Consider the following 115,343-nt stretch of genomic DNA (forward strand, 5'->3'; position numbering starts at 1 on the left):
GCCGAACCGCCGCTTGCCCCTGCGTCACATCGTTTCAACCGATCACAGGTTTCACCCCCACGCAATTCCGTGAACCAACAATGTTTCCAAACACAAACGCCCACGTGATGAATCTGAAAGGAAGATGGAAGCAAACGGGGCCGACTCAGAGATTCTGTGCCGCGAGTCCCGCGAAGGCGAAGAGGTTAAGACCGACGTGTGAGAGCGCCCCGAAACCGGCGGATCCGGTCAGCATGCGTGTATAGGTCCAGAGCGCTCCGCCGATGGCAGCCCCACCCAGAAGGCCGAATGCACCGCCGGTGACCACGATGCCGTCGGAGAACAAAAGGGCGATGTGCCACCCGACGAAGAGAAGGAGCTGCAACGCCTGATCCGTGCCACTTGCGTCATGGTGCAAAAGAGTGCCGCGCCAGAACAGCTCTTCCAACGTTCCGTTCAACAGCGCGGCGATGGTCACGATGCCCGGCACCCACAAAGACAACGTGTTTGCACGTAGTTCGAAAGTCGCGGCGATCGCTACACCGAGGATGAGCATGACGTTGATCATAACCAGCCAGCGTGCCGGCCAGACAATCCGCAATCGGTCGATCCGTAAACCACCGCGCCAGATCAAAAGTGGAGTCAGGACCAGGAACCAATAGACAGTCATGCCCACCAAGTAGCCAACAAGTGGTGGCAGCAATCGTGTGGTCGTGAAGAATACCAAACACAAGACCGGGATCGCCGCCAGCATGGCATAGGCGGCGGGGCGGTCCATCAGGTGATCGCTTCGAGCCGTTCCTTGGACAGGTCGCCGGGGACGATGGTGATCGGGATGGGCAGGCTACCGGCCTGTCTAGACAGGTGCGTGACCAGCGGCCCTGGCCCCTTGTTGCCCGTGCCCGCGCCCAGAACGAGGATGCCGATTTCCGGGTCTTCGTTGATTTGGCTCATGATCTCGTTCAGCGGTTCGCCTTCGCGTATGACCAGTTCGGGATTTACGTCCTGCTTGTCGCGCATCCATTTCGCGAAGACTTCATAATGCACTTCGATCCGTTCGCGCGCCTCGGCGCGCATGATTTCACCGACGCCGATCCAGTGGTTGAACTCTTCCGGTGGGATGATCGACAGGATCGATACGCCCCCGCCTGTATGCGCCGCCCGCATTGCCGCAAAGCGCATGGCGTTCAAGCATTCGCGGCTGTCATCCAGCACGACCAGAAATTTGCGCATCAGATTCTCCCTACTTCGCGCCGATAGTGGAGGATCAGTCACGCGGTGGCAACGGCCCTTGGGTGCGGATCAGAAGAAGCGGGACGAGGACCGACAGGAACAAGAGCCGCCCCACATGGGCCGCAGCGACGAAACCGGGATTGGCCCCGATGGCCAGGCCCATGACTGTCATCGTCTCGAGCCCGCCGGGGGCGAAGGCGACGAGCACGTGGAGAAGCGGCATTTGCACGATGTCCTTGGCGAGCCACGCGGCGATGAGCGCCAGAGAGGCTGTCAGGATGGAATTGGCCAACCCTGCAAGGGCAGAGGTTTTGAGTTGCGACAGGGTGATCCCCGAAAATCGTGTGCCGATCAGGGTGCCGATGGTGGCGAGGACCGGGTAGGCGATCCAGGGGCTGAGCCCGCCGGGCGCGTAGCCGGATAGCCGCGCGGTTGCGCCGATGATCATCCCCGCGATCAGGAAGGGTGCGGGTATGTGCGCCATGGTGACCAATGGCGCGATGATTGCAGCGGCCCCGATGCACAGCGCCGTTTGGATGAGCGTCATCGTGGCGGGGCTATTGGCCAGCCCGATCCCGGTGTCGATACCTGCAAGCCTTGCGGCGAAGGGCACCAGTAGCGTCAATGCCAGCAGCCGGATCGATTGTACCACCGCGATCCGGTCGATGGCGAGGTGCTGGTCTTCGCTGACGGCGATGACATAGCTAAGATGCCCCGGCGTTGCCGCGAGCAGGGCGGATTTCCCGTCCGATCGCATCAGCCTTTGCAACGTGATCCGCCCAAGGATCAGCGTCAGGCATAGTGCTATCGCAAGGATGCCGAAGGCGAGCGGCCAGCGGGCGAGTGCGGCGACGGATTCCGACGAAACGGTCGCCCCGATCGTGACACCGGCCAGAAGGAACACGGCGTTGCGGAACGGGATAGGGAACTGCAGTTTCAGACCGGTTAACGCCGCGCAGGTGGTCAGGATGGCAGGCCCCGTCAAAAGCGGCATGGGCAGGCCGACAAGCATGCCCAGCCCCCCGCCGATGGCCGTCAGCATAGCGAGAAGCGCCACCCGTTGTAGGGTCGCGGCAGAGGGGATCAGGCCGTCGATGCCGCCCAATCCCAATACATCTCGCGCACGCGGCGGGTGACCGGGCCGACCTGATATTGCGTGTCCTCGAAGGCCGTGATGGGTGTGACCTTTGACATGTTGCCGGACATGAAGACCTCATCCGCGTCGTGGAAATCGGCGAAGGTCAGGACGGCTTCGCGGACCTCGGTCCCGTCGTTGCGCAGGTTTTCCATATGCCGCGCCCGCGTGATCCCGGCGAGGAACGTGCCGTTGGCGATGGGGGTGAAAACGACGCCATCCTTGACCATGAAGATGTTGGCGGTGGCGGTCTCGGCGACGTTACCCATGGCGTCGGCGACCAGCGCGTTCCCGAAACCCCGTTGCCGGACCTCGGCTAACATGCGGGCATTGTTGGGATAAAGGCAGCCAGCTTTCGCGTTGACCACGGCGTCTTCGATCACCGGGCGGCGAAAGCGGGTCAGGCCAAGCGTCGTTGTCGCCTCGGGCGGGGCGAGGGGGATTTCTTCGAGGCAGATGGCAAAGCCCGTCTCGTCCGGGCCGGGAACGATGGCTGAGGGGTCGCCATGGATGGCCCAGTACATGGGGCGGATATAGATGGCGGCGTCTTTTGGATAGGCGGCGAGACCTTCATGGACCATGGCGATCATGTCGTCGGTTTTCACGGTCGGCGTGATCATCAGCGCCTTGGCCGATGCGTTCACGCGGGCGCAGTGTTTGTCGAGATCGGGGGTCAGCCCGTTTACCGCGCGGGCCCCGTCGAACACTGTCGTGCCGAGCCATGATCCGTGATCGGCGGCCTGCATGATGGGGACGTCGCCGTCGTGCCATGTGCCGTTGAAATAGGTTCGGATATTGGTGCCGGTCGCCATGTTTCGTCCTCCACAGGGCGGACGTTAGGGTGGTGCCGACGGAAGGTAAAGCGTGGTGGCGCCCGGTGCCGGGGAACACCGGGCGCAAGCTGCGGGTGGTGGCCAGAGGACGGGAAATGGCACCTGTCGCAGGAGGGCGGGGCAGAGCGATTCTGGGCCGCCGGGTGGGAGTAAGGTGACCCGTTTTGGAATCGGTTTTGTGACAGGGTACGCAACGTTCGGTGGGGTGCGGGCTGGTGCTAGCGGGGGGTCGGGCGAATCGAGGGTTAACGCCTTTGTTTGGCGGCGTTTGGGCGATATGAATTGCATAGGAAAATCATATGAATCCCATATGAGTCTTTATCGGACAAACCCGCAGTAACGCGCCGCGCGGTGGATTAAGTGAATCCGGCAGTAAGAATGATGAACAGACATTTACAGCGTGATCGCAAAGTGCCGTCGCCAGGCCGAGTGGTGGGTGAAGTCGGTTTCGTGTGACCAGGCGAGCATCAGATAGGTTGGTGTTCCTGGTCGCAAGGTGGGGTTGGCGCTGTCGCTGAAGTCGTGCGGGAGGGATAACCGCAGCATCGTGCCTGTGGCGGTCGCTTCGCCGTGAGTGTCGGCGAGTGCGGTTGCCAACCCAAGATCCTGAACCCTGGGATGGTCGGGCACCGTGGCGATATGTTCCTCGATCCGTAACTGCCCGTTGCTGAGTGCGCCGATGACGAACCGGGTGCCTTGTAGCTGTTGCTGGTTGTTGAACCCCGCCGCGACCCATCCATCGGTCGGTGCGGTCAGGGTTGCGTGCAGCCGATCGCCTTTGTGCCGGTAGACGAATGTGACGCCGTCGCGTTCGACGGTTCCGGCGTTGGCCGCGGGACCGATCGCTGCCAGTGTCAGGCCTGTCAGGAAATGTCTGCGGTGCATGGATGCCTCCGATCATTACACGTGAAGCAGCATGGCAGCGGCGGGGCCGGTGCAATGCAGGGTTTGGATGCGTTTCGCGCCGATCATCGCGGCTTGCCGGGATAGGAGGTCGTGGTTCAGAAACCGCCCCCTGCCGGAGGTCGTGATGCGATGCCTGAGCGCGCGGCCCAGCAGTGAATGCGCAGGCCGGTCGGCGCAGTGGACGATGCAGATATGCCCGCCGGGTCGGCTGACGCGCATGAATTCGGCCAGTGCCTTGGCCGGGTCATCGACAGTTTCGATGCCCCATGCACAGGTCAGCAGGTCGAAGGTATTGTCCGGGAACGGCAGGTTTTTCATGCAGCCCACGACCCGTGTCGCCGTGATGTCGGAGCAATGATCCAGCATCGCTGCTGACGCATCGAGCAAGGTGAGGTTGAATGCCCCACCGGCGCCTTTGCGCAGCCGCCGCGCCACTGTGCCGGTGCCGCAGGCCACGTCGATCACCCGCATGCCGGGTTGCAAAAGGGCCGTGACCGCCCCTTCGAACGCGCATTGCGCCTCGCCCCCGGCATGGCGGAGCCAGCGATCATGCGACCTGCCGTAGCCGTCGGCGGCTTTGTCATAGATCGCCTGATGATCGAATGGCGTCATTTGACCAGTGGCCCCATGCGGGATATCGTCAAGTAGGTTGACTATCATGGGAAATGAAAGTGGTCAAGAAGGTTGACGATCTGCGCCCCGATCATGTGGGCTGGCGCCTTTGGGATGCGGCAGCATCGTGGAAAGACCGTTTTGCCGCCGAGATGGTCGCGGCGGGCCATGACTGGTATGCCGAGGCCCGGTCGAGCGTTGTGCCCTATGTCGGGATCAACGGGACCCGGCAGGCCGATATCGTGGCCCGGATGGGGCTGAGCAAACAGGCGGTGCAGCAGTTGATCGTTGATCTTGAGCGGTCCGGTATCCTGCGCCGTGACCCCGACCCGGATGATGGCCGCGGCAAGATCGTCCGCTTTACCGAGGCCGGTCTGGCCGCCCAACGCGACAGCGCCCGCGTCAAGCGCAAAGTCGAGGCCGAAATTCGTACCAAGCTGGGCGATGCGGATTTCGAACGGCTGATGGAGATCCTGCGGAAGATCGGATCGGAGGGTTGATTTATCGGCGCTGGCCCGATCCGCAGTCTATTTTCGCGGAAGCGTGGGATTGCGGGCCGTTTTAGGTCGGATTCAATCCGATGCGATGATGGTGGGGCAGACTGGAGTCGAACCAGTACAGGGATTTCACCGAGAGATTTACAGTCTCCGACCTTCGCCAATACGAGAGCCGCCCCAGGAATCAGAGGCTGCTTGGATAGAGAGATATGGTGGCGAGGTTGGTCATGCGGGTGCGGATAGCCGGTGGAGAATTTGAATGCAAGAAGAGTTAACGCTGATCAGCATTGTAAGTGCTAGAAACGGATCAGGTTTTTGTTTGCCAGTTTCCGCTGCCACGTAGCCGCTTGGCATTCGTCCTGCGGAAAACCGTATTTGCCCAGGGCGTATGCGTCGGACATGAACTGGATCGCCCCTTCAAAATACAGGTTTCCTGCCTCTTCGATCAGCTTAAGCCCGGCTGCTTGATCTTGCGCGACGCCGACACCCGATATCAGATCAAGACCTAGGCACCATTTCGCATATGCATGGCCGGTGTCCGCAGCCTTGCGATATAGGATGGCCGCCTCCTCATACTCCGCTTTCTCATAATGATGGTGGGCGAGATAGAACATCGCGTCGGGAAGCTCTGCCGCAGCACCTTCCTTCAGCCGTTGGAGGTGTTTCTGATCCATTTCTTCTTGGGTCAGATCACGTCCATCATGGTTGCCGCTAATGAGCCATTGGGCCTCGGCGGAACCGGCTTTGACCAACGGTTCCAGAAGCGTGGTTGCCCATTTCGACATCGCCTCGCTTAGTTCTTCGTTTGAACAATAATATCTTGCGTCCAACAGTTTCTTGGCTTCTTGAAGCGCGAAACCATCATCGCCTGATATGCCTGCGTGTTTTGGCGTTTTGGCGTTCTGTCCGCTCACTCCTGCAACTCCCGCTCTACCGTGGCTATATTTGCCCTGATTTCCGGGATATCCGGCCCTAGGCGTCTGGCTTGCCTGAGCGCTCGCCTTGCCCCCTGCAGATCATCTTGCGCATAGCGCGCGTTGCCGAGGCCGAAGGGCCAGAGCCAGTTTTGGGGCCATTTGGCTGCGCCGGTTTCGTAAACGGTTTCGGCGGCTTCGTATTGCCCGACCCGTTCGAGGGCGGCGCCTGCGCTGAGGATGTCGGTTTCGCCTGCGCTGACCGGCAGATCATCGGGGGGCAGAACGATGAGGCCCCAGAAATCGCCGCGTCGCCATGTCCGTTCGAATAGGGCGAAAGGCATGATCATTTGGTCTTCTTGACCCGAGTTCAGATAGACCTCGTCCCGGTTCAGATCGTAGCCGGTGACGACGCCGTAATGCCAGACGGGCGCGATGCCGAGCCCGAGGTTTTGGAAGACGATGACGGGGTGACCGGCTGCGACTTCGGTGAGAAGATCGTCGAAGTTATTGAGTTCGACGGCGAGTTGTCCCTGCCGGCGCGCGCTGCCGATCATGTCAGCAAGGTACGTCCCGCCAGCCCCGGGGCTGAAGGCGAGGGCGGCGATATCCTCTGGCGTCACATCGCTGCCCGCCCATTGCATGACCATCGCGATGGAAGTTGGGCCGCAGTAGAACGCCGCTTGTTGGATCAGGGGGACGTCGGCGATGATGGCGCGGGTGGGTACGTCGACCGTCAGCCGCTCATCTGGATCGAAGGGCGCTGCGCAGGCGGAGAGCCAGCCCAGCGCCAGAAACAGGAAAAGCCTTAGCGCACGCACCGGGTGAAGTTGAAGATACGTGTCAGGCACAGGATGTCGGTCACCAGAAGGATGATGAAGATGGTGAAGAGTGTGCCGACGATGTCGGCGCCTGCATTGTCTTTCTCCATCTGGACCATGATCGAGGCGACTTCTGCATCTGTCAGGGCGGCGAGACGTGCCTCGGCCTCGGCCGGGTCAACGCCGAGGCGGACGATCTCGGCCCGGATCTCTTCCCGCTGGAGTTCGTCCATCAAGAAGGTGCGATCGCTGTGCTGAACGTATTTGCTGATGGCCGCTTCGGTGCCCAGCATTTCGGCCTGCGTCATCGTTGCGGTTGTCGTAGTGATCGCCAGTTGTGCCGAGATCAGCATGGCGAGCCCGGTTTTGGTCAGGTTCAAGCAGCCCATGGATGTTCCTTTCGTGCGGCGGTTGGCCCGCCGGTTACCCCTATGGCTACAGTTTTGAGGAATTTCCGTGCCCGCGCAACCGCTTGATGGGTCATCGGCGAAAAGCGGGTCAGATAAAGGCGGCTGCGTTGTTCAATAGCAGGATGCGGATAATCTCCAGCCCAACCAGAACAACGATCGGCGACAGGTCGATCCCGCCGAGATCGGGCATGAACCGCCGGACCCGGCTGTAGATCGGGTCGAGGATCCGTTCGAGCGTGTACCAGACCTGCCCCACGAATTCCTGCCGGACGTTGAGGACCTCGAACCGGATCAGCCAGCTCATGATGAAATGGGCGATCACGAAAAAACGGACGACGCCGATGATCAAGAGCAGGATTTGGATGACGGATACCATGTGGCGGGTCCCTTATTGACGTTTGCCAAGACCTATGTGTTTGCGATGGGTGGGACAAGGCCCGACCTGCCGTGAGGTCAAAGTTGACGTAAACGTCAATTCGCCCCATGTGCCACGCAGAGATTTGACGAAGGTTTGTCCGATGTATCCCCTTGTCCGCCTGGCCAAAGAATACCTGATCGCGCGGGGTGCGCCGCCGCTGGACCCGCTTGGCACGCATGTGTCGCATCACCGCTGCTGGCCGCAGGATATCGACCTGTTCATGGAGATGAATAACGGCCGCATTCTGACCATCCTCGATTTGGGGCGGACGACGTTGGCCTATCGTGTGGGTCTGCTGCGCACGCTGCAAAAGCAGCGCTGGGGGCTGACAATGGCGGGCGTGTCCGTTCGCTATCGCAAGCGCATCCGTCCGTTCGTGAAGTTTCGCACCGTCAGCAAGGCGGTGGGTTGGGATCATCGCTTTGCTTACCTTGATCAGTCGATCTGGATCGATGACGAATGTGCCGTGCAGGCGCTGTATCGGTCGGCCGTGACGGACAAGAATGGTCTGGTCACCCCGGATCGCCTTTTTGCGGTGATGGGTCATGAAGGTGTGTCACCCGACCTGCCGCCCTGGGTGCAAAGCTGGATCGACGCCGATGCAACCCGGCCATGGCCGCCTATCGATAATGGTCTCACCTAACGCCGGACTTGCCAGCAGCCTGTTTTGCGGTGTTTGATCGCCAGCAACAACAAAAGGGCAGTGTCATGGCGGTGAGTAAACGGCGGATCTGGGGCTGGATGGCGTTCGACTGGGCCTCGCAGCCGTTTTACACGCTTGGACTGACGTTTATCTTTGGGCCATATTTTGCGGCTGTTGCGGCGGAGTATTATCTGGGTGCGGGGATGGACGAGAAGACCGCAGACGCCGAAGCGCAGTCACTATGGTTTATGGGACAAACGATCGCCGGCCTATTCATTGCCTTCACCGCTCCGTTTTTGGGTGCCTTTGCCGACAGCTCGGGCCGTAAAATTCCATGGATCGCTTTTTTCTCGGTTGTGTATGTTCTGACAACAGCGCTGTTGTGGGGCCTGACTCCGGACGGCAGTTCGTTGTTCTTCATATTGGCGATTTTTTTCATTGGCTTCGTTGCCGCTGAAAGTGCGCTAAATTTCGTCAATGCAATCCTGCCGTCATTGGGAACTCAGAGTGAGGTCGGAAGGATATCTGGCGCTGGCGCAGCCTTTGGGTACTCGGGTGGCGTTACAGCACTGTTCATCATGCTACTTCTGCTCGCGGAGAATGAGGAAGGCGTAACATTGTTGGGCAACGCCCCGTTGTTCGGATTGGACCCAGAGCAGCGTGAAGGAACGCGGTCGGTCGGTCCGTTCATCGCTGTTTGGTACGCCATTTTCATCATGCCGTTCTTCTGGTGGGTCAAAGATGATCCGAATGCTCCAAAGAAATCGACTGCTTTGTCGGCTGTTGCGGGTGAATTGTGGACAACACTTAAGAATGTCTACCGGCGCAAAAGCCTCTTCAACTTTTTGATCGGCTCCATGCTTTACCGCGACGCCCTAAATGTTTTGTACACAGCGGGTGGGGTTTACGCTGCGCTGGTATTGGATTGGGAGATTATTGAGATCGGCGTGTTCGGGATCATTGCCGCTATCTCGGCGGCGATTACGACATGGCTATCTGGCCTTGCTGATCAGCGGTTTGGGCCCAAGCCCGTGATCACTACCATGGTCTGCGTTTTGATCGCTGTATCGGCCATTATTGTTGGCATGTCGCGCGAGCAGATTTTTGGCATTCCACTGGCCGAGGGGTCACAGCTTCCGGACATCGTTTTTTACATCTGCGGCATGTGTATTGGCGGTGCGGGCGGTGCGGTTTATACCTCCTCCCGATCCATGATGGTGCGGCATACACATCCGGATCGCCCGTCCGAAGCCTTTGGACTATTCGCTCTTTCCGGGAAGGCCACTGCATTCATTGCAACAGCCATGGTGACCGCCTTCACCAATCTAACTGGCAACACCCAACTTGGGTATTTACCGGTGATTATTCTTTTTCTGTTAGGTCTTTTCCTGCTACGGTGGGTCAACAAAGATGGAGATCGCGCAGAATGGTCCGCATCGTAGCAGTCGTTTTAATCGCTTTTGGGTTGTCAGCTTGCCAGCCGGAGGCACCACCGCAGGCCGAAATTGTCAGCCAGAACGCGAATGACACGCGGATTGCAAAGAACTTGTTCGGGGCGATTCCTGTCGCCTCTCGCGCGGCGCCACAGGCGATTGGCGGTTATGCACGCGGCTGTCAGGCCGGTGCGGTGCAGTTGCCTGAGACAGGGCCGACATGGCAGGCCATGCGGTTGTCACGGAACCGGAACTGGGCGCAGCCCGAAACCGTGGATTTTGTGCAGGACCTCAGCCGCTTTGCCGCGACGCAGCCCGGTTGGTCTGGTCTGTATGTGGGCGATATGAGCCAACCGCGGGGTGGGCCGATGCTGACCGGACATCGCAGCCATCAATCGGGGCTGGATGCGGATATCTGGATGCTGCCGCCGCAGCGGTTGAACCTGACGCCCACGGAGCGCGAAAACATCTCGTCCATTTCCATGCGACGGGCGAGCGGGGCCTACACCAATTCATCATGGACGCCACAGCATGAGGCGATTTTGAAAGCGGCGGCGTCGGACCCGCGTGTCGCGCGGATATTCGTGTTTCCGGGTGCGAAGGTTGCCATGTGCCAATCGGCGACCGGGGATCGGTCGTGGCTGCGCAAGGTCCGGCCATGGTGGGGCCATCACTATCATTTCCATGTGCGGCTGAACTGCCCTGCCGGCGATGCAAGCTGCGCCGCGCAAAACCCGCCGCCCGCTGGCGATGGCTGTGCCGAGGCGCAGGGATGGGTGGATCGTATCCTCAACCCGCCACCACCGGACCCGAATGCACCCCCGCCGCGACCACGGTCTGAACTGACGATGGCCAGCCTGCCGGGCCAATGCCTGGGCGTGTTGAACGCAGAATAGCTTGGGCAAGCTCATTTCTCTGATGGCTCTGTGCTGGGCTATGTCGGCCTGTGCCGATACACAGCTGATCGGAGCGTATCGCTGGGTCGCGGACGATCCGCGATTTGGCGGGCTTTCGGGGGTGGAGATCAGTGCGGATGGATCGGACTTGATTGCCTTGAGCGATCGCGGCACGCTGATCACCGGACGTCTGATGCGTGACGAAGGGGTCGTAACAGGTGTGACGGATATGCGTATCGCCGATCTGCTTGATCGGGGGGGTGCTGACTTTCCCAAGAATGATGGTGACAGTGAGGGCATTGCCGTCGGGCCGGACGGGCGCGTCTTTGTTTCGTTCGAGTCGGTGCACGGCTTGCGCGAGGTCGATGAAGAGGGCGTTGCCACGACGCCATTGCTGACAAGCCGATCCTTTGCCGGTTTTCAGAAAAATTCATCTTTCGAGGCGCTGGCGGTGGATGCAGATGGTGCCCTGTATACCATTCCGGAACGGTCGGGGCGTGCGGATCGCCCATTTCCCGTTTATCGGTATCAGCGGGGTGAATGGGATCAGGTTTTTGAAATCCCGCGGCGCGGTGTGTTTCTGATCGTGGGTGCGGATATCGGCCCGGATGGCAGGCTGTATGTGTTGGAACGTGACTTTACCGGGGTTGGTTTTCGAAGCCGCGTGCGTCGGTTTGCGTTGGATGGAACGGATGAGCAAGAGCTGATCCGTTCGGGCCTGGGTGCGCATGACAATCTGGAAGGCATCGCCGTTTGGGAGGATGATGTCGGGCTGCGTGTGACGCTGGTGTCGGACGACAATTTCAACTGGTTCCAACGGACTGAGATTGTCGAATACCGGATTGACTGACGTTTGCGTGGGCGTTAATGCACCGCGTCCCCTATGACATGGGGATCAAGTGCCGCAACCTTGTCAAAACGGATACCAGACATGACCCGCATCCTTCCCGGCGTGATCGCCATGGCCATTATCGTGGTTGCCTCGAACGTTCTTGTGCAGTTCCTGATCCTTGACGGATTGCTGACATGGGGGGCGTTCACCTATCCGCTGGCCTTCCTTGTGACCGATATCATGAACCGGGTGTATGGCCCCGCCGCCGCGCGGAAGGTGGTTTTTGCAGGTCTGGTGGTTGGGATCATTTGTTCGCTGATCGGCAGCCAGATCATGCTGCAAGGCGATGGCTTTACTTATCCGGCGGTTGCGTTGCGCATCGCGATTGGATCGGCCACAGCGTTTGCGGTGGCGCAGCTTTTGGACATTGTGGTGTTCGATCGCCTGCGTGACGGGTCGTGGTGGCGTGCGCCGCTGGCGAGCACGCTGATCGGATCGACGGTTGATACGGTGATCTTTTTCTCGATCGCCTTTGCCGCCCTGTTCAACGGTCTGAGCGCCAGCGCCGCAGAAGAGGTGGTCTGGGCACAGGAGGCGGTGCCGTTTCTGAATGCCGGGCCGCTGGTCCCGCTTTGGGTGTCGCTCGCGGTGGCGGATTGGGGTGTGAAACTGTCCATTGCGCTGATGGCGCTGATCCCGTTTCGCATCATTGTTGGGCAAATTCTGCAACGTCGCGCCGAAACCGCGTAGGTGGTGTATTTTTACTTGAAATATACCAGATATGTGCGAACGTCTGATCAGGCGAAACATTTTGAAAGGAGGTGATCCAGTGCATCATGAGGTATTGGAGAAACGTGTCGGGACAACTTGTGGGGGTCAAAGCTAGGGCAGCCCTTGGCTGAGAAGACCACAAGGTGGGCAACCTAACCGACCCGCCTCCGAAATTCAGGAAAGGGCCATCCCATCGCCGGGGTGGCCCTTTTTCAATGGCGAATGCTTGCATTCGCCAAGTGTGGGTTGGCGGTTGGTTCAGCCAAATGTGGTGTGCACACGGCGTGCACACGCTGTACACACACCGTACATACGCGCATGCGGCCAGTGTCGGAGCCTCCGGCGGGAGTATTTTTGGCAAGATGATAAAGGTGAATGACCAGATCACCATCAAGGATTGGGAACTGACCGAGCAGTTTGCCCGATCCTCGGGGCCGGGTGGGCAGAATGTGAACAAGGTGTCGACGGCTGTGGAGTTGCGGTTCGAGGCGGCGCGATCGCCGAACCTGCCTGGGCCGGTGAAGACGCGGTTGAAGCGGTTGGCGGGGCGGCGGTGGACCCAGGATGGGGCGCTGGTTTTGTTCGTTCAGGAGACCCGCAGTCAGGCCCGCAATCGTGAGATTGCGCGGGAGCGATTGCGGGAATTGATCCTGAAAGCCTGCGAAAAGCCGAAGCGCCGCGTGCCGACCAAGCCGACCTATGGGTCGGTCAAGCGTCGGCTGAAGGCCAAGAAGGTACGCGGTGAGGTGAAGTCCTTGCGGGGGAAAGTTGAGGAGTAGCGTTAGCTGGCCACCGCGTTCATGAACCGATCCCGGATGACGACCGGGTCTTTGGTGATCACCGGCAGCTTGATGTTGCCGCTTTCGCATTTGCAGACGATGATGGTCATCTTCTTGCTGTCAATCGCGTCTTGCAGGACTTTGCCGGTGTCTTCCGCCTGACATTCGACCACGTTTTCGCAGCCACAGGCTTTGGCGACTGCTGCGAGTGAGGTTTTCTTACCCGCATAGGTCGGCTGATCCCCGGTGGACCCGTAAGAGCCGTTGTCGATGATCAGCAGGATGAAGTTGTCGGCCACGTTGTTCGCGATTGTGGGTAGCGTACCAAGGTTCGTCAGTACGGACCCGTCACCGTCAATGGAGATGACAGTCTTGTCTTGCGCCAGTGCAACGCCGAGCCCGATGGACGAGGCGAGCCCCATCGTGCCGAGCATGTAAAAATTCGTGGGCTGGTCGTCAATCATGTGCATTTCCTGGCTCGGCAGCCCGATATTGCAGATGACCAACTGATCGCGGAGGATCGGGGCGATTTCTTTCAGGACTTCGGACCGGATCATATCAGTAGCCTCCCCAGAAGGTGGCATCGGTCAGGATCGCCACGGGTTTGTTGCACATGAAGGTGTATTTGAGGATGTCGTCGAATTCATCGACATCTTCCTGTTTGTGGAAGTGGTAGGTCGGGATGTTGAGCTGGTTTAGAAGCGCCTTGGTGTGGACGGCCATTTCGACCTGGCAGGCGACGGGTTCTTTCAACTCACCCCGGTAGCTGATCAGCATGGGCAGCGGCATCCGGTAGAATTGCGTGAGCGTGACCAGCGTGTTGATCGTCACCCCGATCGCCGTGTTCTGCATGATGATCGCGGGGCGTTTGCCGCCCATGAAAGCCCCGGCGCAGAGGCCCATTCCCTCATCCTCTTTGTTGGAGGGGATGTGGTAGATTTCGGGCCTTGCTTCGACCTCTTCGATGACGCCGCCCAGTTGTTTGCAGGGCACCGTGGTGATGAATGACACGTCATTGGCGACGAAATCATCAACGATTTTCTTGCTGATATCCAAACTCCTGATCCTTTCTAGGGTTCGAGTATGATCTTGGGGGCGGCGACGCGACCGGCGCGGATGTCGGCGAAGGCTTGGTTTCCGTCCTTGAGCGCGCGTGTTTCGGTCCAGTCGAGGGGGCCGAGTCTGCCGTCGAAAATCGCCTGCGCCGTGTCGCGGAAATCTTGGGCGGTGTATGTGTAGGTGCCGATGAACGTGATCTCTTGCAGGGTCATGCGCCGAATATCGAGCCCGCTAGTGTTTTCGCCAAGGCCGATATGCATGATCACGCCGCCCGGATTGGCGATGGCGGATGCGTCGGCGCGGGTGGCGGCATAGCCGACACCGTCAATGACCAGGTCGGCGCTGGTGATGGTGCCGGGGGCGACAGGGTTGAGGCCGTCGATCGTCGCGAGCCTTTGACGGCGCGTTTCGTTGGGTTCGACGATGCTGACATTGGTTGCACCAAACGCCCGCAATGAGAGGGCGGCGCCGACCCCGATGGCGCCGCCCCCGATGACGAGGCAGGTTGCCTCGGTGAATGGTTTCTGGAGCGCTTGTTTCGCGAGGCGCACCGCGTGCCAGCCGCAGGCGAGTGGTTCGGCGAGGGCGGCTTTTTGCAGTAGAACGTTGTCGGGGACTGTGACGAGGTTTCCGTCGCGCATGGTCACGAGTTCGGCAAAGGCACCCTCGCGCGGGGGCATGGAGATGATCATGCGGTCGGGGCAGAGGTTGTCTCGGCCTGACAGGCAGGCGGGACATTTGCCGCAGGTCACAAGTGGATTGATCGTGACCCGTTCGCCGTCGCGGGGGCCGCCGATGATGATCCCGGCTGCTTCATGCCCGAGGATCAGCGGGCTGGGCCGCCGTTCGTCATGGCCGAGATAGGCGTGCATGTCGGACCCGCAAATCCCGGAAGCGGCGATCCGGATCAGTTGCTGGCCGGGTTCAGCCTGCGCGTCAGGAACGTCGCGGTAGGTGAGTGTTTCGACAGCATCGTAGACGAGCGCTTTCATGGATTAGCCGTCGGCCGTGAGGTCAAAATCCTCGTTGGGAAAGTACTTATGTAGGCGCACATCGGCGGAGCGCGCGTGCCCTTCCATCCCTTCGAGGCGGGAGATGCGGGCGGTTGCTTCGGCCACCCGTTTGGCGCCCTCGCGAGAGGCGCGCTGCCATGTGACGATTTTCATGTATTTGTGGACCGAAAGCCCGCCGGTGTAGGACGCGGCGCGCGAGGTTGGCAGGACGTGGTTCGTGCCGGACGCCTTGTCGCCGTAAGCGACCGTTGTTTCTTCGCCGAGAAAGAGCGAGCCATAGCAGCTGAGCCGGTTCAGCCACCAATCGAGGTCGTCCGCCTGAACGGTGAGGTGTTCGGGCGCGTATTCGTCAGAGGTTGCTGCCATTTCTTCGCGGTCGGCGCACAGGATTACCTCGGCATAGTCGCGCCAGGCGGCTTTCGCGTTTTCGCTGTTCACCTCGGGTAGGTCGTCGATCAGGCCGGGAACGCGCTGTATCACGTCCTCGGCGAGCGCCCGGTCATCGGTGACCAGCCAGACGGGGGAATTGTAGCCGTGTTCGGCCTGGCTGACCAAATCGGTGGCGACGATATGCGGGTCGGCGGTTTTGTCGGCAAGGATCAGGCTGTCGGTCGGGCCTGCGATCATGTCGATGCCAACGCGACCGAAAAGGATGCGCTTGGCCTCGGCCACGAACTGGTTGCCGGGGCCGACGAGGATGTTGGCCTTGGGCAGGCCGAAAAGGCCGAATGTCATGGCCGCGACGCCTTGGACCCCGCCCAGCGCCATGATCTTGTCGGCGCCGCAGATATGGGCGGCGTAGACGATGGCGGGGGCGATGCCGGTGTCGGGCCGCGGCGGCGAGGTGGCGACGATGTGATTGCAACCGGCGACCTTGGCGGTTGTCACCGTCATGATCGCGCTGGCGATGTGGCTGTAACGCCCGCCGGGGACATAGCAACCCGCGGCATCGACCGGGATCGCCTTTTGTCCGGCGGTGAGGCCGGAGACAACCTCATATTCGACATCTTGCAACGTGGCTTTCTGCGCCTCGGCAAAGCGGCGGACGTTGTCATGGGCGAACTTGATGTCGTCTTTGAGGCGGTCGGGGACCAGATCGGCGGCAGCTGCGATTTCGTCTGCTGTCAGGATGATGTTGCCGTCGTATTTGTCGAACTTGGCGGCATAGCGCAGGGCAGCTTCGTCGCCGCCCGCCTCGATATCGGCGAGGATGGTCTGGACCGTTTCGGTCACGTCTGACGCGCCCGACCGGGCCGTGAGCGTTGCTTTCTTGAGGTATTCGCGAGCCATGATTCGGATCCTTGCAGTAGGTTTGCTGTGAATGTAAGCCTTTACATTTGCGGATTGCAAGCCTTGTATTTACGTTAGGTCAACGAAATGCCATGAAACGTAGAGCCATGATGAAACCAACCCCGACACTGCATGATGTGGCCAGGATGGCCGAGGTTTCGACCGCGACGGTGTCGCGTTGTTTCAACTTTCCCGATCAGGTGTCTGAGGCGACCCGCGACAGGGTGATGGCGGTCGTCAAAGAGCTGGGATATGCGCCGAATTTCGGGGCGCGCGCCATGGCGGCGCGGCGGACGAACACGATCGGGGCGATCATTCCGACGATGGAAAACGCGGTTTTCGCACGGGGTTTGCAGGCGTTTCAGGAAGAATTGCATGCCAGCGGCTACACGATGCTGGTGGCGAGTTCGTCCTATCAGGCGGATCTGGAAGAGGCGCAGATCAGAGCCTTGGTCGCCCGGGGGGCTGATGCATTGCTGTTGATCGGGCATGACCGCGACCCGGAAATTTACCGGTTTCTGGATGCGCAAGGCGTGCCGGTTCTGGTGGCCTGGGCCTATGATCCGGCGCTTTCTCGGCTTTCGGTCGGGTTTGACAATGCTGCGGCGATGCAGGCCTTGACCGCCGAGGTGATCGCGCTGGGGCATCGCCGGTTGGCGCTGATTTCGGCGGAGATCGAGCATAATGACAGGGCGCGTGCACGGCTGGACGGAGTGCACGCCGCAATGCGCTTGGCCGGGCTGGCGGAGGCGGATTTGACCGTGGTTACAAGACCGTATGGGATTGAAAACGGGTCCCAGGCGTTCGCGGAGGTGATGCAGGCCAGCCCAACTGCGGTGCTGTGTACGAATGATGTTCTGGCGTTGGGCGCATTGCGCAGGGCACGTGAAATGGGGATCGCGGTACCAGATGACGTGTCGATCTGCGGGTTCGATGATATCGAACTGGCCGAAGTCGCCTTTCCCCCGCTGACGACGGTGCATGTGCCGCATACGGACATGGGCAGAACGGCCGCCAAGACCCTGGTCCGCATGGTGCGGGGGTTGGAGGTTGCCGGGTCGCGGGAATTGAAAACCCGGATTGTGCACCGGGGGACCCTGGGACCGATCAACCCTGCCTTGACGCAGCGATGACCTGTGGCCGGTCGAGTTTGCCGCTGGCGGTGCGCGGCATCGGCCCGTCCCAGCGGATGATCTTTCGAGGCACCATATAGGCAGGCATCGTCTTGCGGCAGTGGGCGATGAGCGCGGCCTCATCATAATTCGGTTGTGGGGTGAGTGTGACGTGCACGACCTGCCCCAGATCGTCGTCGTCGACGCCGAACGCCACGATATCGGTGGCCATGCCGCTGGCGGAGATCAGATCCTCGACCTCGGTCGGGCTGAGCCGGAAGCCGCTGGTTTTGATCATGTCATCGACCCGGCTGACGAACCACAGGTCGCCATCTTCGTCCACGCGCACCAGATCGCCGCTGTAGACGACGGGTTCGTCACCGATCAGGTCGGCGAGTTCAGGGCAGGTTTTGATTTTCTCGGCCGTCAGGTCGGGGCGACCCCAATAGCCGAGGCTGACGAGCGGGCCGGCATGGACGAGTTCGCCTTGTTCGCCCGGTCCTGCGCGACCCTGCCCGTGTTTGATCACATGGATATCAGCGTTCGGGACACCCTGCCCGATCGCGCCCATTTTCGCGGCGAATTTGTGGGCGGGCAGGTAGGTGGAGCGAAATGCCTCGGTCAGGCCGTACATAAGGAAGATGTCGATGTCGGGAAAGACATCGGGCATTTGTGACAGGATGTCGGGGGGAATTTTACCGCCGGTGTTGGTGATCAGGCGGAGGGTTGGCAGAGCCGTGGGCGTTTTGGCCAAAAGGCGGACGACCTGGTTCCAGAGCGGCGGAACACCTGCAAAACCTGTGACCTGATGCGTGTTGATCGCCTTGATGATTTCGGTCGGCATGATCACGGGTTGGTGGACGATGCTGCCGCCGACAAGCAGCATTGTGGTGAGTTGGTTGAGCCCCGCGTCGAAGCTGTAAGGGAGGACGGAGAGCAGGCGGTCGTCTTTGGTCAGCCCGAGATATTCGACCACCGTTTCCGCGCCGATGCGGATGTTTCGGTGGCTGAGCATCACGCCTTTGGGCATGCCGGTGGAGCCGGAGGTGTAGATGATCATGGCGAGGTCGGTGTCAGTTGGTGTGGCCTCTTTGCCTGTGCCGGTTGGTTTAAGGGTGGCCCAGTCGGTTTGGGTGTCTTCCAATGGGCCTTTGGGGTTCTGGATCAGCGTGCCGATCATGGTGCTGGGCAGGTCTTTGGGCTGGCCGCTGATGATCAGCGCCTTGGCGCCGGAATCCTCGGCCACATAGCGCAGTTGTGCGGACGTCCATTGCGTGTTGACGTTGATGACCACGGCGCCGATCTTGGCTGTGGCCCACATCGCCACGGCCTCTTCAATGCTTTTGCGGAGGTGGACGATGACGCGGTCGCCTTGGGTGATGCCGATGCCGGTGAGGTAGTCGGCGACAAGATCGACCTCGGCGCTGAAGTCGGCGTAAGTGACCTTGCGTTTGGCGTCGATCAACGCGGTTCTGTCGGGATCGCGGGCGAGGTTGTCGGCCAGAAGGCGGTAGAGGCTGTGTCCCATATCTGTCATCCCCTACTGTACCGCAACCATATCCATCGTGCGCTGGATATCGGTCCAATCGGCGGTGAAGTTGTCCTGCGTGCCGTCGCCCACAACCATGGCAAAGCGTCTGTCCTGCCGGTCGGTTTCCTGTTTCAGCGTGGCGACGACCCTATCGGGCGGTTGGATGACGAAAAGCGTGGATTTTGCGGGCATCACGGCGAGGCCGTGTTCGAGATGGCTGCCCTCAACCCCTGCAACAACCTGCGCGTTGGCGCAGATGATGACGATTTCGTCGACGGTCATGTCCATGGGGTTGATGATTTTGAAGCCATAGTCGCGTGCGAAATTTTCGGCGAGTTCGGTTTCATTCGCCAGCAGCCGCATGTCGCCGGTCGTGCCGCGCAGGATGAAGACGCCCGGGATGGGTGCGGGGTCGCGCCGGTTCATCAGCCGTTTGCGCATTTCCCACCCGCGGGCGGTTTTGCCGGAATTGTTGGGGAAATCGTCGAAGAGGATCAGTTCGTCGAAATGCATGTTTTGAACGCGGCGGGGGGTGATGCGCAGCAATTCTTCGTATCGGGGCGTGTGCCCTGCGATTTCCGGGGCGGTTGTGACGGGGGGATGATCGACCGTTTCCGTCAGAAGGTACGCGATGACATCAACGCCTAGCCAGCTGCCGAACCAGCGGTTGCCAATCCAGCTTTCGTACATGGTGGCGTTCATGCTTTCGCTGGGGCGGCGATAGGTCAGCGCCTTGTTCTGACGGGGGCGCAGGTGGCGTTGCGCGCCTGCGGCGTAGAGGATGCCATCGACCAGATCGACATCTTTGATCCGGTAGCCCATCGTGGGCTTTGCCTGATGGGTGAAGTCGCCGCGGAAGGCACTAAGCACGTCGGATTTCGTGCCGAACTCGGTGCCTGCGATTTTATCAAGTTGGTTGGGGAGGAAGATCGCGGGCGGTACGTAGACCTCGTTCCCCGGCGCGACCTCCCACCTGTCGGCGGCGTGGGCGGTGATGTCCGCGTAAGGCTGGCGTGCGATGTCGCGCAGTTTGCCGATGAGAGGCCGGAAAGACAGCATATGGAAATCGGTTTTTGCTTTCAAATATTGGTTGATCCTATGTCACCCAGCTGATCCTGTCTAGTTGCCGGAGTGGCGATTTCCGCTTTGGATGCAGGGGCTTAGCCCTGCGCCATCTTTCGGAAAGTTTCGTTTTCGGCGACGAGTTCGTCATAGGTGCCGTGCGACACGATCTTTCCGTGTTCCATCAGGAAAATCTGGTCGCATTCCTTTACCGTCGTCAGCCGGTGCGCGATCATGATGACCGTTTTGTCAGATCGGATGTTGTGCACGGCCTCCATCACCACCCGTTCGGTGATGTTGTCGAGGGCCGATGTGGCCTCATCCATGATCAGGAGGCTGGGATTAGTATAAAGCGCGCGGGCGATGCCAATTCGTTGCCGTTGACCGCCCGAAAGCCGTACCCCGCGTTCACCGACCATCGTGTCGTAGCCATCGGGGAGTTCGGTCATGACGAAATCATGCAGCGCGGCGATGCGGGCGGCCTGTTCGACGGCCTCCATGTCGATCTGGTCGGGCGGGATGCCGAAGGCCACGTTGCGGGCGATGTTGTCGTCGATCAGGTAGATGTCTTGCGGGACGTAGCCGATGGTTTGCTGCCATGCGCGGCGGGTGTCGTTGGTGATTGCGGTGCCATCGACCTCCATCGTGCCGTCCTGGATGGGGAGGAGGCCGAGGATAAGGTCGATCAGTGTCGTCTTGCCTGCGCCCGTCCCGCCGACGATACCGATGGTCGTACGCGCCTTGATGGTCAGGTTCAGGTCGGTCAGTGCCGGGCGCTGTGCCTTTTCGTAGCCAAAGCCGATATTGCTGAGTTGCAGGCTATCGTTCAGCGGGAGGGGCTGGGTCGCGCCTGTTTCGGTCGGTAGACGATCTGTAGCAGCTTGGGCTGCGTCGCTTTCGGCGACCATATGGTTGAGCAATTCCTCACCCCCGCGGACGGAGACGAGGCTGTGATAGATCTGCTGGATCGCGGGCAGAATGCGGATGACGGCAAAGGCGAAGATACCCAGCGTGGGGATGATGGCGATCAGGTCGCCATCGCTGCGCAAGAGTAGAACAAGGATCAGCGTGAGCATGATGCCGAATGTCAGCGCCTCGAGCGCGAAGCGGGGCAGTTCGCCCAGGATCTGGTTCCGCGCGGCATAGCGCGCGTGGTCATGAGCGGGGCCATCGAATTGGCCGGTGTAGTTGTCCTCGAGCCCTTGCAGTTTGACCTGTTTGAAGCCGCCTGTCGCCTCGCCCACGATCCGGTATTTTCTGTCACTGGCCAGAAGTCGCTGCCGCCCGGAATGATAGATGATCGGGCGCAGTACGAGATAGAGAAGTGCGTAGGACCCGCCAAGCAGCCCGGCCGATAGGAACGACACGAACGGATCGACGACGATCAGGAAACTGATGATCGCGATGGCCGAGATTGCGCCGGAGATGATCATCAAGAGGGGCACGATGACCGTGAAGACAAGGTAATCCATCTCACTCAGCACATTGCGGGCGATTTCGGCGCTGTTTTTGGTCAGAAACCAGCTATAGGGCCGGTGCAGGTAGATACCGAAGAGCCGGCACGCCAAGGCATAGCCCCGCATGTTGGCAAACCGGATCAGGACATAGGCGCTGATCCCCTTGATCCCGAGGCTGGCAAGGACGACGCCGAACACCGCGAAGGACATGAAGATCATGAAGCTGTAGTTCGAGGCAAAGCCGAAATAGTCGTATATAGCCGAGAAAATCGCGCTGTCACCGATCTGCTCGGGGCTGGCCAGCAGGTTAAGGAAAACAAGTACGGACGAGATTCCGATAACCTCGGCGAAGGCCACGAAGACCATCATCACCATGAGTAGGTAAAAGCCCCGGCGCTCTTTCGCGTTAAAGAGCGACAGCACCTTGCGGTATGTCTCAATCATATGACCAACGATGTTCCGGCCTACGGCCCAAATAAACTAATGAACGCGCGCATGTGCGCTGCGCGGTCATAGGATATTCCGGGTCGAAAGTATAGCGGGCCCGACAGAAACAATCCGTCGTGGTGTGTCGCGGCACCTTTGCGGTGCCGCGACCGATCCTGGATCAGGACCAGACGTCGATCGTCACCGTCGCATCGGTGAAGTTTCCATCTTCGTCGGCGGCCCAGTAACGGAACGAATCCTCACCGGTGAAGCCGATATCGGGTTGGTACATCAGCCGTCCGTCTTCTTGCATGTAAACATCACCGTGTTCAGGGTCGATGAACCCGTCCACGCGCAACTGGTCACCGTCGGCGTCGAAATCATTGGCGATCACATCGAGGTAGATCGGCTGATCCTCGCGCGTCGATGCGGCGTCATCCCGTGTGGTCGGCGCGGTGCCGCCCAAAGAGATGGTGCCGTTGAATTTCGGACCGTCAAAGTAGTTGTTGAACATCCAGTTGTTGTTGATCTGCTCTTGCGTCATGTCGAGCGTGATGATGTGCGAAAACTTGTTCAGTTCGCCCGTGGCACGGTCGACGATGAAATCCTCGACGATCAGCACGTTGCGCCCATCTTCTGTCCGATAATAACCTTCGGTCGTCAGAAGCTGTGCGATCTCGTCGTAGAATTGCAAGACAAGCGGGTCACCGTCGTATTCGCGGTTTCTTGTGCCGATCGAGTCGGTCTTGATCCCGCCTAGGCTGAAATCTTCGTCCTCGGACAGGGTTGTGTCCCCCCGATGAACGAAATCCAGCCGCCCTTCCTGAAGGTCACTGCCCGACAGGATGTGGTGGCGATTGCCGTTAAAGCCCTCAAAATCGCGCCCGACATTGATGGTCTCCATATCGATGAAGATATGATCGACATCGGCGTCAGCGACGGGGCGGAAGAATTCCTGATCCAGCCCGGCACCGACATCGAAACCTTCCATGCGGATGCCGTTGAAGACCATGTCGAAGGCCATCGCGCCGAATTCGACACCGTGGCTTGTCATGCCCGACAGGTCATTACGTGCCGCGATCAGATCGAAATCGCGCAAGGTGTAGTGCGCGGTATAGCTGATGTTGACACCTTCGGTGGTTTCCCAGTTGAGGAACCCATCGAAGACAGACCGCAATTCGTGCTGCTGCTGCGCGGCGTTGTCCTTGATCACGATGATCCCGCTATGGGTGCCGAACGCCTCGTTATCGCGGAAACCCTGGATCGGGGTCAGGTTGACCGCCATCCGGTCATCGCCGTAGGCAACGCCGGGATGGTCAAGACCGCCGGCCAGTGGATCAGCCTCTGGGTCGCGGTGCATCCAGACAAAGCCGTTGTTGGTGTTCGCCGCAACGTTTTCCGCCGCCTCCACCAGCCGCCCTTTGAAGAAAAAGCCGTCACCGGTGCGTCCGTTATCCTGCCGTTCGACATCGGCACCTTCTTTTACAGACCAGTCCCCGAAACCGATCCCTTCGGCTTTGATCGCCATGTTCCGCAGCCAGATGCCGGTTTCGTCGCCAGCCTCGGCCACGAAGGCCGCGCCGAAGACGTCGAAGGCGACGTTGTCGGTAAAGTTGGCGTTGGACGAGTGATGCACAAAGCCCCAGCCCGGCCCGCCGCTGACGGCGTTGCCGACGGCCATCGCCGGATTATCCTGATCCTCGGTTCCGGTTTCGTGGAAGTGGAACGAATAGCGACCCTTGATATTGCTGTCAGCGCTGAGCGATCCCAGATCGCTGGCGGCAAAAGCAGCTTCAGATTTGTCCGTTCGGCCCAGATCGTCAAACGCCGCATAGCGTACATCGACATCGTCGTTATGCATGAACATGACGTGACCACGATGATGGACGGCGGAAGCATCCCCGTCTTCGCTAGAGAACGTGATGTTCCGGCTCATGTTGGACACATAGGCAGCAAGGTCATCGCGCGGTGTGTCGTGATCATGTTCCAGCGGACGGTCAAAGCTGATTTCGTTGCCGCTGATCGCGGTAATCGTGACCTCTTCGTCCTGACTTTCGAGGAAGCCGGCGCCTGACGTCGTCCAGCCCTGTTTGTGCGTGCCGGTAATGACGATCGTATCACCGACTTGCCAGCCATCGGGGATTTCGTCCAGGCTGAGCGATATATCACCGGCCATGGGTGCATCATCGACCTTGTGGAACGAATCCTTTTCGGCGCCGTGGATTTCGACCTCACCATGCGAGACCACGCCGCGCGATAGCAGTGCCGGATCCCAGCCGGTGTCGATATCGCCGTTGTTGGCGATGACGATGTCGACATTCACGTTGGCGTCGATCGGATCGTCGGCGGTGCCGATCTCCAGACGCCCGTGCGACGATACGACCATTGTATCAACGACCATCCGAGAGTCGCTGTCGGTGGCGAAGTTCAGTTCGCCGTCGACGCGAACGGTGAACAGCGATGCATCGCTTTCGCCGTCGTAGGTGACCGATACGCCGTTCGGGATCAGGACCTGTGCGCCTTCATCGGGCACGTTGCCCTGATACCAGGTGTCGGGATCGAACCAGTCGCCATTCGCGATGGCGATATGTGTCGCCTCGGCCCGTGGGACAAGGTCGAGTAGCTGCCCGTGTTCCAGCGCCATCCCGGCATCGTGCCCAGGGCCATGCTGCATTTCAGGTTCGGCACGTACGGCCGCAACGAATGCCTCGATCTCGGCAGGTGTGGTCGGGAGGTCAACATCCGACCCGCCGCCGTGGTCACCATGATCACCGCCGTGATCGCCGCCATGATCGCCGCCGGTATCGTCACCCATGTCGCCACCGTGGTCGTCGCCATGATCTCCACCGGTGTCGCCGCCCATGTCACCGCCAGTTTCACCACCGTCATCGCCGCCGGTATCGCCACCCATGTCGCCGCCGTGGTCGTCGCCATGACCACCGTCGGTGTCGCCGCCCATGTCACCGCCAGTTTCACCACCGTCATCGCCGCCGGTATCGTCACCCATGTCGCCGCCGTGGTCGTCGCCATGATCTCCACCGGTGTCGCCGCCCATGTCACCGCCAGTGTCACCACCGTCATCGCCGCCGGTATCGTCACCCATGTCGCCGCCGTGGTCGTCGCCATGACCACCGTCGGTGTCGCCGCCCATGTCACCGCCAGTTTCACCACCGTCATCGGCGTCGGTATCGCCACCCATTTCGCCACCGTGGTCGTCGCCATGACCACCGTCGGTGTCGCCGCCCATGTCACCGCCAGTTTCACCACCCATATCGTCGCCGGTATCACCACCCATGTCACCGCCGTGGTCGCCGCCATGATCACCACCCATGTCTCCACCGGTGTCACCATCCATGTCCACTTCACCGTGGCTTAGGTTGGTTCCGTCGATGACCTCTTTGGCGCCATTGCTGTCGGGGCCGCGCCATTCGAGGACCAGGTTTTGATCACCGCGCTTTTCAATATAGCGGAGCTCGATATCGTGAATGCCCGCAGCCAGTGCGATCGTGAACGATGTGGATGTTACGTTGTAAAGACGATCATGGGAGATCAGCGGTTCGCCGTTGATATAAAGCGTCGCTGCATCGTCGGCTGTCAGATAGAAGGTGTAACGCCCGGCATTGTCGACATGCAGATTGCCCGACATCTTGGCGGCAAAGGTGTGCCACCAGCCGTCATTCCACAGCTGCCCGTTTTCGCCGCCGAAATTGACGGAATCGACCACTTCGGTCCGGGTTGGCGTGCCGTCATAGTCGATCCGGCTCAGGTCCTTGGCGCGCTTGTTCACGCCGAAGAATTCGACCATCAGCCCCGCGTTTTCGAGAGGTTCCGCAGCTACGGGAGGCGTGTCGTCGGCCGATCCATCGCCATCGGCGTCCGGCATTGTGTTGCGATACGAGACATTGGACGTGTCGAGCAGCCGCAAATTCCACGGGTCTTCAGGTAAGGTCCAGAAAAGCTGTAGTGTCTGCGCGCCGAAGGCTTCGAAATAACGTACTTCGATGTCGTGGGTGCCCGCGGTCAGATTGATCGTCACCTCCTGCACCTCGGAGGCGTGCAAGCCATCATTGTCGATGACCCGCTCACCATCGATGTAGAGCGCTGATCCATCGTCGGAATTCAGGACGAAAGTATATGCGCCCTCGGCCTCGACGTTAAGGTCGCCGGTATAACGCGCAGCGAACAGATCGGTAGGCCCGCCTTCCCAGAAATTGGTGTAAACCGTGTCGCTGTTGAGTGAATCGACGTTCGCCACCATGTCAGGTGATGCATCGAAATCGATGGCATCCAGGTTCGTGACCCGATTGGGGAGCTCGAAATATTCAGCGTAAAATCCGGTTCCGAAAATCGGCACGTTGAACCGGGGGTCATAAACTCTGCTCATTTAAGTCTTCCTTGTGAGTGGGGTAACTCGGAAAAAACGGTCACTGGCGTCTGGTGTCTTGCTTACGTTGCCCGCGATTTTTGTTGATCGCAGCGGCTGGTGAATGGCCCGGTTGCGTCAGAAATGTGTCGACACATCGGGATCGATGGATACTGGAGGCCTAGCGTATTGTTTCTGAACAAAGCGCTAATGTTGGTCAGACCCACATACCCACCCCATTTCAACAGCGTGCGTACCCCACTGCACACCAAGGGCTTAAGCCAGATAAGTACCTGACTTTTATTGATATTGTGTTCGAAATTGTCCAATTTTCGGAGGTCTTCGGTTATTCCAGCAAGTTACTGCATGTGCAGTGCAAAATTGATAGAAACGCGATAGTTAGCAATCAACTGACCTATTGGTAACGCATTAATTCCGGGCGGTATTTCGCCGATGATGCGTGTTGGGGTAAGCAACAATCATCCTTGCCGCTGGGGAAGTTCGCCTTTTTGTTTCTAATTCAAAGACAATAATCGCGCTAGGGTAGAGAGCATTGTGGCGTGAATGTGTTCGTCGGGGGAGCAATCATCTGCCAGATGGCGACGATTGCCCAAGTTGCGATCATTTTGGGCAACATCCGGAAACACGATTCGTGTCGGGATTCGGACATTTTGCGATTGCTCTGTGACATAGTCGGGGACTTAGACGGCATGTGAACCGACAGGACGCTGCCACCCTTTTCGATTTGCGGGCGCGGGCGGTCGCCTTATAATATCCACTGTATTTCAGCAGGAGCACGATTATGCCGTTGACCTATAAAATCATTGCAGTTCTTGCGGTCATCGGCCTTGTCCTGATCGCCGTTTTCATGCGCACCGGGCAGAGCCGCCCCATTGATGCCGCGCGTTTCGATGCGTTTTACGCCGCGCCCGCACCGACGACAGCCGGGCCCCTGCGTGTATTTCACTTGGGGCATAGCCTTGTCGGTCGCGATATGCCCGCGATGCTGGCGCAGTTGGCACCGGACGGGCATGGATACGAAAGCCAACTGGGTTGGGGGACGCCGATGCGCGCCCATTGGGAGCCGTCGGAGCCGATCAACGGTTTCGATGAGGAAAACGACCATCCCCGCTATCGCGACGCGAAAGAAGCGTTGGCGTCGGGTGAGTATGATGCGTTCGTGTTGACCGAGATGGTCGAGATCAGGGATGCGATCAAATATCACGATTCACCGAAGTATCTGTCAGAGTGGGCCATGGCCGCGGAGATGCCGGTTTATCTGTATGAGAGTTGGCATCGATTGGACGATGCAGAGGGGTGGCTGACCCGGTTGGACAAAGACCTGACCCGATATTGGGAGGATGGCGTGATGCGCCCCGCCCTTGCGCGGATGGAAACACCCCGCCCGATCTATGTGATCCCCGCCGGACAGGTCATGGCCAAATTCGTCCGTGCCGTCGAGGCGCATGGCGATGTTGCAGGGATCAGCGGGCGGGATGATCTGTTTTCCGACGATATCCACTTTAACGATGTTGGGGCCTATCTGGTCGCACTGACGCATTATGCGGTGCTGTACCAGCAAAGCCCCGTCGGGTTGCCCCATGTTTTGAAACGCGCCGACGGAACGCCGGCGGACGCGCCGTCAGCCGAGGCGGCGGCGCTGATGCAAGAGATCGTATGGGAGGTTGTGCAGGCCTATCCGCGGACGGGCCTGCCGCAGGGATGAAGGATCAGATCCCCATCTTTCGCAGCCTCGGCGCGATCCGTCGATACAGGAACGGTGGCAGCACGTTTTCCATGGCGGCGTGCCGTGCCTCGATCCGGTCGCGCTGGTCTGCCGTGCCGGGGCGTGGTTTGAACAGCGTGCTGTGTGATTTGCGCGAGACATCCCAAGAGGCGGTATAATAGTAGAGCGCGATCGACATTCGCGGTTCGCCGCCAGGGTGGTTCACCGTTTCGGGGTTACCATGCCATGAGTCGGAGGTCGTGTTGAAACAGACCATGCGGTTGAACATGGGCACGAAACTTTTGACCTTGCCCTTCATGTCCTTGTCCCAGATCTCGAAAGAACCGCCGTATTCCTCTTTCCAGTCCTTGTTGAGGTAGATGAGGACGTTCAAACGCCGTTCGAGGTTCATCTTGCCGTGGTGGTTGAAGTCAGCGTGGATATCGAGATGCCCGCCATTGGCGACGACATGAATACCAGCCCCGATGAAATAGGGATCGGGGATCAGGCCATCGATGCCGGTCAGCTCTTCGAGAAAGGCGATGAACGGACGAGAGTTCAGTGCATAGAACAGGCTGCGGGTGTAGGGCGGCAGACGTTCGGGGATATAGCTGGTCTTCAGCTTTTCCTGCGCGCGGTCAAAGCTGGTTTCCGCCTCGGGTAGTTCTTTCAGCTCTTGTTTGACCTTGTCGAGGATTTCAGGCGGGAGGAAATTGTCGAAAGATCCGTGCGGATAAGGATCTCCGGATTGGTAGGCCGCGGCTGCGGGTTTCGCCGCCTCGCGCGCAGCGGCCGAGGAAATCAGCAGGCTTTCAGGATCAAGAGAATAAACGGGGTTTGTCATAGTAACGTCCACATCAAAGGTTTTTGGCGTATGTCCGGGCCAACCGGACATTTGCTTTTCAAAGCTATATTTTACACCCGAGGGGCTGTTGTTGGCAATTCGTTTAGACGGCTTTTTGTCGCTACGTTCAACCGGTCTTGATACGTATCGATGTGCATGGTGGCGTGATCCGATCCTTGGCCGCGCCAGACGGAGTGAGGCCATGAAGCACGCATATCACAAAAATGGCCGGCGACACGCATATCGATGTGGATCGGGTCAAAACGTGACGCTATCGTGCCGGGGTGGTTCCTGACCGGGGCCCGTAGGACGTAGTGAAGATGACGGGTTTCGATGCCGGGTGAAATTTGGGAATGTGCGCAGGGATCCTGGCAGATCGGTATCGGCGACCCAGGGTTGATGGGGTGGTCGATCGTCGGTCTTTACTTCCTCAGCGGATTGGTCGCCCTGCTGGTCGCGGGCTGCGCGCGCTTTCCCTACGACACCGCGCGACGTGAACGGGTGTTTTGGGTTGTTCTGGGCCTTATCCTGCTTGCCCTTGGCGTGAACAAGCAGCTCGATCTGCAATCGTTGCTGACCGCGGTCGCCCGTTGCATGGCGCAGTTGCAAGGCTGGTACGACGCGCGGCGCATCGTGCAGATAGGTTTTATCGTCATTCTGGTTGCGGTGATGCTGTTGATGACGCTGATGTTCTGGTCGATGCTGAAAGGGACATTGTCGCGGACATGGTTGGGACTTTTCGGCCTGATGATCGTATTGACCTTCGTCGCTGTCCGCGCGGTGGGTTTTCACCACATGGATCAGCTGATCAATATGGAGATTAGTGACCTGCGGGTGAATTGGCTGCTTGAAATGACAGGGCCTGTTATGGTTTTGTGCGCCGGGGCATTGAATTTGCGGAATAGAGAATACGGGCCCTGAATGTCACTTGAAATGGTCGAAGATGCTCCCGGCGACGGGCCCGTTGTGGCGGACTGGACGCGCGAGCGGCCAAATGGGTTCTGGGATCCGTCGCGGAAACTGCTGAAAAGCATCCGGGCCTATCAGCGCTGGTCGGATGTCGGGGGCCCATTGGCGTTCCCGGCGACGAAATGGGTCGTGCTGCGCTATCGTTTCTGGTCGGTGATCACCCAAGCCGAGATCGGCTTGCGGACCCGGATCGGGGGCGGTCTGATGATCCCTCATCCCAACGGGATCGTCGTCCATCCGGACGTCACGATAGGCGAAAATACGATCATCTTTCAGCAGGTCACATTGGGGGAAAAGTTCGAAGGTTCTGGCGTGCCGAAGATCGGTGCCCATGTCGATATCGGGGCTGGCGCGCGGATATTGGGCCCGGTGACGATCGGCGATCATGCGGTGATCGGGGCGAATGCCGTGGTCACGAAAGATGTGCCCGCGCATGCATTGGCGCGAGGTATTCCCGCAACCCTGAAACTGAACCATCGGGCGTCGCGTGTGGATCAGTCTGCGGCGTAACCTTCGGCGCCGTCCATGTACCGGCATTTGTTGAGGATCACGCCGATCAGGTTGGTCCGGTCTTCGAGGCCCTGTTTGCAGCGGGCGATTTCATCGATTGATGTCGTTTCCGCCGCGCCGACAAGCAAGGCGCAATCGAGCTGGTCGGAAAAGGCCAGCGTGTCATCGGTCACCAGCATGGGTGGCATGTCAAAGATCATGACGTCGGGCTGATATCGTTTCTCGATCGCGTCGATAACATGGGCCGCATGAACACTTTGCAGCAGTTCGGCCGCATTCTGCCTGACCTTCTTGGGGACCGCGAAGGCAAGGTTGTCACCCATGCGCTGAATACTGTCCCCGACCTTGGTTTGCACGGCCAGAACATCGGCAAAATCTGTGGTAGGTCGGATGCCGAGGATGCGCGCGATCGCCGGCTGCCTAAGATCAAGCTCAACGACCATGACCCGGATATCCCGCTGGCGCGCCAGGCTGAAAGCGAGGTTGAGGCCGACAGTCGTCTTGCCGCATTGCCCGCCCGGGGAGGTGATCGCGACACGCCGCCAATTCTTACTGCGCATTTCGTGCAGCAGATTGGTACGCATCACGTCGTAAGGTGCTGCGGCCTTGTTCGCCTCGATCGTCATGACGCGGTTGCGCAGCAGGCGTCCCGGTTTGGTTTTGAACTCGGGCAATTTTTGCCAGAGCTGTTCCTGCGCGAATTTGAGCTGATCGGGCCCCGGTGGTTCGTCAGGGCCGATATTATTGTCGCGTCTGCGCTTGTTTTCGGCGCGTTGTTTGCGGGCCTCTTCGATGGCTGAGCGGATATGGTCCATTGCCTAGATCCCCGCCATTTCGCGCGCACGTTCGATGATCTGGTCGACCGGCATGATATTGAGATGGACGTAATAGATGGCCGCGGGCACGCCGAGCCCGACCGTCAGCAGCACCAAAAGGATGGTGAACCAGCGCATGGTCTTTTGGCCACTGGTCCGCGTGTAAGGCAAGGTCGCGAAGGGTTTGATCCCAAGGCCTTTGGTTATGTCTACCGGTCGCCGGATCGCCCGGTTCAGTAACTCGAGCAGGAAGATCAGTCCAAAGCCCGCCCCCATGCCGCCAGCGACGCCACCGGCGACGATCAGCTTGCGATTGGGTCGGAACGGGCCGCTGGGCACAGTGGCCTGTTCGATGACGACAATTCGCTGACCTTTCGACAAAGCCTCGATCCGGTCGCCGGTCCGTGCCTCGCTCAGTGACTCGCTTGCCCGGTTGAATTGCGCTTGCAGGTTTTCGTAGTCGCGTTCGAGCGTGCCGAGGGCCAAGGCGTTCTGTGGTGTTGTGTTGATCGTTTGGCGCAGATCCTGCATCTCGATCTCGACCAGGTCTTTTTGTTCGGCCAGGAAACTGATCTGGCCGTCGATATCCGAGATCTGCAGATCATAAGCGGTCAGCAATTCTGCGCGCCGTCCGGCAGTTCCTTCCAACTGCCCAGCGACGATATCTTCCAACGCGGCGACGCGGGCCCGCAGATTGCGAACGCGGGGGTTGCTGGGTGAGTAGATCACGAGGGCCGAGGCGAGCTCTTCCTGCAGTTCCCGCAGCTGGCGTTGTTCAGGGGGCAGGCTGGCCTCGTTCAGGTCGAGACGGCCGGTCTGTTCGAAAAGTTCGACAAGACGCCCGCGGCGATCCCGCAATGCAGCCAGTTCGCGGTTGATCTGCAGGGTGCGTTCCTGCAGGGCGGCGAGGCGAGTACGGCGGTAATCGAGGCTTTCGGGCAGTGCGTCGCTATGTTCGAGCTTGAATTCAAGGATTCGTGCATCCTGTTCAGCCAGTTCGGCATCGAGCCTGTCGACCTCTTGTTCGAAGAAGTCGAGCGTTTGTCCCGACACCGTGGTCCGTAATTCGACGTTTTGCTGCAGGATTTGGGTCAGCAAATCGTTGGTGACAGCCGCGGACGTTTCAGCGCTTTGCGCATCGAACGAAACAAAGACAAGACCCGTCGTCTGCCCATCGAGTGGCAGGCTGATGATGATCCGTTCGCGCATATCTTCGACGATGTCATCCGCGCTCATCTCGGATACTTCGGGGTGGACCGCGAGACGGCGCGCGATGTCGAGAAGGTTGGCCCTGGTCAGAAGCCGCTGTTCGATGATGCGCAGAAGTTCCGATGCCCCGGCCCGCACGGTCGATGAAGCAAGGTCATCCGGGATTTGCGGAGATTCCACCAACAGACGCGCCTGCGCGCGGTAGACGGGCGGCATCGTGAAAGCCAGAACCGCCCCTGTCGTCGCGCAGATAATGAAAACAAGCAGGAAGTAATGGAAACGTCTCAGAAATAGAGAAAAATAGAATTTGATATCTGCAATCATATTTGAGGGCCATCCTCCGGGTTCTCGGTGCCGGGGGCGAAAAATGCACCATCGGACAAAACCGCACTAACATGTTCCGGGCCGACGATTTCACGTCGGGCGGTAAAGGCATAGAGCATGGACAAGTCGCAAAGTTGATTGACCAAACGCGGAATGCCCTTCGTCGCCTCGTAGACCAGCTCGGCCGCCTTCTTACTGAACATGTGTTGCCGACCGCCGGCCCTTTCAAGCCGGTGGATAATGTACGAGTAGACGGTCTTTTCGTCCATATGCGATAGGTGAAAACTGGCGGCGACCCTTTGTGCGAATTGCCTCATGTCGACGCGGCGGATGATATCGCGCAACTCGGGTTGGCCGATCAGGATGAGCTGTAGCAGTTCGTCCTTGTTGGCGTTGATGTTGGTGAACATCCGCAGCTCTTCCAATGACTCGCGGCTCATGTTCTGGGCTTCGTCGAAGATCAGCATGACCCGACGCCCGGCGGCGTATTCGGCGATCAGGTATTCCTGGAATTGGGTGAACAGATCGACATAATTCGCTTCGGGGTCTGCGGGTTGCGCAAGCGCCATCAGGACCCAGCGCAGCAGTTCCCCCCGATCGCCATGCGCGTTCGAGACGAGACCGATGGTCAGGTCTTCGTCCAGATTGTTGAGCAGGTGCTGCATCAATGTGGTTTTGCCAGCCCCGACCTCACCGGTGATGAGGGTGATCGGCGCATGCGTCATGACACCGTATTCCAGCATGGTGTAGGCGCGTTTGTGGTCGTCCGTCCAATACAGGAAATCCGGGTCGGGCAAGAGCGAAAATGGCCGCTCTGTCAGGCCGAAAAAATTGGTATATGGTGCCTTGGCATCATTCATTACAGGCGTTGCTCAATCGCGTACTCTACAAAACGTTTCTGGTCACCAACGTGCTGTTATCGGAACTGTACCGGCTTAGCAAAGTAAATGGTGCCCGAGGCTACCCGTTTGGGGAGTCTCATCGGATCAAATGCACCTGCCGCCATCGTGATCCGAGTCGTGAGAGTCGCGCAAATTGTGGCAGAAATAGGGCCAGTGTTGACGATCGGTCACCAGTTGCGCGCGGCCGCGACAAATGTATCCCGCCGGGCACACGCCACGGATGAATCGCCGCAATTTTGTCGAAATTTCCTTGCGATCTGCGTTGTTGATCAGTTAATTTAGCGTTAATCAAGCGCCGAGCCGATGAACAGGTTCCCGGGAAAGTTTGCAGTACCCGAGATAAGTCGCTGATGCATAAGTCGAAAAATGAGTGATGGCAATTTTGCCGTAAGTTGTAGTTTTTATGAGAGTCAATTAAATGTTGGATCAATCACCCACACGTGGGAACGAAGCGAGCAAATTAGTGTTTGCACAAAGTGCCGCGATATTCACGGCGCGCCCCTCCCCGATATATAAGGACCTGATGAAGCGCGTGGTCGACACGCTGCTGATCGTCATGTCTTTTCCCTTTTTGTTGCCGATGCTGCTGGTCGTGGCGTGTATCGTCGCGCGCGATGGCAACGGCCCGCTTTACAGTCAAAAGCGGCTTGGTCGTGGTGGCCGCGTCTTCCGCATCTGGAAGTTTCGGACCATGGTGCCCGACGCCGAGGCCGAACTGAAGCGGATGATCGCCCGCGACCCCGAGATCGCCGAGGAGTGGCACACGCATCAGAAGCTGAAGCATGACCCCCGGATCACCAAGATTGGCCATATCCTGCGGAAGACGTCCATCGATGAATTGCCGCAGCTTTGGAATGTGCTGAAAGGCGATATGAGCTTGGTCGGCCCGCGTCCGATGTTGACGGATCAGCAGGAACTGTATCCGGGTACAGCGTATTTCGAGATGCGTCCGGGCCTGACTGGTCTTTGGCAGATTTCGGATCGCCATAACACAACCTTTGCCGCGCGTGCGTCTTTCGATGCGACGTATTACCAGCAGATGTCTTTCGCGACCGATTGCCGGATCATGGCTTCGACCGTCGGCGTTGTCATGCGTGGAACTGGTTGCTGAAGAATTCGAAAAGTCATCGCTGGTTTGATTTCGGGCTGGCGATGACGACATCGCTGGGTTTAGTGAAAGATCGATAACACCGTAAAGCGTCAGGCCTCGAACGATTTTTGGTGGATCGCGTTCATACGACTGAGCTGCCCCTGCTTGGGTGCTTGCGCGGCAAGGCGAGTGTGACCCAGGACAAGTATCACTATCATGGCAACTCCGCCCACGACGCTGTGGGACAAGAGGGCCAACCAGAAACCATAACCCAGAAACAGGGCCACAACGTTGGCAACCGTGCCCGCAATCGCGCCGCCCACGATTGACTGCACAAGGACCGCACCCGAATTGGCTGACCCGACTTCATCACAATCGACGTTTTCTACGTCCCGCTGCACGCTTACGCTCCTCCCGATTTCGATCGGGTGTTTGCAATTTAGGCATCGCACGTATCGTGCAGAGCCGGTGGTGAGTAACCTTATTGACTTAGTAAAGCATGAAAAAAACGTTAATTTCCACACCGGTGTCAACAATAATTGCATATCGGGCGATTAGTTGCCAATTTCGCTAAGAATGCCGTAGGGGCAATTTGGGCGGAAAAACAACGCCCGTTAAAACGAAATTCGCATCTATGAAAAGACTGCCACCCAAGCGATATCCGGCTGGAAATTGACCCACTCTACGGTTGAATTCCGCCATGAATTGTATGCCGGGTGATGCGGAGAAAACTGCTAAGTCATTGAAATTAATAATTTGTTTTGTGATTGGATATTGCGCCTTATAAACGGCCTCTTTCGCGCAAAAGATAACGCGGGCGGCGACGGCCGGAACAACTGACAAAGCGGCGGAAATACTGGATCTTTCCGCATCCGTGCAGATCAGGTCAATCAGATCATCTTTCAATGGTCGATATGGCTCAACATCGATTCCAAGCAAAGCGTCACCTAATGTGACCGCTGCGATGCAAGCCGATTCGCAATGTGATATGCTGCCGCGCACGCCTTTTGGCCAGATCGGCGCGCGGTCCGGACCCATCGGAACAGGCAGCGCGTCCAAACCCAAATCGCCCATGGCGCGGCGCGCGCAGGCGCGGCCGGTTGCGAATTCACGTCGTCTTTTCGGGACCATCGTGATCGCTGCTTCTTCTTCCGCCGGCAGCAGCGGTAGAGATGCCTCTCGGGGGTCCGAAACCGCAACGGCGACCCAATCCGGCAGTATCGTCTGTGCCGCGCTTTGCAGGCGATCAAGAGCAGGGGCATTCAACGCCGTAATGCCGCCCGCCGTGCCCGCATTTCGCGGCGGCGCGCCATCGCGTCAGAGCGGCTTGGTCCTTTGTCGGCTTCCTGCGTCGTCGCCTTTTCAGGAGCCGCGGTGACCCCAAGATGCTTGATCAGGCCACCCAAGGTCGGAAAGCGGAAGATGTCGGTGATCGTGAGCGTTTGCAGCCCCAGATCGTCACGCATTTGCCGATGGGCTTGCACCGCCAGTAACGAGTGACCACCGAGGGCGAAGAAATTGTCGTCGGGTTTGATTTCAGGGACACCAAGGATCGACGACCAGATATCGGCAATGCCTTTGCCGATATCGGCCGAGGCCGGGGCAGCTGGCGACGGTCTGGTTTGGACGGGTTTTGTTACAGGCTTTTTGGCTGGCGCGGGGAGCGCCTTGCGATCGACCTTTTTGTTCGGGGTCAGCGGGAAGCGATCCAGCGTGATGAAATGAGCCGGGATCATGTAGGCCGGTAAGTCGACCGCTAGTCTTTGGCGGAGCGCGTCGTCATTGGTCGCGCCCGATGTCGTCATGTATGCGACCAGCCGGACATCGCCTGGTGTGTCTTCTCGCGCTATGACCACCGCTTGCGTAACTTCGGGTGCGGTTTCCAATCGTGTTTCGATTTCGCCCAATTCAATCCGATAACCGCGAACCTTCACCTGATGATCTGTGCGGCCCAGGAAATCGACCCGTCCATCTTCGCGCCAGCGTACCAGATCGCCGGTCCGGTACATACGCGGGTTGGGTTTGTCGGTTGTGGCGAAAGGATCGGGCAGAAAGCGTTCCGCCGTCAGTTCGGGGCGTTCCCAATAACCACGGGTGACGCCGTCGCCGGCGATGTAGAGTTCGCCGGGTACGCCGACGGGGCACGGTTGGCGGTTTTCGTCCAGGACATAGATCTGCGTATTCGCGATTGGCTTGCCGATATTTACGATGCCATCGTCGGCCGAGGCGGTCTGGGTGGTGGACCAGATCGTGGTTTCGGTCGGGCCGTACATGTTTTCCACTGTCGCCTTGGTGAAGCTGTTCAGTTCCGCGACCAGTGATCCGGACAGTGCCTCGCCACCGATCATCAGGTGTTTGACCTGTGACAGCGCCCGGCTCGCATCTTCGTTGATGCAAATCATCCGCGCCATGCTGGGTGTGCATTGCAGGTGTGTGACGTTGTGCCGTCGGATTTGCGCAGCGATGGAGAAATCACCGGGATCCACTGCGGCCATCGGTCCGTTCACCTTGGCAAGGACGTCGGCCAATGGCCGCAAGCCGTCAAGGACGGTTTTGGTGTCGATCCCGTATTCGATCAGGCAGGCGATTTCATCGACGCCGATCTTTTTCAGCGCTTCAACACGTTCGACAGCGTCATCAACAGTGCCGAACAAACCGGAATCGTCGAAATAGCGCAGGAAGGCGAAATCGAGGATCGCTTCGAGTTCGTCGGGTTCGAGCGAGCCAAGGTCGATATCCATCGGGTTCGATGCGCCTTCGGGTTTTTTGAAGGCCGGGAAGGCCCACGCATATTGCTTGATCAGACCAGCAGCGGCGCGCAGGTAGTCTTTCATCGGCTCGCGTGCAATCTCACGCGCCTTTTCCCGGTCGTCAGCCAGGAATGTGTGCAGCATCAGGGTGACTTTGTGGTCTTTCGGGTCGTGACCCGCCTTGCGCAGGGCGTCGTGGTAGACTTTGATCTTTTCGGCGACCTCATCAATGCTTTGGCCGAGGAGATGGGTCAGGACGTTCGCGCCAACCTCGCCCGCTTGTGCCCAAGTCGCCGGGTTCCCGGCGGTCGTGACCCACATCGGGATTTTTTTGGAGAGCGGTCGTGGCTGCGTGACGACGCCGTGCATCTTGCCGTCCTTGCGTTCAAATTCGACAGTTTCACCGGCCCAGAGCCTGCGCACCTTGTCGATTGAGTCGGCAAGCGCGGGTTTGTTTTCAGGCGGCGTATTTTCGGGCCGCAGGATGAAATCATCGGGCTGCCAGCCGGATGCCATGGCAAGGCCGACCCGCCCGCCAGTCAGGTTGTCGATGACGGCCCATTCTTCGGCGATACGTGCCGGGTGGTGGAGTGGAGCGACGATGCTGCCCGCCCGAACGGCGAGATTCTTGGTAATGGAGGCGACGGCGGCGCCCGTGACTGCAGGGTTCGGGTAAGAGCCACCGAAAGCGTGAAAATGCCGCTCGGGCGTCCAGACCGCACAGAAGCCGTTGGTGTCGGCGAATTTCGCGCCTTCGATCAGGAGTTCATAGCGATCCTCGCTGACCTCATCATTGTTGCCCCAATAGTAGAGGCTGAAATCCATGCTTTGGTCGGTCGTGATCGGCCCGCCGGTGCCGGAGGAGACAAGCGCCCGGCTTTCATCACCGCTGATCACCAGCTTGTAGCCACGGGCGAGGGTGTAGAACAGTTCGAGGACCGAAATGTCGAAGGAAAGGCTCGTCACCGCCATCCAGACGCCATTCCCGTCATGGGGAATGCGATCATCCATACCAGTGAAGAAGTTGGCGACGTTGCCGTGTTCGACCATCACGCCTTTTGGTTTGCCGGTGGAGCCGGAGGTGTAGATGACATAGGCAAGGGCGTCTGGTGTGACCGTGACGGTCGGGTTGTCCGCGGATGCCGTTTTGAACCGGTGGTCCTTGTCGATATGGAGGACCGTTGCGCTATGATCGGGGAGTTGCGCCGCGAGGTCTTCGTGGGCGAGGATTACGGGCGCTTTGCTGTCTTCGATGTAGTAGGCGATCCGGTCGGCGGGAAAGGCCGGGTCCATTGGGACATAGGCACCACCGGCCTTCAGAATACCCAGAGCGCCGATCAGCATTTCGGCGGAACGGTGGGTATAGAGCCCGACAAGTGCGCCGGATGTCATCCCGTTTTCGATCAAAACGTTCGCGGCCCGGTTGGCGGCGGCGTTGAGTTCGGCATAGGTCAGTTCTTCGTTCTCGAAAATGACGGCTGTGGCGTCGGGCGTCTTGGCGACTTGCGCTTCGAACATCCGGTGTAAAGTGGTTTGAGGGTATTCCTGCGTGGTCTGGTTCCAGTCATGCAGGACAAGCGCGCGTTCGGCATCCGGCAGGATGGGCAAGTCAGCCATCGGCAAATCGTCGGTGATATTCGCGAGCACATGATGCAGGCGGGCGACCATGCGCTCTGCAGTGGTCTGGCTGACGCGGGCAGTGTCGTAGGTCAGTGTCGTGCGATCGCCAAGGGCCAGTGTGATCGCTGTGCCAGGTACAAGTTGGCCGGTCATCGAGATGCCGACCTGTGGTTGGGGGCAAGCGGACAGGTCGGGGTCGCGGGCGATCAGGTCACGGGCGAAGGTTGGATGCTTTTGCGCAATATCCAGTTCTTTGGTCAGTCCCGCGCTAATCTCGCCACATGTTGCTCCGCTTGCGCAGAGTGGCACCCAATCGCTGAAGACAGGTGATCCGTTTTTTTCGACCTGAAGGGCCAGCATCACCGTCTCATCGTCGCTGAGTTTGGTCATGAGGCTGTAGAAAGCGGTCATGACTTTATCTTTGGGGGCGTCAGTTTCGATGGCGATGGTTCGGCCTTCGCCTTTGCCTTCGTCAATGCCTGCAAGTGCGATGGGCGAGGCAGATTTGAGAAGGCGACGCCAGTGCAATTCGCCGGGGGCGATCCGAGCCATTTGTTCGGTCAGGCCCGCCGGGCAGTTCAGGATCGCACCCTTTTCGGGCATTCTGCCGCTGCTGGCCGAGTTCCCGTCGCTGTCTTTGAGCGCGCTGAGGCGGATCGCACCCGTGCTTGTCGCGACGACGATGGCGTCTTCGTCAATGTCGATAACCTCGCCCGGTTGACCCTGCCCACCTGCCGTTTCTGCTGCGCCAATGGTGATCGTGTCGCTACCGTTGAGCACCTTGGGTGTCGTCAGCGGGTTCCAGTAGTGCCCATGGTCCAGTGCGCGGATTGTCCGCAGCAGGTCATCGTTGCTTTGGTTGAAATCCAGAACGCCCGCATTGACAGGGCGGTCGGCGCGGAGGAACAGTTTGCGGTTGGTGAAGTCCTGGGCCGTGATGGCTGGGCTGCCGGTTTCCAGTTGCGCGATCACCGCGTCGAACCCATCGATGGCGGCAGCAAAGCATTTGGCGTTCAGCGTCAGCGCGGTTTCGTCTGGCGCGATGTCGAACATGCGCTTTTCGATGATGCCGCCTTCGTCCACACCGCCTTCGATCATGTGCCAAGTGATGCCGTGCTGGGTTTCGCCGTTCAGAATTGCCCAGACAGGGACGTTCAGTCCGGCATATTCGGGCAGCGGGCCGTCGTGGAAATTGACCGCGCCTTTGCTGGCTAGCGCGATGACATCATCCGGGACCAGTGACAGGTTGGCGATGCTGAGCACCCAATCGCAGGGTGACAAAAGGTTGGCAAGACTTTCGCCAGGGTGGGTTGTTGCGACACCTTTTTCGGAGGCCCAGGCCCGGATGTCATCGTCACGGGTCACCACCGCTGCGATCGTGTGCCCCTTATCAAGCAGCATGTTCCCGCAATGCGTCAGCAGGCTTTCGTTACCAATGAGGATACTGGAAAAAGAGGTCATGGAACGCTCCGGAATTAAACGGCCCCAAACGGGATAATCATTAAAGTATCAAGACTGACCCGGCTGAACCACCGGTGTGTTTTTGTTGGCGGATTGCGCCGCTGACATTTTGGCCCGTTTGATGGCCGCGCGCAGGCCGTGGGTGATGAGATCGCGCAGGAAATGCGCCTCGTCCCCGATCTCTTTGCGCTGGATCAGGCAACGGAGGCGCCAGATCAACCCGCCGGTCACATGGGCGAGCGTCGCTGCAACTGCATACGCTCGACCGTGGTTTTTGACAAAGTAATGCAGGCGCGAGTCGAACCAGTATTGCGGTTTGCGCTTCCATGTCTTCATGCCGGTCGAGGCGGATCCGATATGCGTGACTTTGCTGTCAGGGACGTAGACCGTCGGCCAGCCCGCCAGCTTCGCGCGGCGGCAGAGGTCGGTTTCCTCGAAGTAGAGAAAGAAGGTTTCATCGAACAAACCGATCTCAGCCAGTGTTTCGTACCGCATCATTATGCTGGCCCCGGCGAGCCAGTCGACCTCTTTCGGGGCGTCGGGCAGCGGTTGCGGGATGACGTGGTTTTTGAAGAGCTTGGTGATGGGGCCGGTTCGGGCGGCACCCTCAAGCTCGCTCTGGATGGACGGGTAGCGGAAGATCGTGCAGTGCCAATCGCCGTCGGGGCCGTGGATGTTGCTGCCTGCGAAACCGACCTTTGGGTGCGTTTCGAGGTAATCAAGCAGGATCCTGATCGCGCCCGGGTCGGGAAAGGCGTCGGAGTTCAGGATATAGATGTAATCGGGCGGTGGTCCGTCCCGCAGACCCGCCTGAATGCCGAAATTGTTGCCCGCGCCGAAACCACCATTGTGGCCCGATTGCACGACCCTCACCCGGTCCCAGCCTTTGTCTGCCACGGCCTTTTCAAGCGTTTCGAACGACCCGTCCTGTGAATCGTTGTCGACGACGATGATCTGCCCGCTGATGCCCGCCATCTCGCGCAGGGCCGCATCGACGGATTGCAGCGTCATGTCGGGCGTCTTGTAGTTGAGGATGATCGTCCAGAGTGTTGGGTTGGTCATTGTCATTCCGCCGCGATCTTTTCGGTCGGGGCGATGGATGCGTGGGTTTTTTCGGCTGCGACGATCTGCTCTTTCATCTTGGTGGCCAGCACGCGGACGTTCGGTTCAAGTACCATGGAATCGTGGTCGCCCGGAACCTCGATCACTTGCAGGCCGGACAGCCAGCGCCCCCAATCGTTGTCGGTAAAGACATATTCCTTGGCTTTGGAAATCCACCGACCGCCGGAAACCTTGTAGTGTTTGTCAAGCGGTGGCCGGAAGAGGGCCACGTTGCCATCCCAGGTTTTCAGGTCGAATTTGGGTAGGGCTGCATAGAATGCCGCCTCGATCGCGGCGTCATGGAATTGGTTATCCTCAGCAGCTGCGATCTGTGCACGTTCTTTCCTGCCCAATTCCCAGGCGATGCGATTGCGCGCCCATTCGACCAGATATTTGGGCCCTTTCTGCTGCAACTCCTGCAGCTTGATGAGCGTTTTGTCGACCTTGGATGGGACAGGCCGCATTGGCAATGGCGTGTCGAGCATGACCAGCAGGCTGACCGCATCGCCCTTAGCCTCGAGTTGTCGGGCCATGTCGAACGCGGTCAAACCCCCGCCCGAAAAGCCGCCCAGCATATACGGCCCGTGCGGTTGCACCTGTTTGAGTTCGGCGATCATGTCGGTCGCGGCCTCGGCCAATGTTTCATGGGGCGGCTGATCACCCAGCAGTCCGCGTGCCTGCAGCCCGTAGAAAGGCCTGTCCTGTCCGATCAGATGCGCAAGGTGACGCAGATTCAGAACATTGCCGAACATGCCAGCGACCAGGAAGAAGGGGGTTTTCGGTCCGCCTTCGCCTTTGTGCATGGCGACAAGGTGGGTGAAACGGCGTTGCGGGGGCATGGTTTTGCTGCCACCGTCGTCGGCCGTGTCGCCGCCCGTGCGTTCAGCGATCAGCGCGGCGCATTGTGCGATGGTCGGGGCCTCGAAGAGGACCGAGATGGGGAATTCGGTGCGGTACGCCTTTTTGATCATGGCGAACAGACGCACGGCAATTAGGGAGTGCCCGCCGAGGTCGAAGAAACTGTCGGCGACGCCGACCTGATCAACGCCCAGCAGGTCCTCCCAAAATCCGACCAACGTGCGCTCGATATCCGTTGAGGGTGCCACATATTCGCTGTCGAGTTCGGGTCGCTGGAATTTTTGGCCATCCCCAGCTTCGCCGGTTTCGACAATGTTTGCCTGGTTGATCAGCGTCGGCAGATCCAGCGATGAGATCACGACGTGGTTCATGCCGCTTGCAACAGCGCGACGGAAGGCCTCGGCCCCTTCCGATGGCAAAATGCCCTGGCTGATGTTGTGCTGTAGACGTTCCTCGGCGGGTGAGAGCGGTTTGTCGGCAGCAGCGTCACCGTCGATAAACTCAACCTCGCTCGCGCTGGGCACTTTGGTTGCCGCGAAACCGCCTTCGAGCCGGTGAATTGTGAAGCCTTTGATCTCAAGGCAGATATTGCCATCGGAATCGGCCAGCGAAATGTCGAAGCTGGCGAAGGGGTTTTTGGTGCTGTTTTCACCTGCATTGCGGACGTGGCTGTGGATTTCCGCGGGCAACGGGGCGAAGACCTGCACGCTGCCATAAGACACCGGCACCCAAAGGTTGTTGGCAGCGTAGCCGTCGATCAGCTTCATCGCCCAGCCGGTTGCAATATCCAAAAGCGCTGGGTGCAGGATGTAGCCTTCGCCAAGGTCATCGCGGAAAGCATCGGGTAGGCTGAGTCGCGCCAACCCTTCACCATCGCCATAGGCCATGCTGCGCAGAACGCGCCAGCGGGGGCCGAAATTCAGGTGCTCTTCTTGTGCGGAACGATGGCCGTGGGGGTCGTCATCGGTTTTGTCGGGGCAGCGGGCGGCGATCACGTCTGTATCAAGCGCAGCAGACCGTTTCGCCTTGCCTAATGCGACGTTGGCCTGTGCGTTCAGTGCGAAGCCATCGCGCCCACCGACCCGGACGTCGCTTTGGATGGTCACGCTGTAACCCGCATCCGTGCGTGTCAGCCGTAACTGCATTTTCCGCGATCCGGCATCGGCCACGTCCAAGGGCCGGAAGAAATAAAGATCGCTGATCTCGTAAGGTTTGCTTTCGCCCTGCGTATGCAAGGCCTGAGCGATCAATTCAAGATAGCCGGTGCCGGGCAGAAGCGCCTGTCCGTCCCGTGTCCGGTGTTGATCCATCACCCAGCGGTCGATGTCGTAGGTGGCCGTGAACAGGCGATTGCCGTCCTTGTCGAAGGTCGTTTCGTCCAGCAACGGCGCATCGACCGGCATGGCGGGTGCGTTGGCCTGCTGCCCCAGCCGTTCGGCCATGGCGTCGGCGGCCATCCCGACCTCGGACCAGATGCCCCAGTTGATTGCGACGACCTTGGTCTTGCCGCCCTGACGACTGCTCGCGAAGGCGTTCAGGAACGTGTTGGCCGCGACATAGTCGACCTGCCCGACTGGCGCGGTGACCGTACTGGACGACGCGAACAGTACCATCAGGTCGAGCGATCCGTCGGGAAACAGCGTATTCAGCACTTGGGTGCCGTGGATTTTCGGGGCGAAGACGGCCTCGACCCCGAATTGGTCCTTGGCCAAGAGCGGCGCATCTGCGATCACGCCTGCGCCGTGGATCACGACGTCGAGGCTGCCGAACCGGTCTTTCACCTGCGTTACGACATCGCGCATGTCTTCGAGATTGCAAACGTCAGCCGCGGCGACCATGACGTCGGCCCCCAGCGCCTCGAGCCTTTCGACGGCGGCGATGCGGCGCGAGATGCTGTCATGCGGGCCGTTCTGGCGGATATAGGCGGCGCGGTCGTCATACTCGGGCAGCGGGTTGCGGGACAAGAGGACGATCTTGGCCTTACGTTGGGTGACGAGATCTTCGGCGAGCGTCAGGCCGATGCCACCAAAGCCGCCCGTGATGAGGCAGACGGCGCCGTCGCGGACATCGGTTGCATCCGTTTCCGGGAAACCAGCCTGCTGATAGGACAGGGCGAAACGTTTGTCCTGTCGGTAGGCGGCGACCAGATTGTCGGGTTTGGCGAGGACGTCTTGCAAAAGACGCTCGGCCATGGCCTCGAAATCGCCTTCACGTACTTTTCGCCGTGCCGTGCCTTTGGCCACGTCCACGTCGATGACCGCACACGTGACGCCGGGCAATTCACGGGGCATTACGCGCGCTGGGCCCATGATGGTGGACTTTTCGGGATAGGGTAGCGGTTCGCCTGCAACGCTGGTCGCGCCGCTGGTCACGGCAGTGATGTGGATCGGTTTCGGCAGGCTTTCATCCGACAAGGCCTGCGCGAGGAACATCAGGCTATAGAAGCCCTGTTCCTGATTGCGGTGGAAAAAGCTGCCGCCCGGGCGGAAGGTTTCGGCTGTCGTCACCAACCACAGATGCACGATGCGGTTGGGCGCACGCCCGTTGGCCATCAGATCGGCGATCAGCTGGTCATAGCCTTCGCGCCCGCGTTCGGGGGCGAGGATGTAATTGCCGTCGTCCTTGCGCCCGAAGCTGTCACCGGCGCGGACTTCGGTCACTTGGTGACCCTCGGTTTGGAGGTGTTTCGAAAGTTGTGATCCCAGCCCGGCCTCATCCATGAAGATCAGCCAGCTTTGGGGTTTGACAGCTTCACCGTCGACGCTGAACACACCATCAACCGATACGTCGATATCAGGTAGCCTGTGATGCCAGACGGGGCGATAGGCCCATTGATCCACGTCCTCGACCCGCATCGGTAGCGACGCAGGTGCCGCCGTTTCGGCCTTACCCGGTTCGATGAGATACGGACTACGCTGGAAACGGTAGGTCGGCAGCGGCAGGCGATGTCGCTTGGCCTCGCCCCAGATTTGCGACCAGTCGAGTTCATAGCCCAGTGCCCAGAACCGCCCGAAGACACTGATAAAATAGGCGTCGTCGGAGATATCCTGTTTGGGATGGCGCAGCGTGCTGATGACCTGCTGGGCCGGCACAGCGCCGTGGGCTTGGGTCAGCGAGCTAAGCGCTTTGCCAGGTCCGACCTCGATATAGATGCGGTTCGGTTTTTCGCTGAGCGTCGTGATGCAATCGGCGAAGTTGACCGTATTACGCAGGTGACCGACCCAATAGTCCGGGTCCACCGCTTCGGCATCTGTCAGCGTCTGGCCGCTGCGGTTCGAAATGATCGGCAAGTTCGGCGCGTTCAGCGTGATCGATGCCAGATAATCGCGGAATTGCCCCAGGATCGGCTCTAGCATCCGCGAATGGGCGGCGATGTCGATCTGGATGCGCTGGCCTTCGATCTCATCCGCCTCCAACCGCTTTGCCAGATCATCCAAGGCCGCTTGAGGGCCGGACACAACAGTAAGGCCGGGGGCGTTCAGGCTGGCGATGTCCAGATCGTCGGACATGTAGGGGCTTAGATCAACCGGCGACAACGGTACGCTGAGCATGCCGCCTGCGGGAATCGTGTCGAAGAGTTTGCCGCGCAGATGGACAAGGCCGATGCAGTCGTCGAAGCTGAGTACACCGGCCAAGCAGGCCGCGGTATTTTCGCCCATGGAATGCCCGACCAGCGCGGCGGGTTTGATCCCCCACGACATCCACAACTGGGCCAGCGCATATTCGGTGATCATGATCAGTGGTAGCTGGACCGAGGGTTTTTGCAACGCCTTGGCAGCATCGTCTTCCGCACCCTCAGCAGGTAGCCACAGGTCGCGGATATCGTAATCCAGTTTGGGCTGCAGGATATCAAGGCCCTGATCCATCCAGTCCTGAAACGCCGGCTCGGTCTCATAAAGGTCGCGGGCCATGTTGACGTATTGCGCACCGCCACCGGGGAACATGAAAACGACATCGGGGGCTGCGAGGGCGGTGTGAGAGAAAACCCGGCGTTGATCGGCCTCTTCAAGAATATCGGCCGCTTCGGTTGCCGTTTCCGCGACGATCACGCGGCGGCGTTCGAAGGCGCGCCGCCCCTCTTTCAAGGTGAAAGCGACGTCGGCCAGTGGCAGGTCGGGGTTGTCGCGCAGATGCTTGATCAGCGCGTCAGTGTTGGCATCAAGCGCACCTTTGGACCGGCCAGAGATCGTGAGGATTTGGAAGGGCCAGTCGGATTCTTCGGATTCGGCGCGCTCAGGCGCTTCTTCGACGACGGCGTGGGCATTGGTGCCGCCGACGCCAAGGGAATTCACGCCTGCACGGCGCGGCCCTTTGTGCGGGACCCAATCGGATAGCGTTCCATTCACGCTGAAGGGGCTATTTTCGAAATCGATGGACGGGTTCGGTGCCTCATAGCCGAGGCTGGGCGGCATTTGTTTGTGGTGCAGGGCCAATGAGGTCTTGATCAGGCTCGCCACCCCTGCAGCGGTATCTAGGTGGCCGATATTGGTTTTGACCGAACCGATCTTGCAGAATTGCGTCTCATCGGTCGTTTCGCGAAAGGCGGATGTGAGTGCGGCGACCTCTATCGGATCACCCAGATAGGTTCCCGTCCCATGGCATTCGACATAGTCGATCGTGTCGGCGTCGATGTCGGCCATAGCATGCGCCTCGGCGATTGCATCGGCCTGTCCTTCGACGCTGGGGGCGAGGTAACCTGCTTTGGCCGAGCCATCGTTGTTGACTGCCGACCCCTTGATGACCGCCCAGATATGGTCGCCATCGGCGATCGCTTCCTCTAACCGGCGCAGGACGACCGCACCTGCGCCTGATCCGAACACGGTGCCCTCGGCCCGATGATCGAAAGCATGGCATTCGCCATCGGGCGACAGAATTTCCCCATCTTCGAAGATATATCCCCGTCCATGGGGCAGTTCGACGGTCACACCGCCGGCCAGCGCCATGTCGCATTCGCCATTCAGCAGCGATTGGCAGGCGTAATGCGCGGCGACCAGCGAGGTGGAGCAGGCCGTCTGCAGGTTGATCGACGGTCCCTTCAGGTCAAAGATATGGCTGACGCGGGTCGAGAGGAAATCTTTGTCGTTGCCGGTGTGCCGCAAAAGGAACATGCCGGTGCTGTGCACAAGGTCGGGGTTCGAACAGACGTTGAAATAGAAATAGCTGCCCATGCCGCAACCCGCGAATACGCCGATCGGGCCGGTGAAATTCTCGGGTGGGTGGCCCGCATCTTCGAATGCTTCCCATGCGACCTCGAGGAATTGGCGGTGCTGGGGATCCATGATCGCGGCTTCCTTGGGGCTGAGCCCAAAAAAGTCGGCATCGAACATCTCGAACCCGTCAAGCATCGCGGCGGCGGGGACATAGTTGCGATGACGCATGCGATCAGCGCTTTCCCCCGCATCAAGCAGCGCCTGTTCATCGAGTTTTCGAATGGAGGATTTGCCGTCGCGCAGATTTTGCCAGTAGGTCGCTACAGCCTCTGCCCCCGGCAGATGCGCGGCCATGCCAACGATGGCAATGTCGTTTTCGCGTCCTTCAATACTCATAACTTTACTTCCCGCCGGGGTGGTGATTCCGGCATAAATCAATGTTTTGGCAAATTTTGGACACGCAAGATAAAAACTGCGCAGCCGGTGCCGGTAATAAAATCAATATGTGTAACAATATGGTCTTACCAATTTTCGTAGCATCATTGAACACTTAAACGCCGCTGGCGATGTGAAACAGTATGGTTTTTCTCAGTTTCACCATTTTGCGCTGTTTTTCTGTGCTACAACGCACTGCCTATGAATTTCGCCCTGTCCTTTTCATGCGCCGTGCGGCGATCAGCAGACTGGGCAGAATCGCAAAACACTGGGCATAGCGCCAAGCAAGACGGCGCGGGTTGCTGAGCATCCGCCACAGCCATTCCATCGCGATCTTACGCGCCCAGATGGGTGCACGGGTCTGGTGCCCGGCGATGAAATCCAGTCCGGCACCGATCGAGACGAAACCGCAATGCGGGGCGAGTTGCGCGGCACGGGCGGCCAACCGTTCTTGTTTGGGCGCGCCGAGGGCTAGAAAACAAAGGCCCGCACCGGATTGGTCGATCTGCCGGAGCGCGTCTGCGGCCGCTTCGCCGTCAGGGTCAAAACGATAGGGCGGCGCGATCTTCGCAGCGACCTGTAACTGCGGGTGCCGTTCTTGCAGCTTCTCGGTGGTGATCGCCAACGTTTCCTCGGTCGCGCCCAGCATGGCGATCGGCACGTTCAGATCAGCGGCCAAGGCGACGAGCGGCGCGATCAGCTCGGACCCGGGGATCAGGTCGACCTCACGCCCTCCAAGGCGGGACAGCCAGACGATCGGATTGCCATCGGCCACCACGTGGCTGTGTTGCCGATATGCCGCAGCGAACGCGGGGTCCTGCCGCATCTTGACGATGTGATCGAGGTTCAGCGTCGCAACGGTGAACCCGCGTTTCTGCTGCAGGTGGTCGGTGACGTCCTGAAAAAAGGCCGCGCGGCTGCCGAAATTGACCAGTTCCAGTGGCGTCTGAGATTGGTTCATGCTGAAAAACAATAACTCATTGGAAATTCGGTGTCTCATGCCACGGCAACCGGGCCCTGTGCAATGCTTGCGATCCGGGTCATAACACGCGCGACGATTATTTGAGCCGCGCATATGACCCAGACCGTTTCGACCGACCCGGATATGATGACCGTCATCATACCCGCCAACAACGAAGAGGCGCTTTTGCCGCATTGCCTGGAGGCGGTGTTGGCACAGGACGATAAGGGCGCGGTCGAGGTTATCGTGGCGGCTAATGCCTGCACCGATGGGACGGTCGCCGTCGCTGAAAGTTTTGACGAAAGGTTCGCCGCGCGCGCATGGGCGCTGGTCGTCCTTGATTTGCCGGATGGGGGTAAGCTGCGCGCTCTGAACGCTGCGGACGCCCATGTGACGGGTGACATGCGGGTCTATCTGGATGCCGATGTGATCTGCGACCCGGCGCTATTCGGACAGTTGCGCGAGGCGATGAGTGTCCCAGATGCGAGATATGTGACGGGCACACTTGCCGTCGCACGGGCGCAAAGTTGGGTCACGCGGGCCTATGCGCGCATCTGGACCGAATTGCCCTTCGTCAAATCGGGCGCGGTTGGCGCGGGCTTGTTCGCCGCCAACGGCCCCGGACGGGCACGGTGGGGGGCGTTTCCAGACATCATTTCGGATGACACCTATGTCCGGTTGCAATTCAAGTCTGATGAAAGGGTCGAGGTTCCGGCCCGCTATCACTGGCCCATGGTCGAGGGGTTGCAAAACCTGATCAAGGTGCGGCGGCGTCAGGATATCGGGGTCGCGCAGGTCGCCAACCGTTATCCGAATTTGATGGCGAACGAGGGAAAGGCGCGCCTGCGCAAATTGGATTTGATTGGTTTGGCCGTCCGCAGGCCGCTTGGCTTTGCAGTCTATCTGACTGTGCATATCATGGCCCGCCGTGGGCGTCAGACCCACGAATGGACCCGCGGGCGATAGTTGTTTTTCTTTGACAGGCCAGCGAGAGTCGTGGATTTAACCGGCGATGTATTGCCATGAGTTTATTTGATTATGACCAATGACATGCCGCCGAAACACGGCAAAATCGCTTATCTGACAGGCGAATATCCCAAGGTTTCACATACCTTCATTCAACGCGAAATCGCCGCCTTGCGGGCCAGCGGGGCCGAGGTTCTGACCTGCACTGTGCGCCGGGCTCCAGCCAAGGATGTGGTCGATGATCAGTTGGAAGAACAGGCGGCGACGTTCTGCATCCTGGAAACAGCAAAATCACCTGCGCGCTTGATTGGGGCGCATATCGCCGCCTTGCGGCGCGCACCGGGGCGCTGGTTTTCGGCGCTGCGGCTGGCGATGCGGACGCGGTCGCCCGGCCTTCGCGCGTTTCTCTATCAGTTATTCTACTTTGCCGAGGCCGGTGTCTTGGCCCAACACTTGCGGAAGGAAGGCGTTGTCCACCTGCATAACCATTTCGGCAATTCCAGCTGCTCGGTCGCGATGCTGACCAGTGAAATCGCCGATATCCCGTTCAGCTTTACCGAGCACGGACCGGCGATTTTCTTTGAACCCGAAAAGTGGCGTATCGACGAAAAGGTGGCGCGGGCGAAATACGTGATCGCGATCAGCCACTTCTGCCGGTCGCAGTTGATGCTGTTTTCGGATCAGGCGCATTGGGGGAAGTTCAAGATCGTGCATTGCGGGGTTCTGCCGGACCGGTACGGCCGTGATCAGGACCGGGCGTTCGGCAAGCATATTCTGTTCGTCGGGCGGCTCGATCCGGTGAAGGGCGGGCCGTTCCTGTTGGAGGCGCTTGCGAAAGTTCGCGCCAAACATCCCGAGGCCACGCTGACGGTCGTCGGCGATGGCCCGGCGCGTAACACCTTGGAAAGGCAGGCGGATGACCTGGGCGTCGCGCCTGCCGTGACCTTCGCCGGGTATAAGACACAAACCGAGGTCGCCGATATCCTGGGCACCGCCGATATGCTTGTCCTTCCCAGCTTTGCCGAAGGTGTGCCCGTTGTTTTGATGGAAGCGATGGCGAGCCGTATTCCCGTGATCGGGTCGCGCGTCGCCGGGATTTCGGAATTGGTCGAGGAAGGTGTATCGGGCTACCTGACGCCGCCGGGCGACGTCGCGACATTGACGGCCCGGTTGGATACGCTGTTGTCCGATCCGGCATTGTGTCAGCGCATGGGCGCGGCCGGGCGGGCAAAGGTCGTAGCTGACTTCGATATTCAGAAAGAGGGTGACTGGTTGTTGCGCGTGCTAAGGGATGAGGCTGACACAGACGCGCTCCGGCCCTAACGTCACTTATATTCGATCAACGTCTTTTCCTTCGCCGTGATTCGCCGCCACCAATATTCCAGAACGCCCAGTGCTTCGGGGAATTTGCCAACGGTCAGGAAGAACGCATCCTGCCATGCAAACCAGTGGCCCAACCCGCGCCGTTTGGCGAGGCGAAGGACTTGGGCGGGATAAGCGAGTAAGAGCGCTAGCGCCCACGGTGTGATGATGGCGCCGAGCAATGCAACAGGGGGCAAAACGAGCCCCCAAAACAACGCGCGCCGAGTCGGCACGACCCCGTGCCGTTCGGGCGTTTTGCCGTGCATTGCGGCCCCTTCGGCTCCGGCATGCCCGGCGCGGCGCGCCCGTTTCCAAAATTGCCCGAACCGGGTCATGGCGGCATCGTGCAGCGTCATTTCCGCGTCGATCCGCCAAACCTCCCACCCTTTTTGGCGCAAGCGCAGGCACAATTCCGGCTCTTCCCCTGCGATCAACGACGGGTCGAAACCATCAACGGCGGCAAAGGCATCGGCCCGCATCATCGCGTCACCACCGCAGGCGAGCGCCCGCCCGATGGGTGTATCCCATTCCTCATCGCAAAGCCGATTGTAGATCGTTGCATCAGGGAAACGTTCGCGCCTGCGGCCGCAGACGACTGCGGCCTTCGGGCTGGACTGCAGAAAGTCGCGCGCGGTCTTGACCCATTCAGGCTGAATCTCGCAATCGCCATCAACGAATTGGAGATAGGCGATGCTATCCGTCTGATCCAAAGCCGCCCACCCGGCATTGCGGGCCCGCGCAGCGGTAAAGGGCCTCGTAAGGTCAAGTTCAACGACCTCGGCACCCGCCGCTTTTGCCGCCGCGACGCTGCCATCGGTTGATCCGGAATCGACGTAGACAACGTGCCTAACCGATTTTGGAATCGAGGCCAGGCACCTGACCAGACGCTCTCCTTCGTTGCGGCCGATGATGATGACGGCCACGTCATCCATAACGCTGCGCACCGGAAAGCAGAGTATCTATCGTGAAATCAGACATTCAGAAATATATCGCCTCACCATGCGATCCGCTGTTATAAGATGCCCGAATATTTGTCATGGTCTTTTCAAAGGGCGCAGAGCGCGCGGTAACGATTAACCCACAATGCCTAATCTGGTCGCACATGTCGTGTTTTATTCGTGGCCGCTGGTCGTGTATCTGCTGTTCCAGCGATTGCCGATGGTGTCCGCCATCGCGTGGTCGACGATTATAGGGTTTCTGTTCCTGCCTGCGGTTCTGCAACTCGACCTGCCTGCGATTCCGTCGATCTCGAAATATGAGCTGACGTCGATCAGTGTGGCGTTCATGTGCTGGCTGAAAGTGCGGACAGACGCGCATGCTAATCGGTGGAAAACGCCTGCTACCGAAGCAAACGGCGCGGCGCCTGCCCGGAAGTCGCGGGCCAGACTGCTGGGTGGTGGACTGCTAATCGCCATCATAGCGACCCCTATCCTGACGGTGATGACGAATGGTGATCCGCTCTTTTATGGGCCGACAATGTTGCCCGCTTTGCGCGCCTATGATCTGTTTTCCATTCTCGGATCGATCATTTTCATGATCCTGCCGTTCTGGGTCGGGCGAAAATACCTGAACACGACCGACAGCCATGTCTTGATCATGCAGATCTTCTGTCTGGCTTTGATGGGGTATTCCCTGCTGGCCTTGTGGGAGGTCCGGATGAGCCCCCAGCTGAACCGCATGGTCTATGGTTTCACGGCAAGTTCGTTCCTGCAGCATATCCGCGCCGGGGGGTTTCGGCCGATGGTTTTCATGAACCACGGCCTGTCGCTGGGCATCCTTCTGGCGATGTGCGTTTTGTCGGCGGCGGCTTTGTGGCGACATGCCCGTCAAACGGGTGCGAACGCTGCGCCTTGGCTGTTCTGTACGGGTTGGCTTTTGTTCACGCTGGTCATGGCGAAAAGCGTCGGCGCGCTTTTGATCTCGCTCGCTTTGTTGCCGGTCATCCTTTTCATGAATGTGCGCAGCCAACTTCTGGTCGGGGCGGTGCTGGCGGGGATTGTGATCCTATATCCGATGCTGCGCGGCGCAGGATACATCCCGACCGAAGAAATCCACGCTGCCGCGGTGGACTATAGCGCAGAGCGGGCGCAATCCCTGAAATTCCGGCTGGATCACGAAGATGACCTGTTGGAAAAGGCCAACGAAAGACCGATTTTCGGCTGGGGAACATGGGGCCGTAACCGCGTGTTCGATCCCTACACGGGCGAAGACCTGAGTGTAACGGATGGGTCCTGGATCATCTTTATCGGGATGTATGGCTGGGTCGGCTATATCGCGGTTTTCGGGACGTTGACGGTAGCCACCTTCTTGTTCGCGCTGAAACGAAGACGGATCGAGATATCATTCGCGACAGCCGGACTGGTGATCGTCCTTGTCGCCAATCTGGTCGATCTCATCCCCAATTCGTCGCTTAGGCCGGTCACGTGGTTGATCGCGGGTTCGTTGATGGGCCGGTTCATCGCTGCACGCGAGGGTCAAGGGCAGCAGGTCGCGGTGGCGTCGGAAACGCCTGTCGAAACGCCCCCACCTCCGAAACCGAAGGTGCGCAAGCCCCGGTCAGCCGACGGATTTTCTGGGCCATCTCCGCTAGGCGATCTGCAGCCTGCCGCCACTGTTGAAACGAATGGGCTGAAGGTCCGCCGCCGCCGATGACCTAGGACCGGAAGCCGGCGCGGACGTCTTCCGCGAAGGTCACAAGCTGTTGCGCGATCGCGCGGGGTGAGAATCGGGTTTCGATATCCGTACGGCCCGCCTGCCCGAGCGATGCGGCAAGCGCCGGATCAGCCAAAATACGCCGCACCGCCGCCGCGAGGGCACCCGAATCCTCGACAGGGATCAAAAGGCCCGTTTCGCTATCGCGGATGATTTCCTTGGGCCCACCGCCCGCAGCGCTGATCGTGGCTGATCCCGATGCCAAGGCCTCGAGCACGACATATGGAAAGGTCTCATAGCGGGATGCGATCACCGTCACGCCGTGTTGATGCCGCAGGGTGTCGATCTGCTCTTTGCTTTGCAAGCCCAGATAGCTGATCCGGTCCTGTACCTTTTCAGGTAGTGCGCCAAGCACCTGGGTGATCGACAGTGTGCTGCCATCGGGCTGTTCCATGCCAGGATCGGGACCCACGAATGTCAGATGAACGTCATCCCCCCCTTCGACCAATGTCGTGAAACCTTCCAGTAGGACATCCGCACCTTTTCGTCGGTCATTGCGGCCGACGAACAGAATGCTGCGCCGCTGCTTATCGGTCAGTGCTGCCTGATCGACGGCATCTTTCAGTTGGATCGAATTGTGCAATACAATTCGCTTATCGACGACGCTCGGCACCTGGGCCACGGTTTTGTCCAGTACATCCCGAGATGGGACGGTCATGCCCGCACAGGTCCGAAACGCCGTCGCTTCGCGCTTGAGCCTACGCACATCGTGGCGGGTGGTCTTATAGTCCTCTAGTGCAGTTTGCAGGAACCATGGCCCATGCAACGTGACGATCACCGGGACCGGCAGCATCTTTTGAACGATCGCGGCCCAGCCTTGGGTCTCTTCCATTATCAGTACGTCGATTTGGCGCTGTTCGATCGCAATACGGCCGGCTGCGGCGATACTTTCAGCGTATCGGATATGGGTCGGGTCGGCGAGGTCCAGACGCTCTGTCACCCGTTCGAGGATCGTTGCATTGCGTGCCAGGGGCAGGTCGATGCAGCGGGGGTCGGGCTCCTGAGCGGGTGACAATGGGATGATGGTGACCTCGTGCCCCAAGGCCTCGAGCCCATCGACAAGATTGACCACGGAGGTCGTAATTCCGTTGGCATGACCGATACCGGGCCATGATGGCGTAACCAGTGCGATTTTCAACTTTTGACCGATCTTTGTTTGCAATGCGAGATACAGGAAATTTCGGGAACTGATTAGATCATTCCATCGCTGCACGCCAGCATGTAAGCCTGCAGGTTCAGCAACCACAGGATGAAAATGCGACTGACGCTTTACCAAATCCTCGGCAATCTTTATGATTGAAAATGTTGCGATGAAGATACGCTCTGACATCGGACGACCAAGATGATCCAACTTTTGCTTTATGAACGCTGCCTAAGGCACTAAATTTTAACCAGTAAATAAAAAGCCCACGAAAAGAACGGGCAATGGGGACCATTATGATGACTTTCGCTCGAGCCGTCTTGATCGCATGTATCGTCCTGCCTTTGCTGTCACTTTCCGCTGACGCACAAGGGAATTATCGCATTCGTGGTGGTGACGTCCTGCAGATGGAAGTGTTGGAAGATCCCAGCCTTAACCGTGATCTTCTGGTTTTGCCGGATGGCAACGTGACCGTACCCTTCGTTGGCGCGATCCGGGCCCGGGGGCGCACGCTTTCCCAGGTTCAGGCCAACATCCGCAGCCGTCTTGGCCCCAGTTTCGCCGAACCACCGAACGTTTTCGTGGGGCTGAGTTCATTGGCCGAGATCGAAGAACGCGAACCGGTGACCATCGACGTTTATGTCGTTGGTGAGGTCGAAACCCCCGGCAAGCGCGAGATCGAGCCCGGCACGACCGTCTTGCAGTTTCTTGCGGAGATGGGCGGTTTCACCGATTTCGCGGCGACGAAACGTATCCAACTGCGCACGTCGCGCACCGGGCGAGAGCAGGTCTACTCGCTGAACTACAACGACGTCGAACTTGGTGGGGGGGTTGGTACATCGACGGTTCTTGCCGACGGTGACGTGATCGTCGTTCCGCAAAGGCGGTTGTTCGAGTAACGGAAGGCGCGGTTTTGGCCAAGCGATCATCTTTGCGATTCGGGGTTGGTGCGGCGGCGATCCTGAGCGCGCCCATGGTGAATGCGCAAGAAACCGTTTTTGGCGTCGAACAAGGGTTCGAATTCGGGCGCAACACCGCGTTGACGGTCCCCGAATCGGGTGATCGGACATCGGCTTTGACCCGGCTCAGCTATGGTCTGACCAGCGCGACACGTACGCAGGAACTGTCCTTTGGCGCCGCTGGCGCGTTCCGGTTCGAAGAAATAGATGGCGAACAGGACAGCGGTTTCGAGGACCCTGAGGTCACCCTTGCCTACAGCCAGGAGGCGACAAATGGATCTTTCGATCTGACCGGCCGTTTCGCCCGCAGCGAAATCGATACACTGCCGGGCATTGCCGATCTTGTCGGCGATGATGGTACGATCGACGTGCCAGAAGACCTGACGGACCTGTTCGGCACCGGCCAGCGGACCAGTTATGCAGCGACCGGCAGCCTGGTCATCGGACGGGATCGGGCGATTCAGTTCACCTTCGATCTTGGCGCGACCGGTGTGCTTTATGAGGATGTGACCGACCCCGATCTGGTCGATACGCGAACGGTAAACGCGGGTCTGACCACCGCATTGCAATTCTCCAAGGTCACGACAGGCACTGTGGGTCTGCGCTTTGCCCGGACCGAGGAGGAAGATGCGCTCGAGACTGAACGCGATGTGCGCGGCATCGATCTTGGTATGATTTATGAGGCGACGCCGCGGGCCACACTGGATGCAAGGATCGGGGCAGAGCAGACGATCACCACGACAACCACTGAAGAAACCGAGACCGATGGTCTGACAGGTGGTCTGGGTTTGGAATACGAGATGCCGAATGGCACATTGACCGCAACGCTGGATGCCGCGCGAGACGTCGCCGGTGATCAGATCCTGACCGCGCGGGTCGGGCGTGAGTTAGAGTTACCGGCAGGTGCGCTGTCCACGACGATCGGGGTTACCCGGCCCGAGAACGAAGATATCGCCTGGATCGGGACCATCGATTGGACCCGAGAATTCCCGACTGGCCTTTTGCAATTCCGTCTGGATCGCAGCGTGACGGTCGACACTGACGCCGACACGCGCCGCCGGACCCTGGCGGGGCTGCTTTATGCCTACGAGATTAACCGGGTTTCGGACCTGAGCATTGGCATTACCCACGTCGTATCAGAAGAAAGCGCCGCAACCGCCCGCGTTGAGAGGACCGATCTTGTTGGGGTCTATAACTATGCTCTGACCGAGAATTGGGATCTGAGCGCCGGGCTGGGCCTGACCCAACGGGACGAGGATGGCGTTGGTCAGGCGGACTCGGCGCAGATCAGCCTGTCGATCGGGCGTGAATTTCGCGCGCCACGCTAAGCGGCCCCTCATCAAATTCTGCACAATGATGATGTGGCATTCGCAGGCGCATTTCTGTACAATGCGCGTCATAATTTAAGCATATATATTTGAGAGATGACCCCATGATTGAAGAAACCGCTTTGCCGGACGTGAAAGTCGTGACACCCCGCTGGTTTGAGGACCACCGCGGTGCATTTTGCGAAACCTACAACCGAAAAACCTTTGCGAAACACGGCATCTATGATGTTTTTCAACAGGATAACCACTCGATCAGCGCCGCTGCAAATACCGTTCGCGGGCTGCATTTTCAGGCCCCGCCGCATGCCCAGGGCAAGCTGATCCGCGTCGTCGCGGGCGTGATCCTCGACGTTGCTGTCGATATCCGCGAGGGATCGCGCACTTATGGTAAATGGGTGTCGGTCCTCCTGTCCGCCGAGAATCGTAAGCAGCTATATGTCCCTGCCGGTTTTGCACATGGTTTCGTGACGAAAACCCCGGATACCGAAGTGCTGTACAAATGTACCGACATCTACGCACCGGAATGCGAGGGTACGATCCGTTTCGATGACCCCGAAATCGGGATCGATTGGGGGATTGATCCCGGCGACGCAATCCTGTCGGATAAGGATGCCAAGGCGACGGGCTTTGCCGCGTTTTCGTCGCCGTTTGTGTATGCGTGAATGAAAGACTTGCTATGAAAATTCTTGTCACGGGGGGCGCGGGGTTTATCGGGTCTGCCGTTGTGAAGGTCGCGCTGGCCCAAGGGCACACCGTGGTCAATGTCGATAAGCTGACCTATGCCGCTTGCCTCGCCAGCCTGAAAGGCGTGGCAGATCACCCCGGCTATGCTTTTGAGCAAGTCGATATCTGCGACCGTCCCGCGCTGAACCGCGTCTTTGACCAGCATCAGCCGGATGCCGTGATGCACCTTGCCGCCGAAAGCCATGTGGATCGGTCCATCGACGGACCCGAGACATTCGTCCAAACCAACGTTCTGGGCACATTCCACATGCTCGAAGCGGCCTGGGGCTTGTGGGAGGCGAAAGGCCGCCCCGACGATTTCCGCTTTCACCATATTTCGACCGATGAGGTATTCGGCAGCCTCGGCGAGACCGGCAAATTCGACGAAGAGACGCGATATGATCCCCGCTCGCCCTATTCCGCCAGCAAGGCGGGGAGCGACCATCTGGTGCGCGCCTGGCACGAGACCTATGGCCTGCCCATTGTTTTGACGAATTGTTCGAACAATTACGGGCCGCGCCAATTCCCTGAAAAGCTGATCCCGGTCACCATCCTGAATGCCTTGGCAGGTAAGCCACTGCCCATCTACGGGGCTGGTCTGAACGTCCGCGATTGGCTGCATGTAGAGGATCATGCCGAGGCCTTGCTGTTGGTGTTGACGAAGGCTGCGTCCGGCGCGACCTATGCGATCGGGGGCGAGGCCGAGGCGCGCAATATCGATATCGTCCGCTCCATTTGCGCGATCATGGATCAACGGCGGCCTAAATCTTCGCCTTATGCTAACCTGATCACCCATGTAACCGACCGACCAGGCCATGATCAGCGATATGCGATCGATCCTTCCCGCATTCGACAAGAGCTGGGCTGGACGCCGTTCCACACCCTGCAGCAGGGTCTTGAAGAGACCGTCGATTGGTATCTGAACAACCAGGATTGGTGGATGCCGTTGCAGGCACGCGAGGGCGTGGGCGAACGGCTGGGTCGGGCGGCGTCTTAGGATGAAAGTTCTGGTCTTTGGCAAGACCGGTCAGGTCGCCCGGGCGTTGGCCAAGGACGCTGGGCGGCACAACGCCGTTTTGGAAATGTATGATCGCGAAAGCGCCGATCTGGCGTCGCCCGACGCATGTGCCGCGTTGGTTGCCGATACGCCGGCAGATGCTGTGATCAACGCAGCTGCATGGACCGCCGTCGATGACGCGGAAACGAACGAGGCCGCGGCTTATGTGATCAATGCCGATGCGCCTGATGCAATGGCGCGCGCCGCTGCTGCGCGTGACATACCGTTCATCCATATCTCCACCGATTATGTTTTTAGTGGTGACCCTGGCCAGCCTTGGAAACCGAATGATACAACGGCACCCTTAGGTGCATATGGGCGCACGAAACTGGCCGGTGAGAGAGCGGTGGCGGCAGCAGGCGGCAGGTCGGTGATCCTGCGCACGGCCTGGGTGTTCGACGGCGAGGGCAAGAATTTCGTGACGACCATGCTGCGCGTGGGGAAAGAGCGGGACACGTTGCGTATCGTCGCCGATCAAGTGGGCGGACCGACCCCGGCCAGTGCCATCGCCGATGCTTGCCTGGCGATCGCAAGGGCGTTGATCGATGACCCGGTAAAGGCTGGTACCTATCACTTTTCCGGTGCACCCGATGTCAGCTGGGCCGATTTCGCACGCGCAATTTTTGACCGCAGTGGGGCTTCGGTGGCGGTCGAAGACATCACGTCAGCCGAATATCCGACGCCAGCCAAACGCCCCGCGAATTCCCGACTGGATTGCAGCAGTCTGAAATCGGCATTCGGGATCGACCGGCCAGATTGGGGCGCGGCACTCGACACAATATTGAAGGAGAAGCGCGGATGACACAGCGCAAAGGTCTTATCCTTGCCGGCGGGACGGGATCACGGCTGTTCCCGATCACCAAGGGCATCTCGAAACAGCTGATGCCGATCTACGACAAACCGATGATCTACTATCCGTTATCGGTCCTGATGCTGTCGGACATCCGCGAAATCGGAGTTATCACCACCCCCGAAGATGCCGCGCAATTCCGCGGCCTCTTGGGCGACGGATCGCAATGGGGCGTGAAATTGACCTATCTTGAACAGCCCAAGCCCGAAGGTCTGGCGCAGGCATATCTGGTGGGCGAGGACTTTCTGGACGGGCATCCATCCGCGATGGTTCTGGGCGACAATATTTTCTTTGGCCATGGCCTGCCGGAACTGCTCAAAGCAGCGAATGTGCGGGATGCGGGTGGAACTGTTTTTGGCTACCACGTCGCCGATCCCGAGAGATACGGTGTCGTCGGCATGGATGCCCAGGGGCGCGTGACGGAGATCATCGAAAAGCCGGAAAATCCCCCGTCGTCTTATGCCATCACCGGCCTCTATTTTCTGGATGAAACGGCACCTAACCGAGCGCGGAGTATAAAACCGTCACCCCGAGGCGAGTTGGAGATCACGTCGCTTTTGGAAACTTACCTCACCGACGGGAAACTGACTGTGGAGCGGATGGGGCGCGGTTTCGCCTGGCTTGATACCGGTACGCATGGCAGCCTGCTGGATGCGGGTAATTTCGTGCGGACGTTGCAGTCACGGCAGGGCATGCAAACCGGCTGCCCGGAAGAGATCGCCTATCTGCAAGGCTGGATTTCGGCCGACAACCTGCGCGCGCAGGCGGCGCATTATGCCAAGAACGACTACGGCAGCTATCTGGAAGGGTTGTTGGAGGACTAATCGTCCCAATCAACGTCGAATTTGCGGACAACTTGGTCGACCTGATTGGCCGTCAAGCTACGTACCGGCAGAGGATGGATCATCATCGCAAGCCGTGCGGTGTTTTCCAGCTCTTCGATGGCGTTGCACGCGGCCTCGACATCTTTGCCCGCGACGACCGGCCCGTGATTGGCGAGCATCACGGCACTGCGTTTGCCAGCCAGACCCTTGATCGCCTGACCCATGGCGGGATCACCGGGCAGAAAGAACGGGAGGAGTTTGACCTTTCCCAACAGCATCACGCTGTAGGGTGTGAGCTGCGGCAGAAAGTTTTCGGCATCCGCATCCGGCATCATAGACCACGCGACGGCGTGGCAGGAATGCAGATGCACGACGGCACCCGCAGTCGACCGGGTATCATAGAACGCCTTATGCAGCGGCATTTCCTTCGTGGGTTTGTCGCCACTGATCAGGTTGCCCCGATCGTCGAAGCGGCTGAGCCGCCCCGGATCAAGCCTGCCGAAGCTCGTCCCTGTCGGCGATACCAGAAGGCCGCCATCATCGGTGCGAGCAGAGATATTTCCAGTGCTGCCATGGGTCAGCCCCCGATCGAACAGGGATTTCGCCAGCAGGCAGATTTGTTCGCGTAAATCTGTTTCTCTGGTCATCGTCCGCCCAGCACCTCGTCTGCCTTTTCAAAAAAATCGACGTCACCGAAATTGCCGGATTTCAACGCGACAACCAAGTTGTCCGACGCGCGCAATGCGGGAATACCCGGATCGATTTCGGGCCCGATCTGTAGTTCCGATAGGCCAAGCCCCTCGACGATCGCACCGGACGTTTCGCCCCCTGCGGCGATGATCCGTGTCGCTCCCGCGTCGCGGGCACTATGTGCGACATGGCCAAAGAAGGTTTCAAGAGCCGTTGCAGACTGTTCCTTTCCAAACAGGTTCTGGACCCGCGCGACCGCAGCAGGATCAGCTGACGTATAGGCCAACGGGACGCCGTGCTGCGCCACCAACCAGTCAGCGATTTCTTCGGGCTTCAAACGCCCATCTAGAACCTCTTCTGCCGGGATTTCGCGTGATGGATGGTCTTTCGCATGATACGCGACCTGCTTGCGCGTCATGGCCGAACACGAGCCCGACAAGGCGATCGTTTTACCGGGCTGACCTGTCCACGGCACGTCATCTGGAACGCATCCAAAGTTCGCCGGCAGGCCAAGTGCCACCCCGGAACCGCCGGAAATCAGTTTCAGATCACGGCCCGCCATCCCGATCGCGATCAGGTCATCGTCACGGATTGCGTCGCAGACGATGTGTTTATGACCCGCGATCCTTTCCCGCTCCAGCGTTTCCTCAACGGCTGCAGCATCATCCGCAATGCCGATATGCCCAATCGCTGACTTGGTTTGCAAACCCAGCCACCGCCGGATGTCAGGATCGGTCATCGGGGTGAGCGGATGGTTCTCCATCCCACTTTCGCTCAGCAGTTTATCGTTGACGAACAGATGCCCTTGGTAGACCGACCGCCCCGTGCCCGGAAACGCCGGACAGACGATCGTCATCTCCGCATCCAACGCATCGGCGAGCGCATCCAGGATCGGGCCGATATTGCCGTCAGGTGTGCTGTCGAAGGTCGAGCAATATTTGAAAAAGAACTGCTGGCAGCCCTGCGCCTGCAGCCATGCGAGGGCGTCCAGCGACATCGTCACAGCGTCCTGCGGCGCGATCGAACGCGATTTCAGGGCGACGACCCCGGCCTGTACGGATGGGTCAGCCGGTCCACTTGGCACGCCGGTATATTGCGTCACCCGCATCCCGCCCTTGGCCAACGTATTGGCCAGATCGCTTGAGCCGGTGAAATCATCGCCAATACAGCCAAGTAACATGTCATCTTGTTTCCCACTTGAACGTCACCCATCGTCGCAACAATGTATACATTATGCAAGTACCATTCTCACGGCGATGTCTCGGGCCAGTATGGACAAAATTCGGAGGACTGTATGAAACTTTGCCGCATTCAAACCGATGAAGGGATCAAACCGGCGATGGTCGATAACAATGGGAATTTACATGACCTTTCGAGCCGGATCGACGACATCGAGACCGCGTTGCTGAGACAGGGTGGGCTAACCGATGCGCCGGATGACCTGCCCGCGATCAAAGGTCGTTACGCGCCGGCTCTCGCCGATATCGGTCGGATTTTCTGTATTGGCCTGAATTACTCGGATCATGCGAAGGAAGCGGGATTGCCGACACCTGAACATCCGATCGTTTTCATGAAGGTCTGCGCCCCGACGGGCGCAAATGATCCGATTATCGTGCCGAAGGGGTCGGAAAAAACGGACTGGGAGGTCGAACTGGGCGTGGTCATCGGCCAGACCGCCCAGCATGTGAGCGTCGACGATGCACTATCATATGTCGCCGGGTATTGCGTGATGAACGATGTCTCTGAACGGGCATTTCAGATGGATATGGGCGGGCAATGGGTGAAAGGAAAGTCATGCGACAGCTTCGCGCCGGTCGGGCCGTGGCTCGTCACACCTGATGAGGTGCCCGATCCACAGGACCTGACCATGTATCTCGATGTGAACGGCCAGCGGCGACAGACAGGTCATACCGGCACGATGATCTTTTCCGTGGCCGAGATCATCGCGCATCTCAGCCGTTTCATCACCTTGCATCCCGGCGATGTCATCAGCACCGGCACACCGCCCGGTGTTGGTTTGGGCATGACACCTCCGACCTTTCTGAAGGCAGGTGATGTGGTCGAAGCCGGTATTGAGGGGCTAGGCGTGCAACGACAGGACGTGATCCCGTTCACAGACGCTTAGCGGGCCAACCACCCGCCATCGACGTTGATAATCGCACCGTGGATATAGTTTGCCGCAGGTGACGCCAAAAACACCGCCGTCTGCGCGATATCTTCGGGCGCGCCCCACCGCCCGGCTGGAATACGGTCAAGAATCGCCTTGTTCCGATCCGTATCCGCACGCAGGGCTTCGGTATTGTTCGTCTCGATGTAACCGGGCGCGATGGCGTTCACGTTGATCCCCTGCGCGGCCCATTCATTCGCCAGCAACTTGGTCAGGCCGGCCACGCCGTGTTTGGACGCGGTGTAAGACGGTACGCGGATACCGCCCTGAAAAGACAAGAGAGATGCGATATTGACGATCTTCGCGGCTCGATCATCCTTCAACGCAGCTTTCGCGAAAGCCTGGCATCCAAAGAACACAGCCTTCAGGTTCACGTTCAGCACGTCATCCCAATCGGCTTCGGTAAAGTCGACGCTGTCATTGCGGCGGATGATGCCGGCATTATTCACTAGGATATCGACACGCCTGTCGGCGAAAACGGCACCCATCGCCATTGGATCGGCAAGATCGAGATGCAGCGTCTCGGCCTGTCCGATCTGCGCGACCGTCTCGTCACATGACGACCGCCCTGCGCAGATCACATATGCGCCTGCCTGACCCAAAGCGACGGCGATCGCTTGCCCGATCCCTGTATTCGCCCCGGTCACCAACGCCGTTCGACCGGTGAGCGAGAAAGGGTTCACCGCAAATCCTCCATCGCGACCATTTCGACATCTTTATAGTCGACGTTGTCGCCCGCCATCGCCCAGCAGAACGTGTAGCTGCCCGTGCCCGCGCCGCAATGAATCGACCACGGCGGCGACAACACGCCCTCTTCGTTTTTCATCACGATATGGCGCGTTTCTTCCGGGCGACCCATGAAGTGAAACACGCGGTTCGGTTCGTCGAGATCAAAGTACAGATACGCTTCCATCCGGCGGTCATGCAGGTGGGCGGGCATCGTGTTCCAGACCGATCCGCCATGGAACATCGTGTAGCCCATGACCAACTGACAGCTTTCCATCACGTCTGGATGGATGAACTGATAGATCGTGCGGTCATTGGCGGTCTCTGCCGCACCCATCTTCACCGAACCAGCTTCCTCGATCGTGATCAGCCGCGTCGGATGTTGTGCATGCGCCGGTGCCGATACGATGTAGTAACGGCCCGGCGCCTGGAACGCGACGGGGCCTGAACCCATCTGGAGATAAAGCATGTCGCCGCGACCGACGTTATGGTCGGTACCGTCAGCCGTTACCGTTGCTGGGTCCCCGATGTTGAGAACCCCCATCTCGCGTCGATCGAGGATCGACGCCGTACCGCATTCCTTGACCTCATCAAGGATCAGGCCATCGACTGCGGGAACTGCGCCCCCAACGATCATCCGGTCATAGTGGGAATAGGTCAGCCGGATTTCACCCGCGGCAAACATATCGGCCACTTGAAAATTGGCGCGGAGTGTTTCGGTGTCCATAGCCTTGGCCGAGGTAGGATCGATGGCATGACGGATTGTCACAGTCAGCATGTTGGAGCCTTTCAAAGAAAATCGTCGCGACGAGGGGTAAAGCAATCGACCAGTTCACCTGCTTCGAGACAAACGCAGCCGTGCCGCGCATTGGCCGGGATCACGAAGCTGTCGCCGGGTCCTACCTCCATCTCGTCCCCATCGAGGTGAAACCGGAAGCGCCCCGACTTGACGTAGGTCGATTGAACATGGGGGTGGTTGTGCAGTTTGCCTTCCGCGTTCTGCTGAAATGTGAAGGATACAACCATCAGATCCGGATGATCCGCGAGGACCTGTCGTGTGACGCCGTCATCCGCCTGCACGATCGGATATTGGTCCATGGCTGATTCCTTTGAATGGCCAGACAAAATCACTGTCATTCTAGTATGCCAGTTTAAAAATTGGTGTCAATCTGGTGTGAGTCCGCGGATCATCGGCAAATTTTAAAATCAAAAGTTGAAATCGATATGAATTAATGCATTAAATAACGCATTAATTCATATTTGCAGGTGACAGATGATTGCAAACCCGACAGATTGAGCAGGTGGATTGTCGATAACCGCAAAGAACGGGAGGCAAACCACGTGTCATACCGTCAAACTGCAAAATGCTGCGTGACGTTGTAGGGAAGGGGATTGGTCTGCCCGACCCAAGTTGATCAAAGACCCAAAGGGAGGAAAACATGAAAAGTACATTATTTGCGACTATGGCCGCAGCGGTCATCGCGGCAGGCGGCGCGACGGCGCAGGACACGATTGAAATGACATCGTCATTCCCGTCAAACCTGCCGATTCTGGGAACCGCTTCGATCGATTTCGTCGAGCGCATCAATGCGATCTCGGGTGAAGTGCAGTTCGAACACTACGATCCTGGCAAACTGGTGCCGACACTCGAAGCGCTCGACGCCGTCTCGAACGGCTCGGTCGATGCGGCATTCGCTACGTCGGGATATTGGCAGGGTAAAATTCAGTCGGCATCGCTTTTCGCCGCTGTTCCATTCGGTCCGGAGGCTGGCGAATTCCTTGGCTGGATCATTTACGACGACGGTCATGAGCTGTGGCAGCGGATGTATGACGAGAACGGCTATGACGTGCATGTGCTGCCCTGCGGTATCATCGCCCCTGAAACATCCGGCTGGTTCAAGAACGAAATCAACAGCGTCGAGGACCTTGAAGGTCTGAACATGCGCTTCTTCGGTCTAGGGGCCGAGGTCATGCAGCGTCTTGGTGTGTCAACATCGCTGCTTGCCGCCGGTGACATCTTCCCCGCATTGGAACGCGGTGCGATCGACGCCACCGAATTTTCGATGCCGTTGATCGATGCGCGCCTGGGCTTTCACAAGATCGCCAAATATAACTACTTCCCCGGCTGGCATCAGCCATCGACCTTGTTCGAACTGATCGTGAACAAGGACGTCTGGGAAGATCTGGAAGAGCGGACGCAGGCCCAGATCGAGGCGGCATGTTTGGCCAACGTGACCACGAACCTCGCCGAGGGTGAGGCCAAAAACTTTGCCGCGATGGTCGACAACGAAACCAACAACGGCGTGACCAACAAGCAATGGCCACCAGAGATGCTGGAATTGTTCGAGACCACATGGAACGAAGTCGCTGCCGAAATGGCCGCCGAAGATCCGTTCTTTGCCGAGGTCTGGACCGATATGCAGGAATATCGCCAAGGCTACAAAAACTGGTCGAGCAATATCTACCTGCCGCGCCGGTAATCCTGTGACGTAAGTTGTGACAGCGCCCGTCCCCGTGGGCGCTGTCATTCTTGTTTGAACGCATCCGCGTTCTTTGTCCGGGGAAGGAAAAGATGTCAGCAAGTCCACCCACCGATATCGAAGAAATCCTCGCCATCACCGACCCCGGCGAGGTCAATCGCGACTCCCACACCAAGTTGGATCGATTCGTCGTTCACTTTTCGAATGTGATTGCATGGGCCCTGCCCATCCTGATGATCGCCATCGTATCGCAAGTCTTTCTGCGGGGTGCCGGGCACAACCAGGCGTGGCTGGATGACCTGCAATGGTGGATATACGGCGCGGCGATGCTGGTGGGCATGGCCTATGCGATCACGACGAACAGCCATGTGCGCGTGGACATTATTCACCAGAATTTCGCCCCTTCAAAACAGGCGAGGATCGAGACGTTTGCGCTGGGCTGGATGCTGATGCCCTTTCTCGTGATCATGACGGACATGATGATCCCATATGCGATTTCATCCGTCGTGGCCGGCGAAGGATCGAGTAGCCCTAACGGCCTGCATCGTGTCTATTATCTGAAAATTGCCATCCCGATCATCTTTTTCGTCGCACTCATTGCCGCCTGGGCAGCCTTTCGGCGCAACCTTGATATCGCGTCGTCGGATCTGTGGTGGCGGCGATTGGTCTGGGCTTTCCCGACGATTGTGCTGATCGTTTGGCGTTTGGCGCACTATGCGGCCTATTGGTTCGTTCGCCTTACGAATGAAGAGATAAACCTCCGCCGGATCACGCGCGAGCCGGTCTTCGAATACCTCTTGCCGGCTGCTGTTGCTGTCGTCGCAATCGCGGTCATTGTCACGTGGCTGAGCCGCGCCAAAACCCAACCGGCAGGTGATCATTAATGCAAATTCTTTCCCTGCTTTCGTTCCTGAGCCTGAACGAATGGATGGTTCTCGCCATCTTCCTGTCTTTCATCTACCTGCTGTTTCGCGGAGTTCCGGTTGCCTATGCGCTTGTCGGTGTGTCCCTTGGTTTCACCCTACTGGCCGCATTTGTCCTTGACCCGTTCGAAGACGCGATCAACCAATATATCGCCTATGACGATACGCGGCTTGATTACAAACGTATCTCGGCCAATGCCGGGCGTTTCTTTGGTGGCCTGATCAACAACCCCGTTCTTGTCGCCCTGCCAATGTTCATCTTCATGGGGCTGATGCTGGATCAATCCGGCGTCGCGCAGCGCATGATGCGGTCGATGCAAGTGCTGTTCGGAGCCTTGCGTGGTGGCCTCGCCCTGTCGGTCATGCTGATCGGGATCATCCTTGCGGCATCGACGGGCGTGATCGGCGCATCGGTTGTGCTGTTAGGGGTGATGGGCCTGCCAACGATGATGGCGCAGAATTATTCGAAACCGGTCGCCACCGGGACGATCGCCGCGTCAGGTACGCTTGGCATCCTCATCCCGCCATCCATCATGCTGGTGATCATGTCCGACCAATTGGCCATATCGCTGGGCGATCTGTTCATGGGCGCGCTTTTTCCAGGGCTGTTGTTGGGTTTCCTCTACATCGCGTTCATCGTGGTATTCGGCCTGATCCGACCCTCTGCCATGCCATTGCCAGCAGACCGAGAGCCGGTGACAATAAAGATCGTGCTGGACGTCATGCTGTCGGTCCTTCCACCCTTCGGTCTGATCATGCTGGTGCTTGGGTCGATCTTTTTCGGCTTCGCCACCCCGACAGAGGCATCCGGCCTTGGCGCCTTGGGCGCGACATTGCTGGCCCTCGCCTCGGGCCGGTTGAATTTGACGGTCTTCAAGGACGTCATGCGGCAGACGCTGAACACATCCGGGTTCATTTTCGCGATTTTCGTCGCCGCGAATTTCTTCGCTTTGGTGATGCGGCGGTATGGTGGGGACGACATCATCAAAGATATGGTTTTGGGGTCGTTCCAAGACCCAAACCACGTTGTCTTGTTCATTCTCTTCATCGTCTTCCTGCTGGGTTTTCTGCTGGACTGGATCGAGATCACACTGATCATCATGCCGCTGATGTTGCCGATCATTCAGGGATTGGAACTTGCCATCGATGGCTATGGCGTGCTGGGCGACCCATCGGTCGTATGGTTCGCGATCTTGGTGGCCGTGACCCTACAGACGTCATTCCTGACCCCGCCGGTGGGGTTCGCGCTGTTCTACCTCAAGGGGGTCTGCCCGCCGGGGGTGACGATCGGGCATATCTATCGGGGTATCATCCCGTTCGTGCTACTACAGTTGCTTGGCCTCTTCATCGTTTTCGAGTTTCCCCAACTTGTAACATGGTTGCCTGCGGTGGCTTACGCCAACTAGCAACCGAAAGTTAATGTCTGTCCACCATCTTCCTGCAGAGGAATGGTGGATTCGCAGATGTATCGCGGACAGACGACATGAATTGGCGGGGTGGCAGGATCAACCCGGAAAAGCTGTGGGCGCATTATACGCTCGGGCTGTGCTTGATCATCGGTCTGCTGATCGCCGTATTCAGCGTCAATCAGATGCTGGTGACCGAAGGGGCCAAGGCGACCAAAGCCATTGAAACGGGCGAACGTTTCGCCGTACTCAGCCAGCGCATCCTTTTGCGAGCGGCGGAAAATGACGCGGATCAGGTTCTGACACTCGCGCGCAAACTCAGGGCGGATCATATCTTCGTTTTGCAGGGTGGCGTCTGGTCACCCGCGCTTGATGCGCATTATGGGGACGGTGCCGTTCCATTGGAAAAACAGGTTCGCGACTTCGTTCATTTGGCCGAACGCTTTGCCTCGGCGCGTCCCGCCATCCGTAACGCTATCCTCGGGGACTTGCGGGCGATGCACGAGGGCCATGGGTTATTTGATGCATTGGTTCAAACCGCGACGCTTCTCAAGCAGGCCTCGGCAGAGCGTATCGACGGTTTGCGTCATGCATCACGGTCGCTTTTGATTATCACCGTCATCACCATCATCGGCGAGGCGCTGTTCATCTTTTGGCCCGCACAAACCAATGTGCGCACCGCCATCGCCGAATTGCGGCGCCAGGCCGACCTGCAGCGTAGCACGCAGGCGCAGTTGCAGCGGATGAACGACAAGCTGCATCATATCGCCAGCCACGACCCGCTGACCGGCCTACCCAACCGCGCAAGGATGGTCGAGTTCATCAGGGCGCAGCTGGAAAAGGATCCACCGGTAAACATCGGTGTCGTACTTGTGGGTCTTGATGACTTCAAAGCCATCAATGAGGCGATCGGTCATGCACAAGCCGACGACCTTTTGGTTCTTGTGGCAGACGCACTGCAGAATTGCATCGACGATGACGACATTGTCGCGCGAATAGGTGGCGATGAATTTTTCATGACCTCGACCGAACAGGCAGAAGTCTTGGTCAAGCGGGTAAAGGCGTGCTTTGCCGAACCTTTTCTGCTCGATGGCCGTAAGGTCAATATCGGCGCGAGCATCGGATATCTTGATGCTTATCGCGGAAATGATGTGTCCGATGATGTTCTGGGCAACGTCGCAGTCGCACTGCAGACGGCCAAGGCCCAGGGCCGCCGTCTGACGGTGTCATTCTCGCAAGAGCTGCGGGAATCCTACGCCACCATGCAAGAGCTGCAACAAGAACTGCCGCAAGCGATCAAGTCCGGCCAGATCGAGCCATGGTTTCAACCGCAGATCAACCTTTCAGATGGATCGTTGCGCGGTGCCGAAGTGCTTGCCCGGTGGCGACATCCGAAACGTGGCCTGCTGACCCCCGACAGATTTCTGCCCGCAGCAGAACGGGCCGGCCTGACGGTCGAGATGGATCATGCGATCTGGGGCGCCGCACTTTGTTTTGCAGAGGATTGGCAGGGCGCCGGCTTTAAGGATGCGACGATTTCGCTAAACGCCGCACCCGAGACGATGTCTGACCCAAACCTGATCGAACGTTTCCTGTGCCGTATGCACAAAAGCGCGGTGTCGGTCGATCAGGTCATCATCGAAGTCCTCGAGACAACCCTGATAGAGGGCGCCGACGATATGGCCGCGATCAACATCGATAGCCTGGCGGAATGCGGCGTTGCGCTCGAACTGGATGATTTCGGTACGGGGTATGCGTCTCTCTCTCGCCTCATCCAGCTACCGCTGAGCGGGATCAAACTGGATAGATCGCTTATCGCCCCGCTGCCCGAAACCAATGCGGATAGCGTCGTCCGGGCCATCCTTGCGCTTGCCGGGGAACTGGGTTTGCAGGTCGTGGCCGAAGGGGTCGAAGAGCACGGGCAAGCCCTGCACCTCGATCGCTCGGGTTGCCTGATCGGGCAGGGCTATGGTTTTGCCCGCCCCATGCCCGCCACCGAATTCGCAACTTGGTTGAACACTTTTACCACCCATCCGATGATGCGCCAGTCAGAGCCAACCAACGCGATGCGGGCTTGAGCAAACCACGCACACCGCCTATGCCCGACAAAACACTTCTTTTAGGGTGCGCATATGGCCAACCACCTGTATCAAGACGATCTGCCCGATGATCTGACGCTGGGACCCATCGTCGCGATCGATTGCGAAACAATGGGGCTCAACCCGCATCGTGACAGGCTTTGTCTGATCCAGATGTCCGACGGGGACGGCGATTGTCATCTGGTGCAGGTCAGCCGGGATATGCAGCCCGCGCCGAATCTTTGCCGTATGCTGACCGATCCGAACGTGCTGAAATTGTTTCATTTCGGGCGGTTCGATATCGCCGCCCTGCATCATGCATTCGGACTGACAACGGCGCCGGTTTATTGCACCAAGATCGCTTCAAAGCTCGTGCGGACATATACCGACCGCCATGGTCTGAAGATCCTTCTTCAAGACATGCTGGGCGTCGATATTTCGAAACACCAGCAGCAAAGCGATTGGGGCAGCGAAACACTGACCGAAGCACAGCTGGATTATGCCGCGTCCGACGTACTTTACCTGCATCGACTGAAGGCAGCATTCGATGAACTACTGGCGCGCGAGGGGCGCAGCGATCTGGCGCAGGCTTGTTTTGACTTTCTGCCGACCCGGGCCAGGCTTGATCTGGCAGGTTGGCCCGACATCGACATTTTCGCGCATTGATGACCGAAGCGGAAAAATTCCTCTCCGCTGCACAGCGTGTGATCGCCGCCGAGGGTGCGGCGCTGACCGCGCTGGGCGAGGGTTTGGGCGACAGCTTTGGCGCGGCGGCGGCGCTGTTACTGCACGCAAAAGGGCGGGTCATCGTCTCAGGTATGGGCAAATCGGGCCACGTCGCGCGCAAGATCGCGGCCACATTTGCCAGCACCGGCACGCCCGCTCATTTCGTGCACCCGGGCGAGGCCAGTCATGGTGATCTGGGCATGATCACCGGTGCGGACGTGGTAATCGCCATCTCGAATTCAGGCGAAGTTCCGGAATTGGCCAATCTTGTCGCCTATACCCGCCGCTTTGCAATTCCACTGATCGGGATTACCAGCAAGCCGGATAGCAGTCTTGCCAGCCAGTCCGATATCCTGCTGCAACTCCCCGCGATAGGAGAAGCCTGCGGCACCGGGATCGTACCGACCAATTCGACGACGATGACCATAGCGCTCGGCGATGCCCTGGCCATCGCCCTGATGGAGCACCGGGAATTCACGCCGGAAAATTTCCGCGACTTTCATCCCGGTGGAAAACTGGGTGCGCGACTGGCCAAGGTCGGCGACCTGATGCATCGCGATGCAGCCGTACCGATCGTGTCGCAGGACCTGCCCATGGGCGAGGTCCTTCTGACGATCAGCCAAAAGGGGTTCGGCGTTGCGGCCGTGGTCGATAAAGACGGCAGCCTTGTCGGCGTGATCACGGATGGCGATCTACGTCGCCATATGGACGGATTGCTGAACATGACGGCGGGTGATGTCATGACGGCGAATCCGAAAACGATCCGGCCAGACGCGCTGGCTGAAGAAGCCGTCGCCATGATGACCGGCCGGATCACCTGCCTGTTCGTCACCGACCCACAGGCTGACAAAAAGGTTCTGGGCGTCCTGCACATCCATGATTGCCTGCGCGCCGGGGTGATCTGAAAATGGACCGTCCCGGGAATTTTCATTCCAAACTCGTAGGCTGGTCCAAAATCCTGTTACCGATGGCGGCGCTCGGGCTTTTGTCCACGCTGTTTCTGTTCTCGCGCCAATCCGCCGCCCCGCCCGAAATCCCCTTTGCAGAAATCGAGGCGATCGCGCGGGATCAGCGCATATCGGCCCCGCGTTTTTCGGGGGTCGCCGATGACGGCTCGGTCATCGCGATCGCCGCGCGGCAAGCCAAACCGGACATCACCCGACCCGATATCCTGACGATCAAAGAGATCACTGCAAGGATCGATCGCGCCGATGGCAGCAATCTCGACATCACCGCGACCAGTGGCGAGGTCGACGGCACCGAAGAAATTGCGCGTTTCATCGGCCTTGCCCGGCTGACCACATCATCCGGATACGAAATGGAAACCAACGGCCTGATCGCCGAGTTGAGAACCGGTGTAGTGACCTCCAACGGATTGCTTGAAATCCATGCGCCTTTTGGCGAATTAACCGCCGGGCAGGTCACATTTCAGGTAGCCGGCGACGATACCGGTCAGCAGATGCTTTTCAGTCAAGGTGTTCGCTTGATATACCGACCTCAGAATTGACCGCCCAAGAACAGGACCACACACCGTGTTGACATGCTTCGCCCGCCAGATCGTGATCTTGTTCTGTACCTCGACAATGCTACTCGCCCAGACGGCGGTCGATCTGGGTGGGATCACAGTCGATCAAAGTGCCGCGGTCGAGGTCTCGGCGGATAATTTGGCGGTCGACCAGGATACAGGCACAGCCGTGTTCACCGGTAACGTCGTCATCGGGCAGGGTGATCTGCGGGTCTCTGCCGCCAGTGTGGAGGTCGTCTATGCCGAGGAAAGCGGCGATATCGATCGGTTGGTCGCCAAGGGTGGCGTGACCTTCGTGACCGAGACGGAGGCGGCCGAAGCCCAGAATGCCGACTACAACCTCGCGGACGGTACTTTGACACTCATGGGTGATGTGCTGTTGACACAAGGGCCCAGCGCCATTTCAGCGGAAAAAATGGTGATCAACATCGCCGACGGTACGGCCGTGATGGAAGGACGGGTGCGGACAGTGCTGCAGCAGGGCCAGAATTGATGGCGGAGGCACCCAACCTTACCGTCCGGGATGGCGCGGCAGGCTTGCAGATTATCAACCTGCGCAAAAGCTATCGCAAACGCCCGGTGATCAGGGATGTCAGCATCGATCTGGGACGGGGTGAGGTCGTGGCCCTGCTCGGGCCGAATGGATCGGGAAAAACCACCTGTTTTTATGCCATCGCCGGTCTTGTCACGCCCGAAGGCGGGAAGGTCATCATCGACGGTTCCGACATCACGACGCTGCCGATGTATCGCCGCGCGCGGATGGGAATCGGCTACCTCCCGCAAGAGATGTCGATTTTCCGGGGGATGTCGGTCGAAGACAACATCATGTCGATCCTCGAAATCTCGGTCAGCGACCGGCACAAGCGGCGCGAACGGCTCGAGGAGCTTTTGTCGGAATTCTCGATCGAGCATCTGCGCCGCGCTTCGGCACTGGCCCTGTCGGGGGGTGAACGGCGGCGCGTCGAAATCGCGCGATGTCTGGCTGCCGGCCCAAAATATGTTCTGCTCGATGAACCTTTCGCCGGTGTCGACCCGATCGCCGTCGGCGAAATCAGGCACCTTGTGGCCGATCTCAAGAACCGCGGAATTGGCGTTCTGATCACCGATCACAACGTGCAGGAGACGCTGCAGATCGTCGATCGTGCCTACATTCTGCATGATGGCAAGGTCTTGATGAGCGGAACGACCGAAGAGGTGGTAAAAAATGAAAATGTCCGCCGCGTCTATCTGGGCGACAATTTCCGCGTGAATTAGGTTATGGTCGTTTAACCATTGGATCATTGACACCACATGTGATCTGTCGCCAAATGTGGATGATGACTGTCCCGCTTCACTTTTTCCTCATAGTGGCCGCAGAAATGCCCGGACACGAGGATAGGCACACCACCAACGGGCGTTATCGTTTTCCAATAGTATGACGATTGGCCTGCGCATGCGCTGGTCCGATCAGTCGTCAGATCAAGCAAGGGAGAAACGATGCGGTATCAAATCACCGGTAAACAGATCGACATTGGCGAAGCGTTGCAGACCCACGTAAAGACCGAGCTTGAGGACATTCTAAGGAAGTATGCCGGTCGCCCGACCGATGCGAACATCATCTTTTCCAAGTCTGCACATGAATATAACTGCGAGGCGATCGTGCATCTGTCGACCGGTCTGACCGCGCAAGCGTCGGGTAAGGCCACCGAAATCTATGCGGCTTTCGATAGCTGCGGCGAAAAGATGGACAAGCAGTTACGCCGGTATAAACGCCGCCTGAAAGACCACCATAAGGAGCGTTCACAACCAGTTGAACTTTCGGATGCCGGGTCATATATCCTCGAACCGAAGGACGAGTCGGACGACGCATCCGATAGTACGGTCAATGGGATGATCGTGGCGGAAATGGAAACCAAGATTCCATCGCTTTCCGTCGGAGAAGCGGTGATGCAGATGGAAATATCGAGCAACCCGGTTCTGGTTTTCCGGAATGAAAAACACAGTGGAATCAATGTCGTATATAGACGGGATGACGGTAACATCGGCTGGATCGACCCCCGACAGGCCGATTGATACCACAGGAAATAGTGAAAGATCATTAGATGCAACTGGCTGAAATCCTCGATGCTGGCGCGGTCAAATCGATTGCGTCTTGCACCAGCAAGAAACGTCTGTTTCATGACCTCGGGGAGCTTGCCGAAACATGCTATGGGTTGTCGGCCACAGCCGTGATCGACGCCCTGATCGAACGTGAGGGTCTGGGCCCTACGGGCGTCGGCCAGGGCGTCGCGCTGCCACATGCGCGATTGGCAAACGTCAATGACGTCAAAGGTATCTTTCTGCGTCTGGAAAGACCGCTCAATTTCGATGCGGTCGATCGGCAGCCGGTGGATCTGGTCTTTGCGCTTCTCGCGCCGCAATCGGCCGGTGTCGAACATCTCAAGGCGCTGGCGCTGGTGTCACGCACGCTGCGTGATCAGTCGATCTGCGCGAAACTGCGTGCCAACAGCGATGCCGGTACGCTGCACACGATCCTGACCGAGTTGCAATCAACGCAGGCCGCTTAGCGCCACGCCGAAAAGCCGAAGGCAAAATAATCCTTCACGTATGCAGCGTGGATCGCTTGTTCGACCCGATCATCATAGATTTCGCCCAACAGCGCGGTCTCGACATCCTCAGCCGGGACAAAAGGCGGTGGATCATCGCGACCTAGCTGTGCGCAGACAAAATCAAGATCGTCCTGCAATCGTTCTTCTCGGGCGATCAGATCGGGTAAACCGAATTGCGCAATGCCTTGCAATACCGCGAGTTGGCTCGCCCATGATGGATCGATCCGTACAGCCGTTTGGGCGGATAAATTGTGCCGGAGAAACGCCGCGAAACTCAGAAACGCCGTTTTGTGGGCATCAAGATCGTACCCTTTCAGGTTTCGCCTTTTGATCGGTTCCTTCGGGATCGGCAGTCGATGAACCTTGCGCAGGGTCTCGCGAATCTTCGGAAAAAGCTGCGGCCCATCGAAAAGGATATGCCGGCAAAACGCATGATGCGCCTTCACGACCGGATGCCGCAAAACGGCGAAACTGCGATAGCCTCGATGCGTCTCTTTCCATTTGCGCAGCGTCTTCTGGGAAAATTCTTTTTGCAGATCTTCCCGGCCTTTCCCGTCCAGCGCGGCCAGCCAGCCACCGATCTGCCCATCCAAACCTGCGCGCGACGGCAGATATAGTAGACCGGTCGAGGGCGCCGCGACATATGACGGGATCATCGGTCCACGACGCGGCTCGAAATTCGGGGTTCGGTCAAGATCGAATCTGTCGAACCCGGACAAGGCGGCCATCATATCAGCGGGATTGCTGACCTTGTCCCGCGCCGGTGCCGGGTTCTGCTTTTTCAGTTTGCGATTGAGATTATTCAAACGCTCTGCCGACCCAAGAAATGCCGCGAGACCATTGATGACCTCAATATCTGCAAGATCATCGTAAGTCAGATAAAACGCGGTCTGGCCGGTTTGCTGCAATGCATGCGACAGATGCAGCTGAAAGTCTTGCATGCGTTGAAAGTAACCTTCGAACTCGGCCGTATCGAAAGCCACGGCCTCGGTCTTGGCGTGGGTCGCGTTGGTCAGTTTCCATTGGCCGGTCGCCTGTGCGATCTTCCAGCTAATATAGCTATCGACCGGATTGCGGGTAAGGATGACCTTGGCGCAGCGCCGGTCCGGCAGACAATTCTCAAGCGCTCGGGGGTCGTGATCGTGAAAGAAGCGGAATCCCGATAGGGGATTCGCCGCTTTGATCGCATCGATCAAGGCAGCGGGATTTTCCGTTCGTGCCGCCAAAGTGACACCCAGTATGTCCTCATTCTTAGGATACCCGACAAAGCTGGGATTGAACGCCTCACCATGCACCTGCAGGTCAGGGAACTGGTTCAGATTGGCCTCGAGCAGGTTGGAGCCTGTTCGCATCTCTGCAAAAACGACGAAATAGTCGAACATTGGCATTTTCAGCGCACCAGATAGGGTTTCGGTGGTCTTTGCTTGGCCACCAAGGCTTCCGGATTGATCGGAAAGTCACCGGTCAAAAACGGATGCATCCCCTGATTGCGCAAGTCTTGCAGGAAGCTCCCGAAACCGGTCAGGTCGACGATCTGCGGTACTTGCGTCAAACCCGCGTGGGGTTGTTCGCTCATCTCATCGACGATGGTTTGCAACGTCTCCATCGGACTGCGCATGAAATCAGCCAGAGTCAGAATGCGAATACGCGCCTTGGCGAAAGGAGAGCGCAATATTTTCATATGTTTATGTTCGATCTGCTGCAGCCGGGCCGCCTCTCGGCGCACGTCCGAGAATTCCGCACGTTTGTGAAATAGTGAGATCATCCAAGCACCTGAAACGACCGAAATCCGGGCGTTCGTGTCTTTGGCCACCACCCAATTCAGGCTTTGCGTGTCATGAGGGCCAAACTGAAATGCCTGGTGCGTCCCGCGCGTGTTCCAGATCAGGTTGCTTAGGAACATCCGTGGATTGTAGTCACGGAGAATGGCGTCGTGGCTCAAACCACCGATATAGATGTCACCGCCATCCGCGAAATGCGCCCGGTCGGGGCCATAAAGATGGCCATGCACCTCGGCACCGGTCGTGTCGCCCAACCAGTTTTCGAAATCGTCGAAAATCTCCGCAAAGCCTTGGAGCATGGAATATGGCTGCGCGGTAAAGCTGCTGACGCGGTCGATGGTTGGAAATCGGCTTTGCATATACAGCCCCGTCCTGCCACGGGTTCGCCGTTCGACCGCGCTCGCAAAAACCCGGTCGATTGAGCTGGGATTGGGATCGGGCAGATCCTCACCCGCGGCGTGGGTTTGCGGAAAAACCCGGTAAAGCGCATCTGCCCGATGCCAGATTTTCCGCGCAACGAAACAGCCCGAACGTCGCAGCATTTCTTCATGATCATTATAGAAAATGTGTGGCTTGCCCTGATAGTCGAATTTCGAAAGGGTCAGCGAACGACTTTCGATCTTGGTGGAATGCAATCGCGCCAGCGATTGGAAATAGCTTTCATCAGGGATCCAGACCTTGCGAAAATAGCGGTCATAGATCGGTCGCCGCGGATCATCCTGAATGGCGCTCAGCGTCTTACGGGTCAGGCACCACCATTGTGACCCCATATGTGGGATCAAGCCATGCGGGACGTTTCGACGGAAACCCACGAGTTGCTGCAGCTTGACGTAGGCGTCGAACGCCCGCCTCTGCCTGCGCCACGAAAAGGGAAAGCGCAGAGTAAACCGTTCCTTGTCCAACCCGCCGACGGTCCACGGCACATCCGATGTGGTCGAGCTTTCGATGAAGTCCGTCTCGGGCCGCGCCTCCAGATATTGGCAAAGTTCGGATACCGGGCGAAGTGGCAGACACGACCCGGACGCAAGATAGACATGGCGGACGGCGGGGTATGCTTGCAAAAGCTGCCGCGCCGCATCCTGTGTTGCGGCGATCAACGCCCAGCTGCCCCAATCACACTTATGGCGTTTTGAAAATTGCACGTTTTCAAGCGGATATAGATCATCGACCAGCGCCTGAAAGTCCCGTTCTTTGACCTTCCGATCGACATGGATGACGACGGGGCAACCGCCATCGACCCAATGTCGCACTGCTTCGGCGGTGCGGTGCAACGCCGTGTGGGCAAGGATGATGACTCCGACGCTCACGCCCAATTCCCGCGCGAGATCAGGCCGAATCCTTCCAACTGTCGCCAGTTCAGATATTGCGCACTCCATTTCGTCCAAAGATCACGCTCGTTTGCAGCACCATCGGCGTAACGCTCGTATTCATGGCCAGCGCGGTAATGTTCACCACGCGCCGCCTCTTCCGCCACGCGTTCACCGAACGTGTTCATCAGCTTGGCATGCAAAAGCGCGCCTGACGTTTTTTCCCCCCCTTGCTGATCGTACACCAGATTAAGGCCACGTGGCAGGATCATATGGGTCGAACTGACATAGGTGTATCGTCTATTCCATTTAACGAACGGCACCTTGTTCAGGGCTGGCGCCTTCTCGGGCTGGTCGGCAAAGAACATGCGTGCCCGGGGCCCGCCCTGGATCCACAAATTGCGCATGCGTTTGTTGAGGCTAATGGTGTAGTTGCCGGTGTCGAACCAGTTGGCGATTGTCAGCGGGTCCATTCCCCGTTCATAGACAGCCGCGTTAACCGGTCCTTCGGGATACATATCCAGTATGAGCGCACCGAACGATCGGATGTCCGATGCGTCCAGCCAATCCCCCAATGCTGCCAAGGGCCGCGTGTCGCAGAACGGGTAGACAAAGAATTCGTCGACATCGACGGTCAGCGTCCAATGCCCATGCGCATAGCGCATCTGCAACCAGGTCAGCCAATCCATGCCATATCGCGCCCGCCCGTATCCCGCGTCGGTCCGCCAGATCGATACATCGTCCTGCGCCGCGGCATAGGCCCTGCCATCGTCAGAGCTACCGTTATCGACCATGAAAAAGTGGTTCACACCCAGCTTGCGATAATAGTCGAAAAAGTATGGCAGACGAACGTCTTCGTTCCGAAATGTGCAGAACAGCAAGATATCATCAGGCCGGATTGCTTTGGTCCGGTTCCGCACGACGGACAATTCCCGCCGCTTGCGAAACGCCCGCCATCTCCACCGCTTTCGCTCGAGCCGCAAAAGATATGAACCAAAGATACTCAAGCGGGCCGTCCCGATCCCATCACTGATTCTCGGCAGCCTATCAGACCCAGCTTTCCGATGACATAAGACCCAAATCCACAAGTTGCCGCCAGCCAGCGTAACGATGCGATGGTGAATGCCAAAGCGTGGGGCCGCGCGCCAGCTTTTCATGATAGGTCCGATATAGCGCGGTGTTTTCAAAGTGTTGCTTGCGCTGCAACTCTTCTTTCGATTTCGCGACAATGGTGGGCAGGAATTTCGTATGCAGCAGCGCCCCTGTCATCATCGGCGTGTCCGTCATGCCAAAGACATCATGCAGGCGCCGCGGCAACAACTGATGCGTCGAACTGACATATACGTAACGACGGTGCCACTTGACCAAAGGCGTCTTGTTCAGTGTCGGCGCGCGCGCCGGTTCTTCGGCGAAAAATACACGATCCCGTACACCCCCCTGTATCCACAGATTATCGTAAACTGGGTGCCATTGGCGGCGATAGTTATCAGCATCGAAATGGGTCAGCGTCTCCAGCGGGTCATCGCCCGCTGCATAAACCGCATCACCGATAGGCCCACGCGGATAAAGCTCGACCATCATCGCCCCGAACGATGCCCGATCCCTTTGATCAAGCCACCCCGTCAAAGCGCGCAAGTCTTGACTGTCATGCTCTGGATAGACCAGCAACTCATCCGCATCGACGGTCAGACACCAATGGCCATGCCCAAACCTGGCCTGCAGCCAACCCAACCAGTCCATCCCGAACCGGGCAAGCCGGTACGAATCGTCCGCGTGCCACAACGAAGCGTCGGGCTGATCCACCAGAAGATCGGATGTCACGTCATCGCTACCATTATCGACGAACAGAAAGTGATCGACGCCAAGCGCGCGATAATGATCCAAAAAATGCGGCAGCCGCGCCGCCTCGTTCCGAACACAGCAAAATGCCAGAATCGCACCCGGCGCGATGTCATCGGTCCGATCTGATACGACCTGCAACTGTCGCCGCCTGCGCATATTGCGAAACAAAAGTCGACGACGCTTCCAGCGCAACTGATACGACAGTCTGAGCTCCGATATCAGGCTGCGCCGCCGTCTGGCTTGGCTAGCGTACAAGTCTATTGCGCGGCTTTGTCGACGGCCATCATATCCGACAGATAGGCATACAGATCATCGCGCAGATCATCGCGAGCCATGGCGAACGCCACTGTCGCCTGCAGGAAACCCGCTTTCGATCCGCAATCGAAGCGCTGTCCCTCGAACCGAAAACCGAACACGTTGCGGTCCTGGCTGATCTCGGCGGCGATGGCGTCGGTCAACTGTACCTCACCGCCCGCACCCTTGGTGATATGTGCAAAGTTGGCCATCACATGCGGCGTCAGGATATAACGTCCGATGACCGCCAGATTAGACGGGGCTTTGCCCTGCGCCGGTTTCTCGACCATGCCATTGATGCTGAACACCGACTTATCGTCGGCCTTCACATCCAAAATACCATAAGACGATGTCTTTTCCGGCGCGACCTCCATCGCGGCGACCATGGCCCCACCTGTGTCCTCATAAGCCTCGACCATCTGCTGCAAGCAGGGTTTGTCAGCAGCGATCACGTCGTCGGGCAGGATCACGGCAAAAGGTTCGTTGCCGATCAGCTTGCTTGCACAGGATACCGCGTGTCCAAGGCCCAACGGTTTGTGTTGCCGGATGTAAGCGATCGCACCGCTATCCATATTCGTCGTGCGCAGGATATCCAGCAATTCCGTCTTGCCAGAGGCGGCAAGCGCCGACTCCAGATCCGGCGCCAAATCGAAATAATCCTCAAGCGCGGTCTTGCCGCGCGACGTGACAAAGATGAAATCCTCAATTCCCGCCGCCCGTGCCTCATCAATCGCGTATTGGATCAGTGGACGGTCGACCAGCGTCATGATTTCCTTGGGAACGGATTTGGTCGCAGGTAGAAACCGGGTTCCAAGACCCGCGACAGGAAAAATGGCTTTTGTAACTTTTCTCTTCATATTCAATCTCTCTTCGTCCGATACGGGCGGCGCGCGCCGTCGGATAGGTTCAAAATGTGTCTGACAATCTATGCCAACAGTAGCTTGAACACAGAGTCATTTCTTCGACGGCGGGATAAAGCCTCGGCAAAAAAGGCGCAAGGCGATCAGGCGATCCCCGCAGACAGCAACATCGCCTCGATCTTTTCTACATCTTCGGGATTGTTCAACTCCCAGAACTGACGCCCCTTGGCCGACACTTTAACGCACAAAACTTGCCGCCCCCGTTCGACGAACCGAAGCTGTTCCAAACCTTCCAACTGCTCCAACGGTCCCGGGGGCCATTCGCAATAGGCCCTCAGCACATCAGGACGGTAGGCATAGACACCGACATGATGGAAAACCGGTGTCTCGGCATCGTCCGCATAGTCTTGCGCCGTGAACGGAATGACCTCTTTTGAAAAATACAGCGCCGTCCGATCCGTCCCGAACACCGCGGTCGTCCCGCCGACGCGCCCTGCCTTGCGGTCCTGCAACAGCCCCCGCAGCGTCCTACCATCAGCCCGCAGAACAGGCGTCGCGATATCCGCCTTTGGTGCATCGCGCAGACCCACCACAAGGTCCTCGATGAACCAGGCCGGGGTCAGCGGCGCATCGCCCTGCAGGTTTACCACAATCTCATAATCACCATCCAAAACCTGAATGGCTTCAGCGCACCGCTCCGTTCCATTCCGACAGGTAGAGGACGTCATCACAACTTCGGCCCCGAACGCCTCTGCCGCCGACTGAATGCGCGCATCATCTGTGGCGACGACCACCCGATCGACACCACCCACGGCCATCGCCGCCTCCCACGATCGGCGGATCAGGCTTTTCCGTTCACCCGTTGCACCGGTCAATTCGACCAGCGGCTTGCCCGGATATCGGGACGAGGCATAGCGCGCCGGTATGACGATCAGCACCGACATCAGGCTTGGCGCAGCACAACGTCGGGTGAAGTGGCAATGAAAAACGGATTCTCGAAACCGGCCTTGCCGTAGCGCAGCGGCGTGTGGTCGTCGAACCGCACCACTGCACCTCCGGCCCCGGCCAAAACTGCATGGCCAGCCGCGGTATCCCATTCCATCGTGCGCCCGAGACGGGGATAAAAGTCAGCCTCCCCCGACGCGACAAGGCAGAATTTCAAAGAGGACCCAGCACTTTTCATGTCGGCTACATCATACAACGCGATATAGTCGTCCGTCTGCTGATCACGGTGCGATTTCGAAGCGACGACCCGCAAGGACGCATTGTCCGGCACAGCAACCGACAATGGCGACAAACCGTCAGCCTCTTCCACGGCCTGACCGTCCGCGTCGGTGTAAAAAATGCGTCCGCGTGCGGGGGCATAGACGATACCACGGATCGGCACGCCGTCGCGAACATAGGCGATATTCACCGTAAAATCGCCACGGCGATTGATGAATTCCTTGGTGCCATCCAGCGGATCGACGATCAGAAATGTCGACACATCCTGATCATGCGTATCGGCCTGTTCCTCGGTGACCAACGGGATACCGGGAAAGGCCGCCCTTAACCCGGCGCTGATGATCCCATCCGCAGCCTCGTCCGCGGCGGTCACAGGGCTGTCGTCGCTCTTGGCGCGGACATCGAAATCATCCCGGCCATAAATCTCCATGATCCGGTCACCGGCCTCCAGCGCAAGCCGCCGCATCACCTGCACCAGCTCATCAAAATCAGGGTCCGGCACCCGGCCACCTCATATTTATTGAAAATAAGTCCTTTTGTCCTTATGATCGGACGTCGACAGAACGACAAGACACCGCAGAATTTTCCCGATCTTTTGAAAGCGAGGACGATGTTTCAGGTCACGACACGCTCGACACGGATACGGGGCGCATTCGGGCTGGTCGAGATTATCTATCATTCGATCGTGCGTGCGGTTCGACAATCGCATCGCAACGCTATTGTCGGCCTGCTTTTGAACATGGTGCAGGCCATGACCTTGGTGATCGCCTTCCTGATCATGTTCCGCCTTTTGGGGATCAAGGGCACACCTCTGCGGGGCGATTTCCTTCTGTTTCTTATGTCCGGCGTTTTCCTGTTCATGACCCATATCAAAGCGGTAAGCGCCGTGATGGGGGCCGAAGGGGCGGCATCGCCGATGATGCAGCACGCACCGATGAACACATTCATCTCGATCAGTGCGGCGGCGCTTTCCAGCCTCTACATCCAGATATTGTCGCTGTTTATCGTGCTGACCGTTTATCATATCGCGTACCAGCCGATCTCAATCGATTTCCCGATTCCAGCGCTTGGGATGTTCATCCTTGCATGGTTCGCCGGGGTGGCTATTGGATTGGTCTTTCTTGCGCTTAGGCCGTGGGCACCCGATTTCGTGAGCCTCGCATCGACGATCTACCGCAGGGTCAACATGATCGCTTCGGGCAAGATGTTCGTTGCGAACGCATTGCCTGCATCGAAACTGGCTTTGTTCGATTGGAACCCGCTGTTCCACATCATCGACCAATGTCGTGGTTATGTGTTCCTGCACTACAACCCGCACTTCACGTCTTGGGGCTATGCGCTGAACGTTTCGATTGTCCTGATCGTCATCGGCATGATGGGCGAGTTTTATACAAGACGCCATGTTTCACCCAGCTGGACCGCGGGTCGATAGGCCGATCTGCGGAACGACTCGGCTTTTCCTTATTTTCCTGCCAAACCGGCGGTTGCAGGCCCGATATCGCATCCCTATATACGCCAAGATCGTAAGACGGCGCCCCCGGCGTCGCTTTCGTTGATGCAACAGGCGCGAGTGCCGAAACGGGTTCGCGCCACTCAAACCGCCTGAGAAGAGGGATTTGAAAACATGAGCAAAGTAATCGGTATCGACCTGGGAACCACCAACTCGTGCGTGGCCATCATGGACGGGTCCAAGCCCCGCGTGATCGAAAATGCCGAAGGTGCCCGCACGACCCCATCGATTGTAGCGTTCACTGATGATGAACGCCTCGTCGGCCAGCCAGCGAAACGCCAGGCCGTCACGAACCCCGAAAACACCATTTTCGCCGTCAAACGCCTGATCGGTCGTCGGTTCGACGACAAGGACCTGGCGAAGGACAAAAAGAACATGCCGTTCTCCGTCATCGATGGCGGCAATGGCGACGCTTGGGTCGAAAGCAAGGGTGAGAAATACTCCCCATCGCAGATTTCCGCTTTCATCCTCGGCAAAATGAAAGAAACCGCCGAAAGCTATTTGGGTGAGGACGTCACCCAAGCCGTCATCACAGTTCCAGCCTACTTCAACGACGCCCAGCGTCAGGCGACAAAAGATGCAGGCAAAATCGCCGGCCTCGAAGTGCTGCGGATCATCAACGAACCGACCGCTGCTGCGCTGGCCTACGGTCTGGACAAAAAAGACAGCAAGACGATCGCTGTCTATGACCTTGGCGGTGGTACGTTCGATGTCACCATTCTGGAAATCGACGACGGGTTGTTCGAAGTGAAATCCACCAACGGGGATACCTTCCTGGGTGGTGAAGACTTTGACATGCGCATCGTCAATTACTTGGCTGATGAGTTCAAGAAAGAGCATTCGGTCGACCTGACGCAGGACAAGATGGCCCTGCAGCGTCTGAAAGAAGCTGCCGAAAAGGCCAAGATCGAGCTTTCCTCGTCTTCCAGCACCGAAATCAACCAGCCGTTCATCTCGATGGGTGCAAACGGCCAGCCGCTGCACATGGTTATGAAACTGACCCGTGCCAAGCTGGAAAGTCTTGTTGGCGACCTGATCAAAAACTCGATCAAGCCATGTAAAGAGGCGATTAAGGACGCAGGCCTGTCGGTCAGCGACATTGATGAGGTCGTGCTGGTCGGTGGTATGACCCGCATGCCGAAGGTGAAGGAAGAAGTCGCCAAATTCTTCGGGAAAGAGGCGCATCAGGGCGTGAACCCCGACGAAGTGGTTGCCATGGGCGCCGCCATTCAGGCCGGCGTTCTGCAGGGTGACGTCAAAGACGTTGTCCTGCTCGACGTGACCCCGCTGTCGCTGGGTATCGAAACGCTTGGCGGTGTGTTCACCCGCTTGATCGACCGCAACACGACGATCCCGACGAAAAAGTCGCAGGTCTTCTCAACCGCCGAAGACAACCAGAACGCCGTGACACTGCGCGTGTTCCAGGGTGAGCGTGAGATGGCAGCCGACAACAAGATGTTGGGCCAATTCAACCTGGAGGACATCCCGCCAGCCCCACGCGGCATGCCGCAGATCGAGGTGACCTTCGACATTGATGCCAACGGCATCGTGGAAGTCGGTGCCAAGGACAAAGGCACTGGCAAAGAGCAAAAGATCACGATTCAGGCCTCTGGCGGTCTGTCGGATGACGATATCGAAGCGATGGTCAAGGACGCCGAAGCAAATGCCGAGGCCGACAAGGAACGCCGCGAACTCGTCGATGCCAAAAACCAGGCGGAAAGCCTTATCCACTCGACCGAAAAGTCGATGGAAGAGCATTCCGACAAGGTGGATCCAACCACAATCGAAGCCATTGAACTGGCCATCGCCGCGCTGAAGGATGATCTGGAAGCCGACGATGCCAAGGCCGACAAGATCAAATCCGGTATCCAGAACGTGACCGAAGCGGCCATGAAATTGGGCGAGGCGATCTACAAGGCGCAGCAAGAGGAAGAAGGCGAAGCCGAGCCCGAAGCATCTGCCGCTGACGATGACATCCTCGACGCCGATTTCGAAGATCTGGGCGACGAAAAGCGCGACAACTAAGGCCTCGCGCCGCGGAAAGCTGACCGGCCCGGCGCAAGGGCCGGTCTTTTCCGTTCCCAAAGGGGAAAAGTATCATGGCAAAACGTGACTATTATGATGTGCTTGGTGTCGCCAAAGGTGCTGACGCAGCCGCGATCAAAAAGGCCTATCGCCAAAAAGCGAAAGAGCTTCATCCGGATCGCAATTCTGACAACCCGAACGCCGAGGCACAGTTCAAAGAGGCCAACGAAGCCTACGAGGTTCTGAAAGACGCCGACAAAAAGGCGGCTTATGACCGCTATGGCCATGCGGCCTTTGAAAATGGCATGGGCGGCGGCGGACCACGCGGCGGCACGGGTGATTTCGGCAGCGCGTTCTCGGATGTTTTCGACGACCTTTTTGGCGATTTCATGGGTGGCCGCGGCGGCGCACGCCGGGGCGGCGCGCAGCGCGGCAACGACCTGCGCTATAACCTGCGGATCAACCTCGAAGATGCTTTCGTAGGCATGCAAAAGACGATCAATGTGCCGACGGCAGTAGGCTGCACCGCCTGTAACGGCACCGGGGCCGAGGGCGCATCCGAACCGCAGACCTGCCCCACCTGCAGCGGCATGGGCAAGGTCCGCGCGCAGCAGGGCTTTTTTACCGTCGAACGGACCTGTCCGACCTGCTCCGGCTTGGGTCAGATCATCAAGGACCCTTGCCGTGTCTGTAGCGGCGCGGGCCGGGTCGAAAAGGAAAAATCGCTATCGGTCAACATCCCTGCCGGGGTGGAAACCGGCACCCGGATTCGCCTTGCGGGTGAGGGCGAGGCCGGGATGCGGGGGGGGCCGACCGGTGACCTTTACATCTTTATCGAGGTCAACCAGCACAACCTGTTCGAACGCGAAAACACCAACCTCTTCTGTCGCGTGCCAGTCTCGATGGCGACAGCCGCCTTGGGGGGCGAGATCGAAGTACCGACCATCGATGGCGGACGGAGCCGGGTAAAGGTGCCCGAAGGATCGCAATCAGGTAGGCAAATGCGCCTGCGTGGGAAGGGTATGCCCGCCCTGCGCGGCGGAACGACCGGTGACATGTTCATCGAACTGGCCGTCGAAACGCCCGTCAAACTGACGGCCCGCCAACGGGAATTGCTACGCGAATTCGACGAACTCGGCGAAGAAAACAACCCGCAGGAGTCCAGCTTTTTCAAGTCAGTGAAAAGCTTTTGGGACAGCATGAAGGGCTAATCTTAACCCGCTGGTAACCCCGGGTTCGGCATGATGGGAACATGTCGCAGTTTGCCGAACCCCGCACACTCTTTTCTGACATTGATGACGTGGAACAGGTGGCACCTCTACCTACTGGCCGCGTACCGTCCTACATGCGCGACCATCGCAAACGACTCCGCGAACGCTTCCTGACGGGTGGCGCGGATGCAGTGCCCGATTACGAGCTGCTAGAACTGGTTCTGTTCCGGGCCATCCCCCGTCAAGACATCAAACCGCTTGCCCGCGTGCTGATCGATACCTTTGGCGACTTCAACGGCGTCGTCTCGGCGTCGCGACAGAAACTGGCGGCGGTGAACGGTGTCGGGGATGCCGTGGTCACCGAACTGAAAATCGTCGAGGCCGCCGCCCACCGGCTCGCAAGGGGCAAGGTCATGCGACGGCATGTCGTGTCAAGCTGGGACGCATTGATCGATTACTGTCACACCGTCATGTCACATCGCGACACGGAACAATTTCGCATCCTCTACCTCGACACCAAAAACGTCCTTATCGCGGATGAAGAACAAGCCAAGGGAACGCTTGATCATGTCCCCGTCTACCCGCGGGAAGTCGTGAAACGTGCGTTGGAACTGAACGCCGCGGCGCTGATCCTTGTCCACAATCATCCCTCAGGCGACCCCACCCCGTCGCAGGCGGACATCGACGTGACGCGACAAATCGACATGGCAGCCACAACGCTGAACATCACCCTGCATGATCACCTTATTGTCGGAAAGAATGGCGAAATCAGCTTTCGGGCGCAGGGGCTACTGGATTGATCTTCAGCCGGATGCGAGGATCAGGTTGTCGAACAACCCTTCGCGCATCACGGATTGACCGACCTGATCGCAGGGCAGCAATTCGATCTTTAGTCGCTCGGCCAAAGTTGCCTGTCCGGCATTGGTTTGCAGTCCGACCAAATCCAACTCCCTGCCGCAATTATCCGCAGTTATTGCAACACCGACCCGTAACGAAACATCGTCGGTGCGGTTGTTCGATCCGAACGGAAACGTGTAGATTTCCGTCAGATAAGGCAGATCGGCCTGTGTCGTACCCAACCGCATCATAAAACCTCGCTCCCCCTGATGGGCGCGGGTCGTGTTCTGGGTCGAAGCCGACCAAATATGCCCGGGATCGCCGAATGTCGCCCCATCCTCCAGCGCATGAAGCTGCACGTTGTGCCGCCCCCGCCAATGCAAGGCAACCCGGTCGAATCTGGTCACATCAGGGACCTTCAGCGACGTGTGCGCCTCTTCGATATTGCGATATGTCGCGACAAAGATCGCATCGACCGCCAGCGCCGGGGTTCGAACTGTCGCGGCCCCAGTGTCATCGGTGCGCAGCGAAAATGCCATATCCGCATGCCAGATCACGAAATCTGCCTCTGGGTGGCATGGCGAAGATAGCCGCAGCGTCACGATCGCAGCCAATTCCCGCGTCGCATCCAGCGTGGAACGACACTTATCCACGGGCGAACGTTGAACGAATTGCGCGCGCGGCGCACCTTGTTCGACAAGCGTTTCGTCAATCAGGATGACCGCATCATCTAGCGGGCCACCACCACGCGGCACCTGCTTTGTATCGGGGAACCCAAAAACCGCACCATCCGTCCGTGCGCGCGACATCGTCACACTGTTGACTGTGGCCGCCGTTGGTTGGTCGGCTTTGCGCACCGCCCGTGGTTCCGGCAGGTCCGTCCCCTGAACAAGAAAAAACGCGCCCAACAATATGCAGAACGCAGCGATCCCTGTGACGCCTTTCTCGATCAAGAGCATTATGGTCTCTTTGAACAAAACAATACCTGCGTTGGGTCGCGCAGAACGATGTCCGCAGCGGGACGCGACTTGGGTGTTAACGTGAAAGAATTATGACGCCTTTCAGGCGAGTCGACCATGACAATGTTTGAATTTCTTTCCTGACCCGCAGGGGCACAGGTCATTTCGACCCGGATTACCCCATGTCGTGGGGTCGTTTTCGTCGAATCCTTCTGTGGCGTCGCCTTGTTTCTCCAACGCCGGCCCCACCGCCGCCGCAGCCGAAACAGCCTTTGCCGCGCGCTCCTGCTGCTCGCGCATTTGTGCCATCAGCGCGTTCTGTTCTTCCGGCGACATCGGGCGGATTTGGCCCAGCTTTTGGGACACATCGACCCGCAAACTATCCAGCAGGCGTTCGAACAGTTGAAAACCTTCGGTCTTGTATTCGTTCAGCGGATCGCGCTGCGCATAGCCGCGGAACCCGACGACCGACCGCAGATGTTCCAGCGTCAGCAGATGCTCGCGCCATTTCGCATCGATCGTCTGCAGCAAAAGCTGCTTTTCGATACTGCGCATGGCCTCGGGGCCAAAAGCCTCGGTTTTTTCCGCAATGAACGTGTCGGATGCTTCTTCCAGTCTTTCACGCATGACGTCATCATCAACGCCTTCTTCCTCGGCCCACGACATCACCGGTGCGTCGACACCGATATCGCGGATCACGGCGGCATACAGACCTTCGATATCCCACTGATCCGAATAGCTTTTCGGTGGCATATACTCGGCAACCAGATCGTCGATCACCTGATGGCGCATGTCCTGTACGATTTCTGACAGGTCCTCGGCTTCCATGATCTCGCGCCGCTGGGAAAAGATCACCTTGCGCTGATCGTTCATGACGTCATCGAACTTCAACAGCTGCTTGCGGATGTCAAAGTTACGGCCTTCGACCTTGGCCTGCGCACGTTCCAGCGATTTGTTCACCCAAGGGTGCTCGATCGCTTCGCCCTCTTTCATGCCAAGACCGGATAGAACCTTATCCAATCGTTCCGACCCGAAGATACGCATCAGGTCGTCTTCCAATGACAAAAAGAACGATGACCGCCCGGGGTCACCCTGACGGCCCGAACGACCACGCAGCTGGTTGTCGATGCGGCGGCTTTCGTGGCGCTCTGTCGCCAGCACGTAAAGACCACCAGCGGCTTTCACCTTTTCCTTTTCATCGGCGACCTCGGCCCCGATCTTGGCGCGCAGCGCCTCAGGGTCGGCCTCTGGATCCTCGGCCATCGCTTGCAGCACACGCATTTCCACGTTGCCGCCCAACTGAATATCGGTCCCGCGTCCAGCCATGTTTGTGGCGATCGTGACTGCGCCCAGTTTACCAGCGTCGGCGATGATCTGCGCCTCCTGCTCGTGCAGGCGCGCGTTCAGCACGTTGAACTTGATGCCTTCCGCCTCAAGCAACTTGGCCAAATGCTCGGACTTCTCGATTGATGTCGTCCCCACCAACATCGGCTGGCCGGTCTCGTGCGCCGCCTTGATCTGACCAACCACACCTTCGAACTTTTCACGCGCTGTCCGATAGACCTGATCATTCTCATCCAAGCGGGCGATGGGACGGTTCGTGGGGATTTCGACAACACCCAGCCCGTAAATCTCGCGGAATTCCTCGGCCTCGGTCAGGGCCGTGCCGGTCATGCCCGACAGCTTGTCGTACAGGCGGAAATAATTCTGGAACGTCACCGAGGCCAGGGTCACGTTTTCGGGCTTGATCGACACGCCCTCTTTCGCCTCGATCGCCTGATGCAAACCGTCCGACAGGCGGCGACCCACCATCATCCGGCCAGTGAATTCATCGATCAGAACGACCTCATCGTCGCGAACGATATAATCCTTATCTTTCTGAAACAGCTTATGCGCCCGCAAGGCCTGGTTCACATGATGCACCAGCGTCACGCTTTCCGGATCGTAAAGCGTCTGCTCTTCGGGCAATAGGCCGCTGGACCGCAGCCGCTCTTCCAGCCAATCGTTGCCCTCATCGGTAAAGGTCGCCTGACGGGTCTTTTCATCAAGCGTATAGTATTGATCATCGACATCCGGCACGACCTCATTGATCGTGCGGTACATGTCGCTGCGGTCCTGCGCCGGGCCCGAGATGATCAGCGGCGTCCGCGCTTCGTCGATCAGGATCGAATCCACCTCGTCCACAATCGCGAAATTGTGGTGCTTCTGATACATCTGGCTCAGCTCAGACTTCATGTTGTCGCGCAGGTAATCAAAGCCGAGTTCATTATTCGTGGCGTAGGTCACATCGCATTCATACGCCGCACGCTTTTCATCCTCGGGCTGTTGCGGCACGATCACGCCGGTCGTCAGACCCAGGGCAGCATAAACATTGCCCATCCACTCCGCATCGCGACGGGCAAGGTAATCGTTCACCGTCACGATATGCACACCCTTGCCAGTGAGCGCATTCAGATAGGCCGGGAACGTGGCGACCAACGTTTTCCCCTCACCCGTCTTCATTTCCGAGATATTGCCTTTATGCAGGAAAATCCCGCCAATCAACTGCGTATCGAACGCGCGCAATCCCAACGCGCGTTTCGCCGCCTCACGGCAATTCGCAAACGCCTCTGGCAGCAACGCATCCAGGCTTTCGCCCTCCATCGCCCGCTTGGCCAACGTCTCGGTCTTGTCCTTGATCTGATCGTCGGTCAGCGCCTCGAATTCCGGCTCCAGCGCGTTGATCTTGTCCACCAGCGGGCGGACCGTCTTGATCTTCCGATCGTTGGGTGTTCCAAAAACCTTTTTGGCGATCGTTCCGAAACCCAGCATATTCTCTCCGGCGGCGTCACGGCGCCTGTCTGACATCTATTTGAGAGGAGGTCGCTTGTAGGCCCGTCATGGTCCACATACAAAGGGCCGAACCGGCGCCATTTGGCCCCCTCAAGGCCTGTGGGGGATGTAAGGGGCCGAATATGCAGTGTCAACGCCACGCGATGCGCGGGCAATCAAGGGATCGTTTAATGCTGAAACAAATCACGTTCTGTGGCGCGGCAGCGCTATCTTTCATGGCCGCGACCACGTTGCAAGCCCAGGATGACGTGACCGCCGACACGGTCGTCGCGACCGTCGGAGATACCGAAATCACGTTGGGCGAGGTCATCATCGCGCGCGGGCAACTTCCCCAGCAATACGCGCAGTTTCCGAACGAGGCGCTGTTCGACGGCATCGTCGACCAGCTGATCCAGCAACAGTTGCTGGCCGACGCGCTTGAAAAGACACCGGCTGGCATCGAACTCACGCTGCAAAACGAACGCCGTGCGCTGATGGCAGGTGAGGTAATCAGCGATATCGCCGAGGCCGCCGCGACAGACGAAGCCTTGCAGGCGGCGTATGACGCACGCTTCGCCGACGCCGAAGAGATCCCAGAATTCAACGCTTCGCACCTGCTTGTCGAGACCGAGGAAGAGGCCGCCGCAGCCAAGGCTCGCATCGATGACGGCCAGGCCTTCGCCGATGTGGCGCGCGACGTCTCGACCGGGCCGACAGGCCCCAATGGCGGCGATCTTGGCTGGTTCGGTGCCGGGGCAATGGTGCCCGAATTCGAAGAAACGATCAAAGCGCTCGAAGTAGGCGAGGTGTCGGAACCTTTCGAGACTCAATTCGGCTGGCACGTCGCAACGCTCAACGAAACCCGCATGCAGCCGCAGCCGACGCTGGAACAACTACGCCCGCAGCTTGTGAGCGAACTGCAAGAGGCCGCAGTGACAGCGCGGTTGGAAGAACTCGCCGCCGCAGAAACGGTCGTCGAACCGGAAGAGGGGGCGTTCGACCCAAATCTGATCGACCGGGTGGACTTGCTGGAATAGGCGCATGGCCGTCTCACCCCTCGCACCATCGGCATTTCCCGACCTCCCCTTTATCGACGGCGTGACCTTCGCGACCGTCTCCGCCGGCGTGCGATATGCCGGTCGGACAGATGTCATGCTGGCCCATCTCGCCCCCGGCAGCACCATCGCGGGTGTTTTCACGCGCTCCGCCACGCGGTCGGCCAACGTGCGCGATTGTCAGGCCAAAATCGGCGGCTGCAGCAACGGCGCGGCGGCAATCATCGTAAATTCGGGCAACTCCAACGCCTTCACCGGGCGGCACGGCGATGGCAGCGTCAAGGCGATCTGCGAAGCGGTGGCAAAGACGCTCAAGATCGAAGAAGGCCGTGTTTTCACGGCCTCTACCGGGGTCATCGGCGAACGGCTACCTCACGATCGCATCATCGCAAAGGTGGACGAACTCGGTGCCAACCTCTCGCCAGACGGGATCAGCGACGCAGCCCGCGCGATCATGACGACCGACACCTTCGCCAAAGGTGCGCAAGCAACTATCGACATCGGCGGTCGTCAGGTCAAAATCGCCGGAATAGCCAAAGGCTCCGGCATGATCGCGCCCGATATGGCGACGATGCTGGTCTACATCTTCACCGACGCGCAGATTGGGCGTGATGATCTGCAAGCGCTGGTTTCGCAGATCAATGACCGGACATTCAACTGCATCACGGTGGACAGCGACACATCGACGTCCGACACGCTGCTAGTCGCCGCGACAGGTGCATCAGGCGTGGACGTCACCGGCAACGCCGCATTCGCCGACGCGCTACACGGCGTGATGCTGGACCTCGCCCACCAAGTCGTCCGCGACGGCGAAGGCGCAACCAAATTCGTTACGGTCAATGTGACCGGCGCAAATAATGATGCAGACGCCCGCAAGGTCGCGCTTGCCATCGCCAATTCCCCCCTCGTCAAAACCGCGATCGCGGGCGAAGACCCGAACTGGGGCCGCATCGTCATGGCGGTCGGTAAATCCGGCGCACAGGCCGACCGCGACCGGCTTGGCATCCGCTTTGGCGATATCCAGGTCGCTGAAAACGGCTGGGTCGCGCCCAGCTACACCGAAGAGGCCGGGGCGACCTACATGAAACAGTCAGAACTGACGATCAGCGTCGATCTTGGCCTCGCGGACGGCACCAGCACCGTCTGGACCTGCGATCTGACCCACGGCTACATCACCATCAACGCAGATTACCGTTCATGAAAACCGTCCTCGTTTCGGCTGTCGCCCTGATCGATCCCGACGGGCGCGTCCTGCTCGCACAACGACCGACGGGCAAATCCATGGCCGGCCTCTGGGAATTCCCGGGCGGCAAGGTCGAACCCGGCGAAACCCCCGAGGCCGCACTGATCCGCGAATTGCAAGAGGAACTGGGCATCGACACCTGGGCCTCGTGCCTCGCCCCGCTGACTTTCGCATCGCACAGCTATGATGATTTCCATCTGCTCATGCCGCTCTTCGCCTGCCGCAAATGGGAAGGCACACCGCAATCGCGTGAAGAGCAGAGGCTCAAATGGGTCCGTCCCAACGCGCTGCGCGACTACCCGATGCCCGCCGCCGACATCCCGCTGATCCCGATCCTGCGGGATTGGCTATAGTCACTTACGACGCATCCGTGGCCGCCCGACCGCCCAGCCGATCAGAACACCGATGGCCAACGTCGATAGAAATGCCGCCGATTGATGCATGACCAATGTCGCATTCAGAAACCGGTATTCCAGCAGTGCTGTATTTTGCACGCAGAACACCGCCACCATGATCGCCAGTAACGCGGCGATCGCCTGTCGCAAGCTACGCATGACGGACCCCCTTCCATGATACGCCGCGACCATCGATCATGCCTAACTGCGTACAGGCACGCAGGACCATCCAATAGGCGGCGGTCACCATGTCGTCTGCGACAGCGTCATGGGGAAGGATGATCGTCTGATCGACCGGCAAACTGGGCTCTAGTTCATCAAAGGCTTCGCCGTCCAGACGATCCATGAAAATCAGCGTCAATCGACCCCGCATCCACGCAAGTGTCGGTACCGCAAGTAACCTGTCAAAGACAGCTTCGGCCACGCGATCACATCCAGTGACAACCAGCGATGGCCCGGCCCGAAAACCACCAAGACGATAGCCCAACGGCGCATCTCGTTCGGCGGCCGTCATCACATCGACCAGATGGGTCATATCCGGCTGAAAACCCAAATCAGACACTATATTCATCCTGAAACCTTCCCGCGCATCCGCGCTTGTCAAGGAAGGCGGCCCGCCCAACACGGTGCCGCCTGTCTGCAAGGGTTCATTTAGATGATTAGATTAAATGTGGATAATTCATAATAATTATGCTTGGATAGAGTTATACTTATACATACCAGAAAGCCGTTATCCGCATTGGGTCCGATGAAAGTCCGACGGTTTTCCGATGGAATTCCGATAACGTTTTTGACGTTTCAAAAGATGGAATGGTGCCTCAAGAGGGCACCGCTGTTCTGTTCCTTTATCGAATATAGATGAACATTTTTCTTGTTTATCTGCGGCTATTTGCCCATCATCCTGAACATAGTGGAACACACCTAGTCCACCTTTTGCATATGCAAAGGTGGGCTAAAGGGTGGTCTAAAAAAGGTGGGCTGATGATCTATAACGCACTTAATCCGATGAAAGCTAAGAGCCTTGACGCGGGCAAATACGCTGATGGTCAAGGTTTGTGGCTCTTTAAGCGCACCAAGCAGGCTGGCAAGTGGATACTGCGGATCAGTGTCGCTGGTCATCGCCGGGAGATGGGATTGGGTGGTTGGCCGAGCGTTGGCCTAGCTGAGGCGCGCGAACGCGCCGAGGCGGCCCGGCGGAAGGTTCGCGACGGGCAGGACCCCATTACCGAGCGAACTAAAGCAAAAGCAAAAGCAAAAAAGCTGTCGGTGCGTGCGGCGGTCAATGGCTGCTTTGCCGCTCGCCAAGCTGATCTGAAAGGCGACGGCAAAGCCGGTCGCTGGATGTCACCCCTCTCAACTCATGTACTGCCAAAACTGGGCAAACTGCCGATCGAAGACTTAGATCAGCATGCCATCAAGCGCACGCTTGCCCCAATCTGGCACCAAAAACCTGATAGCGCCCGCAAGGCTCTCAATCGGATCAATCTCACCATCAAACACGCCGCAGCGTTGGGTTTGGAGGTAGATATCCAGGCCGCCGAGAAAGCGCGCGCGTTATTGGGCAAACAGCGCCACGTCGCTAAACACATCCCTTCTTTGCCATACCGGGACGCCCCAGCCTTCTACCAATCCCTGGTGCAGCGTGACCATCAGATGTCGTGCCTGGCCCTTCGTTTCCTCATGCTGACATTGTGCCGGACATCAGAACTGCGCTTTGCGATGACTGATCACGTGATTGATGGTGTCTGGGAAATTCCAGCCGAGCACACCAAGACCAGCACACTGCATCGCGTGCCGCTTACCGAGGAAGCGGTCAGAGTGATCAAACTTTCGCGAGCATTACAGCCCTCCGAACGACTGTTTCCAGCGCCGAGAGGCGGCGCATTATCTGACGCCACCATGGCCCGCTTTATGGAACGGCAAAAGATGGCAGCGCGCCCGCATGGCTTCCGCGCCACCTTTCGTACCTGGGCTGAGGAAACCCAAGATGTCTCATCAAAGGTGGCCGAGGCTTGCTTGGGACACGTAGTGGATGGTGAGGTGGAACGTGCTTATCAGCGGTCTGATCGGTTTGAGAAGCGGCGTGAATTGCTATTGGAGTGGGAGCAGTACCTGCTAGCCCTCGACCCCGGGGCTATCAGCATAGCTTGACAAGTTGACCGTTGTTCCGAGAGTGAAGCGGAACGACTGCTCCGCTTCGTTGGTCTTCTAGCACGAGAGCAGGCGGTTTTCTAACGCGATCACCTTACCCTTAGAAGCGGCGATCGCACCCTCTTTGTCACCCCCAGTCGCGCTGCCGATCGGCAGACCAAGCAAAAACACGCCAACTGCATCACCGGTGGCCGCGCTGTTTTGTTCAGCCGACAAGGCCGCCAAATTGGATCGCTCAGTTGCCAGCATTGTCTGAGCTTGGTTGCAAGATAGTCCGCTAAAGGCGTTTCCCATCGAAACCGGCGCAATCGCATCTGGTCTCTTGGCGCACGCAGAGACAATCAAGGTGGTCAACATTACAAGTGTTACTTTTTTCATTTTCTACCTAGGCAAGAATCACCCCCATTTGGGAGGTTAGACGCTCTGCTTTGGTGTTTGAACCGATGGCGCACGAATTTGTATTCCGTGACAATGGGGTAACAGGTTAGAGCCGGTTTTGGTGTTTCGCTCAGATTCAACTATGTAATATTCGTGATCAATGTGGGTCGACACTGCTCATAAGCGTTGCTCGACCCGCAGTGGTATTGACATTGATGAAATTGGCCTGCTCTGCTCAACCTGAATGGAGCTAACGTCGGCAGTCAGTATTGCGATGCTACGGTCGAGCCGAGGATTTGCCGAGACGGTTTCGGGATAACTTTTCGCCGAGGACGCTGCCAAATCCATTGGGCACCTAGCAAAGGTCGGTGTGGCGACATTATCAGGATTTGACTGGATGACATATGTGTACCTGGGAAACCGTTACAACCGCAAAAGACACTTGCAGCAGAATTTCCGAGTTTGTTGCATACCACCTCAGACTGGGGGCCAAGCGAGTAACAGTCTTTTTGGATGATCCGTCTCAGGAGATAAGTGATGACTTGTCGGTCCGGCCCGGCGTCAACTTAGTCCGATGTGATGATGATTTCTGGTTGGAAACCGTCGGTGCCCGACCAACCGCTATTGCGCTACGGCAAAGCAAAAACGCAACGCACGCTTACCATCACGCTGTGTCGGATTGGATTTGTCACATTGATATTGATGAGTTCATCGCACCCGTAGATCGAACCACTACCGTCTCATCGGCTTTGGGTCAGGTGCCTCTTTCGATGCAAACGGCCCGTTTGTCTCCGGTTGAGTATTTGTCTCGACCAGACGGGTCGGACACAGGCTTGTACAAATTGCCTTTCGATGCTGTTCAGCAAAAAAGTGACGTGGTGCAACGTGCATATCCTCGATTTGGTACTTCGCTGCCATCTGGTTTTCTCAGTCACTTAGCTGGCAAAGTTTTCGTTCGCACAGGAGATGAGTACCTTAAATTGGCTATTCATGTGGCGAAGTACGGTGACGTGAAGTTACCGGCCTATGATGTAAAGGGGCTGTTTTTGGCCCACCGTCATGCCGTTAGCTTGGATGACTTCATGAAGAAGTTCCCGACGAGAATGAGCACGAAATCCTATAGTTCATCAAACCCCAAGCGCCGAACCGTGGAGCGTGCACTACAAGACCGGGGGCACCTTCGCGACGCTCGATTGATCACTCACCTATACACTGAGATGTGCACGGCGCGACCCGAATTGGTCAAGATACTGAGTTCGACCGAGACGCTGGTGGAAATCGAGTTGAATCTATCAGCTTAAGTTGACCAATTCGGACCAAACCCAGCACTGAGAATTCCTTATCCTAGGACCTTTGAACCATGGGCCAAAAGCGGACCCGGCTTAACCAGTTGTTCAGTGTGATCTGCCAATGTGTAGGTGGCGCATCGAGCCGCCCACTAAACTTATCAAAGAACTACTAGCAAATGACAGATCACCAAGCGGCTACGGCCCTTGGTGTTTCAATCAACGAAAGCGGCCGCTGTCGAGTAACGCCGCAGGCAAACTGACAGAACGTCGTAAGGAAACCAAAAAAATGCCTATTTATCCAGATGGCAACCACTCAATCAGACGCTGCCATTCCGCATCGATGTTACTGGCGAGTGGCATGCTACTATGCTCCTGCATGGCCTCGGGAGGGGGAGGGTCCACCGCAGATGTTTCTGCCTTGGTGCAAATGCGAGCCGACGCAAATCGCCTATTGGATCGCTATGATCCCATTGAATACACAGATCTTTCGACTGTCCCAACCACCGGCTCCGCAACGTATTCCGGCTTTATCTCCGGTCAGCTCGCCGACACCGGCGATACCGTCACGGACAGCTTGATCGGTGAGCTGTTGGTCGAAGTTGATTTTGGAGCAGTGGAGATGGTCTCCGGGTCGGCCGACAACTTTTTAGACGACCAAAGCAATCCGCTCACCGGTTCAATTACGCTGTCTGGCGGAACCCTTGATCGTGAAGGTGATCCGACGGTTGATGCAACGTTTCAGTTCACCGGGCAAGGAGAGTTAGTCGATACACACGGTCAGACGCTGGTGCTTAATACTGATTTCGAAGGAGATTTTCTTGCGGACGGGCAGACTGGTATAGGCGGGGACGTACTTGGTCGAGTGACAGTAGACGGCGACGAGCAGTCGTTCGGTGGATTTTTCGTGAGCGCTCAATAGGTCAGTGCCACCGTCGATCTTTCCACTCTGCCAGGCAGATAGGACGTAAATTTTCACAAAACTTAGGTGAACTTTGCACTGTCGGAATAGCATGTTTCTCACCAGTCTCGAGATTGTCAATCTCGAAGAGCAGTAGCACCTCTTGAAGTGCGGATTCGTACCGTAGTAACCCGCGCTGCGCGGCGTCGTTTCGCATGTCGCGCAGCAACTCGAGCAACCAAGCGTCCCTCGAAGCATTGCCAATCTGTATCGTCATTGTGAAGTCTCAATGGTCGTATGTTCAGAGTTACATCCAACCGCTGGCGCATCCCGCTCTCAGCAGATCTGCGACCAGAGGTTTGTCCGCTAGATGATACTCAGTTCATCCATAGTGGTAAGCGAGATGCGGTTGAACAATTCGTCCTGATCCGTGAGCCCACTAACCGTCAGTTGATTGCCCGCGCCAAAGTCGAGAACTATCGATCCATTAGTTGTGATGGCATGGTCATCCAGCCAGTCTGCAAAATCCACTACAGACTCTACCAGCGCCTGATCGATCAAAATGCGATCGACATTGGGGTTGAAGTCATGGATGTGGTCGCTTCCTTCGTTGAACACGAATGTGTCGAAACCGCTACCACCCCACATGTGATCATCACCGGAATCGCCACTGATCAGGTCATTCCCAGCGTTGCCCCTAATGACATCGTTGCCCGCTCCGCCAAAGAGAAAGTCCCCATTTTTCGCACCAATTTCATCGAAATCCGCGTCCGACTGACCGTTGCCAAAGAAACCACTTCGACCCGCGCCTCCGTCTACAACGTCGTCTCCGTCGCCAGCCAGAACGATATCTGACCCGGTGCCACCGACCAACTGTTCAGCAGTCTCGTCACCAAAGACAAATGCATCGGTTGTCTCGCGTGTCACGCTCGCACCGACCAAAGATTCAATCATTTGCATGGTTTGATATGAGATGCTCTCTGACTTGTTCAAAGTGAGCATGGCGACCTCGAAGTCCTGGTCGAACGTGACCTCAACGCGACCATCAACCACCTCAAGTTCGCTTTCGGTCAACCGTGTTGCACCGTTGGCGGCTCCATCAACCAGGTCAAGGTTTATCGCCGTCACATGCGCAAGATCGCTCAATAGACCAAGATCAACCGATATCGAGTACTCACCGGCCAATTCTTCTACCGACAAAAACACCGTGTATTCAGTTTCATTCTCATATGTGAAACTGCGATACCCGGAGGCATCGTCACCGCTCGCTCCCAGATATGTACTGTTCATCGTATGCTCAGATAGCAGTTTCAGAATAGCTGCTTGGGGCGAGTCAAATTTTGATAGCCGGTCGCTGACCGTCGTGTTTGCAATCGTGTCTTTGTATCGAAAGGCGCCGACTACTCCCCAAATCGATGCCATGGTCGCACCAGATCGCAACATGAGATCATACACCTCAAGGGTGTTGGCTGCTCCCGGCATGGCGAAGGGTAGGCCGTTGCCATTGGCAGTATTGGTGGTGAAAGCCGAGATGTAGTAATCGATGTCTTCAGAGGCCACGCCCAGTTCTTCCAGACTATCCATCCAAAGTTCAACTATTTCGCCACGGCGTTTCAGTGGGGCTTCCGGCGCATCCAAACGATCTGGGTTAAAGCCAAGCAAATGATGACGCAGTGCATCAATATGCGCAGCAGATGGCCCGAGAATACTGATCATCATTTCGTCGATCGCGGTTTGGCGCTGCTCGTCGGTTAGGTAGTCTCCTGGTGTGAAATCTAGCTCATCAAGTCCTTCAATGAGTTCGTGAGAGCCATCAACAAAGCGGTCGAAGTAACCGTCTCGGCGTAGGTTCACATATTCGTATTCACCGCGACCCATCTGCACACCGATCTCGTAAGAAATCTCGCTGGCAGCTAGCTCTTCTTCGATTGTATCAATCATGACTTTGGTAATAACGGCCGTCTCAATCGGCTGGCCAAAGGTCTCATTGCCGATGTCAAAGACGATCGTCTCAGGATATTCACCTTGGTTGTATTCACCGTTCTTAAGCCGCTCTAAGAACACTTCTAAATCCGCCTCTGCGGCTGCAATAGCCCGCTCGCGCACCGCCGTGTCCGATAGATCCGCCCCTCGGAAGTAGCGCTCGATCGGGATGATTAAGCTGACGTCAACGTCATGTTCAACCGCCTCAGCAAGCACCTGGCTAAAGGTTGCCACGTCGTCACGGTTCAAGAAATTCTGCTCATCATAGAGTAGTGCAGATGGCGCGATCAGCTCTGGATGGGTCAGGTCAAACGCAAATTGAGAACGGTCACCGTCGAGCGTATCAAGGGAAAGCTTATCTCCGTGGCCCAATCGAATGCGGCCGTCGATAACCCAACCTTCTTCTGACACCGTACCGCCAGGAAAGCGGATATTGGTCAGTCCGAATTCTTCGCGATGCTCGGTATAATAGTTCCAGCCGAATTGGTTATTCGCAATCGCACCAAACATATCTTCATTCATGACCGCGATTGGGTGGTTTATCGTTGTCGTTACGATCGGTCCGGTTTCCGCGTCTGCCATGTCTTATTCTCCTAACGATATGGCCCCAACCTTGAGTTTGAGGGACTAAGTCTGGGCCGAAATCATTGCGTGCAGCGAATGCTATCGACCCATGTGCTAGGAGTTTGATGACGGAAAGATGTTAACGAGTGGCTTGTTTATAGGGGGCTACAAACGGTTTTGTTCGAACAATAAGCGGCAACTTTGCTTGTAATTTTAGTGGCTTGTTGTTGAGATATCAGCTTCAACCATCGCCCGGATGTTTGCCGCGCGATGGTGATGAATTGTCAGAGCTTGTGTAACCTAAGCGGCGAGGAGGCTGTCACGACAGATGTCGGAGTTAGCGAGAAACAACTCCATCTCGATTGGGTCAATCTGTGAAGCCCGCAATAGCTGCAGGTACTGTTCCCTGGAGTAATGCCACAAGCCGACCCCAATTTGGTTGCCCTCATACAGACCGCAACCAAGAATTTCTGGTGATGCTCCGCTGCGTCGGTAAACCCTAAGCATCTTTTCATCGAATACGGCGGCCAACTGCTGCAGACAGAACGCACGCATCAAGGCGGCCCCAGCAGCCAATAGCTGGATCGATACCCGAACTGAGGCCCCAGGTGCAATACAGAAGCGAGTGCACTCCCAGACTAACGGACTGGCGATCGGAGGACCCGAATACAGATGCTTGAAATGTTCGTTCAGCATAGTGCGCCCGGTGGTTGGCAAGAACCGCATTGAGCCAAGATGTGCCCCCCGATCATCGGTGACAACAACGTATAGTGGATTCAATGTGTCGTAGATGTCTCTCTCTAAACCATGCTCATTGACGTCAACCGCCCAACCGAGGCGATCGGCGAACTGGGCGGCACGATCTTGGAACATTTGTTTGGCTAACTGTGGTTCGAGCAGCAGATTGTAACCATAGATAAATCGTATCATTGTGAACTCCTTGTGATGGAAGTTCAGCATGCTCGGCATTGGTTAAAGGCTTCTGGCATCGCTGCGCGGTCCGTTTACCATTTATCAATCTATCTATGTGTCATCGCGCTAACCCGGCGGCAAATGCCCATGCTTCATGATGGCCGGATGTCAGTGAGTTGAATTGAACCAAGTCCGCCTGGAAGCAACAAAGGTCAGCAACGGCCATTCGGGCTTTGCGACAAGGCCCGAGCCGTTTCTGGGCCATATACTCCATCTACCGTCAAGCCGTAGGCGCGCTGAAACCGCAGAAGTGCTTGCCGGGTCCGGACCCCGTAAACACCGTCGGCAAAATTACCAGGCAAGCCCGAACAATGTCGTTGTAATTGGATTTGCAGGTTCAAGACCGGCGTCCCCCGTCTTAATGTTGGTTTCCCAATGCACTCTTGAGACCGACTGCCAAGATCGCAACGGAGCCTTGCTCGACCATCCCGAGTGATCACCATTTCGCTCGGCGAGCGATGACAATGATACGGCTGACTTCCGCCATGGCATCCTGCAGCATTTAGACCACCGCTATGAGCCTTGAGATCAGACGACAAAGCCACCAGTGTGAGTATGGAGCTACAAACAAGAAGAACGGCCTGTCCGGTCAAGAAAGAGCGCAACTCAATATCCTTACACAACCAAAAGCAGTACTCTGGTATCAGTAAGTAATGTTAATGTCACCAATAGGCGTAGTGGCCCATCGTTCTATTTATGCTCTCGGAGGCTTCGGAGCAGCGGGCCCGAATACCGGGAGTGATTGGCTCGTGGCCATGAGGTCGGCGGGTTATGTATGAACACCGGCAGTGAAGTAGTATCTTGATTGGTGCGCTCGTTAACATCGGCTTTGCCGCCGCCTGAAAGGCTAAGGGGTTCGAAAAATCTCTCGACCTCTTGAGCCTTCGTCCAGTTAGTCAGGTGAGCATACGTGGCGGCGACCGTCTGTGTGTTGGCGTGCCCTAGTTGATCAGCAACCGTTAGCATCGATGCCCCGTTTTGCAGCAGTTGGCTAGCATAGGTGTGTCGCAGCCCATGAAATGTGAGCCTTTCAGAGAGCGCGGCGTTGCTACGGGCTCGCTGAAAGTAAGTCTTATATTCACCACCCCACAAACGCCCATTTGTCTTTCTAAACAACCTGTCTTGTGGACTTTTGTCTTTTGCCAGTTCGCAAAAGAACCGCAAACCCTCGTCTGGCAACAAAACGTGGCGAGTTCGCCGACCCTTTGGATGCGCGATAAAGACCGATCGCATATGCACGTCAAGATCGCCGGCTGTCAACGAGATCAACTCGTTAGCCCTACAGCCGGTATACAATGCCCCCGAAACCAAATCACGAAGGTCAGGATGACAGTGTATTAGCATCCTTCGGCACTGGTCACGGTCTAAGAAGATCACCCGAGGTCGATCAATATTTGGCAAGCGACGCAAGCACCTTAGTGGGCGGTCATCTGACAAATGCCCATGTTCCGATGCAATCTCAAAGCTGCCCCGCAAAATGCTGACCAGGGCGTTAAAGGTCTTCTTTCTGGTCCGAAGTTGATCAGGCGTTAAATCCTTGATGTCACACTTTGCCGGGATTGTTGGTCGGCCTCGCTTCGCCCGGGTCTGTAACACCGTTCGTGCCAGATCGTTGAAGTGGCGCGCATTGAAATCGCGCAACGGTATATGCGCAATATGGGGGACAAGATGGTAGTTAGTCAGACTTACAATCGTTTCATAATGCGAGGCGGTCGCCGCCAGCAGCTTCCACTCCAGATAGTGCTGTAACGCATGGCCGACTGAGTATGTATCACCGATAGGACATATGCTGAGTGTTCGTTTTGATCCAATCTGGTATGGTTCAGCAGCTATGCGCGTGACCTCTGGGGTTGCGAACCATTGATTTGCCAGATCAACGGCCGCTTCAAAGGATGTGAAAGTTCCGTTTTCATCTTTTGTGGGGCACAGGCGTTTGTGGGTATAGCCGCCATCTTTTCGCCGGAAACGGGCGACCCAGTATCTCTCTTGCGTGTTACGGACAAGCACACCGACATGTCGGCAGTATTGGATGATGTTGAAGTATGATGCTGACCGTGGTTCCAGTGTCTGGACTACGTTGGGGTCAGCCAAGTTCGGACGCCAATCATTTCGCATCGATTAGTCCAATTCTGGAGATTCGATTTCGCGCTTAGATTGAAACCAGCCTGCCAGATTGGCAACGGCATTTGCGTTGAGGCTAGTGAAACTGAACTTTGCTACATGATTGTTGCATGGGCAACATCAAATTGGCTTCAGAAGTTGCGGCCAGCTTCGCTTTGTCTAAAGCCTGTTCTAGCTTGCTCAGTCCGTTCGACTTCGCGTAATGATTCAAGTCTTCTAAGACTGAGACAATCCACTGTTCTGCCATACCAACGCACCTTTCAAACCACTCGTCCAGGATGCCAACGGTTTGGTTAACCTACAATTAACGATTTTCCGTGAAGTTGTATGCATGGAACATCGAATTAGTATTGAAGTGGTTTGGGTTTTATCCCTTGTCTTTGGTGTGACTATGACAGGCCTTGCCTGGTGGTTCGGAGCTGGCTATGTGACCATTGCAGGTATCTATATATCATCGACTTTTTTGAGTCTGTGCGTGTTTGGCTTTCTATCAACCCTGGCAGACGACACGATACCGGTTCTGAAGCGTGCTGACACGGACTCCGATTGAGTAAACCGTTTGCTCTTAACAGCTTCCATCAAATGATCTGAAAGCCACGCTGATAGCGCGGCTTGATTGTTACAGTAGCCAGCCACGCCGCCGCGTTGCTCTGGCGCGCCTGATACTTTTTCCATTTTGTGGTCCGCCCAACATCCCCGGCCCGGTCGGTCAACCATTCGCCATCCCCAAAAAGCGCAACTGATTTCCTCTGGCCCTGTGGGCCATTCAATCGCGAACAAATCAGCTGCGCTTTTTGCGGCAGAGATTTTCTGCGCAAATCTGGCTCGTTGACAGCCCGTTCCGGGGCCGCGGGTCGGGCTTCGCCCTCTCCCACTCTGTTCCGCCGAAAACATGCGTTTTCGGGCAGATCAGATTGGCCGAGGCGCAGCCCATCGGCGGAAGGGGAACCACCCTGACGCTTTCACGCAATCCGGGCGGACTGATCATTGGGTGATTTGTTGTCGCTTGAGGATCATGCACAGCCCGACACATCAGAAAGAGTGTCATCATGAACAAGCAAACTGACATTGCCACCTTCAACGAGACAGCCCATCGGGACCAGCTATCGGTTCCGTTGGCCGACCTCACGCTTTCACCCCTCAATCCCCGCCAGAACGTGTCAGAGGAAGATATCGCGTCCATGGCGGACAGCATTCGAACCATCAGTCTGATCCAGCCCCTTGGCGCACATCTGACTGACGGAAGATACGAGATTGTCGTTGGCGGACGGCGGCTACGCGCCCTCAAACGTTTGGCTGGCGAGAGCCTGGAAAGCCAATATGCCCCGATCATCGTGGCCAAAGATGAGGCCGAAGCGCGCGCTTGGGCCGCAGCGGAGAACATCGCCCGGATCGCACTGCATCCCGCAGATGAAGTGAACGCCTATGCCCAAATGGCAGAGAGCGGCGCGGATATGGAGATGATTGCCAGCGCCTTTGGTGTCACCAAGCGCCACGTGGCGGGGCGCATGAAGCTGGCCCAGCTACCGGCCCTCATTCTCGACGCCTTGCGGGCCGATGACATCACCTTGGATGTGGCCGCAGCTTATGCCATTTGTACTGATCCCGAGCGCATCACGCAGACCTATCAGTTGCTGTCTGGGACGCATGCAGGCGCCAATCCCGACGCGATCAAACGCCGTTTGATGCAGGACCGGGCATCGGGGGAACACCGGCTTGCGCGCTTCGTTGGACGCGCCCGATACGAGGAGGCTGGTGGCACCATCACCGAGGACCTATTTGGTGAGGACCTGTATTTTGATGATCCGGCGTTGCTCACCGAACTTGCCGAAGCCCGGCTGGCGGCGGAATGCGTCAGTATCGAGTCCGAGGGCTGGAAGTGGGTCGAGGGTGATTTCGACACGCTTGATTGGACCGCGATGCAGCGCTTTGGTCGTACCTATCCCGAGTCGGTTATCTTGGAGGAGGCGGAGGAGGACCGCTATCACGCCTTGCTTGAGAAGATCGAAGATGGTGAGGCCACCCCGGAAGATGAAGCCGCCTTCGCCGATTTGGAAGCCCAGTTGGCCGTCGAGACCTATACCGACGAACAGAAAGTCCATGCTGGCGTATTTGTCGCGGTCACACATAACGGCACGCTGCAGGTGACGCGCGGCTTGGTACGCCCGGAAGATCGGGCGGAAGCCGCCAAGGCGGGGGTCTGTGCCACGCCGCACGGCAATACACAAAAGAATAAGCCACAAGGGCCGTATTCGGCTGCCTTGATGAGGGACATGGCGGCGATCCGCACTTGTGCGGTGCAAACCGCGCTGCTGCAAAAGCCGGAATTGGCGCTGGATTTGCTCACGTTTGCCCTGTCCGAATGGGTCATGGTTGATCATCTGCCGGTTGGGGTCACCGGCAAAGAAGCCAATGGCATGCCAGAGCAGGATGATGGTTTGACCGTTGATGAGCGCCTGACCGCAGCAGAATACCGCACGCCACTACACGGCGCGGACGCAGCAGAGGCCTTTGTGGCGTTTCGGGCCAAGTCGCGCAAACAACGCAATGCGATACTGACCGAAACCGTGGCGAAGCTGGTCTCGGTGGGCCTGGCGCTTAAGGCCAGCAACCCGCTGGCGGAACTGATCGCCACGCTCTGTGAGGCGGATATTCGCAAGGTTTGGACGCCCACCACCAGCTTTCTGGATCGGCTCAAGAGCGCACAATTGGACGACGTCCTGTCTGACATCACCGGTGCACCGGTAAGCCGCAGCTTTGCCAAATCTTCAAAACGCGACAAGGTGGCTCGGCTGCATGCGCTGTTCAACAACCCTGTCGATCAACGTGGTCTGGCGCCGGAGGCCAAAGCCCGTCTGGCGGCGTGGGTGCCAGAGGGTATGCAAATTGCGCCAGCCGCACCAAAGCAGACGGCGAAAAACGCCGCTTAAACGCTGCCAATAACACATAAGAAACCGCCCCAGCTTTGGGGGCGGTTTTCTTCATGGAACAATGACCTCTATCCCATCGCAGCGGCCAAGTCGGCGGGTGATCCCTTCACCACGGCGTCCGCCAAGGCTAGAGCTTCGAACAGCACCATGCTGCGCGGTTCATAATCGAAGATGCGGCGACGGTGTTTGGGCAGATGCCCGGCAATATCCGGGTACTCTGCTGCCAGACCATGCGCTTCATCATATTTGGTGGGATAGCGGCGGGGCCGCTGCACTTCGATATCCAGCACCGGATTGTGACTGGCCAGTTCCGCGATCGAGCGGATCAGGGTTTTGGTGCGCTGTCCCTTGCGGCAGCCTGTGGTCCGTTTCTCGGTGACCACCACATCCGGCTTGAGTGTGGTGATCAACTCCTGGGCAAAGCCCACCAGATCGCTGGATGACTTGGTGGCCTTTTGCACCATGCCCCAATCCTGCAGCTTGCCACCGGAGAGAAACACATAGCCCACCTTGCCCGAGGCGACCGCAATGGCCAGCACACTAAGCGCTGACATAAGGATTGGGTTGAGAGAGGCGATGGCGCAGCCGTCTGAGTGATCCCGCCCGGTTGAACGTATGCGCCGTCTGACGCCGCTCTGGCCCAAGACGGCGCACCCGGCCTTTGAGCCGCTGGCGGCATTCCAACATCAGCTCTTCGAAGAAGGCTTCAAAGGAACGGCCATAGATCAGCGACAGGGTGATAATCTGCTCCAGATCGGGACGCTGCGTCCCACGCTCAAGCGCCGAGACCACCGATTGCTGCACGCCGAGACAGGCAGCAATGTCCGACTGGAGATATCCCGCTTTCCGACGCGCGAGGCGCAGGTCAGCGGCAAATTGCGTTTGCATAGACGTTGTATGTTTTGCTTAGAGATAATGAGCGAGCGGTGAGGCCGCAGCCATGCCTCTCCGGGCTGACGGAGATAGGGGCAGCGATCTGACGCTCAAGCCTCAGTCTATGGTGGGAGATGATGACATCCTAGCAGGCGGGATATCATGGAGGGTGATAGGGTGAGTACGTGCGGGCCAAGGGGACGCACATCAGGCAGATATGCAGCGTTGAGGGACCGGACCCACTGCCGTGGTCCGGCGACAAACGCCCATATTTACCTCATCTGATCCATCGTGGCTCATCTGATCGGCTGTGCAGCAGAGGCGACTGATGCTGGACAGCCCACGGACAAGCGGCTGACCCGCCCGAGGCTGTCTCAGTTCTGACGCAGATATCAGGCCGATCTTGCAGGTGGGCAACGTTGCAGGACGGAAATCACGACCTGGCTAGTTGCGCGATCGCCGCGCAAGATTCACTATGCTCCCTTTGCTGAAAAGCCCTAATGTGATATGATTACACATATAAATCAGCCATTTATGTCCAGCATCGCCATCGATACCAACCAAGCGATCCAGCGCCTCGAGGCGAAGGGATTTAGCCGTGCACAGGCTGAAGGCGTGGTTGAGGTGCTCACCGAGAGCCGTCTCGTCACGATCGACGTACTGGATCAACGCTTTGATCGGTTCCGGGGTGAGATGTACAAGGCCATGTTGATCCAGACGGGCACCATCATTGCCGGGATATTGGGAATCATCACCTTGCTGCAGTAGCACTGTCTTGACGCGGTTACGTCGTCGTCCGAGCACAAAATCGCGAAACGTCATTAAAACGCCGCTCTCACCTGAGAGCGGCGTTTGATGATTATGGGACTGTCGCCATAGGCAGGCTCCGCAGCCGGTTGACGCACAATTCAGTATTCGTGTGCCAACATCATGGTGAGGACCCGCAACGTGACTGCTTCATTGGCCGGGTTTTCCGAAGCGTACTGCATGGACAGATCATAACAGTCAATTTTCCAGAACACGTTCTGGCCATCGACCTCAACCGCGCCGAAGTCGTGCTCACCCCATGGATCGTTGTCCTCGGAGAAGTCATCGAAGCGTCGCACGGCCTCGATCGCTGCCACGACAAACAACTCGCCTTGGTTCTGCACACCGGAGGTGAGCAAGATCGTTCCTTTGCCTTTGCCGGTCCGGCGGAAGCGGTCATTGAGCGCGCGAACACGTTGGTTTGTTGTGCCGCTTGGCGTGACCCATGCCAGCGTGGTTTCATCATGGCAGACATCACAATGCGCACTTTGCGCAATGCGTTCGAGTTCCCAATCCCCGCGGTCACGGTTCCAACAGGCCCAGGCATCCACCACGACCTCTTCCGAGCCACAGCGATCACAGGTTGGCACCTTTCCAATGTCATCGAGGGTTCCGTTTGGTTCGTCTTGCATGTTTCCATCTCCTTGCGATCGGGCGCGTCTGAGCAGGATTGCTCCGGCGCGCCCGGCCACACGGCGATGGGAAAAGAACTGTTCTGCTGATTATGATGCCGGAGGTGTCTCAAGCGGCATAGCAGTCGCCGTATCATGGGGAATGATATTCCGGCTACTAGTGGGGCTTATGCACGCGCCGGATAATCAGTGCATGATTAGACACCAAACGAGCATTCTTGGTCTCGCATACCGCCGCTATCAGGCGGCCCAACCTTTTGGCATCGCTGGCGTCGATCGGCTGCAGCATTTGTATATCATTGGACAGACCGGAACCGGGAAATCCACCTTGCTCCAAAATCTCTGCCATCAAGATGCGCGCCACGGCACCGGCTTTTGCCTGATTGATCCGCATGGTGATCTGGCAGAGACACTGCACCACGATCTGAGCCTACCGCATCTCTATTGGGATGTGGCTGATCCTGATTGCCCGCTTGGATACAACCCGCTGCGGCAGGTATCGGCCCTGCACCGCCCCTTGGTCGCATCAGGCCTCATTGAGACCCTCAAGAAGCAATGGCCCGATGCCTGGGGTGCCCGGATGGAGCATATCCTGCGCTTCTCACTTTTGGCGTTGCTGGAAGCCGGGGATGCTGACCTACGCGACATCCTCAAACTCCTTACATACAAGGGCTATCGGCGACAGGTGATCGACAAGATCACTGATGAACAGGTCCGGTTCTTCTGGAAGACCGAGTTTCCCAGTCTGAACTATCAGGGCGCGGCAGATGGCGTGGCTCCGGTCGCCAACAAGCTCGGCGGTTTCCTGAGCCAACCGGCGGTGCGCACAGCGCTCTGTGAACCAAGAGAACCGCTGCGGTTCCGGCAAATCATGGATAGTGGGCAAATCCTCATCGTGAACCTCGCCAAGGGGCGGCTGGGATCAGACATCACCAACATCCTCGGCGGATTGATCACTTCCACCCTCATGCATGCCGCCACAACGCGGCATGGGTTGCCTGAGGCAGCTCGGCGTCCCTTCTTCCTCTATGTCGATGAGTTCCCAAATCTCACGACCAAATCCTTTGCTGGGATGCTATCTGAGGCAAGGAAGTACAAACTGGGCTTGATCCTGGCCCATCAGCACCTCTCGCAGACCGACAAAGACGTCCAGGACGCCATCTTTGGGAATGTCGGCAACCTTGTCGCGTTCCGGATTGGCCCGAAAGATGCGCCACTGCTGCAACGCATGATGCCGTGCTTCACAGCGCACGATCTGCAAAACCAGCCCAACCATCGGGCAGCCGTGCAGATCATGCACCATGGTGAGCGGCTCGCGCCGTTCTCAGCCTCGATGTATCCGCCGTATCAAGCTGGATGATCGGGCGTCTGCTAGGCCGCTCATACGCAGCGCTTATCATGGCAACATGACACCTGACGAACACCTGCACCAACACTTAGAACTCTGCAAACGCATCTATCTACGGATGTTGGAGGATGGTTCTTGGCCATGGCGAGATTCGCCGGAAAGTCCCTCATCTGATACAGTTGAGGATGAACAATCATGATATGAAACAATGCTTTGGATACATTCGGGTATCGACTAAAAAACAAGAAGAGGGCGTATCGTTAGAAGCGCAAAAAGAAGCCATCCTGCAGTATGCCGCTCAGAAAGACCTCACAGTTACACAGTGGTTTGAAGAGGCGCACTCCGCTGCCAAACGGGGGCGGCCAATATTCACTAGCATGATGCGGCAGTTGCGCGCCAAGCGTGCTGAAGGCGTCATTTTCCACAAGATCGACCGCTCTGTGCGTAATCTCAGCGATTGGGAAGCAGTGACCGAACTGCCGAACCTTGACATCGACGTGCATATTGTCACCGAAAACATCGATTTCAATTCCCGTGGTGGTCGCCTCACCGCTGATCTATTGGCCGTCTTTGCAGCAGACTTCATCCGCAACCACCAGGCTGAGGTGAAGAAAGGGCAACTTGGTCGCCTCAAGCAAGGACTGTATCCGTTCCGTGCCCCGATTGGCTATCTCGATAACTACGCCCGCCAAGACAAGACCAAACGAGCTGATCAGCCAAAGCGGATTTGCCCGATCAAGGGACCGCTCATCAAAGAGTTGTTCGATCTCTATGCCACTGGCCAGTATTCCATCCGCTCACTTATGCCGATCATGGAGAAGCGTGGGTTGCGCAACCACGCAGATAAGCCGCTGAGCAAACACGGCATTGAGACCATCCTACGCAACCCGTTCTATTCGGGTCTGATCGTCATGCAGCGCAGCGGTGACGTCTATCCCGGCCAGCACAAGCCGCTAATCACACCGCAGTTGTTTTGTCGGGTGCAGGACATCAAGTCCGGCAAAGCCGGGAAGAAAGTCACCAAACACAACCATCTATACCGTGGCTTGTTCCGGTGCGCCTTGTGTGACGCCGCCATGACCCCCGAGAAACAAAAGGGCCACACGTACTATCGCTGCCAGAACTCTGCCTGTCCGACCAAGACCGTGCGCGAGGAAATCCTTGAACACGACATTGAACATCACCTGACACAACTGCAGCTCCAACCGAAAGAAATCAAGGAAATGGAGTTGCAGTGGCAGCGGTGGATAGACAGTGATGAACGCCACGCCAAGCAGCAATCATTGGACCTGGCCATCAACCAAACCAAGGCCCGCCTGTCTCGCCTGACTGACCTATTGGTGGACGGCACGCTTAGCAAAGATGAGTACAATGAGCGCAAGCGAGCCCTGAGCCTGGAACTGCAACAAAAGGAGGTTGAGCAGGCAAATCTGGCAAACCCACACCTCTCTGAGCAAGAGATGCAGAAATTTCTCGAACTCATGAAAAACGTTACGCAGCTTTACCAAATCGCCAAACCAGCCGAAAAACGGTGGCTGGTTGAAAACTGGTTCTCGAACCGAACGGTATTGCGAAATGAGCCATGTTTAGAGCCATATTCTTGGCTTAGAAGCCGCGATGTGGCCGAACTGGCCCCTTATGTGAAGATGCACGACCCACTCTTCGAACTTTTATTACGTAGAGAGATAAAATGACACTGATACCTCTTGGACATCTGTCTATTTTCTAACACCTTTCCTACCAGCATCCTTTAACCAATACTTTAGATCGCCAATGAAACTCCAAATCGGGTCATTGTCTGGCTTTTGATATTGATCATCATTCGGATCATCACCCATGGCATTGAAAATTTCTCTTAGCCAGACATGTTTTGAACGAGATACATGTAAATCTGCTAGCCACCGTTCAAGTTCACCAACCGGTACTATGAAGAAACCATACTCTTTCAAAGTTTCAAATAGATTCTTAGCTGCTTCAAGGTTTTGACCATCGAGCAATCCCAAGCCATTTTCTTTAGGATTACCCGCCTGACTTAGGTTATCCCAAACATTTGACCTTTGCGTTCCTAATGGTTGATGCTGCTGATCAGGTATTCCATATGCAGAAAGGTGATTTGTCCAGTTTGATCCACCCTGATTTAATACATCGATATCAGCAATTGTTGCGGTTGGTACACCAAGTTCTCGCAGTGGGGACGCAATTCTATGTAGTTGATCCTTCCCATTTGCATTGATGAATAATGGGTTATCAATTCCTCTGCTGTCTCCTTGATCAAGCAAACGTTCGTTTATTTCTTGATAAAAGGCTCTATCAGTATCCGCTTCAGTTACAATCACTGAATCATGGAAAAGGCCAGCCAAAACATTTGATGATCGCAATAATGGGTCTTTCATCAGTGCTCGAACAGAATTATTGGGCAGCAGTCTCGCCGTTGCGTTTCCGGTCAAATAAGTTAGACGAATAATATTTATCGGAACGCCTGATTGAATTGCTCCAAATAGAAATTGTGGACTATGCGTGGCTGCGAATACCTGCTTACCACCTTCAATTGACGATGATGCAATTTCTTTGCCGAGGCGAAATGCAAGAGACGGATGGAGAAAGGCTTCAGGTTCATCGATCAAGAAGGTGTTTGGATCACCAGCAAGAAGCTCACAGAGAA

The 115,343-nt window shown here is 57.8% G+C and carries 102 protein-coding genes and 1 tRNA gene (1 of these 103 running past the window's edge); 47 read left to right on the forward strand and 56 right to left on the reverse strand.

All coding sequences use genetic code 11. The features are described from left to right. Positions 1 to 145: 145 nt before the first annotated feature. The 6 genes from V8J85_RS18290 to V8J85_RS18315 all read right to left on the reverse strand — a co-directional run bounded on the left by V8J85_RS18290 (position 146) and on the right by V8J85_RS18315 (position 4,746). Positions 146 to 757 (reverse strand): CPBP family glutamic-type intramembrane protease, encoded by a 612-nt coding sequence (locus V8J85_RS18290; RefSeq protein ID WP_339955220.1) that lies wholly within the window; start codon positions 755 to 757, stop codon positions 146 to 148. Continuing rightward, complete coding sequence (locus V8J85_RS18295) at positions 757 to 1,212, reverse strand: universal stress protein (protein ID WP_339955221.1); 456 nt, start codon at positions 1,210 to 1,212, stop codon at positions 757 to 759. The genes V8J85_RS18290 and V8J85_RS18295 overlap by 1 nt, the downstream gene beginning before the upstream one ends. Positions 1,213 to 1,246: 34 nt before the next feature. Next, entirely contained in the window at positions 1,247 to 2,317 is a 1,071-nt protein-coding gene (locus tag V8J85_RS18300; RefSeq protein WP_339955222.1) for an AbrB family transcriptional regulator, read from the reverse strand. Next, a complete protein-coding gene (locus V8J85_RS18305) occupies positions 2,296 to 3,159 on the reverse strand; it encodes a branched-chain amino acid aminotransferase (protein ID WP_339955223.1) in 864 nt (287 codons plus the stop codon). Before V8J85_RS18305 ends, V8J85_RS18300 begins: the two co-directional genes overlap by 22 nt. A gap of 414 nt (positions 3,160 to 3,573) precedes the next feature. Continuing rightward, entirely contained in the window at positions 3,574 to 4,065 is a 492-nt protein-coding gene (locus V8J85_RS18310; protein WP_339955224.1) for a DOMON domain-containing protein, read from the reverse strand. Positions 4,066 to 4,080: 15 nt separating this feature from the next. Then, positions 4,081 to 4,746: a methyltransferase domain-containing protein gene (locus V8J85_RS18315; RefSeq protein WP_339955225.1), complete on the reverse strand. Its 666-nt coding sequence runs from the start codon at positions 4,744 to 4,746 to the stop codon at positions 4,081 to 4,083. A 5-nt stretch (positions 4,747 to 4,751) separates the two neighbouring features. On the opposite strand from V8J85_RS18315, the gene V8J85_RS18320 reads away from it, so the two are divergent. Further along, positions 4,752 to 5,198, forward strand: coding sequence for a MarR family winged helix-turn-helix transcriptional regulator (locus V8J85_RS18320; RefSeq protein WP_339955226.1), 447 nt, complete (start codon positions 4,752 to 4,754; stop codon positions 5,196 to 5,198). A gap of 89 nt (positions 5,199 to 5,287) precedes the next feature. Here V8J85_RS18320 and V8J85_RS18325 read toward each other — a convergent pair. The 5 genes from V8J85_RS18325 to V8J85_RS18345 form a co-directional block, all read right to left on the reverse strand. Beyond that, positions 5,288 to 5,374 (reverse strand) — tRNA-Tyr (locus V8J85_RS18325). Positions 5,375 to 5,491: 117 nt separating this feature from the next. Beyond that, complete coding sequence (locus V8J85_RS18330) at positions 5,492 to 6,109, reverse strand: tetratricopeptide repeat protein (RefSeq protein ID WP_339955227.1); 618 nt, start codon at positions 6,107 to 6,109, stop codon at positions 5,492 to 5,494. Next, the gene (locus tag V8J85_RS18335) at positions 6,106 to 6,960 is read right to left on the reverse strand and encodes a PA2778 family cysteine peptidase (protein ID WP_339955228.1); all 855 of its coding nucleotides are present in this window, start codon (positions 6,958 to 6,960) and stop codon (positions 6,106 to 6,108) included. Before V8J85_RS18335 ends, V8J85_RS18330 begins: the two co-directional genes overlap by 4 nt. Continuing rightward, positions 6,918 to 7,319 (reverse strand): PA2779 family protein, encoded by a 402-nt coding sequence (locus V8J85_RS18340; protein ID WP_339955229.1) that lies wholly within the window; start codon positions 7,317 to 7,319, stop codon positions 6,918 to 6,920. Before V8J85_RS18340 ends, V8J85_RS18335 begins: the two co-directional genes overlap by 43 nt. 109 nt (positions 7,320 to 7,428) lie before the next feature. Then, complete coding sequence (locus V8J85_RS18345; RefSeq protein WP_339955230.1) at positions 7,429 to 7,716, reverse strand: YggT family protein; 288 nt, start codon at positions 7,714 to 7,716, stop codon at positions 7,429 to 7,431. Positions 7,717 to 7,858: 142 nt separating this feature from the next. On the opposite strand from V8J85_RS18345, the gene V8J85_RS18350 reads away from it, so the two are divergent. The 6 genes from V8J85_RS18350 to arfB all read left to right on the forward strand — a co-directional run bounded on the left by V8J85_RS18350 (position 7,859) and on the right by arfB (position 13,112). Beyond that, on the forward strand, positions 7,859 to 8,401 hold the full coding sequence (locus tag V8J85_RS18350) for an acyl-CoA thioesterase (RefSeq protein WP_339955231.1): 543 nt from the start codon (positions 7,859 to 7,861) through the stop codon (positions 8,399 to 8,401). Between the two features lie 65 nt (positions 8,402 to 8,466). Then, complete coding sequence (locus V8J85_RS18355) at positions 8,467 to 9,843, forward strand: MFS transporter (protein ID WP_339955322.1); 1,377 nt, start codon at positions 8,467 to 8,469, stop codon at positions 9,841 to 9,843. Continuing rightward, the gene (mepA, locus tag V8J85_RS18360; protein WP_339955232.1) at positions 9,828 to 10,730 is read left to right on the forward strand and encodes a penicillin-insensitive murein endopeptidase; all 903 of its coding nucleotides are present in this window, start codon (positions 9,828 to 9,830) and stop codon (positions 10,728 to 10,730) included. Before V8J85_RS18355 ends, mepA begins: the two co-directional genes overlap by 16 nt. A gap of 1 nt (position 10,731) precedes the next feature. Beyond that, on the forward strand, positions 10,732 to 11,580 hold the full coding sequence (locus tag V8J85_RS18365; protein WP_339955233.1) for an esterase-like activity of phytase family protein: 849 nt from the start codon (positions 10,732 to 10,734) through the stop codon (positions 11,578 to 11,580). Between the two features lie 81 nt (positions 11,581 to 11,661). Further along, positions 11,662 to 12,312 carry a queuosine precursor transporter gene (locus tag V8J85_RS18370; RefSeq protein ID WP_339955234.1) on the forward strand — a complete coding sequence of 217 codons (651 nt, stop codon included), beginning with the start codon at positions 11,662 to 11,664 and terminating at the stop codon, positions 12,310 to 12,312. A 383-nt stretch (positions 12,313 to 12,695) separates the two neighbouring features. Then, the gene (gene arfB / locus V8J85_RS18375; protein ID WP_339955235.1) at positions 12,696 to 13,112 is read left to right on the forward strand and encodes an alternative ribosome rescue aminoacyl-tRNA hydrolase ArfB; all 417 of its coding nucleotides are present in this window, start codon (positions 12,696 to 12,698) and stop codon (positions 13,110 to 13,112) included. 2 nt (positions 13,113 to 13,114) lie between these two features. Here the strand turns inward: arfB and comE are convergent, their stop codons facing one another. From comE to hisD, 4 genes are read right to left on the reverse strand one after another with little or no spacing between them, the layout of a single operon-like run. Next, the gene (gene comE / locus V8J85_RS18380) at positions 13,115 to 13,669 is read right to left on the reverse strand and encodes a sulfopyruvate decarboxylase subunit beta (protein ID WP_339955236.1); all 555 of its coding nucleotides are present in this window, start codon (positions 13,667 to 13,669) and stop codon (positions 13,115 to 13,117) included. Position 13,670: 1 nt separating this feature from the next. Further along, positions 13,671 to 14,168 (reverse strand): sulfopyruvate decarboxylase subunit alpha, encoded by a 498-nt coding sequence (gene comD / locus V8J85_RS18385; protein ID WP_339955237.1) that lies wholly within the window; start codon positions 14,166 to 14,168, stop codon positions 13,671 to 13,673. Positions 14,169 to 14,182: 14 nt separating this feature from the next. Continuing rightward, positions 14,183 to 15,163 (reverse strand): alcohol dehydrogenase catalytic domain-containing protein, encoded by a 981-nt coding sequence (locus V8J85_RS18390; RefSeq protein WP_339955238.1) that lies wholly within the window; start codon positions 15,161 to 15,163, stop codon positions 14,183 to 14,185. Between the two features lie 3 nt (positions 15,164 to 15,166). Further along, on the reverse strand, positions 15,167 to 16,474 hold the full coding sequence (gene hisD / locus V8J85_RS18395) for a histidinol dehydrogenase (RefSeq protein WP_339955239.1): 1,308 nt from the start codon (positions 16,472 to 16,474) through the stop codon (positions 15,167 to 15,169). 92 nt (positions 16,475 to 16,566) lie between these two features. Between hisD and V8J85_RS18400 the strand changes: the two genes are divergently transcribed. Further along, positions 16,567 to 17,607, forward strand: a complete 1,041-nt coding sequence (locus tag V8J85_RS18400) for a LacI family DNA-binding transcriptional regulator (RefSeq protein ID WP_339955240.1) — start codon at positions 16,567 to 16,569, stop codon at positions 17,605 to 17,607. Here the strand turns inward: V8J85_RS18400 and V8J85_RS18405 are convergent. The 4 genes from V8J85_RS18405 to V8J85_RS18420 all read right to left on the reverse strand — a co-directional run bounded on the left by V8J85_RS18405 (position 17,582) and on the right by V8J85_RS18420 (position 26,446). Then, complete coding sequence (locus tag V8J85_RS18405) at positions 17,582 to 19,123, reverse strand: AMP-binding protein (RefSeq protein WP_339955241.1); 1,542 nt, start codon at positions 19,121 to 19,123, stop codon at positions 17,582 to 17,584. The two genes, V8J85_RS18400 and V8J85_RS18405, sit on opposite strands and share 26 nt — an antisense overlap. A 3-nt stretch (positions 19,124 to 19,126) precedes the next feature. Beyond that, positions 19,127 to 20,200, reverse strand: a complete 1,074-nt coding sequence (locus tag V8J85_RS18410) for a glycosyltransferase family 61 protein (RefSeq protein WP_339955242.1) — start codon at positions 20,198 to 20,200, stop codon at positions 19,127 to 19,129. 77 nt (positions 20,201 to 20,277) lie between these two features. Continuing rightward, positions 20,278 to 22,080, reverse strand: a complete 1,803-nt coding sequence (locus tag V8J85_RS18415; RefSeq protein WP_339955243.1) for an ABC transporter ATP-binding protein — start codon at positions 22,078 to 22,080, stop codon at positions 20,278 to 20,280. A gap of 163 nt (positions 22,081 to 22,243) precedes the next feature. After that, positions 22,244 to 26,446 carry a PA14 domain-containing protein gene (locus tag V8J85_RS18420; protein ID WP_339955244.1) on the reverse strand — a complete coding sequence of 1,401 codons (4,203 nt, stop codon included), beginning with the start codon at positions 26,444 to 26,446 and terminating at the stop codon, positions 22,244 to 22,246. A 781-nt stretch (positions 26,447 to 27,227) separates the two neighbouring features. On the opposite strand from V8J85_RS18420, the gene V8J85_RS18425 reads away from it, so the two are divergent. After that, positions 27,228 to 28,151 carry a hypothetical protein gene (locus tag V8J85_RS18425; RefSeq protein WP_339955245.1) on the forward strand — a complete coding sequence of 308 codons (924 nt, stop codon included), beginning with the start codon at positions 27,228 to 27,230 and terminating at the stop codon, positions 28,149 to 28,151. 4 nt (positions 28,152 to 28,155) lie between these two features. Here the strand turns inward: V8J85_RS18425 and V8J85_RS18430 are convergent, their stop codons facing one another. Continuing rightward, complete coding sequence (locus V8J85_RS18430; protein WP_339955246.1) at positions 28,156 to 28,995, reverse strand: 2OG-Fe(II) oxygenase; 840 nt, start codon at positions 28,993 to 28,995, stop codon at positions 28,156 to 28,158. A 333-nt stretch (positions 28,996 to 29,328) separates the two neighbouring features. Between V8J85_RS18430 and V8J85_RS18435 the strand changes: the two genes are divergently transcribed. Then, entirely contained in the window at positions 29,329 to 29,916 is a 588-nt protein-coding gene (locus V8J85_RS18435; RefSeq protein WP_339955247.1) for an isopropylmalate isomerase, read from the forward strand. Beyond that, complete coding sequence (locus V8J85_RS18440; RefSeq protein WP_339955248.1) at positions 29,917 to 30,474, forward strand: serine acetyltransferase; 558 nt, start codon at positions 29,917 to 29,919, stop codon at positions 30,472 to 30,474. On the opposite strand, the gene V8J85_RS18445 is transcribed toward V8J85_RS18440, so the two are convergent. The 3 genes from V8J85_RS18445 to V8J85_RS18455 are packed head-to-tail and all read right to left on the reverse strand — an operon-like array spanning position 30,459 to position 33,682. Continuing rightward, on the reverse strand, positions 30,459 to 31,289 hold the full coding sequence (locus V8J85_RS18445) for a CpsD/CapB family tyrosine-protein kinase (RefSeq protein ID WP_339955249.1): 831 nt from the start codon (positions 31,287 to 31,289) through the stop codon (positions 30,459 to 30,461). The two genes, V8J85_RS18440 and V8J85_RS18445, sit on opposite strands and share 16 nt — an antisense overlap. 3 nt (positions 31,290 to 31,292) lie before the next feature. Next, positions 31,293 to 32,822, reverse strand: a complete 1,530-nt coding sequence (locus tag V8J85_RS18450; RefSeq protein ID WP_339955250.1) for a GumC family protein — start codon at positions 32,820 to 32,822, stop codon at positions 31,293 to 31,295. Further along, complete coding sequence (locus V8J85_RS18455) at positions 32,819 to 33,682, reverse strand: ExeA family protein (protein WP_339955251.1); 864 nt, start codon at positions 33,680 to 33,682, stop codon at positions 32,819 to 32,821. The genes V8J85_RS18450 and V8J85_RS18455 overlap by 4 nt, the downstream gene beginning before the upstream one ends. 565 nt (positions 33,683 to 34,247) lie before the next feature. Here V8J85_RS18455 and V8J85_RS18460 point away from each other — a divergent pair. Next, positions 34,248 to 34,835, forward strand: a complete 588-nt coding sequence (locus V8J85_RS18460) for a sugar transferase (protein ID WP_339955252.1) — start codon at positions 34,248 to 34,250, stop codon at positions 34,833 to 34,835. Between the two features lie 89 nt (positions 34,836 to 34,924). Here V8J85_RS18460 and V8J85_RS18465 read toward each other — a convergent pair whose 3' ends face one another. The 6 genes from V8J85_RS18465 to V8J85_RS18490 all read right to left on the reverse strand — a co-directional run bounded on the left by V8J85_RS18465 (position 34,925) and on the right by V8J85_RS18490 (position 49,150). After that, complete coding sequence (locus tag V8J85_RS18465) at positions 34,925 to 35,215, reverse strand: hypothetical protein (RefSeq protein WP_339955253.1); 291 nt, start codon at positions 35,213 to 35,215, stop codon at positions 34,925 to 34,927. 169 nt (positions 35,216 to 35,384) lie between these two features. After that, positions 35,385 to 36,080 (reverse strand): 4'-phosphopantetheinyl transferase family protein, encoded by a 696-nt coding sequence (locus V8J85_RS18470; protein ID WP_339955254.1) that lies wholly within the window; start codon positions 36,078 to 36,080, stop codon positions 35,385 to 35,387. Further along, a complete protein-coding gene (locus V8J85_RS18475; protein ID WP_339955255.1) occupies positions 36,077 to 40,645 on the reverse strand; it encodes a MupA/Atu3671 family FMN-dependent luciferase-like monooxygenase in 4,569 nt (1,522 codons plus the stop codon). The genes V8J85_RS18470 and V8J85_RS18475 overlap by 4 nt, the downstream gene beginning before the upstream one ends. A gap of 48 nt (positions 40,646 to 40,693) precedes the next feature. After that, entirely contained in the window at positions 40,694 to 41,707 is a 1,014-nt protein-coding gene (locus tag V8J85_RS18480; protein WP_339955256.1) for a glycosyltransferase family 2 protein, read from the reverse strand. A 2-nt stretch (positions 41,708 to 41,709) separates the two neighbouring features. Further along, positions 41,710 to 48,150 carry an SDR family NAD(P)-dependent oxidoreductase gene (locus V8J85_RS18485; RefSeq protein ID WP_339955257.1) on the reverse strand — a complete coding sequence of 2,147 codons (6,441 nt, stop codon included), beginning with the start codon at positions 48,148 to 48,150 and terminating at the stop codon, positions 41,710 to 41,712. A gap of 238 nt (positions 48,151 to 48,388) precedes the next feature. Beyond that, entirely contained in the window at positions 48,389 to 49,150 is a 762-nt protein-coding gene (locus V8J85_RS18490) for a WecB/TagA/CpsF family glycosyltransferase (RefSeq protein WP_339955258.1), read from the reverse strand. Positions 49,151 to 49,264: 114 nt separating this feature from the next. Between V8J85_RS18490 and V8J85_RS18495 the strand changes: the two genes are divergently transcribed. Continuing rightward, positions 49,265 to 50,116 carry a glycosyltransferase gene (locus tag V8J85_RS18495; protein ID WP_339955259.1) on the forward strand — a complete coding sequence of 284 codons (852 nt, stop codon included), beginning with the start codon at positions 49,265 to 49,267 and terminating at the stop codon, positions 50,114 to 50,116. Positions 50,117 to 50,188: 72 nt separating this feature from the next. Beyond that, entirely contained in the window at positions 50,189 to 51,439 is a 1,251-nt protein-coding gene (locus V8J85_RS18500; RefSeq protein WP_339955260.1) for a glycosyltransferase family 4 protein, read from the forward strand. A gap of 2 nt (positions 51,440 to 51,441) precedes the next feature. Here the strand turns inward: V8J85_RS18500 and V8J85_RS18505 are convergent, their stop codons facing one another. Then, a complete protein-coding gene (locus V8J85_RS18505; RefSeq protein ID WP_339955261.1) occupies positions 51,442 to 52,410 on the reverse strand; it encodes a glycosyltransferase family 2 protein in 969 nt (322 codons plus the stop codon). A gap of 151 nt (positions 52,411 to 52,561) precedes the next feature. On the opposite strand from V8J85_RS18505, the gene V8J85_RS18510 reads away from it, so the two are divergent. After that, on the forward strand, positions 52,562 to 54,130 hold the full coding sequence (locus V8J85_RS18510) for an O-antigen ligase family protein (protein ID WP_339955262.1): 1,569 nt from the start codon (positions 52,562 to 52,564) through the stop codon (positions 54,128 to 54,130). 1 nt (position 54,131) lies between these two features. Here the strand turns inward: V8J85_RS18510 and V8J85_RS18515 are convergent, their stop codons facing one another. Continuing rightward, complete coding sequence (locus V8J85_RS18515; protein WP_339955263.1) at positions 54,132 to 55,328, reverse strand: glycosyltransferase family 4 protein; 1,197 nt, start codon at positions 55,326 to 55,328, stop codon at positions 54,132 to 54,134. Between the two features lie 299 nt (positions 55,329 to 55,627). Between V8J85_RS18515 and V8J85_RS18520 the strand changes: the two genes are divergently transcribed. From V8J85_RS18520 to rfbA, 6 genes are all read left to right on the forward strand, one after another. Beyond that, positions 55,628 to 56,230, forward strand: a complete 603-nt coding sequence (locus V8J85_RS18520) for a polysaccharide biosynthesis/export family protein (RefSeq protein WP_339955264.1) — start codon at positions 55,628 to 55,630, stop codon at positions 56,228 to 56,230. A 32-nt stretch (positions 56,231 to 56,262) separates the two neighbouring features. Next, positions 56,263 to 57,618, forward strand: a complete 1,356-nt coding sequence (locus V8J85_RS18525; RefSeq protein WP_339955265.1) for a hypothetical protein — start codon at positions 56,263 to 56,265, stop codon at positions 57,616 to 57,618. Positions 57,619 to 57,722: 104 nt separating this feature from the next. Continuing rightward, positions 57,723 to 58,280, forward strand: coding sequence for a dTDP-4-dehydrorhamnose 3,5-epimerase (rfbC, locus tag V8J85_RS18530; RefSeq protein WP_339955266.1), 558 nt, complete (start codon positions 57,723 to 57,725; stop codon positions 58,278 to 58,280). 14 nt (positions 58,281 to 58,294) lie between these two features. Then, positions 58,295 to 59,338: a dTDP-glucose 4,6-dehydratase gene (rfbB, locus tag V8J85_RS18535; protein WP_339955267.1), complete on the forward strand. Its 1,044-nt coding sequence runs from the start codon at positions 58,295 to 58,297 to the stop codon at positions 59,336 to 59,338. Position 59,339: 1 nt separating this feature from the next. Beyond that, the gene (rfbD, locus tag V8J85_RS18540; protein ID WP_339955268.1) at positions 59,340 to 60,200 is read left to right on the forward strand and encodes a dTDP-4-dehydrorhamnose reductase; all 861 of its coding nucleotides are present in this window, start codon (positions 59,340 to 59,342) and stop codon (positions 60,198 to 60,200) included. Beyond that, positions 60,197 to 61,072, forward strand: a complete 876-nt coding sequence (rfbA, locus tag V8J85_RS18545) for a glucose-1-phosphate thymidylyltransferase RfbA (protein ID WP_339955269.1) — start codon at positions 60,197 to 60,199, stop codon at positions 61,070 to 61,072. The genes rfbD and rfbA overlap by 4 nt, the downstream gene beginning before the upstream one ends. On the opposite strand, the gene otnC is transcribed toward rfbA, so the two are convergent. Then, positions 61,069 to 61,719, reverse strand: coding sequence for a 3-oxo-tetronate 4-phosphate decarboxylase (otnC, locus tag V8J85_RS18550; RefSeq protein ID WP_339955270.1), 651 nt, complete (start codon positions 61,717 to 61,719; stop codon positions 61,069 to 61,071). The genes rfbA and otnC overlap by 4 nt on opposite strands. Then, complete coding sequence (gene otnK / locus V8J85_RS18555; RefSeq protein ID WP_339955271.1) at positions 61,716 to 62,942, reverse strand: 3-oxo-tetronate kinase; 1,227 nt, start codon at positions 62,940 to 62,942, stop codon at positions 61,716 to 61,718. Before otnK ends, otnC begins: the two co-directional genes overlap by 4 nt. A 114-nt stretch (positions 62,943 to 63,056) precedes the next feature. On the opposite strand from otnK, the gene V8J85_RS18560 reads away from it, so the two are divergent. After that, positions 63,057 to 63,887 (forward strand): fumarylacetoacetate hydrolase family protein, encoded by an 831-nt coding sequence (locus tag V8J85_RS18560; RefSeq protein ID WP_339955272.1) that lies wholly within the window; start codon positions 63,057 to 63,059, stop codon positions 63,885 to 63,887. On the opposite strand, the gene kduD is transcribed toward V8J85_RS18560, so the two are convergent. The 3 genes from kduD to V8J85_RS18575 are packed head-to-tail and all read right to left on the reverse strand — an operon-like array spanning position 63,884 to position 65,753. Then, the gene (gene kduD, locus V8J85_RS18565; RefSeq protein ID WP_339955273.1) at positions 63,884 to 64,612 is read right to left on the reverse strand and encodes a 2-dehydro-3-deoxy-D-gluconate 5-dehydrogenase KduD; all 729 of its coding nucleotides are present in this window, start codon (positions 64,610 to 64,612) and stop codon (positions 63,884 to 63,886) included. The genes V8J85_RS18560 and kduD overlap by 4 nt on opposite strands. Beyond that, a complete protein-coding gene (gene kduI / locus V8J85_RS18570; protein WP_339955274.1) occupies positions 64,609 to 65,433 on the reverse strand; it encodes a 5-dehydro-4-deoxy-D-glucuronate isomerase in 825 nt (274 codons plus the stop codon). The genes kduD and kduI overlap by 4 nt, the downstream gene beginning before the upstream one ends. A gap of 11 nt (positions 65,434 to 65,444) precedes the next feature. Further along, positions 65,445 to 65,753 carry a cupin domain-containing protein gene (locus V8J85_RS18575; protein WP_339955275.1) on the reverse strand — a complete coding sequence of 103 codons (309 nt, stop codon included), beginning with the start codon at positions 65,751 to 65,753 and terminating at the stop codon, positions 65,445 to 65,447. Positions 65,754 to 66,094: 341 nt separating this feature from the next. On the opposite strand from V8J85_RS18575, the gene V8J85_RS18580 reads away from it, so the two are divergent. The 11 genes from V8J85_RS18580 to V8J85_RS18630 all read left to right on the forward strand — a co-directional run bounded on the left by V8J85_RS18580 (position 66,095) and on the right by V8J85_RS18630 (position 76,339). Then, on the forward strand, positions 66,095 to 67,135 hold the full coding sequence (locus V8J85_RS18580; protein ID WP_339955276.1) for a TRAP transporter substrate-binding protein: 1,041 nt from the start codon (positions 66,095 to 66,097) through the stop codon (positions 67,133 to 67,135). A 92-nt stretch (positions 67,136 to 67,227) separates the two neighbouring features. After that, positions 67,228 to 68,019, forward strand: a complete 792-nt coding sequence (locus V8J85_RS18585; RefSeq protein WP_339955277.1) for a TRAP transporter small permease subunit — start codon at positions 67,228 to 67,230, stop codon at positions 68,017 to 68,019. Further along, the gene (locus V8J85_RS18590) at positions 68,019 to 69,464 is read left to right on the forward strand and encodes a TRAP transporter large permease (protein WP_339955278.1); all 1,446 of its coding nucleotides are present in this window, start codon (positions 68,019 to 68,021) and stop codon (positions 69,462 to 69,464) included. Before V8J85_RS18585 ends, V8J85_RS18590 begins: the two co-directional genes overlap by 1 nt. Before the next feature lie 77 nt (positions 69,465 to 69,541). After that, positions 69,542 to 71,542 carry a putative bifunctional diguanylate cyclase/phosphodiesterase gene (locus V8J85_RS18595; RefSeq protein WP_339955279.1) on the forward strand — a complete coding sequence of 667 codons (2,001 nt, stop codon included), beginning with the start codon at positions 69,542 to 69,544 and terminating at the stop codon, positions 71,540 to 71,542. Positions 71,543 to 71,596: 54 nt separating this feature from the next. Further along, on the forward strand, positions 71,597 to 72,208 hold the full coding sequence (locus tag V8J85_RS18600; protein WP_339955280.1) for a ribonuclease D: 612 nt from the start codon (positions 71,597 to 71,599) through the stop codon (positions 72,206 to 72,208). Then, on the forward strand, positions 72,208 to 73,173 hold the full coding sequence (locus V8J85_RS18605) for a KpsF/GutQ family sugar-phosphate isomerase (protein WP_339955281.1): 966 nt from the start codon (positions 72,208 to 72,210) through the stop codon (positions 73,171 to 73,173). Before V8J85_RS18600 ends, V8J85_RS18605 begins: the two co-directional genes overlap by 1 nt. 2 nt (positions 73,174 to 73,175) lie before the next feature. Then, entirely contained in the window at positions 73,176 to 73,775 is a 600-nt protein-coding gene (locus V8J85_RS18610) for a hypothetical protein (protein ID WP_339955282.1), read from the forward strand. A 76-nt stretch (positions 73,776 to 73,851) separates the two neighbouring features. Then, complete coding sequence (gene lptA, locus V8J85_RS18615) at positions 73,852 to 74,286, forward strand: lipopolysaccharide transport periplasmic protein LptA (protein WP_339955323.1); 435 nt, start codon at positions 73,852 to 73,854, stop codon at positions 74,284 to 74,286. Next, positions 74,286 to 75,047: an LPS export ABC transporter ATP-binding protein gene (gene lptB, locus V8J85_RS18620; protein WP_339955283.1), complete on the forward strand. Its 762-nt coding sequence runs from the start codon at positions 74,286 to 74,288 to the stop codon at positions 75,045 to 75,047. The genes lptA and lptB overlap by 1 nt, the downstream gene beginning before the upstream one ends. 222 nt (positions 75,048 to 75,269) lie before the next feature. Then, positions 75,270 to 75,845: a ribosome hibernation-promoting factor, HPF/YfiA family gene (gene hpf / locus V8J85_RS18625; protein ID WP_339955284.1), complete on the forward strand. Its 576-nt coding sequence runs from the start codon at positions 75,270 to 75,272 to the stop codon at positions 75,843 to 75,845. 29 nt (positions 75,846 to 75,874) lie between these two features. Continuing rightward, entirely contained in the window at positions 75,875 to 76,339 is a 465-nt protein-coding gene (locus tag V8J85_RS18630) for a PTS sugar transporter subunit IIA (RefSeq protein WP_339955285.1), read from the forward strand. Here V8J85_RS18630 and V8J85_RS18635 read toward each other — a convergent pair. From V8J85_RS18635 to cysQ, 7 genes are all read right to left on the reverse strand, one after another. Further along, complete coding sequence (locus V8J85_RS18635; protein WP_339955286.1) at positions 76,336 to 77,769, reverse strand: nodulation protein NodH; 1,434 nt, start codon at positions 77,767 to 77,769, stop codon at positions 76,336 to 76,338. The two genes, V8J85_RS18630 and V8J85_RS18635, sit on opposite strands and share 4 nt — an antisense overlap. A gap of 2 nt (positions 77,770 to 77,771) precedes the next feature. Continuing rightward, the gene (locus V8J85_RS18640; protein ID WP_339955287.1) at positions 77,772 to 79,469 is read right to left on the reverse strand and encodes a DUF5927 domain-containing protein; all 1,698 of its coding nucleotides are present in this window, start codon (positions 79,467 to 79,469) and stop codon (positions 77,772 to 77,774) included. Continuing rightward, positions 79,466 to 80,476 carry a glycosyltransferase family 2 protein gene (locus V8J85_RS18645; protein WP_339955288.1) on the reverse strand — a complete coding sequence of 337 codons (1,011 nt, stop codon included), beginning with the start codon at positions 80,474 to 80,476 and terminating at the stop codon, positions 79,466 to 79,468. The genes V8J85_RS18640 and V8J85_RS18645 overlap by 4 nt, the downstream gene beginning before the upstream one ends. A 40-nt stretch (positions 80,477 to 80,516) precedes the next feature. Beyond that, positions 80,517 to 81,467: a glycosyltransferase family 2 protein gene (locus tag V8J85_RS18650; RefSeq protein ID WP_339955289.1), complete on the reverse strand. Its 951-nt coding sequence runs from the start codon at positions 81,465 to 81,467 to the stop codon at positions 80,517 to 80,519. Between the two features lie 101 nt (positions 81,468 to 81,568). After that, positions 81,569 to 82,462 (reverse strand): UTP--glucose-1-phosphate uridylyltransferase, encoded by an 894-nt coding sequence (locus V8J85_RS18655; protein ID WP_339955290.1) that lies wholly within the window; start codon positions 82,460 to 82,462, stop codon positions 81,569 to 81,571. A 146-nt stretch (positions 82,463 to 82,608) separates the two neighbouring features. Beyond that, positions 82,609 to 83,409 (reverse strand): 3-deoxy-manno-octulosonate cytidylyltransferase, encoded by an 801-nt coding sequence (kdsB, locus tag V8J85_RS18660; protein ID WP_339955291.1) that lies wholly within the window; start codon positions 83,407 to 83,409, stop codon positions 82,609 to 82,611. Further along, positions 83,409 to 84,191, reverse strand: a complete 783-nt coding sequence (cysQ, locus tag V8J85_RS18665; RefSeq protein ID WP_339955292.1) for a 3'(2'),5'-bisphosphate nucleotidase CysQ — start codon at positions 84,189 to 84,191, stop codon at positions 83,409 to 83,411. The genes kdsB and cysQ overlap by 1 nt, the downstream gene beginning before the upstream one ends. A 108-nt stretch (positions 84,192 to 84,299) precedes the next feature. Between cysQ and V8J85_RS18670 the strand changes: the two genes are divergently transcribed. The 4 genes from V8J85_RS18670 (at position 84,300) to radC (ending at position 89,235) form a co-directional block, all read left to right on the forward strand. Next, positions 84,300 to 85,121 carry an ABC transporter permease gene (locus V8J85_RS18670; RefSeq protein WP_339955324.1) on the forward strand — a complete coding sequence of 274 codons (822 nt, stop codon included), beginning with the start codon at positions 84,300 to 84,302 and terminating at the stop codon, positions 85,119 to 85,121. Between the two features lie 192 nt (positions 85,122 to 85,313). After that, the gene (gene dnaK, locus V8J85_RS18675; RefSeq protein ID WP_339955293.1) at positions 85,314 to 87,224 is read left to right on the forward strand and encodes a molecular chaperone DnaK; all 1,911 of its coding nucleotides are present in this window, start codon (positions 85,314 to 85,316) and stop codon (positions 87,222 to 87,224) included. 74 nt (positions 87,225 to 87,298) lie between these two features. Next, a complete protein-coding gene (gene dnaJ, locus V8J85_RS18680; RefSeq protein WP_339955294.1) occupies positions 87,299 to 88,435 on the forward strand; it encodes a molecular chaperone DnaJ in 1,137 nt (378 codons plus the stop codon). 41 nt (positions 88,436 to 88,476) lie between these two features. Further along, the gene (gene radC / locus V8J85_RS18685; protein ID WP_339955295.1) at positions 88,477 to 89,235 is read left to right on the forward strand and encodes a RadC family protein; all 759 of its coding nucleotides are present in this window, start codon (positions 88,477 to 88,479) and stop codon (positions 89,233 to 89,235) included. Positions 89,236 to 89,238: 3 nt separating this feature from the next. Here radC and V8J85_RS18690 read toward each other — a convergent pair whose 3' ends face one another. Together V8J85_RS18690 and secA are read right to left on the reverse strand one after the other, a co-directional pair. Beyond that, positions 89,239 to 90,231, reverse strand: coding sequence for a hypothetical protein (locus V8J85_RS18690; RefSeq protein WP_339955296.1), 993 nt, complete (start codon positions 90,229 to 90,231; stop codon positions 89,239 to 89,241). A 102-nt stretch (positions 90,232 to 90,333) separates the two neighbouring features. After that, the gene (gene secA / locus V8J85_RS18695) at positions 90,334 to 93,042 is read right to left on the reverse strand and encodes a preprotein translocase subunit SecA (protein WP_339955325.1); all 2,709 of its coding nucleotides are present in this window, start codon (positions 93,040 to 93,042) and stop codon (positions 90,334 to 90,336) included. 191 nt (positions 93,043 to 93,233) lie between these two features. On the opposite strand from secA, the gene V8J85_RS18700 reads away from it, so the two are divergent. From V8J85_RS18700 to V8J85_RS18710, 3 genes are read left to right on the forward strand one after another with little or no spacing between them, the layout of a single operon-like run. Further along, on the forward strand, positions 93,234 to 94,079 hold the full coding sequence (locus V8J85_RS18700; RefSeq protein WP_339955297.1) for a peptidylprolyl isomerase: 846 nt from the start codon (positions 93,234 to 93,236) through the stop codon (positions 94,077 to 94,079). Positions 94,080 to 94,083: 4 nt separating this feature from the next. Continuing rightward, a complete protein-coding gene (argJ, locus tag V8J85_RS18705) occupies positions 94,084 to 95,298 on the forward strand; it encodes a bifunctional glutamate N-acetyltransferase/amino-acid acetyltransferase ArgJ (RefSeq protein ID WP_339955298.1) in 1,215 nt (404 codons plus the stop codon). Next, positions 95,295 to 95,693, forward strand: a complete 399-nt coding sequence (locus V8J85_RS18710; RefSeq protein ID WP_339955299.1) for a (deoxy)nucleoside triphosphate pyrophosphohydrolase — start codon at positions 95,295 to 95,297, stop codon at positions 95,691 to 95,693. The genes argJ and V8J85_RS18710 overlap by 4 nt, the downstream gene beginning before the upstream one ends. Here V8J85_RS18710 and V8J85_RS18715 read toward each other — a convergent pair whose 3' ends face one another. Both V8J85_RS18715 and V8J85_RS18720 read right to left on the reverse strand, forming a co-directional pair. Then, positions 95,694 to 95,894: a hypothetical protein gene (locus V8J85_RS18715; protein ID WP_339955300.1), complete on the reverse strand. Its 201-nt coding sequence runs from the start codon at positions 95,892 to 95,894 to the stop codon at positions 95,694 to 95,696. Beyond that, complete coding sequence (locus V8J85_RS18720; protein WP_339955301.1) at positions 95,887 to 96,297, reverse strand: hypothetical protein; 411 nt, start codon at positions 96,295 to 96,297, stop codon at positions 95,887 to 95,889. The genes V8J85_RS18715 and V8J85_RS18720 overlap by 8 nt, the downstream gene beginning before the upstream one ends. A 419-nt stretch (positions 96,298 to 96,716) precedes the next feature. Here V8J85_RS18720 and V8J85_RS18725 point away from each other — a divergent pair, with 419 nt between their 5' ends. Beyond that, the gene (locus V8J85_RS18725; protein WP_339955302.1) at positions 96,717 to 97,886 is read left to right on the forward strand and encodes a tyrosine-type recombinase/integrase; all 1,170 of its coding nucleotides are present in this window, start codon (positions 96,717 to 96,719) and stop codon (positions 97,884 to 97,886) included. 57 nt (positions 97,887 to 97,943) lie between these two features. Here the strand turns inward: V8J85_RS18725 and V8J85_RS18730 are convergent, their stop codons facing one another. Further along, positions 97,944 to 98,243 carry a hypothetical protein gene (locus V8J85_RS18730; RefSeq protein ID WP_339955303.1) on the reverse strand — a complete coding sequence of 100 codons (300 nt, stop codon included), beginning with the start codon at positions 98,241 to 98,243 and terminating at the stop codon, positions 97,944 to 97,946. Positions 98,244 to 98,668: 425 nt separating this feature from the next. On the opposite strand from V8J85_RS18730, the gene V8J85_RS18735 reads away from it, so the two are divergent. Both V8J85_RS18735 and V8J85_RS18740 read left to right on the forward strand, forming a co-directional pair. Continuing rightward, positions 98,669 to 99,565 (forward strand): glycosyltransferase family 2 protein, encoded by an 897-nt coding sequence (locus V8J85_RS18735; RefSeq protein WP_339955304.1) that lies wholly within the window; start codon positions 98,669 to 98,671, stop codon positions 99,563 to 99,565. 274 nt (positions 99,566 to 99,839) lie between these two features. Further along, entirely contained in the window at positions 99,840 to 100,472 is a 633-nt protein-coding gene (locus V8J85_RS18740) for a hypothetical protein (protein WP_339955305.1), read from the forward strand. 345 nt (positions 100,473 to 100,817) lie between these two features. Here V8J85_RS18740 and V8J85_RS18745 read toward each other — a convergent pair whose 3' ends face one another. From V8J85_RS18745 to V8J85_RS18755, 4 genes are all read right to left on the reverse strand, one after another. Then, the gene (locus tag V8J85_RS18745) at positions 100,818 to 103,016 is read right to left on the reverse strand and encodes a calcium-binding protein (RefSeq protein ID WP_339955306.1); all 2,199 of its coding nucleotides are present in this window, start codon (positions 103,014 to 103,016) and stop codon (positions 100,818 to 100,820) included. Positions 103,017 to 103,298: 282 nt separating this feature from the next. Next, positions 103,299 to 103,928: an acyl-homoserine-lactone synthase gene (locus V8J85_RS18750; protein WP_339955307.1), complete on the reverse strand. Its 630-nt coding sequence runs from the start codon at positions 103,926 to 103,928 to the stop codon at positions 103,299 to 103,301. Positions 103,929 to 104,122: 194 nt separating this feature from the next. Continuing rightward, positions 104,123 to 104,413: a peptidoglycan-binding domain-containing protein gene (locus V8J85_RS20115; protein WP_445285929.1), complete on the reverse strand. Its 291-nt coding sequence runs from the start codon at positions 104,411 to 104,413 to the stop codon at positions 104,123 to 104,125. Between the two features lie 247 nt (positions 104,414 to 104,660). Then, positions 104,661 to 106,061: a tyrosine-type recombinase/integrase gene (locus V8J85_RS18755; protein WP_339955308.1), complete on the reverse strand. Its 1,401-nt coding sequence runs from the start codon at positions 106,059 to 106,061 to the stop codon at positions 104,661 to 104,663. A gap of 1,079 nt (positions 106,062 to 107,140) precedes the next feature. Here V8J85_RS18755 and V8J85_RS18760 point away from each other — a divergent pair. Next, positions 107,141 to 109,021 carry a ParB/RepB/Spo0J family partition protein gene (locus V8J85_RS18760; RefSeq protein WP_339955309.1) on the forward strand — a complete coding sequence of 627 codons (1,881 nt, stop codon included), beginning with the start codon at positions 107,141 to 107,143 and terminating at the stop codon, positions 109,019 to 109,021. 68 nt (positions 109,022 to 109,089) lie between these two features. On the opposite strand, the gene V8J85_RS18765 is transcribed toward V8J85_RS18760, so the two are convergent. Together V8J85_RS18765 and V8J85_RS18770 are read right to left on the reverse strand one after the other, a co-directional pair. Continuing rightward, positions 109,090 to 109,575, reverse strand: a complete 486-nt coding sequence (locus tag V8J85_RS18765) for a hypothetical protein (RefSeq protein ID WP_339955310.1) — start codon at positions 109,573 to 109,575, stop codon at positions 109,090 to 109,092. After that, positions 109,562 to 109,909, reverse strand: coding sequence for a helix-turn-helix transcriptional regulator (locus V8J85_RS18770; protein WP_339955311.1), 348 nt, complete (start codon positions 109,907 to 109,909; stop codon positions 109,562 to 109,564). The genes V8J85_RS18765 and V8J85_RS18770 overlap by 14 nt, the downstream gene beginning before the upstream one ends. A gap of 519 nt (positions 109,910 to 110,428) precedes the next feature. Between V8J85_RS18770 and V8J85_RS18775 the strand changes: the two genes are divergently transcribed. Next, complete coding sequence (locus tag V8J85_RS18775) at positions 110,429 to 110,662, forward strand: hypothetical protein (RefSeq protein WP_339955312.1); 234 nt, start codon at positions 110,429 to 110,431, stop codon at positions 110,660 to 110,662. A gap of 140 nt (positions 110,663 to 110,802) precedes the next feature. On the opposite strand, the gene V8J85_RS18780 is transcribed toward V8J85_RS18775, so the two are convergent. Continuing rightward, positions 110,803 to 111,333 (reverse strand): DUF3768 domain-containing protein, encoded by a 531-nt coding sequence (locus tag V8J85_RS18780; RefSeq protein ID WP_339955313.1) that lies wholly within the window; start codon positions 111,331 to 111,333, stop codon positions 110,803 to 110,805. A gap of 193 nt (positions 111,334 to 111,526) precedes the next feature. Between V8J85_RS18780 and V8J85_RS18785 the strand changes: the two genes are divergently transcribed. Together V8J85_RS18785 and V8J85_RS18790 are read left to right on the forward strand one after the other, a co-directional pair. Beyond that, entirely contained in the window at positions 111,527 to 112,693 is a 1,167-nt protein-coding gene (locus V8J85_RS18785; protein ID WP_339955314.1) for a type IV secretory system conjugative DNA transfer family protein, read from the forward strand. A gap of 173 nt (positions 112,694 to 112,866) precedes the next feature. Continuing rightward, on the forward strand, positions 112,867 to 114,375 hold the full coding sequence (locus V8J85_RS18790) for a recombinase family protein (RefSeq protein ID WP_339955315.1): 1,509 nt from the start codon (positions 112,867 to 112,869) through the stop codon (positions 114,373 to 114,375). 24 nt (positions 114,376 to 114,399) lie between these two features. Here V8J85_RS18790 and V8J85_RS18795 read toward each other — a convergent pair whose 3' ends face one another. Further along, on the reverse strand, positions 114,400 to 115,343 hold the 3' portion of the coding sequence (locus V8J85_RS18795) for an ATP-dependent nuclease (protein ID WP_339955316.1). Its footprint extends 217 nt past the window's final position; the window shows 944 of its 1,161 coding nt (coding positions 218-1,161); its start codon lies beyond the right edge, outside the window — the gene reads right to left on this strand; the stop codon is at positions 114,400 to 114,402.

The organism is Yoonia sp. 2307UL14-13 (genome assembly GCF_037572755.1).
In the GTDB taxonomy this organism is placed as follows: Bacteria; Pseudomonadota; Alphaproteobacteria; order Rhodobacterales; family Rhodobacteraceae; genus Yoonia.

Excerpts from the sequence above, each read along its gene's own strand:
- V8J85_RS18390 (WP_339955238.1), bottom strand. The coding sequence starts at position 15,163 with ATGAAAGCGCTCGTCTACGATGCTGTCGAAACACTCACCTACCGCGAC.
- V8J85_RS18430 (WP_339955246.1), bottom strand. The coding sequence starts at position 28,995 with ATGACAAACCCCGTTTATTCTCTTGATCCTGAAAGCCTGCTGATTTCC.
- V8J85_RS18440 (WP_339955248.1), top strand. The coding sequence starts at position 29,917 with ATGTCACTTGAAATGGTCGAAGATGCTCCCGGCGACGGGCCCGTTGTG.
- V8J85_RS18765 (WP_339955310.1), bottom strand. The coding sequence starts at position 109,575 with ATGTCAGCGCTTAGTGTGCTGGCCATTGCGGTCGCCTCGGGCAAGGTG.
- argJ (WP_339955298.1), top strand. The coding sequence starts at position 94,084 with ATGGCCGTCTCACCCCTCGCACCATCGGCATTTCCCGACCTCCCCTTT.
- rfbD (WP_339955268.1), top strand. The coding sequence starts at position 59,340 with ATGAAAGTTCTGGTCTTTGGCAAGACCGGTCAGGTCGCCCGGGCGTTG.
- V8J85_RS18610 (WP_339955282.1), top strand. The coding sequence starts at position 73,176 with ATGGACCGTCCCGGGAATTTTCATTCCAAACTCGTAGGCTGGTCCAAA.
- hisD (WP_339955239.1), bottom strand. The coding sequence starts at position 16,474 with ATGGCTCGCGAATACCTCAAGAAAGCAACGCTCACGGCCCGGTCGGGC.
- V8J85_RS18510 (WP_339955262.1), top strand. The coding sequence starts at position 52,562 with ATGCCTAATCTGGTCGCACATGTCGTGTTTTATTCGTGGCCGCTGGTC.
- V8J85_RS18605 (WP_339955281.1), top strand. The coding sequence starts at position 72,208 with ATGACCGAAGCGGAAAAATTCCTCTCCGCTGCACAGCGTGTGATCGCC.
- secA (WP_339955325.1), bottom strand. The coding sequence starts at position 93,042 with ATGCTGGGTTTCGGAACGATCGCCAAAAAGGTTTTTGGAACACCCAAC.
- V8J85_RS18495 (WP_339955259.1), top strand. The coding sequence starts at position 49,265 with ATGACCCAGACCGTTTCGACCGACCCGGATATGATGACCGTCATCATA.
- V8J85_RS18655 (WP_339955290.1), bottom strand. The coding sequence starts at position 82,462 with ATGAAGAGAAAAGTTACAAAAGCCATTTTTCCTGTCGCGGGTCTTGGA.
- dnaK (WP_339955293.1), top strand. The coding sequence starts at position 85,314 with ATGAGCAAAGTAATCGGTATCGACCTGGGAACCACCAACTCGTGCGTG.
- rfbB (WP_339955267.1), top strand. The coding sequence starts at position 58,295 with ATGAAAATTCTTGTCACGGGGGGCGCGGGGTTTATCGGGTCTGCCGTT.
- V8J85_RS18490 (WP_339955258.1), bottom strand. The coding sequence starts at position 49,150 with ATGAACCAATCTCAGACGCCACTGGAACTGGTCAATTTCGGCAGCCGC.
- V8J85_RS18355 (WP_339955322.1), top strand. The coding sequence starts at position 8,467 with ATGGCGGTGAGTAAACGGCGGATCTGGGGCTGGATGGCGTTCGACTGG.
- V8J85_RS18320 (WP_339955226.1), top strand. The coding sequence starts at position 4,752 with ATGAAAGTGGTCAAGAAGGTTGACGATCTGCGCCCCGATCATGTGGGC.
- V8J85_RS18485 (WP_339955257.1), bottom strand. The coding sequence starts at position 48,150 with ATGAGTATTGAAGGACGCGAAAACGACATTGCCATCGTTGGCATGGCC.
- mepA (WP_339955232.1), top strand. The coding sequence starts at position 9,828 with ATGGTCCGCATCGTAGCAGTCGTTTTAATCGCTTTTGGGTTGTCAGCT.
- otnC (WP_339955270.1), bottom strand. The coding sequence starts at position 61,719 with ATGACCAGAGAAACAGATTTACGCGAACAAATCTGCCTGCTGGCGAAA.
- V8J85_RS18635 (WP_339955286.1), bottom strand. The coding sequence starts at position 77,769 with ATGCCAATGTTCGACTATTTCGTCGTTTTTGCAGAGATGCGAACAGGC.
- arfB (WP_339955235.1), top strand. The coding sequence starts at position 12,696 with ATGATAAAGGTGAATGACCAGATCACCATCAAGGATTGGGAACTGACC.
- V8J85_RS18775 (WP_339955312.1), top strand. The coding sequence starts at position 110,429 with ATGTCCAGCATCGCCATCGATACCAACCAAGCGATCCAGCGCCTCGAG.
- V8J85_RS18790 (WP_339955315.1), top strand. The coding sequence starts at position 112,867 with ATGAACAATCATGATATGAAACAATGCTTTGGATACATTCGGGTATCG.
- V8J85_RS18650 (WP_339955289.1), bottom strand. The coding sequence starts at position 81,467 with ATGCGCAGGCGGCGACAGTTGCAGGTCGTATCAGATCGGACCGATGAC.
- lptB (WP_339955283.1), top strand. The coding sequence starts at position 74,286 with ATGGCGGAGGCACCCAACCTTACCGTCCGGGATGGCGCGGCAGGCTTG.
- V8J85_RS18785 (WP_339955314.1), top strand. The coding sequence starts at position 111,527 with ATGATTAGACACCAAACGAGCATTCTTGGTCTCGCATACCGCCGCTAT.
- V8J85_RS18405 (WP_339955241.1), bottom strand. The coding sequence starts at position 19,123 with ATGACAGATATGGGACACAGCCTCTACCGCCTTCTGGCCGACAACCTC.
- V8J85_RS18725 (WP_339955302.1), top strand. The coding sequence starts at position 96,717 with ATGATCTATAACGCACTTAATCCGATGAAAGCTAAGAGCCTTGACGCG.
- V8J85_RS18600 (WP_339955280.1), top strand. The coding sequence starts at position 71,597 with ATGGCCAACCACCTGTATCAAGACGATCTGCCCGATGATCTGACGCTG.
- V8J85_RS18740 (WP_339955305.1), top strand. The coding sequence starts at position 99,840 with ATGCCTATTTATCCAGATGGCAACCACTCAATCAGACGCTGCCATTCC.
- V8J85_RS18575 (WP_339955275.1), bottom strand. The coding sequence starts at position 65,753 with ATGGACCAATATCCGATCGTGCAGGCGGATGACGGCGTCACACGACAG.
- V8J85_RS18735 (WP_339955304.1), top strand. The coding sequence starts at position 98,669 with ATGTGTACCTGGGAAACCGTTACAACCGCAAAAGACACTTGCAGCAGA.
- hpf (WP_339955284.1), top strand. The coding sequence starts at position 75,270 with ATGCGGTATCAAATCACCGGTAAACAGATCGACATTGGCGAAGCGTTG.
- V8J85_RS18745 (WP_339955306.1), bottom strand. The coding sequence starts at position 103,016 with ATGGCAGACGCGGAAACCGGACCGATCGTAACGACAACGATAAACCAC.
- V8J85_RS18345 (WP_339955230.1), bottom strand. The coding sequence starts at position 7,716 with ATGGTATCCGTCATCCAAATCCTGCTCTTGATCATCGGCGTCGTCCGT.
- V8J85_RS18770 (WP_339955311.1), bottom strand. The coding sequence starts at position 109,909 with ATGCAAACGCAATTTGCCGCTGACCTGCGCCTCGCGCGTCGGAAAGCG.
- V8J85_RS18690 (WP_339955296.1), bottom strand. The coding sequence starts at position 90,231 with ATGCTCTTGATCGAGAAAGGCGTCACAGGGATCGCTGCGTTCTGCATA.
- V8J85_RS18730 (WP_339955303.1), bottom strand. The coding sequence starts at position 98,243 with ATGTTGACCACCTTGATTGTCTCTGCGTGCGCCAAGAGACCAGATGCG.
- V8J85_RS18455 (WP_339955251.1), bottom strand. The coding sequence starts at position 33,682 with ATGAATGATGCCAAGGCACCATATACCAATTTTTTCGGCCTGACAGAG.
- V8J85_RS18305 (WP_339955223.1), bottom strand. The coding sequence starts at position 3,159 with ATGGCGACCGGCACCAATATCCGAACCTATTTCAACGGCACATGGCAC.
- radC (WP_339955295.1), top strand. The coding sequence starts at position 88,477 with ATGTCGCAGTTTGCCGAACCCCGCACACTCTTTTCTGACATTGATGAC.
- dnaJ (WP_339955294.1), top strand. The coding sequence starts at position 87,299 with ATGGCAAAACGTGACTATTATGATGTGCTTGGTGTCGCCAAAGGTGCT.
- V8J85_RS18500 (WP_339955260.1), top strand. The coding sequence starts at position 50,189 with ATGACCAATGACATGCCGCCGAAACACGGCAAAATCGCTTATCTGACA.
- V8J85_RS18560 (WP_339955272.1), top strand. The coding sequence starts at position 63,057 with ATGAAACTTTGCCGCATTCAAACCGATGAAGGGATCAAACCGGCGATG.
- V8J85_RS18315 (WP_339955225.1), bottom strand. The coding sequence starts at position 4,746 with ATGATAGTCAACCTACTTGACGATATCCCGCATGGGGCCACTGGTCAA.
- kduI (WP_339955274.1), bottom strand. The coding sequence starts at position 65,433 with ATGCTGACTGTGACAATCCGTCATGCCATCGATCCTACCTCGGCCAAG.
- V8J85_RS18460 (WP_339955252.1), top strand. The coding sequence starts at position 34,248 with ATGAAGCGCGTGGTCGACACGCTGCTGATCGTCATGTCTTTTCCCTTT.
- V8J85_RS18290 (WP_339955220.1), bottom strand. The coding sequence starts at position 757 with ATGGACCGCCCCGCCGCCTATGCCATGCTGGCGGCGATCCCGGTCTTG.
- V8J85_RS18670 (WP_339955324.1), top strand. The coding sequence starts at position 84,300 with ATGTTTCAGGTCACGACACGCTCGACACGGATACGGGGCGCATTCGGG.
- V8J85_RS18400 (WP_339955240.1), top strand. The coding sequence starts at position 16,567 with ATGAAACGTAGAGCCATGATGAAACCAACCCCGACACTGCATGATGTG.
- V8J85_RS18435 (WP_339955247.1), top strand. The coding sequence starts at position 29,329 with ATGCCGGGTGAAATTTGGGAATGTGCGCAGGGATCCTGGCAGATCGGT.
- V8J85_RS18505 (WP_339955261.1), bottom strand. The coding sequence starts at position 52,410 with ATGGATGACGTGGCCGTCATCATCATCGGCCGCAACGAAGGAGAGCGT.
- V8J85_RS18480 (WP_339955256.1), bottom strand. The coding sequence starts at position 41,707 with ATGACCAACCCAACACTCTGGACGATCATCCTCAACTACAAGACGCCC.
- rfbC (WP_339955266.1), top strand. The coding sequence starts at position 57,723 with ATGATTGAAGAAACCGCTTTGCCGGACGTGAAAGTCGTGACACCCCGC.
- V8J85_RS18580 (WP_339955276.1), top strand. The coding sequence starts at position 66,095 with ATGAAAAGTACATTATTTGCGACTATGGCCGCAGCGGTCATCGCGGCA.
- V8J85_RS18350 (WP_339955231.1), top strand. The coding sequence starts at position 7,859 with ATGTATCCCCTTGTCCGCCTGGCCAAAGAATACCTGATCGCGCGGGGT.
- kdsB (WP_339955291.1), bottom strand. The coding sequence starts at position 83,409 with ATGTCGGTGCTGATCGTCATACCGGCGCGCTATGCCTCGTCCCGATAT.
- V8J85_RS18445 (WP_339955249.1), bottom strand. The coding sequence starts at position 31,289 with ATGGACCATATCCGCTCAGCCATCGAAGAGGCCCGCAAACAACGCGCC.
- V8J85_RS18590 (WP_339955278.1), top strand. The coding sequence starts at position 68,019 with ATGCAAATTCTTTCCCTGCTTTCGTTCCTGAGCCTGAACGAATGGATG.
- comE (WP_339955236.1), bottom strand. The coding sequence starts at position 13,669 with ATGATCCGGTCCGAAGTCCTGAAAGAAATCGCCCCGATCCTCCGCGAT.
- V8J85_RS18760 (WP_339955309.1), top strand. The coding sequence starts at position 107,141 with ATGAACAAGCAAACTGACATTGCCACCTTCAACGAGACAGCCCATCGG.
- V8J85_RS18295 (WP_339955221.1), bottom strand. The coding sequence starts at position 1,212 with ATGCGCAAATTTCTGGTCGTGCTGGATGACAGCCGCGAATGCTTGAAC.
- V8J85_RS18415 (WP_339955243.1), bottom strand. The coding sequence starts at position 22,080 with ATGATTGAGACATACCGCAAGGTGCTGTCGCTCTTTAACGCGAAAGAG.
- V8J85_RS18425 (WP_339955245.1), top strand. The coding sequence starts at position 27,228 with ATGCCGTTGACCTATAAAATCATTGCAGTTCTTGCGGTCATCGGCCTT.
- V8J85_RS20115 (WP_445285929.1), bottom strand. The coding sequence starts at position 104,413 with ATGGTGATCACTCGGGATGGTCGAGCAAGGCTCCGTTGCGATCTTGGC.
- V8J85_RS18750 (WP_339955307.1), bottom strand. The coding sequence starts at position 103,928 with ATGATACGATTTATCTATGGTTACAATCTGCTGCTCGAACCACAGTTA.
- otnK (WP_339955271.1), bottom strand. The coding sequence starts at position 62,942 with ATGTTACTTGGCTGTATTGGCGATGATTTCACCGGCTCAAGCGATCTG.
- V8J85_RS18420 (WP_339955244.1), bottom strand. The coding sequence starts at position 26,446 with ATGAGCAGAGTTTATGACCCCCGGTTCAACGTGCCGATTTTCGGAACC.
- V8J85_RS18340 (WP_339955229.1), bottom strand. The coding sequence starts at position 7,319 with ATGGGCTGCTTGAACCTGACCAAAACCGGGCTCGCCATGCTGATCTCG.
- V8J85_RS18700 (WP_339955297.1), top strand. The coding sequence starts at position 93,234 with ATGCTGAAACAAATCACGTTCTGTGGCGCGGCAGCGCTATCTTTCATG.
- V8J85_RS18585 (WP_339955277.1), top strand. The coding sequence starts at position 67,228 with ATGTCAGCAAGTCCACCCACCGATATCGAAGAAATCCTCGCCATCACC.
- V8J85_RS18520 (WP_339955264.1), top strand. The coding sequence starts at position 55,628 with ATGATGACTTTCGCTCGAGCCGTCTTGATCGCATGTATCGTCCTGCCT.
- V8J85_RS18475 (WP_339955255.1), bottom strand. The coding sequence starts at position 40,645 with ATGACCTCTTTTTCCAGTATCCTCATTGGTAACGAAAGCCTGCTGACG.
- lptA (WP_339955323.1), top strand. The coding sequence starts at position 73,852 with ATGCTACTCGCCCAGACGGCGGTCGATCTGGGTGGGATCACAGTCGAT.
- V8J85_RS18710 (WP_339955299.1), top strand. The coding sequence starts at position 95,295 with ATGAAAACCGTCCTCGTTTCGGCTGTCGCCCTGATCGATCCCGACGGG.
- V8J85_RS18450 (WP_339955250.1), bottom strand. The coding sequence starts at position 32,822 with ATGATTGCAGATATCAAATTCTATTTTTCTCTATTTCTGAGACGTTTC.
- rfbA (WP_339955269.1), top strand. The coding sequence starts at position 60,197 with ATGACACAGCGCAAAGGTCTTATCCTTGCCGGCGGGACGGGATCACGG.
- V8J85_RS18310 (WP_339955224.1), bottom strand. The coding sequence starts at position 4,065 with ATGCACCGCAGACATTTCCTGACAGGCCTGACACTGGCAGCGATCGGT.
- V8J85_RS18630 (WP_339955285.1), top strand. The coding sequence starts at position 75,875 with ATGCAACTGGCTGAAATCCTCGATGCTGGCGCGGTCAAATCGATTGCG.
- V8J85_RS18780 (WP_339955313.1), bottom strand. The coding sequence starts at position 111,333 with ATGCAAGACGAACCAAACGGAACCCTCGATGACATTGGAAAGGTGCCA.
- V8J85_RS18715 (WP_339955300.1), bottom strand. The coding sequence starts at position 95,894 with ATGCGTAGCTTGCGACAGGCGATCGCCGCGTTACTGGCGATCATGGTG.
- V8J85_RS18370 (WP_339955234.1), top strand. The coding sequence starts at position 11,662 with ATGACCCGCATCCTTCCCGGCGTGATCGCCATGGCCATTATCGTGGTT.
- V8J85_RS18595 (WP_339955279.1), top strand. The coding sequence starts at position 69,542 with ATGAATTGGCGGGGTGGCAGGATCAACCCGGAAAAGCTGTGGGCGCAT.